Source organism: Clostridium pasteurianum, assembly GCF_001705235.1.
Classification (GTDB): Bacteria; Bacillota; Clostridia; order Clostridiales; family Clostridiaceae; genus Clostridium_S; species Clostridium_S pasteurianum_A.
Genome location: NZ_MCGV01000001.1, coordinates 230,687 through 346,029, shown reverse-complemented (window position 1 = coordinate 346,029; position 115,343 = coordinate 230,687). Strand labels below are relative to the sequence as shown.

The following is a 115,343-nucleotide window of genomic DNA, read 5'->3' as shown; positions in this document are numbered from 1 at the left end:
CCCAAATAAATGAGAGCAAATATTGGAACCACAGGAATTCTATCATCCAAACGAGTTGTTAAATTGTGAAAAACGCTGTGAGAATTATATTTATTAATGAAGCGTGAACCTGAATATACAGTGAAATTAAAAATTACACATATAATTAAAGGTTTAGCAGCGTATTCTGGTATAATTTTGTATATTTGTTTTAATATTGTTTTCATCCCATGCTCCTTTTAAATTATAAGTATATTTATATAATTATTTGTCCCCCACAAATAATAATTTACATTAATAAAAAGTATAAGATAATCTGAGTACAGTTTTATGTACAATCAAATAATCCTAAGTATAATATTTTATGTTGCATTAAGTCAAGGTATTATAAAAATATTATCATTTTAAGTATACATATAATAAAAAAATATTTAAAGGCTTATCATAAATAATATAATAAAAAATAGTTAACAAAATGCAAAATTCAGTTGAAAATTTTAATATAATAGAACTATTTATGTCAACTAAACTTAAAGATTTTTTACAGTATACTAAAATAATACATTAAAAACTTAAAATAATACTTACGTAATTCTTAAATTTTCCTTAATTTATAGCAAAGGCGATAATTTCACTATAAACTATAGCGTTTTGATATAAAATTTCCGACCCAACTATTAGATTATGCATACACCATAATGCTTTATGACTAATATTTTGGAGCATGCATAATTTAAGTTCTACATTGTGAAAACTTTAGTTACTTAATTATTCTAAAATGTAATCATAAATCTGCATGTTAATATGCATAAGATTATATACGTATAATTATATCATTTTTATTTACAAATTTGAAACATGTATTATAAGGTAAATAATGCTTAGTGTTTAACTTAAAAATTTATAGTCGTATAATTGAGTCTATTTCTTATGAAAGGCATTTAAATTGCAGTGGTAATACTTTTGTGCAGTTTGTGTTATTATAATATTAAGTATGTGAAGGGGGAATTTTATATGGGAAGATATTCTATTTGTGCATAGCAGAGGCTATTGCATAAATTATAAAGTTGAATGTAAGATAGCCTTTGCAAATCCTAAAAAATAAATTTGATTTTGGGAGGAGCACAATGAGCTATATTAAGGCCAACGATGTACTACCACAGGAACTTTTGGAGATAATTCAAAAGTATGTAGATGGTGAGTATGTATATATTCCAAGGAAAGAATGTAATAAAAAAAAGTGGGGAGAAAATACAAAAATTAGAAGTGAAATTACAACTAGAAATGAAAATATTTATAAAAAATATAAATGTGGTAAATGTGTAAAAGATCTTGCTAGAAGGTATTATCTGTCACCCAAAAGTATACAGAGAATTATTTTGCAAATGAAAAGGAAAGAGCAATAACAAAATGTGCTGTAAAGCTTAAATGCTTTATGGCACATTTTTACTTCAGAAGAATCTTTAAGGTCGCTAAGTAATTATATTAGTAATATAATTTTATTATGATATCTAATTAGGAGGCGTATTTAATTGAATTTAGAGAAAATGGGAGACTTTTTTAATAAGCGAGCTGGCGGCTATGAAGAACATATGATGAAAAATGTAGAGGGTTCAAATGAATATTATATTGAAACGGCAAAACTTATACCACAGAATGGAAAAATAAATTTGCTTGATTTAGGATGTGGAACAGGATTAGAATTAGATGAAATTTTTAAAGTTAATCCAGAAACTATGGTTACAGGTATTGACTTAGCTAAAAATATGATGGAAAAAATAAAGGAAAAGCACAAGGATAAAGTAGAACAGTTAAAGCTTATTAATCATGATTATTTTACTTATGATGTGGGGGAGCATATATTTGATGTTGCTGTGTCAGTTGAATCACTTCATCATTTTACACATGAAGAGAAAATTAAATTGTATAAAAAGATTTTTAGGAGTTTAAAACCAACTGGATTTTATATTGAGACTGATTATATGGCTCCCAATCAGGAATATGAGGATTATCACTTTAAAGAGAATGAAAGAATACGATTAGAACTCGGAATAACTAATGGATTGTATCATTATGACACTCCTTGTACTGTGGAAAATCAAATTAAGATGCTTAAAGAAGCAGGATTCACATCTGTGGAAAAAGTTTGGCAGCATACAAATACAGTTATTTTATTAGCAAAAATATGAATTAAGGTTGCAGAATAAATATTAAATAGGAAAAAATATATTTTGTAAAGGTTAAATGAAAAAGTGGTGTTTTTGAATATAATGTATTATTCAAAAGTATCACTTTTTTTAGTGGTACATATACAGTGTTTACAATTGATTACAGAATAAAATAGTAATATGATAAAATATAATAAATATTTTTAAAATGTTATCGTTAATATTGCTTTAAATTTAAAAATATAATATTTATATAGAGAAGGGGCATGAAAATGGAAACCATAAAAACAAAAAATCCTAAGTTTACAATTAGATTTGCAAAGCCTAAAGATGCAGCTTTAGTTGTGGAATATATGAAAAGGCTTGGAAAGTATCAAAAAATGCTCGATAAAATAACTTCAACGGAAGAGGGGATACGTAAGCTTTTGTTAGAAAATAAAGGTGAGGCAATTTTTGGAGATTACGATGGAAAAACAGTGGCTTTTATTTATTTTTGTAATAACTCATCGGCATTTATAGGCGAGAGTGGTATTTACATAGATGGTTTTTATGTAGATGAAGATATGAGATTTAAAGGGCTTGGGAAAATTATGATGGCATTTATGTCGCATCTTGCGATTAAAAGAGGATGCAAAAGATTAGAATGGGGATGTCTTGATTGGAACGAACCTTCAATTAAGTTCTATAAAAATTTAGGTGCTGATAGTGTTGATACAATGACAATATACAGGCTATCAGCAGATAAAATAGAAGAGATAGCTAGAAAATTTTAATGCTGAATTACATGTAAGGTTTCTTTTGCAATTTTCAATTTAATCCCTCCTTTCTAAAAATAGAGTATAGTATTGCATATTTTTTATATTCAGTACTATACTCTATTTTTATATTTTAGTAGTGTACTTAAAACTTATTGTTTAAGATGTACATAGAGATATGATGAAATAGTTGAATTGTAAAGGTAAAAGATTGAAAATATTTTTGAAATATATGTAATGAAATTTAAAGTAAGTCGTATTAATATATGAAAATACTTAGCTAAGTAGAAAAGAAGGAAGGTTTAGAAGAGTATGGAACAATCCAATATGCTAAATCATTTAGATAAAAGTGAGGATAGGAAAAGGGTATTTGCTTATGTTTTTGAAACTTACTCTAAAAGAGTCTATAACTATATATATTATCGTGTTAATAGTAACTATAATGAAGAAGATTTGATGATTAAGGTTTTTGAAAAAGCAATGCTTAAAATAGAATTGTATTCAGAAGAAAAATCTTCCTTTGAAGTTTGGTTATTTGCTATAGCAAAAAATGTATTAAATGATTATTTTAGAAGCTTAAAACGACATACATTATTTTCCCTTGATACAATTAAGGAACTTATATCAAAACAGCCTAGCCCAGAAGATACTGCTATAATAAGAGAAACTAATGATAAACTTTTAAATTGCTTGAAAATTTTAAGTGAAAAGGAAAGAAATATTATAGCACTTAAGTTTGGGGCTAACTTAAAAAATATGGAAATAGCAGAAATTTTAGATACAAGTAGCAGTAACGTTGGTGTAATTTTGTTCCACAGCATGAAAAAATTAAGAAGAGAGATGGAGAGGGAGGGATATGTGCATGAATAGAGATCAGATAAAAGATGAATTTTTAGAGAATATTGATGCTTATATAAAAGGCGTAGAAAAAATTAATACACCACAGGATAAAGAATATAAAGAGATTTTCAAAGTTGGTAAGCTTTTGGCTAGTAAGGATTTTAGCAAAAATATGAATAAGGATTATATATATGATAGGTGTCTAAAGAATATTAATGAAGGAGATAAAATTATGAAAAAAATTGGTATAGTTTCTAAAGCTGCTGTTGTTTTAATTACATTTGCAGCAGTAGGTGTAGGCTTTATGCAAACATCATTTGCAAAGGATTTTTCATATAAAATAACAAAAGTAGTATCTGCAGGTTTACTAAGTGGAGTTGAGGTTAAAGAAAATGAAAAAGAAAAGCCTAAAAGTGTAATGCCTGCTAATTTAAAAGGAAAGATTTTTGACAAAAATGGTAAGGCTATAAATGAAATTACGAAAAAAAATATTAAAGAACTTTATACAAGTAGGGGAGAAAAAATTGCGTATATTTCATCTGGTAAGATAATTACTGAAAATCAGTTAGATAGTGGAGAGCAAGTAATTACAGATATGAAGGATATAAATAAATATACGTGCTTTAAGGTTGTATTTCCTTCTTATTTACCTAAGGGTTATAAATTTGATCATGCAATCGTGTATAAAGATAATAAGGGAAATATTAGCGACAAATATATTTCGTTATATTTTACAAAGCCTAACGCTCAACATAGTTTATTTGTTCAAGAACGTTTCGCTTGCAAAGAAACAAGTTATTCTGTTGGAGATGAGAATGTTCAAAAGATAAAGATTAATAATGTAGATGCCATATTTTCTGATGATACAAGTATTGATTGGGAATACAATAATTGCTTTTATGGTATAAGCTTAAAAGGGGTGTCTTTAAATGAACTGAAAAAAATAGCAGAATCCATTAAATAGAAAAGATATATTTTATTAAACTGATAAGAAATTAAAAATATAACTGGAATGCTAAATTTCCAGTTATATTAATATTCAAATATTTAATTTACACAAATCTTTTGATATTCTCATTTTATTTTATACTATATTAGTTTTTGTTACTACTAGTAAGTTATATCTTCTTCTGATACTAAAGTTTTTGTTTCAGAAACTTTTTTCATCCAGTATGCACTTTTCTTTGCAAATCTTTCTTGAGTTTTGAAGTTAACGTAGAATAATCCGTATCTTTTGTTGTATCCGTTTGTCCAAGATAGAACATCCATCAAAGACCATAGGAAGTATCCTTGTACATTAACGCCTTCACTTATTGCATCAAGTACAACTTGTAAATGCTGTTTTATATAATCTATACGTGGACCATCATCTATTTTTCCGTTTTCAAAGTCATCTTTATATCCCATACCGTTTTCTGTAATATAAATCTTCTTATAACTAGGGTAATCTTCTTTTATACGGAGAAGTATATCATGAAGCCCTTTAGGGTAAATTGGCCAATCCCAATCAGTTGTAGGTACTTCAGGATTCATAACACGTTCTCCTATACCTTTAAGACGGAATACGCTTGTGCCCTTAGCACCTGTTCCATTATGATGTATATCACTTTCACCTTCATAATGAGCTAAGAAATCACTTGCATAGTAGTTAACTCCTAAGAAATCATTTTTAGCTGAAGCAGATTTAATTATCTCCAAATCACCATCACATATAACTAAATTGCTATTGTATAAAGCTAAAATAGATTTGATTGTATCCATTGTATCTTTCTTGTATTCACCAGCAAGGCAAGCATCAAGCATAAATTTGTTAGCTACAATGTAATCTAAATAAGCAGCTTTTTTATCAGCTTCAGAATCAGTTATTGGATATTTTCCTTGTAAAATATGAATAATACCAATTTCTCCACCTAAGTTCATGGATTTATACAATTCTACTACTTTTGCATGAGATACCATCATGTTATGCATGGATTGTACTGCTTTTGGAACATCATATTTTATATTTGGAGGAAAGTGTCCAATAATGTATTGACCAGCGACTACTGACCAAGGTTCGTTAATTGTAACCCACTTTTTAACTCTATCACCAAAGTTTTCGAAACAAACCTTAGCAAATTTAACAAAGTTATCTATGTTTTTTCTGTCTAACCAATCACCGTTTTTGAAAATAGGAAGTGGTGTATCAAAGTGGTGAAGTGTTACAAATGGCTCTACGCCATTAGCTAAACATTCATCAATGAGTTTGTTATAAAAATCTATACCTTTTTGATTGATTTCACCTGAACCATCAGGGATTATACGTGTCCAAGCAATTGAAATTCTGATGCCATTCAATCCAAATTCTCTTGAGAGTCTTAAATCTTCTTTGTATTTGTGATAGAAATCACTAGCCATATCTCCATCAAAAGTACTTTCAGGGCGGTGCAAGAATTCATCCCAGTAGCATGGGCCTCTGCCATCTTCCTTTGCAGCACCTTCTGCTTGGAAGGCAGCCGTAGCTGCCCCAAATATAAAATCCTTATCAAAAGTTTTCATTAGTTAAATTACTCCCTTCAGTTATTTATTTTCAATTTCAGAGAAAGCAAATTTTAACGCTTTTTCTGGGTTACGAGTAAGATCAACATATTGTTTTCCATTAGTAGAAATTGCTTTTACACCTTTATTTCCACAATCTTTTTGAAGTTGACCAAGCATTGAAGCCATTTGAGGAGCTAATATTATTAAATCAAATTGATCTATAACATCTTTATGTTGTCCATAAGCTAATGCAGTTGATTCTAATTCTACCCCTTGTGCATCTGCACCTTTTTTAATAGCTTTTGCAAGCATTGAACTTGTAGCACCATTTGCACATATTACAAGTATTGCTAATTTTCTGTCTAATTTTTTAACTTCTACGCTGTCAAGTTTAGAATCTTCAGCTGATTTATTATGATGTCTAAGTGCTTCGTCTTCTACTAATTGTTTATCATAAACTTTGAAGAACGGGTAGTATATTACAAAGTCTACAACTAAGATTAAAGGAATGAATAAGAAAACAAGTGGAGCAAATCCTGTTCCTAATATAAGACCTAAAGGTCCAGGTGTAGGCCAAGGAAGATTGTAAATAAATCCGTTCATTCCTAAGTTCCCTACAAAGAATTTAAATATCCAAACATTAGCTATTGGTGCACATATAAATGGCACGAAGAATACTGGATTTAAAACTAAAGGACCACCAAATAAGATTGGTTCATTAACACCAAATAGAACCGGAATTATAGATGCTTTACCAACTACTTTTAACTGCTTTGATTTTGCCATAAGTAGGAACATGAAAGTTATCATCATTGTAGCACCGGTACCACCAATAGTTGCTACGAAATACTGTGAACCTTGTGAAAGAACATGTGTTGCATGGTGTCCTGACTGAAATAATTTAAGGTTAGCATCAACGTTTGTAATATATATTGCTGAAACTGCTGGTTCAACTATAGAAGGTCCATGTATACCTACAAACCAGAAGAATGCCATAGCACCGTAAATTACAGCTAAGCCTGGATAAGTATCTGCTGCAGAGAATAAAGGTTTAAATACATCTAAGATCCAAGCAGCGAATCCAGTGTGGAACATATTTCTGAAGCCCATATCAAATAACCAGAAGAATAATATAGAAATACATAATGGTATTAAATCTGCAAAAGTTTGAGATATATTTCCTGGAACTTCATCAGGCATTTTTATAGTTATATTACGTCCAACACAGAATTTATAAATGTTAGGAACTATAAAGGCAACAACGAAAGCAGCAAGTAAGCCTTTTGTACCTAAGAAAGCAGAAGCAAAGCCATCTTTTGTTGGATCAGCGGCTACTAGCAAGAAACATATAGTAGAAACTGCCATAGTAGAAACCATATTAATTTGTCTTGTTTTTGGAAGTCTACTATTGAAAGTATCAGTTAAACTTTTTGCAATAGTTGCAGACATCAGTAGTGCTAATACACCCATAGAATAATTGTAAACTTTAATTAATAAGTTTGTTACATCATTAGGCCAGTAAAAATTGAATATGTTAGGTACATATGCTACTAATAAGAACACACTTGAAAATACTATAACTGGTATTAAACTTATAAATCCATCACGCACAGCCATTAAGTAAGAAATATTAGATATTTTCTGGAATAATGGTTTCATTTTTTCAATTTTTGCAATTAAGGCTTTCATTATATTTACACCCCTCGTTAAAATTTTTGTTTATTTAGATGTTCTTTTATATAGGTTTACAAAACTTTTGATAACATCTCTAAGAAGAATAGTAGTCATAAGATGATCTTGAGCATGTACCATTAAGAAACATATATCTACCTTATCACCACTAGCTTCTGCTTGAAGCATTTTTGTTTGAACATTGTGAGCTTCTTGAATAAGTTCATTAGCCTCAGCCATAAGAGTTTCAGCTTTTTTAAAATTGTTATTATTACATTCATCTAAAGCTAATACTAATTTTGAACGTGCATCCCCTGCAGAACCTATAATTTCTAGTGCAATCATTTCTGAATCTTCCATAATAAACTCCTCCTAATCGATAAACGTTTACATTTAAAGAAAAAACTGGGAATAATCAGACTTTAATGATCCAATTAGTTAATGTCATGTAATTATTAATGTTATAAATATGATATTAAAGTTCCAATATGTTCTATATTGATAACATTATGTTTGAAAAATTAAAGCCATGATAAAATGAATTTTCTAAAATGTTTCGCTTTGTTTTATTTTGTTCTATGGTGAAATTTTATCATCATATCTAAAACATGTCAATATATTTTATAAAATTAATTATTTAAAAATATTTATGTAACAATATGGAATGCGAAACGTATACATATACACAGTTATGTCGAAAATATAATATAAGTAGACATAAAGATACAGATGCTAAAAGGAAAAAATTACATGCAACCACACACGAAAAACATTCAAAATAAAAAATATAAAAACAAAAATAGTATTGAAACGAACAAAAAAACATGATAATATATACATATACAAAATATGCGATTGATTACTTTAATCTTGGCGTGGAGGAATACAATATGCTTAAGGAAGAAAGATTTCGAAAAATATTAAAGATTATTGACAAGAATGACATTATAAAAATAACTGATATAAATGAAAAACTTGGAGTTACAGAAATAACTGTCAGAAGAGATTTAAAAGTTCTTGAAGAAAGGGGCTTAATTGAAAGAATTTATGGTGGAGCTAAAAAGTTAAATGTTGAAAATAAAAGTGTAATTAAAGAACTTTCCAACAATGAAAAAAGAAAAATCAATATGCAAGAAAAAATGAACATTGCAAAACTTGCTAGCAGTATGATTAAGGAAAACGATATCATATATATAGGACCAGGGACTACAAGCGAATTAATATATAACTATTTGAAGGTTTCCTATGTGAAAGTGATAACGAATTCAATGTCAGTTTTTTTGAAATTTAAAGATGACAGCCGTTATGAGGTTATATTGGTTGGAGGTAGATATCGTTCCCGTACAGATGTTTTTGTGGGAAATTTCACAAATGAAAATTTAAGAAGTATGAGAGTTAAAACAGCTTTTGTTGGTACCAATGGAATATGTGATGATAATATAACTACTTCAAATGAAGAAGAGGGTGTATGTCAAAAAATAATTATGAATAATGCAGTAAGAAAATTTGTATTATGTGACAGCAGTAAAATAGGCAAGCAAGACTTCTTTAGCTTCTATAATTTAGACAATATAACAGCAGTTATTACAGATAAGAATATAAATGAAGATTTGAAAAATGAATATGGGAAAAAAGTACAAATAATAAATTAATAATGGTAGATGTCACAATAAAAAATGTAAGCTTATTTTCCTTTTCTGTAAATTATATTGAGCATAATATGCAGCATATATTGCGGAAGAGAATAATATAAAAAAGAAATTTATAAGGAGGTAATTTTATGAAAATAGCAATAGGATCTGATACAGATGGTTTTGAATTAAAAGAGCATTTGAAAAAGTATCTGGAAGGTAAGGGGATTGAAGTAATAGATAAAACTCCAGAAAAAGGACTTAATCTTGTACAATCAACAAGTTTAGTTGCAGAAGCAATCATGAACAAGGAAGTAGAAAGAGGTATAGCAATAGATGAATATGGTGCAGGTTCTTTTATGGTTGGAGCAAAGCATAAGGGAGTAATATGTGCGGAAGTTTCAGATGAACATTCATCTAAAATGACAAGCCAGCATAATAATGCTAACATGCTTGCAATTGGTGCAGGAATTGTTGGAAAAAGACTTGCAGAGGGAATGCTTGATGCTTATATAGCTGAAAAGTACGCTGGTGGAAGACATCAAATAAGAGTAGATATGCTAAATAAAATGCTATAAATTTATGAGGAGGTAGTAAAATGGTAATTTCAATTGGTTCAGATCATATAGTTCCCGATATAAAAATGAAGATTTCAGAGTATTTAAAATCAAAAGGTCATGAGGTTATTGATAATGGTACTTATGATTTTGTAAGAACACATTATCCTATATATGGTAAAAGGGCAGCTGAAAAAGTTGCATCAGGTGAGGCAGATTTAGGAGTTATTTTGTGTGGAACTGGAGTTGGAATATCAAATTCAGCAAACAAAGTAAAAGGAGTAAGAGCAGCATTAGTTAGAGATGTAGGAACAGCAAGATATGCAAAAGAATATTTAAATGCAAATATTATAGCTGTTGGTGGAAGAATAACAGGAATAGGTTTAATTGAGAATATAATAGATGCTTTTCTTGAAGCACAGTACAAGCCTACTAAGGAAAATAAAGAAATAATAGAGGGAATTGATTCACTAATAAAGGACGATGAGGGTCAATTCGGAAATGAGCATTTCTTTGATGAATTCATAGAAAAATGGGACAACGGTGGATATCCAAAGGAATAAAAAGATAAGACTTTTTAAATAAAATAAATAGGGTTTCTTAAATGATGGAAACCCTAAAAATATTTAAGTGGAAGGTGTTAAGTTATGTTAGTAACAACAAAGGGATTATTAGTTAAAGCACAAAAAGAACATTATGCAGTACCAGCATTTAATATACACAATCTTGAAACATTTAGAGTAGTAGTTGAAACAGCCAGTGAATTAAATTCACCAGTAATAATTGCAGGAACTCCTGGAACTATAGATTACAGCGGTGAGGATTATTTAGTAGCTATAGCTAAAGCAGCTGCAGCAAAGCATACAAATATACCGATAGCAATGCATTTAGACCATTTTCAGGATGTAGAAAGACTTAAGCACTGCGTAGATGTAGGATTTACATCCGCAATGATAGATGCATCAAAAATGTCTTTTGAGGACAATATTAAAACAACAAGAGAAGTAGTAGAATATGCACATTTAAATGGTACAGTTGTAGAAGCAGAGCTTGGAATGCTTGGTGGTAGAGAAGAAGATGTGGTTGTAAGTGATAAAGATGCAATGTATACGAACCCTGATTCAGCAAAAGAATTTGTAGAGAAAACAGGAATAGATTCACTTGCAGTTGCAATAGGTACTGCTCATGGGTTATATAAAGGAGAGCCAAAGCTAGATTTTGAAAGGCTTAAGGAAATAAGAGAAAAGGTATCAATTCCTTTAGTACTTCATGGAGCTTCAGATGTACCTGAGGATTTAGTTAAAAAGGCAATTGAACTTGGAATATGCAAAGTAAATATTGCAACAGATTTAAAAATACCTTTTGCCAATGCAGTTAAAAAATATTTCAAAGAAAATCCAGATGCAAATGATCCAAGACATTATATGACTCCAGGAAAAGAAGCTATGAAACAAATAGTTATTAATAAGATTAAAATGTGCGGGAGCGAGGGAAAAGCTTGATTACCATTGTAAACTTAAATGCATCTGTTGATAAAAGATATGAGATAGAAGATATAGTTAAAGGAAAGGTAATGAGAGCAAGAGCTGTTGAAAATACAGCAGGCGGCAAAGGCCTTCATGTTGCCAATGTAGCTCATATTCTGGGTGAAGATATTGTCGCAACAGGTTATGTTGGCGGCAAAACAGGTGAATTTATAGAAGATAAGTTAAATGAAATCGGAATAAAAAGTAATTTTGTTAAAATAAAAGCTGATACCAGAGAATGTCTGGCATTTATAACAGATGATCTGGTTCAGACAGAGGTTTTAGAGCCAGGCCCTGCAGTTACCTTAGAAGAGCAGAATAAATTTGCAAAGCTTTATGATGAGCTTTTGGACAACTCCAATGTAATAGCTGCCTCAGGAAGTGCGCCTAAGAATGTGCCTAAAAATATATATGCAGAGCTTATAGAAAAAGCAAATAAAAAGAATAAAAAATTTCTTTTAGATACCAGCGGAGAATTATTAAAAGAGGGTATAAAAGCAAAACCATTTTTAATAAAACCTAATAAGGATGAACTTGAAATGCTTACAGGAAAAGCAGTAATAGATGAAAAAGATATTATAAGTCATGTAAAAACTTTAAATAACAGTGGAATAAAATGCGTTATAGTATCATTGGGAGCAGGTGGCTCTTTGGTATGTTTTGATGGAAAACTATTTAGAGTAACAATACCAAAAGTACACGCAGTAAATCCAGTAGGTTCAGGAGATTCGTTAGTTGGTGGTTTTGCAGTTGGAATAGAAAGAGGTTATAATATTGAGAAAATCATAGCACTTGGTACAGCCTGTGGTACAGCAAATGCTATGATAAAAGAAACAGGTTGGGTTGAAGTCAATACTGTTAAAGATATAATGGAAAAAGTTAAAATACAGAGAATGTAGAATATTTTAAAAGAGGTACTGTAAAGCATATAAAATTTACAGTATCTCTTTTTGCTTAAGTAATTTTATAGTAGGATTATTTTAAAAATCAAGGTATACTAAGAATGAAACGGGGTTAGGGCTTTTTTTTGCCAAAGAGGAAGAAAGTGTAACCCTAGAAAAAGTGAGTAATATAAAATAGTATTTAAATTAAGAACTTGAGGTGGAGGATTATGTATAGCATAATGATAATTGAAGACGATAAAAAACTGAATAATCTTATAAAAAATCATCTCGAAAAGTATGGTTATAAAGTTTATTCTGTAAAGGATTTTTCAAATGTAAAAGGAGAATTTATAAGTAGCAACCCGGAACTAATTTTAATGGATATAAATTTACCACTATATGATGGATTTTATTGGTGTAGAGATATAAGAACTATTTCAAATGTTCCTATAATATTTATATCTGCTAGAGATTCTGATATGGATCAAGTTATGGCTATTGAAAATGGTGGTGATGATTACATAACTAAGCCTTTTTCCTATGATGTTCTTCTTGCAAAAATAAAAGGTGTTATAAGAAGGGTTTATGGAAGCTATGCAGAAAATACTGACAGTGAGGTTTTTGAGATAAAAGGATTATTTTTATATATAAATCAGAGTACAATAGAGTACCAGGGGAAAAAAGTTGAACTCAGCAAAAAGGAGTTCCAACTTCTACATGTGCTTTTAAAAAATGAGGGCAAAATTGTTTCTAGAGAAACGCTGCTTGAAGTTTTGTGGAATGATGTTGACTTTGTTGATGACAATACATTATCTGTGAATATGACTAGGGTGAGAAAGAGATTAGAGGATATAGGTATTAAAGATGTTATTGAGACTAAACGTGGACAAGGATATAAACTGATAAGCAATTGGTAACTGCAAGAAAAACTTATATTTGCTAATTGAGGAGAACAATATGTACAGATAAAAGCAAGGGTTACAATACAAGAAAATGTGTATTAGAAATGGGGAAAATTATATGAAATTAAGTGATTTCATTAAGGATAGAATAGGATATATAGTTGTTTATATTATTAGTACCGCACTGGCTATTCTTGTGATGAATTTAACCTTAGTAATAAATAAGATTTATATTTCAGGTGCTAATATATTTTATGCGTTTATTATTTCTGGAGTTTTGCTAATAGTGTTTTTTATTTATGATTATTACAGGAATAGTGAGTTTTATAGTCAGTTAAATTTAATATTAAAATCAACAGGAGATTTTGATTGTATATTGAATATAGGCAGTGGGCATACCAGGGAACAGAGAATGATTAAAATAATTTTATCAAAACTGTATAGATCTTTTGAAAATAAAAAAGTGAAATATGAAGAAGTGCACAAAGAGTACATATATTTTGTTAATCAGTGGGTACATCAGATGAAAACTCCAGTATCTGTTATTAATCTTATACTTCAAGATGAAATTGATGAGGAGCATCGAGAGTTATTCCAAAGTATATCAGAAGAAAATGAAAAGCTTCAGCAGGGTCTTGATACAATGCTTTATAATGCTAGGCTTAATGAATTTGATCTCGATTTTACCGTAGAAGCTCTTGATATAATTAAAGTTTTAAGGAAGGCTATTAATGCCAATAAAAAGTCGCTTATACGTTATCATATATTTCCTAAGTTAATGGAAGATAAAAATGTAATAGTAGAAACTGATAAAAAGTGGATTTACTTTGTAATAAATCAAATAGTTATAAATGCTATAAAATATTCAAGGGTTAAGGAAGGAAATAATAAACATATTATTTTTTATATAAAAAAAGAGGTCTCTAAAACCATATTATCTATAAAAGATGAAGGGATAGGAATACCTAAGGAAGATTTAACGAGAGTATTTAATGCTTTTTTTACAGGTAAAAATGGAAGAAAAACAGATGAATCTACAGGTATGGGTATGTATCTTGCGAAAAAAATATGCGATAAATTAGGGCATGATATTTTGGTTAAATCAGAGGAAGGGAAAGGTGCTGAATTTTCTATTATATTTTACGGTAATAAAAGCATATTTAAATTATAGTCTTTCTTTCAATATTGTAAGATTAGATTTATATTTTGAAAGGGAAATCGATAGGTTGATTTCTCTATTTTTTTTATAATATAAACAAGAAATGAATTGAGTAGAAATTCTATGCAGCGAAAGGAAGGATAATATGGCAGTATTAAAGGCTGAAAATATAACTAAAGTTTATGGTGATAAAAGAGGAGGTCTCAAGGTAAAAGCTCTTGATAAATTCAGTATAAATGTCGAAAAGGGAGAATTTGTAGGTGTTATGGGTCCATCTGGAAGTGGGAAAAGTACACTTTTAAATATTCTTGCAACTATAGATACTCCATCTGCAGGAGAAATTTTTATAAATGGCGTTAATTTAGCTGAACTTGATGAAAAAAAAGCAGCTTTATTTAGAAGAAAGGAATTAGGCTTTATATTTCAGGATTTTAATCTTTTAGATTCACTGTCAATAAAGGAAAATATAGTGCTTCCACTAGTACTTGAGAAAATGAACGTCAATGAAATAGAAAAAAGAGTTAATAATATAGCTTCTTTATTAAATATAGAAGGAATCTTAGAGAAAAGACCTTATGAAACTTCAGGAGGACAACAGCAGAGAGCAGCATGTGCAAGAGCACTAATCCATAATCCATCTATAATACTTGCTGATGAACCTACTGGAAATCTTGATTCAAAGGCATCGGAGGATGTAATGGAGGCTTTAGAAAACTTAAATGACAAAAATAAAGTTACAATAATGATGGTTACTCACGATCCATTTGCCGCAAGTTTTTGTAAGAGAATTGTAATGATTAAGGATGGAAAACACTTCTTAGAAATCGTAAAGGGAAGTAATCGTCAGGCTTTCTTCAAAGAAATTATGGATTCTCTTACCCTTATAGGAGGCAGATAGCATGACTTTACGCAGTATTATTATTAAAAATATAAAAGGAAATTTAAATAAGTTTATAATGTACTATTTAAGTAATGCTTTTGTGGTTATGGTATTTTTTATATTTGCAAATTTTCTTTTAAATCCAGATGTTAAAAATGTTAAGAAAATGGGACAAATGGGGGCAACTACATCTAGTATAATGTATCTGTGTGAAGTAATAATAATTGTTTTTGCTTTGGTTTTTACCAATTATTCTATTTCAAGTTTTTTAAAGTCAAGAGAAAAGGAATTTGGACTTTTATCTATGTTTGGTTTGACAAAGAGAGATATAAGAAGATATGTTATGTCAGAAAATTTTATTGTTTCCATGATTTCAATATTAACGGGACTTTTATTAGGAATAATATTTTCAAAGCTATTTTTTATGGCAATTTCAGTAATTTTGGTGTTAGATACTGAATTACCTCTTAAAATATCATTTATGGCTATAGCTTTAACGATATTATGCTTTTTGGTGCTATTTCAGGGAACTACTTTTGCTTTAAGTTGCAAAATTAAGAATAATAATATAATAGAACTTTTAAAGGGATCGAGAATTGCAAAGCCTTTGCCTAAGTTCTCTAAAAGAAAGGCGATTTTGGCTATAGTCCTTATTTTAATGGGTTATATTATGGCTATAATATCAGGTGGGGCTATAATACTTACTATGTTTCCTATTTTAGGTATAACTGTGTGGGGGACATATCTTCTGTATTCTCAATTTAGTGTGTATTTTACAAGTAAACTTCAGAATAACAAGAAGGTTTTTTATAAAGGTATCAATATGATAACACTATCTCAAATAATTTATAAACTCAAGGATAATGCAAGAATACTTTTTGCTGTTTCAATACTTTCAGCTGTAACTTTGACTGCATCTGCTAGTGTTTACTCATTCCAAAAAATACTTCAAAAACAGACTAGCTTAAATTATCCTCAAGATATAAGTTTTATTGAAAATGGACTAAACTCTCATGAAATAATAAGACCTGAAAGAGTTGAGAATGTACTTAAAACAAGTACTAACGGTATAGAATATAAAAATAAAATTGTACTCATAAAATCGGAAAGTGTAAGTCCTTTTGTGAATGAAGTTTCAAGATACAAAAATTCTAATAATAGAGATTTTTATATTATATCTAATAAGGATTATAATATTTTAGCAAAAGAGCAGGGAAAGGAGAGCATTAAAGTTAATTCTGGAGATGTGGTTGTTCGCGCCTACAGCTTTGATGCAACTCAGAATAAGAAGGTATTCTCTTATAATAAAGATTTTAGGCTTAGCGTTTATGGAGAAAATACAAAATGGAATCTCAAAGAAGAAATAGGCGGTGGAATAATCAATCAAGATGCAAAATGTAGTAATACAGCTGTAATAAGTGACAAGGATTTTGAGAAGCTTAAAAATAAGCTGGGGAGTAATAAACTGTGTGTTTACTATAGCTACAACATCAAAAATTGGATGAAATCAGAGAAAGCTGTGAAAAAGTTAAAAGCCGAGATTCCAAGTGAAATGCAAGTACGATTTACACAAAGAATATTAGATTTTTCACAAATTATGCAGGGGATGTCTATATTCTTTTTCATAGGTACATTTATTTCAATATTGTTTTTTATAGCTTCAGGAAGTATACTTTATTTCAAATTATTTAATGAAGTTCAAAAGGATAAACAAGAATTTATAGCACTTGAAAAGATTGGTATGCCAATAGAAGAAGTTAAAAAAATATTGAGTATTCAATGTTTTGTAATGTTTTTTTTACCTTTTGTTGTAGCTTTTGCTCATACAAGTTTTGCAATAAAGGCTTTAAGCAATATTTTAGGAACAAGTCTTAGTTTGTATCTAATGATTATAGTTGGAATTTATTTAGTACTTCAAATAATTTATTATAATTTTGCAAAATCAATGTATGTAAGACAAATAAATAGTTGGAATTAGTTATAAAAAGAAGATGGCGTGTTATTTATCTGCCATCTTTTTTTCAACTGATTCTATCATTTTTTTAGTCATTAATCCTCCAACAGGTCCTCCAATAAATCCATTTAGTTTCTCGGAGCCATTAGGAGTTTGAGCTTTACTTTTAAAGTCTCCTCCAATTTCTTTTGCGTATTCTGCTCTTAATTTTTCTAGGCCTTTTTTTGCTTCTGGAACTAAGGGACGTCTGCTCATTATTTTATACCTTCTTTTTCATAGTTATTCATTTATATTATTTTTACGCTTTTTTATATAGAATATGCGCAACTATTTGAAATTTCTATTGGAAATTTTTATATTAGTTAGCATTATTAGTAATTTTAATCTTGGGTATAGAATTGTAACTTATTTTATAAGTATGAATAAAATAAATTATAATATTTAATACCGGAGGTAACTATGAATTTTAATTATTATAAGTGTCCTTTTGTAAATCCTAGATGCTGCGATTATAGGGATGATACAAATTTAGATAGGCAGCCAAGAAGAGCAGTTGCCAATATAGTTGGTGGACCACTAGCACCCAATATAAGAGGTACAGCAACATTTACAGATGTAAGAGGTGGAACTGAAGTGTCCGTTGTTGTTAATGGACTTCCACCGTATAGACCTGCAGAAGGAGGAAGACCTCAAGTTGGACCTCATGGATTTCACATACATCAAAATGGCAACTGTAGTACGGGAAATCCTACGTCACCCTTTACAGCGGCGGGAGAGCATTTTAATCCAACAAATCAACCTCATGGTAATCATGCAGGTGATTTTCCAGTGCTGTTTTCGAATAATGGTTATGCACGAATGACATTTTTTACAAATAAATTTAAAGTAAATCAAATAATAGGCAAGTCTGTAATAATACATGAAGGTCCTGATGATTACAAAACTCAGCCGGCAGGAGGATCAGGCAGAAGACTAGCCTGTGGAGTTATAAGAAGCATAAGATAACATAAGTGCGAAGTAATAGTATTTTGGAACATTAAATAAAACTCATAAGTCTAAGCTCCAAATTATAAAAATACTAAGAAATTTTAATAACTCGCTGAGAAGATTGCTCAGACAAATTAAAATTTCTAAGTCTTTTTATAGTTTGGAGCAAGACTTATTGAGTTTTATTTAAATCGTTCCCAAAATACTATTACTTCGCTTAGAATAAAGGCAAGGTAAATTTTTTTCCGCTTCCCTACGAAAAATACTATATTATAGGAAAATCGGTGATAAAATTAAATTCCTGTTTTAATCTCTAAACTAAGTAACAGTGCTGAAGAAAAGATAAAAATACTAAGAAATTTTAATAATTCGCTGAGAAGATTGCTCAGACAAATTAAAATTTCTAAGTCTTTTTATAATTTGGAGCAAGACTTATTGATTTCTATTTAAATCGTTCCCAAAATACTATTACTTCGCTTAGAATAAAGGCAAGGTAAATTTTTTTCCGCTTCCCTACGAAAAATACTATATTATAGGAAAATCGGTGATAAAATTAAATTCCTGTTTTAATCTCTAAACTAAGTAACAGTGCTGAAGAAAAGATAAAAATACTAAGAAATTTTAATAATTCGCTGAGAAGATTGCTCAGACAAATTAAAATTTCTAAGTCTTTTTATAATTTGGAGCAAGACTTATTGATTTCTATTTAAATCGTTCCCAAAATACTATTACTTCGCTTAGAATAAAGGCAAGGTAAATTTTTCTCCATTTTCCTACGAAAAATACTATATTATAGAAAGATTGGTGATAAAATTAAATCCCTGTTTTACTCTCTAAAATAAGTAACAGTGATGAAGAAACGATAAAAATACTAAGAAATTTTAATAACTCACTAGTGTTCAAACAAATTAAAATTTCTAAGTCTTTTCACTATTTGGAGCAAAGTCTTATTGAGTTTTATTTAAATCGTTCCAAAATACTATTACTTTGCTTAGAATAAAGGCAAGGTGAATTTTTCTACGCTTACCTACAAAAAAATACTATATTATAGAAAAATTGGTAATAAAATTAAATTACTGCTTTAATCTCTAAACTAAGTAACAGTGCTGAAGAAATGATTTAAAAAATTTTAATAAATTTTGGTAAAAAACAAAAATTGTCATCTATTAGTAGGACAGTGATTTTAAGGTTACATATTAGAACGATAAATGGTGAAACTAATTAATGGCATATAACGTTTATGCTAATTATAAATAATGAGTAAAGGAGATATGAAAATGAATGATGATGAAATAGTATGCGGATGCTTAAATCTTACAGTAAAAGATATAAAGGATGCAGTAAAAAATGGTGCCAAATCTTTTGAAGAAGTTCAAGAAGCTACGGAGGTTGGCACTGCTTGTGGAGCATGTGTAGATGAAGTTACTGAATTGGTTAATGAATTACTCCAAAAGTAGAAATTTTATATGACAATTGCTATAAATTGAGGAGTTTTAAATCATCTATATAAAGACATAATTGTTATTATATAGATGATTTTATTTTATATAATAATATGTGTTTTTTCAGGGTCTATTTTTTGTAAATATTTTTAGCTTTAAAAGCACAAAATAAATATGTTTATTTATATTTTAGGGAAGGAAGTAAAGGCATGAGTAAAAAAGCATGTATTTATGATGATTTAAATTCAAAATCTTACTGGCTCGACTCAACTGGTGGTACGAATTATCCTATTTTGGAAAGCGACATTAAAGTTGATGTTGCAGTTATAGGAGGCGGTATTACAGGAATTACAACTGCTTTCCTTTTAAAGAAAGAAGGTATAAAAGTTGCATTATTTGAAGCAGATGGAATAGTTCAAGGAACCACAGGACATACTACAGCCTATGTTACTTCACAACATGATTTAATATACAATAGTTTAATAGAAAGTATGGGCAAGGAGAAAGCAAAACAGTATGCAGATGCAAATGAAGGGGCTATAGATTTTATAGAAAATATGGTAAAGAAATATGACATTGATTGTGATTTCTTAAGGCTTCCAGCATATGCTTATACAACAGATAAAAAGTATGTTCAGGATATTAAGAAAGAGGTATTGGCAGCAAGGAGCTTAGGTATAAAAGCGGATTTTATTGAAAAATTAGATCTACCATTTTCCATAGAAGGTGCTGTGCGTTTTGATAATCAAGCTCAGTTTCATCCTAGAAAGTATTTACTTAAAATTGCTGAAAAAATCCCAGGCAATAAAAGTAAAATATATGAACATACTAGAATTGTTGATATAGAAAAAAATGATGATATATATACTTTAGTAACTGATACAGGTTTTAAAATAGTAGCTGAAAAAGTGGTATTAGCATCTCATTTTCCTTTTTATGATGGCATGGGTTTATATTTTGCTAAATTACGCCCTCAAAGGTCATACGTAATCACTGCACAAATAAAGGATAAATTGCCACAGGGTACTTTTGTTGAGGAAGGATCAGGAGGATATTATTTTCGAAATCAAAGATATAGAGACAGTGAGATGTTAATAATTGGAGGGCAGGGGCATAGAACTGCCAATAGTGATGATATGATAGATCGATATACTCATTTAAGAGAGTACGCTAAAATAAATTTTAATGTTGAAAAGTTTTTATATGTATGGTCAACTCAAGATTATGTTACGATAGATGGAATTCCATACGTGGGCAGACTCAATTCTTCGTCAAAAAACATTTATGTCGCCACAGGCTATGGTGAATGGGGAATGACTAACGGGACAGCAGCTGCTAACATAATAAAGGATTTAATAGTTAGTAATAAAAGTCCTTATGAGGATGTGTATAATCCATCACGAAGTGTTATACATGGAATTAAAAATTTAGTTAAAGAGAATTTTGATGTTGCTGAAGAATTAATAAAGGGAAAATTTGGGCATGGCGAATATGATATTGATCTAAAAAATGATGAGGCAAAAACAGTTGAAATTAAGGGAAATAAATATGGAGCATATAGAGATAAAAATGGTAAATTACATTTAGTTGATATAACCTGTACACATTTAGGATGTGAACTAAAATGGAATAGTGCAGAAAAATCATGGGACTGTCCTTGTCATGGTTCAAGATTTACTTTTGAAGGTGATATTATAGAAGGTCCTGCTGTTGCTAGATTAAATTATTATAAATGTAACAAAAACACAATTGATTCAAATATATAATTTTAGTAAATTTGAATCCTGACTGGGCTGGGGGAATAGTACAGGAAGTGGCATTTTATTAATTTTGAATGTTTGTAGGTAGTTATATTTTATGCTATAATACTGGTAAAATATATAATAAATGTATTTACTTATATTATATATAATTTTAATACAACGTAATAATATAAAGAACAAAAAGTGGACAAGGGGGAATTTAATGGAATTATATGTTATAAATTTGTAAATTAATAATGGGTATGAGGGGGCAACAAAGTGAAATCTATTAAAAAGCAAATTATAAGTTTAATTGTAATGAGTATTGCAATTATAACTGTAATTGAATGTTTAGTATTGTTTAGTAATTCTAAAATGATGTTAAGTACAGAACTAAATAATGAAATTAATATGATTGCTGAAAATAAGAAAGAAAAAATGAATGAACCAATAAAAAATATACAATTTTCTGTAGACGAATTATCGCAAAATTTGGTTCAAATGCTTGATGATTCTGACAGGTTTACAAGGGACAAGGCATATCAGGAGGAATACGAAAATAAGATAGAGCCTATAGCTATGCAATTTGCAAAAAATACTTTTGGGGCAATGACGTTCTATGTTAGATTTAATCCGGAATATTCGCCGGGAAAATCTGGATTGTTTTATGTAGACACTAAAAATGATGGTAATTTTGAGAAAGAGGAGCCAACAGATTTTAGTATTTATAAACCAACGGATACAGAGCATGTTGGATGGTATTATATTCCTGTTAATAATAAAAAGGCTACATGGGTAGATGAATATTATAATGCTAATGTAAAAGCTAATATGATTTCATATGTCGTTCCATTATATAAGGATGGAAAAACTATAGGTGTTGTAGGGATGGATATTAATTTTGATAAATTTAAGGATATTGTCAATGAGAAAACTGGTATTAAAGATAATTATGCTTTTCTTTTAAATAAGGATAATAAATTTTTGGTACATAACAAGTATAAGTTTACAGATGCCTTAGACAAAGTAGAAAATTCGGAATATTCATCTATATCAGACAATATAAAGAAGAGCAGTACTGGCAAACTTCAAGTTAACTTTGATGGAAAAAATAGAATTTTAGCTTATAGAAGATTAACCAATGGATGGACAGTTGTAGTTGCACCTTCTAAGAGTAGTATATTTAGTAGTATAAATAAATTAATTGAGATTTCGATTGGAATTTTTATATTTGGGTTAATAGCATGTTCCATTGTAGCATCTATATTTAGTAAATATGTTGTTAAAGCGATTTTAAAAATCAAAGGGTTTGCAGAGAAACTTGCCAATTATGATTTTACAAGTACTATAGAGGTAAAAAGAAAAGATGAAATAGGACAGACTATTAGTGCTTTAAATTCTGCACAGAAAAATGTTAAGGAATTAGTAAGAGAAATTAGCAGTGATTCTAAATTAATTGCAGCGTCAAGCACAGATCTTTTAAATATAGTAGAAGAACTTAAAGAAAAATCAAAGAACATAGATCAATCAGCAGGAAAAATATCAAATGATGTTGAAGAAACGAGTGCAACCTCAGAGGAAATAAGTGCTTCCATACAGGAAGTAGATTCAAGTATTAATGTGTTATCAGATAAAGCTATTGAAGGTAGCGATAACGCAAATAAATCTCGAGAAAGGGCCGTTGATGTTCAAAAGGAGGGCGAAACGTCCGTAGAAGAAACGAGAAAATTATATGATGAAAAAAGAAAAAAAGGATTAAAAGCAATTGAAGATGGTAAAGTAGTAGAAAATATAAAAGTAATGGCTGATACTATTGCCAGTATAGCTGAGCAAACTAATTTGCTTGCACTTAACGCTGCTATAGAAGCTGCTAGAGCAGGAGAAAAGGGAAGGGGATTTGCAGTAGTATCAGAAGAAATTGGGAAACTTGCTGAACAATCGGCGGAAGCGGTTAGCAGTATACAAGATACAATTGAAAAAGTTCAAAATGCATTCAAAAATCTTTCTAATAATAGTAAGGATGTACTACATTTTATAAATGAAACTGTAAATCCTCAGTTTGAAGTAATGAAAAATGTTGGAACTCAGTATTATAATGATGCAGATTTTGTAACAAATATGTCTGATGAAATAGCATCCATGTCTGAAGAACTTACGGCTACAATAAATCAGGTAAGTGAGGCAGTACAAAATACAGCTGAAAATGCACAGAAATCATCACAAAATGTAGAAATAATTAAGGAAGCTATTGATGATACAATTAAGGCGGTGGAAAAAGTTTCAGTAACTGCACAAAGACACGTAAAACTTTCTGAAAAACTAAATAGTGGAATAAAAAAATTTAAAATTTAACATATAATAATTACCTAAATTATAAATAATATTAACAAATGTATGTAAAATACATTGACAGTACTTTAATCAAATGCTATTTTAAAATTGATAAATATATAGTAAAAATAAAAGTTTGGATGGAAGAAGGCGTTAATATTATGATGTATGGAGCAATTGAAGCAGGTGGAACAAAATTTGTTTGTGCAGTAAGTGATGAAAACCTAAACATATTAGAGAGGGTAAGTATTAAAACAACAGTTCCAGATGAAACAATGAAATCGGTATTTGAATTTTTCGACAAGTATGAGTTAGAATCTATTGGTGTTGGATCTTTTGGACCTATAGATGTAAATAGGCAATCTAAGACTTATGGATATATAACTAATACTCCTAAAAAGGGATGGGCTAATTACAATTTTGTAGGAGCAATGAAAGGTAGATATAATGTACCAATTGGTTGGTCTACAGATGTAAACGTAGCCGCTTTAGGAGAACTAAAAAAAGGTGCTGCAGTAGGATTAAATAGCTGCATTTATTTAACCGTTGGAACTGGAATAGGTGGAGGAGCAGTAGTTAATGGAAAGCTTTTAGAAGGATATGGACATCCAGAAATGGGGCATATTTTAGTTAAAAGGCATAAAGATGACAAGTATGAAGGAAAATGTCCATTCCATAAAGCCTGCTTAGAAGGAGTAGCAGCTGGTCCAGCAATAGAGGAAAGATGGGGCAAAAAAGCTTATGATTTAGCCGACAAAAAAGAAGTATGGGAAATGGAAGCTTATTATCTTGCACAAGCTCTTATGACATATACTTTAATTTTAAGTCCAGAGAGAATTGTAATGGGTGGAGGGGTAATGAAGCAACTTCAACTTTTCCCACTTATAAGAAAAGAATTGGAAAAGCTTATGGCAAATTATGTTTCAATGCCTAATTTAGATGAATATATTGTGCCACCAGCTCTTAAGGATAATGCAGGAATTACAGGATGCTTATTATTAGCTATGGACACTAAAAAGTAAATTTCATAACTTTTTAAAATAAAAAATATGATTTATGATGGAGGTAATCACTATATTTTTTCATTTAGTTTGTAAAAGATATAGTGATCTTTCCAATCTCCATTAATAAATAGATATTTTTTACTTATTCCAATTTCTTTAAATCCGCAAGTTTTTAAAACATTTTTAGATTTTATGTTATCAACTAAGGTTGCTGCTTGTATTCTGTGAAGATTTAAAATATTAAAAGCATACTCAAGTGTGAGATTTACTGCTTCTTTAGCATACCCCTTTCCTTGCTCATCTTTATCAATTGAATACCCAATAGTTGCATCATTAAACATTCCCCAAACTATATTGTACAATTGAATAACTCCGATTATATTTTCATCTTTAAATATACCAAAAAAAACAGAATGACCATTTAAAAGCTCAATATATTGTTGTCTTATGAGCATTATCTGATTTTCTAAAGTATAGAAGCTATTATCTTTTAATTCTTCAAAATTTTTTAAATGCTCTTTGTTATTTTTGTAATAGTTTAATAAATTCTTTGCATCATCTTGAATTAAAATTCTTAAATTTATATTGTTACCATTTAAACTGAGCAGTGTTAATTTATTTAATTTTTTGTATGCAGCATAATCTACTCCTAATAATATTTCATTCCTAGATTTTAGGTCTGAAATAATATTGTTTGTTAATATACCCTCTATATGAAAATTAGAACATAAAAAAGGTTGTATTTCCGTATCATCCTTAATTAATATGTTAATTTTATATATATTTCTAGTGTTAAATAGCATACTTGTGAAATTTTCTAGTGTATATGTTAGATATTCATTTCTACGTTCATTTCTATAAAAATGCATTCTAAAAGTGCAGCTTTTATTGTTTATAGAGTATTCAATAAGGTCCATTTTTCCTATAGTCATTTTGCAGTTATCTTTAATAATATAACATGCCTTATCATTAACATTTTCAATTGTGATAAAATTATGTTTATTCATTAAGAACACCTCAATTATTCTAATTCAAAGTTTATATTATTGATTGCTAATAAATAAAGAAACTGTCAACAAGGATTTTGCTAACAGCTTACTTATATGTATACTTAATTAGAAACTTCTAATTATTTAATATGTCTGAAGATGAGTCATCTGAAGCTTGAAATAAAGTATCTATCGAATTTTGTGATGGATCATTTAAGCCGCTTAAATTTTGTAATAAATCGTCTTGTACACTTTGTATTGGTGTAGTATTAGCTGAGTTTTGGTTATATTGTCCATTACCGTGATGATGTGCATGTACTGAAGATTTAAAAGCACTTCTAATTGAATTTGCTTGATCTTGAGATATTGTCCCATTATTTACAAGATTACTTATAGGATTAGTTGTGCTTGCAGAATATGTTCCTGATGAATTAATTTGATTAGAGGCAGTAAAAGCAGATTCAATGGAGCTCACTTGATTCTGAGTAAGTGTTCCATTAGATACTAAACTATTTAATATATTTGATACATAATCTGTTGAACTGCTTTCACCTTGAGATCCCTGATTACTTAATTGGATTGAGTCTTGAGACTGCTCACTATGATGATGGTGATGATGAGCTTTAAATTGCTCTTGTGTGTTGTTTGAAACTTGATTATTAGGCTGAGTATATAAATTATTTGAAATATTGTTTATTGTGCTCATATTAACACTTCCTTTAGATAGTATTTTTAATCATTAAACTTATTTATGGTAAGTATCCAATATCATTATAAAAATATAATATAAAAAATTTATAATAATTGTATTACAAATTAATTAAAAAATTATATCAAATTTATAATTCTAGCTTTTATTTATTTTTTAAACATTTAAAAGTATTATTTTAGCAAATAAAAAAATCCTAGTAAATCATGGTGAAAGATTATAGAATGTTTAGATGTTTCAAATTACTTATATACTAAGTAATTTGAAACATCTTAAGATTGTATGATCTTTATCACAAGATTTATAGGATTTTTAATGTTTCAAATCATTGCTATTTTTACTTTACATAATAGTTTAAATTAATTATTAATTTTATAATTAGGTTGCAATTAAAACTAGTTATTTGCTGTTTTAACTATTCGTATTTCTATTGCTTCGACTCTAAGACCCTTTCCGTCAGTGCCAGCTTCTTGACCGTCGCTAACCCAGTCCTGCCAGCCTATATTTTGCACATGAGCTCTGTATTGCACAGAGTAGCCAGGCATATTTTCAAGTTGTAATTTTATTGCTTCGACTCTAAGACCTTTTCCATCGGTACCGACTTCAGTACCATCGCTAACCCAGTTTTGCCAGCCTATGTTTTGTACGTGAGATTGGTATTTTATGTGGGCATTAGCTGGGGCATTTTTTAGATTGATTTTTAATGCTTCTACCCTTAAATCTTGTCCTTCAGTTCCAGCTATTTGTCCATTTTCTACTGGATCCTGCCAACCAACGTTTTGTACATGACCCTGATAGCTTACTCCAACTGTTGAATTATCACTTATTTTAACTAACCTTATTTGTAACTTTTCAACTCTAAGCCCTTGACCGTTAGTTCCAGCTTCTTGACCATCGCTAACCCAATCCTGCCAACCTATATTTTGTACGTAAGCTCTATATTGTATGCTGTAACCAGGCATATTCTGAAGTTTTATTTTCATTGCTTCAACTCTAAATCCTTTACCGTCAGTACCGACTTCTTGACCATCACTTACCCAATCTTGCCAACCTATATTTTGTACATGAGCTTGATATTGTATATGTGCATCAGCCGGTGCATTGACTAAGTTTATATTGAGGGCTTCCATCCTAAGACCTTGTCCACTTGTTCCTGCTTCAGCTCCATTCATGACAGATGCTAGCCAGCCAAAATTTTGTACATGAGTTTTATAAGAAACTCCTAATGCAGCTTGTGATATTGTCGTATCGTTTTTTACTACATTAACACTTTGACTTATTGTAGTTCCATCATATTCAAGTGCTGTAACAGTTATAGTATGATTTCCATAGGTTGTATTGCTTAAGTCTAAAGTATAAGAAAATCCACTATTGGCATCATTATATTCTGGATACTTTGCTTCTATATCAGATCTAGCCTGTTTTAGTGTTGCATTTCCAACGCCTTGGCCATCTAAAGAGACAGTTATTTGTTTAGTACCAAAATTACTCAATGACCATCCTGTTACATTTACCGAATCTGACACTGCACCGTTACTAGTTGGTGAATCTATAGAAAGTAAAGACTGTAAAGCTGGTGAGGCTAGAACATCGTAAGAAAATATATCTTTATCTACGTCTCCATTTAGTCCAGTCATATTTCCATACCATAAATATTGAATTCCAGCATAACCTTTTGTAGTTCCGGTGTAAACATATTTAGATCCTTGTGCATCAATTGGTTCTGCAATCCATATTTTGTTAAGAGGTAGACCTGTGTTATCAGCAATGCTGTGAAAACTATAGAATACTAAGTTTGGATTTTTACTCATGAATTGAGATATATAATTATAATCTGGATTTTGATCAGGTTCATAATCTAAAACGGGTTTCAAGTCCCATTTATATTTAGAAGCTTCTGCTGCGAAGTGAGCATATTCACTATCAGCACTATTACTTCTTCCAAAATGATAAGCTCCAACTTTGAGGCCAGCACTTTTTGCTCCATTGTACTGTTCTTGTGCTTTTGGATTATTATAAGTTAATCCCTCTGTTAATTTTATGTATACAGCTGTTACACCGGCATTTTTAACTGCATTCCAGTCTGTAACATCTGTGCCAGAATAGACATCAATACCCTGCATGGTTTGATCGGATGCACCTAGCAAATGTTTACCTGTAGTTGTGTTATTAGATTGCGCTGAAGTTCCATTTGTTAAGGTATACCCAATAATTTTTCCATTAGCATCTCTGAAAGGTATTGAGTTATTAACTTGAGTTGTGCTTTTTTCAGCACTAATATTTGTAGTGGCGCTGCTATTAACACCAGTGTTTGAAGCTGTTATTTCCTCTGCCTTTACAGCTTGTCCATTTGAAAAGGCAAAAGATGGCAACATAATTAAAACTGTAAGAGCTAACGATAAAATTTTGTGTCTTTTCATATTAAATTACCCCTTTATTTTATATTCACATTTATTTTACTATATTTAATGTTTCTAAAGCAAATAGAAAGAGAAAATTTATTCTCTTTCGTCCTTTAAAAATTCTACCATGGAATCTATTTGCATATTGTAATAAAATAAATTAAAAAATTTACTTTTTATATGGACAAAATCTGTAACAACTAAGCAGGATATCATAACAAGGTAAATCGTATTCAATAGTCTAATATAGCATATGGAAATAAGGGTGGAAGTTTCAAATAGGATTATACACATAGAAATAAATAATCCATATATTTTTATTGTAAATTCTATAGTGATATGATATACTGATTTAGCATTAGTAATTAAAGTGTTTTTAATGCTAAGATTAAATTAGATGAACAAACATATCCTCTTTTTTTATTAAAGGTATTTTGTAATCAGTTTGGATCTTAATCTTTGAAAAAGGAGGTATATGTAAAATGGCAGATAAGACAATAGTTTGTAAAGATTGTGGAAAAGAATTTATATTTTCTGAAGGCGAGCAGGCTTTCTACAAAGAAAAAGGTTTTGATAATGAACCTCAAAGATGTCCTGATTGTAGAAGAGCAAGAAAACAAAACAATAACAGAGGATTTAGAAGATAATAAATTGTTTGTTATAGTCCCATAGGTTGCGACCTATGGGACTTTTTTAGCTTTATAAAGAAATTATGCTGCTGCAAAGATTACATTGACAAAGCCAAAAGGTTTTATTATTATATGAACATGATAAAAGTTTTTAATTAAGTAATATTATTAAAACATAAGAATAATTATCTAAATAAGTAATTTAGTATTTACACATAATATAAATAAATTACTACATCAAGGAGGATATTATGCAGTGGGATTTTTCTAAGATGATAAAAAAATTTTCAAGTGATAATAAAAGTGATATGCTTACAAGAGGAAGATTTGGAATAGAAAGGGAATCACAGAGGGTTAATCCTTTAGGTGAACTTGCATTGACACCTCATCCACTAGAATTAGGTGATAAATTTAATAATCCTCGAATAACTACGGATTTTTCTGAAAGTCAAATAGAAATCATAACACCAGCACTTGAATCTGTTAAAGAAGTTTATAAATCATTAGGAAATATAAGTAATGAAGTGAAAAAAGGAATTAAAGGCGAATTACTTTGGCCATTAAGTATGCCTCCAAAACTTCCAGAGGAAAAATATATCCCTATCGCTAAGTTCCCTGATACAGAAGAGGGGAAAGAAAAGCAGATTTATAGAAATGGCCTAGCACTTCGCTATGGCAAAAAGATGCAGATGATATCTGGAATTCATTATAACTTTTCATTTTGCAGAGATATGATTGATTTTTTGTATGAAGAGTTTTCTAAGGGAAAAAATAAACGTAAATTTATTGATGAAATGTATTTTGCACTTACAAGAAATTTTTTAAGATATCGCTGGTTAATTATATATCTTTTGGGAGCATCGCCATTATGTGATTCTACATATTATTCTGTCATATGTAATGAATTAAAAGAAGTTGAAAAATGTTGTCCTAAATGCTGTGGAATTATAAAAGAATTTAATAAATATGCAGCATCTTTAAGGGTTAGTAGATTTGGATATTCAAGTTCAAAGGATGAAAAACACACTATATATTTCAATAGTCTTGAGGAATATAGTGTTAAACTTAGAGAAATGATGGCAACGGAAAGTGAAAAGTATTCTAAGCTTGGCATATATAAAGATGGAGTTCAAATTCAGTTAAATGGAAATTTGATTCAAAGTGAAAGCGAGTTCTATTCCCCTATACGACTTAAAAGAAATACTAGTGAAAGTGAAACACAACTTGAAGCACTAATGAAGCGTGGAGTTGAATATATTGAAATAAGGATTCTTGATATAGATCCTTTAAAGAAGCTTGGAATAAGTGTTGAAGAAATGAATTTTATTCAAGTATTCATTATCTTTTGTTTGTTCGAGAATAGCGAATTTATTGATAAGAAAGAATTTGAAAAGGCAAATACAAATCATCAACTAGCGGCACTTATGGGAAGAAAAGAAAATATATTGCTCCATAAATATGAAGGTGGTAAGATTAGCATAAAAAACTGGGGAGAAGAAATATTTAGTAAACTCAAAATTATTGCAGAGTTAATGGATAAAAACAGTACGGAGAAAAAGTACGTTAAAAGTGTTGAAATTGAATATAAAAAACTCGGCGATGTAAGTCTTTTACCTTCACAAAAAATATACAGTGAAATGATGAATAGAAAAGAGAGTTATTTGGATTTTGGCATAAGATATGCAGATAACATGTAGAGAAAATTATAATAATGGAGAGGTGAGTGTTATGGATTATAAAAAGCTTGAACTTTCTACACAAATTTTAATAAAAGAGGCTATAAATAGAGGAATAGAAGTTGATGTACTTGATATGGATGATAATTTTATTCGTCTTAAAAAGGGTAGCAATATTGAATATATAAAACAGGCTACAAAAACTTCATTAGATACTTATATAGCACCTTTAATAATGGAAAACAAAGAAGTTACAAAAGTGGTATTAAGGGAAAATAAAATAAATGTGCCACAAGGAATATCTGTTAAATCAACCCGTGAAGCAGAGGAAAAATTTGATTTATTTAAGGGTAAAGATATAGTTATAAAGCCCAAATCTACAAATTTCGGTAAGGGTGTAATTATATTAAAAGATGTAAATTTAATTGAAGATTTTAAAAATGCAATTGATCATGCATTTAATTATGACAATGCTGTTATGATTGAAGAATTTGTAGCTGGACTTGAATACAGGTTTTTAGTTATAGGAGATGAAACGGCAGCTATACTTCATAGAGTTCCTGCTAACGTCAAAGGTGACGGAATCCACACAATTGAAGAACTTGTAAATGAAAAAAATAAAGATCCTCTTAGAGGAAAAGGCTATGTGACTCCTCTTGAAAAAATAAATCTTGGTGATGTTGAAAAAGAGTACTTAGCATTCAGTGGTAAAGATTTTAAGTATGTTCCTCAAAATAGTGAAGTTGTATATTTGAGAGAAAATTCAAACATAAGCACAGGAGGGGACAGTATAGATTTTACTGATGAGGTGCTTGAGGATTATAAAAAAATTGCAGTTAAAGCTGCAAAAGCAGTTGGAGCAAAAATTTGTGGTGCAGATATAATAATTAATGATATTAAAAAAAAGCCTAATAGCAAAAATTACAGTATTATTGAGCTTAATTTTAATCCAGCAATGCATATACATGATTTCCCATACAGTGGTAAAAACCGTTATGTTGAGAAGAAGGTACTGGATTTATTAGGATATTAAGTGTTTATAGTAAAAATGGATTAACTCGATAAAAAGGGTTAATCTTTTCGCCCTCAAGTTTATATTGAGCAATCAAATACAATATGTAATAATATAACATATATGTATTACAATTTTATAAATATAATTGGGGGCGAATATAAAATGTCAAAAACTGAATTAGTAGTATTATTTACCATTGCAGGGGCTACCTTTGGAGTTCTCATCACTATGGTTTCAATATTCCCGATACTGAGGAAAAAGGGTGTAGATGTTAGTAAATCACTTGATAATGCTGAAAAAATAGTGGATGCGTCAGATGAAATTCTCAATATAACATCAGATGTACTGCCGGGAAATCCAACTGTGAAAACTTTAGAAATCATAGAAAAGTGGGCTAAAATAGCTGTGGGAAATGCTGAACAGTTAGCGCATACAGGTGACATAAATAAGGATGATAGAGCTGAGGTTGCTGAGAAAGTTGTCTTAAATGTACTTAGAGAATTAAATATAGATGTGGATGATAATAAAAAAGCCCTTATAGATGCTGCTATAAAAAATGCGGTAAATGATTTAGGCCATAGTACCTCTGCAGTTACTAAAAAATAATTAGGTAGCTTCATTAAAAATTGGAGTATAATATATATGCTAATTTTAACTAATAGGGAGGAAATAGAGTGAATAAAAAACGTAAGCTTATAGTTTGCATCTCATTAATTGTGATTTTGGTATGTATAGGTATAAAATCATATAAAAATAGTTCTTATTATATTGGCTCAAATAGTTATATTACAAGCCAGGAAGATGGCCAAAGAACTTTTGTTTCAAACACTAATTTAAAAAGGAGCGGAAATTCGGAAAGTTTTGATTTTAAAGGCTTTAGTGGAAAATGGTCTCTCATTGAACTTAATTCAAGTAAGAATAATAAAATAACTATAGAAAACAGCAGCAAGATAACTAGTGGCAAGTTCTACATTGCAGTACTTGATTCAAATTATAATTTAATTGCCAAAAAAAATTTGATGAAGGAAACAGGCAATCTCAAATTCAATACTTCTAAAAGTGGGAAATATATTATTAGAATTGTAGGAAAAGATGCAAATGGTAGTTTTAATATAAAAGTAAATTCAAGCGAGAAAATAAATGTTACTCATAAAGATTTTTTTGGATAAGGTAGATATAATGCTTTACATTTAGATTGCATTAAAAAAATAAATATGAGAACAATATGTAAATTTTCGTAAAAAGTGTTCCCTATAAGGAATTAGATGGTATACTGTAATAGGTTCATTAATTGTGAACAAGTAAAAAGGATTTATAATTTATAGCTTTTTAAGGCGGAATGGAGAAAACTTATGGAAAACACACAAAAAAAATCAAAAATGTCAAAATGTTCTGTTGTCTTTTATGTAGCAGCAATAATTGTAGCAATTATAGGAATTGCACTTTTAGTAGATAATGTTGTAATGTATAAGAAGACTGTTTCACAATATGTAGCACAAGGCTACAAGGCAGCGGCAGTAAATGCACAATTAGTACCATCACAGCTTTTACCAGCAATATTCAATGCAGTTGGAATTTATGGTGGAATAGCTTTTGTTTTAGCAGGTGTTGGAACTATAAATGATAAGCTCTCAAAACATTTGGCTTCAAATGAAGAAGTTCATGAAGATGCTAAGTTAGATGAGCAAAATAAAGAAACAGTTTCTAACGAATAAAGCAAACATAACATTAAACTCATGTATAAATTAGAAGATTTTAATTTATACATGAGTTTTTGTTTTTTGTCCATTTGTTATATTGGTATAAAATATTACAAAATTTTATTGTATATTTTTAAAATTTGTATAAAAAATATTGAACTAATAAAATAAGAAAGTGATATAATAAATTTTAGTAAAACTAATGTTAAATATGCTGCGTGAAAGGATGTTTAAATATGAGAATACTTGCATATAGTCATAGGTCAGATGAGACTGAATATTTCAAAAAGTTCAAAAAAAAATATAATGTTGATGTGGTACTTTCAGATGAAGCACCTACCATGGGAAGTGCAGAGCTTGCAAAGGGATTTGATGCTATAAGTATTATTACTACCCCTATTAATACTGAATTGCTGCAAAAATTTCATGAAATAGGTGTTAAATTCATATCAACTAGAACCATAGGATATGATCATATAGATATAAAAAAGGCTAAGGAATTAGGTATTCATATTGGTAATGTAACATATTCACCGAGAAGTGTGGCAGATTATGCTGTAATGATGATTTTGATGGCTACCAGAAAAGTTAAGGCTATTATGGAATCTAGTAGTGTTCAGGATTATTCTTTAAATGGTGTTCAGGGGCATGAGCTTCATAATCTAACTGTAGGTGTTATTGGAACAGGAAGAATTGGACGAACAGTAATTAAGAATTTAAGTGGTTTTGAGTGCAAAATTTTAGCGTATGATTTATACGAAAATAAAGAAGTTAAAAAATATGCTGAGTATGTTCCTCTTAAGGAACTTTTAGAAAACAGTGATATTATAACTATGCACGTTCCAGGGGCTGATGATAATTATCATCTTATTAATAAGGAATCTATAAGTAGTATGAAAGATGGAGTTTATATCATTAATACTGCAAGAGGAATGCTTATAAATACTGAGGATTTTATGAATGCAATTGAAAGTGGTAAAATTGCAGGTGCGGCTTTAGATGTTATAGAGCATGAGCCAGGACTTTATTATAATGACCTTAAGTGTCAGGTATTAGATAACAGGGATCTTGCTATATTAAAGTCTTATCCTAACGTAATAGTTACTCCGCATACTGCATTTTATACGGATCAAGCAGTTAGTGATATGGTGGAAAATTCAATACTTAGCTGCATTTTATTTGGGGAAGGAAAAGAAAATCCATGGATGGTAGTATAGGCTATTTGTTTGACTAGAAAGCTCATAAATTACTCTTTTTATATTAAATAGGGCTGCCGTATTATTAATTCTTAATGCGGCAGCCCGGTAAATTATCTATTAAACTTTGTCCTAATACTTGTCCAATAATCGCTATTTTCAAGTCCCAGTCGCCATATAGCAACTCCTGACAGGTTGTAAGAATTTATAAGGTTAAGTTTATAATTAAGACTTTGAGCATTTTCAAACCATACAGTATGATTTATAGCAGAAGAATCTACATAATAGAAATATGGTGATTGTGATACTGAATCCCAGTTTATAGTAGCTCCATAAGTTGAGGCTAAGTTATAAATTCCGGAAATACCGTATGCTTTAGTAGGATTAGAAGACCAGTCATAACCATAAGCTGCTGTTCCTAGCATGATTTTTTCTCTTGGCATAACAGTTACAGCATATTTAACTACATTTTCTACCCAACCAATTGAAGCTATAGGTCCAGGTGAGCCACCGCCGTAATGTTCATCATAAGTCATTAATATAACTTGATCAACTGTTTTAGAAAGTGCGGCATAATCAAAAGCTCCATTCCATGCTGATGTAGGGCTGTCACTTGTTTTTGCAGGTACAGAAATGGTAACATAAAAACCTTGAGGATTTAAGGCAGCGTAAAGTTCATTCATAAAAGTTGTCAAATAACTTCTATCGTAGTAATATACTCCTTCAAGGTCTATATTAACGCCTTTATAGCCATTAAGCTTTAAGGAATTTAGTATATTAGTTATTAAAGCTTGTCTATTTGTAGAACTTTCAAGTAAAGTTTTTGCTATGTTTCCATCAAAATTATTTGCAACCGTAGCAAGGGCTTTGATTCCGTTATTATTAGCATATGTTATTTGATTAGTTGGAACTAGCCCAGAAATGTTTCCAGAGCCATCTGTAGTGTAAGTATGTGCCGCAATTTCATCAATAGTACTTGTATTGGCAGCCATTGAATTATAAGAAGAACTATCACCTGAATAATAATAAGTTGTAAAACCAAGTACTAACTTTTTAGTAGTTGGTACTGGAGTTGGAGCTGCGGCAGCTGTTGTTACACTTATGTGAGTAGAATCAGCTGAAGTACCGTAAGAATTATATGCTCTTACAAAGTACCAGTATTTTGTGCTGACAGTTAGTGAGGTGCTGCTGTAAGTGTTAGTTGAAATTGTGGCTACTAAGGAATAATTTGAATCATTTAAAAGTGCTTTATAAACTTTGTAGCCAGATGCACCAGAAACTGTCTGCCAACTTAATGTTACACTACTTGAAGTTATGGAAGATGCAGCTAATGAAGTTGGTGCAGTTGGTGCTGAACCGGATTTTTTAGTTACACGTGCAAAAGCAGAACTACTACTGAAAATGATTACAAATGTTAAAATTAATAGTGTGAAAAGTTTCTTATGAGTATTCAATGTGGATACCCTCCTCTTTAGTCATGTATAGGATTTCTAGTTCAATAGCAAGTTTTAGAACAGAAATCTTTTGCTTATATTCATATATCGAATGAAAAATATAATATATGTACAAGTAATATATGGCACTGTTGCCATTGATGTGGTTTAATTGTATTAGTGAGAAAATAGTTAAAGATAAGGGAGAAATTTTATGAGTGATATTATTTTTGGTATGCCTACATTAATAGAATTTAAGGATATTTATGATGCTGTAAGTCTCTGCAAAAAGTTAAATCTGAGTTTTATTGAACTTAATATGAATCTTCCTCAGTATCAGGCTGAGTATTTAGATTGTAATTTATTAAAAAAGCTTATGAAAGAGGAACAAATATTTTTTACTATACATATAGACGAAAATTTTAATGCTGCGGATTTTAATACTAAAGTTTCAAGGGCATACATTGACACAATGGTAGAAACTATAGCTGCAGCGAAGGAGCTTAATATACCTATTTTAAATATGCATATGGCTCAGGGTGTTTATTTTACTTTGCCAGACAGAAAAGTGTATTTATTTGATGAGTACAAAGAAGAATACATGAATAACTTAAAAAAGTTTAGAGATATATGTATCAAGGAAATAGGCATCAGTAATATTAAGATTTGTGTTGAAAATACTGATGGATACAAGGATTTTATGCGTGAAGGTGTTGAAATTTTCCTTGAAAGTCCTGCTTTTGCTTTGACCTGGGATATTGGACATGAACACAGCTGTGGCTATAAGGATATGAATTTTATTCTTTCAAATAGAAATAGGCTAAAACACATGCACATTCATGATGCAGAAGGAAAAAAAAATCATATGATACTGGGAACAGGTGAAATAGACTTAGAAGCTAGGCTTAAAGTTGCTCATGAGAATGATTGTACCTGCGTAATAGAAACGAAGACAATAGAAGCTCTTGAGAGGTCAGTAAAATATTTGAGAAATGAAAGAGGCAACAATTGATGATATTGCTTATGAAATAAAATCAGCAAAAAATAATATATACGTTTAATAATTCAAGAAAGAAGGTATCCACCATGGACAAACTAGCCATAATTTCAGACATCCACGGAAACATTCCAGCTCTAGAAGCTGTTCTATCTGACATAAAGGATAGGGGAATAACAAGAATAATATGTTTAGGTGACATAGCAGGAAAAGGCCCGGGATCAAGTGAAGCAGTAGATATGATAAAGGAAAAATGTGAAATTGTCGTTAAAGGAAATTGGGACTATTTTATGACGGAATGTGGTGATAACAAAACTATATTATGGCATAGAAATAAACTAGGACAAGAAAGATTAGAATATTTAAAAAGCCTTCCATTGTATGCGGAATTTTTTATGAGCGGTAGGCTTGTAAGGTTATGCCATGCAGCTCCAGATGATGTGCTTCATCGTGTTCCATTTCTTGCGGATTATGATGAGAAAAAGACGCTTTTTAAAGATCCCAAAGGTGGAAATAATAGAGCTGATGTAATTGGATATGGAGATATTCATGAAGCATATATGGATAACTTTGATGGAAAAACAATATTTAATACAGGAAGTGTTGGCAATCCACTCGAGATAATTCAAGCCTCGTATGCTGTCATTGAAGGAAAGTATGGAAAAAAAGAAAATTCAGCATTATCTATAAGTTTAGTAAGAGTTCCATATGATATCGGAAAAGCAATAAAGCTTGCAGTTAAAAGCAAAATGCCAGATTTAGAAGCATACATAAAAGAATTAAAAACCGCAGAGTATAGGGGAAAACTTTAAATTTGAAGCAACTAATTTCGCATGTTAAAAATCATTGATTGAATTTATTTTAAATGATAAAATTAACATTGTTAATACATTGAACACTGTTAAATAAAAGAAAAATTCAATTATAGGAGATGATTTTTTGTGAAATTAAGAAAATACCTAAAGGTTCTGGTATCAATAATAATAATTTTGGCGGCGGTTTCGTCTTTTGTAGGATTGTTATCCAGCAAAGGTAGTGGACAGCATGTTATAACATCAATAAGTGGAGAAAAGGTTACTATTTATGGAAGAGGAATATATAAAAATGATTCAATTTCAGTTGTAGCTCAAGGGAAGGCACAGGATTTAGTAACTATGATACTTGGAATTCCTATGCTTATAATTTCTATGGTTATTCTTAGAAAGGAAAGTCTAAGGGGAAAACTGCTTCTTACAGGAACTTTAGGGTATTTTTTATATACATACATGTCTTATACTTTTCTTTGGAATTTCAATTATCTTTTTTTAGTTTATGTTGTGCTAATGTCTTGCAGCTTGTTTGCTTTTATATTGTCAATTATGGAAATTGATATATCTAATATAAAGAATAAATTTAATGATAAGCTGCCCAATAAGTTAATAGGCGGATTTGAAATATTTATAGGTACAGCAATAGGACTGATGTGGTTTGGCAAAATAGCACAAGCTCTAAAAACGGGAGCAGCACCAGATGGATTAGAACATTATACTACCTTAGTTATTCAAGGAATGGACTTAGGATTTGTTGTACCATTTGCTATTTTATCTGGTGTACTTCTTATTAAGAAAAACAATTATGGGTATTTAATGTCATCTATAATAATTGTTAAAGGATTTTCCATGCTTACAACAATTACTGTCATGATGATTAATATGATGCTTTCTGGAGTTGTGGTAAGCTTAATACAAATAGTTATTTTTTTAATGGCAAACTTAGGCTGTGTATATTTATTTGTAATACTAATGAAAAATATATTAAAAAATACATAGATCAACACAAAAATCTCCAAATTCACATTTTATATGTGCAAATTTGGAGATTTTCATACACACATTAAATTAACATTTTGACAATATGATTTATATTTCATCACTATTATTACTAATAAAATAATATTTTATTAATAAATTAATAATAAATATTGAGATTTAATGATAAAATGGTTATAATTAATACTAAGAGCAATATAAATGCATAAAATACAAGTTAAAATTTAATACTACAAAATAAATAAAGTTGGATTCAAAATATTAGTATTAAACATTTAAAAGAAAAATATACCAACAATTAACTATATTAATTAATTGTTGGATTTTTTATACAAAAAATAAACAAGGGGTATATATGAGAGGAGATATGTCATGTTAAAAAAATTAAAGGTTAAGTACAAATTATTTTTGTTAATTATTATTTTTATTTTGGGCTTTTTAATGTTAGGGGGATTTTCTAGTAAGGTTATAAATGATATAAAAATAAATGGGGATATGTACAATGAAATAATTATGGGAAAGGATCTTGTTTCTGATATTTTGCCGCCTCCAGAATATATAGTAGAGTCACATCTTACAACACTGCAATTATTAAATGAAAATAATAAAAACAAAATTGATGAAGAAATTAAATATGAAAAAAATTTAGAAAAAGATTATAATACCCGTCATCAGGTATGGGTAAAGAGTTTACCTAAAAGTACTATGAGAAAAATAATGGTGGAGGATTCTTATAAATATGCAAAAGAGTATTTTGAAACTTTTAATAATGAATTTGTTCCAGATGTAGAAAGTGGTAACAAGCAAAACGCTGAAAATATATTAAATAGTAAATTAGAACCATTATATACTAAGCATAGGAATGAGATTAATAAAGTAGTAAAGCTTGCAAATGATCAAAATTCAAGTATTGAGCAAAATGCTAAAAGTAAAATTAAATTTGATCTTAGCATGCTTGTACTAATTATTATTTTTGTAGTTATATTTGTAATTATCCTATGCTTTTTAATTATGAGGAATATTACAAGACCACTCATTTTCTTAAAAGAACATATACAGAAAATTTCTGATGGTAATTTTAGTAGTGACATACCTGAAAAGTGGCTAACTTCAACTGATGAATTAGGGGATATAATGCATGCTGTTATGCATATGCAGAATTCAATAAAGAATATTTTAAAGTCCATAACGATGGAGACACAGAATGTAAATAATTCTATAATAGTTTCAAATGATAACATTGTAGAACTTGCAGGTGAACTGGAAGAAACTTCAGCAGCAGTGGAGGAACTATCGGCGGGAATTGAAGAGACAGCATCAGGAGCAGAGGAGATAAATGCTATTGCAGATGAAATAGAATCTTCGGTAAAAGTTATAACTGGAAAGGCAGAAAAAGGTTCCATATCCGCTGATGAAATAGAAAACAGGGCTGTTAAACTAAAGGATAATTCTAAGAATCTCTCTATTGAAGCTAATGAAACCAGCGTTAAAATAAAAGAGACAATGGACGCGGCACTATATAAAATAAAAGATGTTGAGAAAATTAAAGTTTTATCGGATGCAATTTTAGAAATATCTAATGAAACTAATCTTTTGGCACTGAATGCTTCAATTGAAGCGGCAAGAGCAGGTGAATCAGGTAAAGGATTTGCTGTTGTTGCGGATGAAATAAAAAGTTTAGCGGAAGAGTCAAAAAGGGCCGTAAGTGATATACAAGAAACGGTAGATATTGTATTTGAAGCTGTAAGCAATCTTGTGAATATTTCAAAAGAAACTTTGAATTACATTGAAACAAAGGTTATTGCAAGTTACAAGGAATCAGTTAATGTTGGAGAAAGTTATGGGAAAGATGCAATTTATGTAAGCGGACTAGTCACTGATCTGAGTGCAACTTCAGAGGAACTTTTGGCGTCGGCAAAAACTGTTTCAGAATCAATTAAAGAAATTTCAGCAGCAAGTAGTGATGGAGCTAGTGGTATCAATGATATTACCCAAAAAGTATCAAATATAAGAGGCAGAGCAGATGATGTTAAAGCTCAAACACGTAATATTAAAGAAAGTATGGAAAATTTAAAAGGGCTTGTTTTAAAATTTAAGGTGTAAATAAGCTATCATGATTTGTAAATAAACAATTTATATTTAAAGTAGAGTGAATAAGTTGCTCTACTTTTCTGCTGTTATGGAGAGATATGTGGTGACTTTAACTAGCAGTTAAATTTTTAATTATTATTTAACTACATATCTATTGGAATAATCATACATTTAATATATACTAAATATAAAGCGAAACCAGCCGGGCTAAAAATTATATATGTACCATAATCCCTTGTAGATAGATGTTTTAGAACATAAATAGTTTAAGTTTCACAGAGGTTTCACTATAAATCCTATAATAAAGTTACTGGAGTGATAAGGTATGGACAAATTACACATAGGTGAAACTATATTTAGACTTAGAAAAAACAAGAAGATCACCCAAGAAGAGCTTGGAAAGTTTATTGGAGTATCTATAGCAGCAGTGTCAAAATGGGAAAGTGGAAATTCATATCCAGATATAACTTTTCTTCCGCTGCTTGCTGATTTTTTTGGTGTATCTATAGATGAACTTCTTAATTATAAAGTTGAGCTTTCAGATGATGAGTTAAATAAAGTACTTAGTGAATCTGCAAAATTGTTTAGTACAAATGATTTTTGCACGGCGGTTAATAAGTGTGAGGAGTATATATCAAAGTATAAAACTAGCTATTCATTAAAATTAAAGTTAGCTTACTTATTTAGAATGTATTTATGGAAAATTAATGATGAAAAGATAACTAAAAAAATAAATGAAAGGGTTAAGGAACTATTTGAGGACATTGTACAAAATTCTGATAAAGAAGAATTAGTGGAGGGCGCTTTGTATCAACTTAGCAGTATATACGGGTCAGAAAAAAAGTATGATGAAGCAATAAAAGCTTTAAATAAAATCCGCAAAAGTGAAGTTCAAACGGATGTTATGCTTGCAAGTATATATATACAGAAAGGCGATTTAAAAAGGGGAAGAGAAATCTTTCAAGGTGAGCTTTATAAAAATGCATGCTTCTCAGGTATGATATGTAGCTCATTAGCGGGATCTTATGCTGAACATGAAAAAGTTTTAAGTATTGCAGAGAGATATTACGATTTGTCTATTAATATTAAAAAGGCTTTTTTGGTGAATGGAAAATCTATTGTTAGTTTATGGAGTGATTATTTAGGGCTTGCTAGTACATATTTGAAATTTAATGAAAAGAAAAAGTCCCTTGATATGCTTAACAGTATGGTAGAAGATTTAAAATGCAATGATATAAGCAAATTAAATATTACTTCTATATGGTATCTAAGTGAAGTTACACCGAAGCAGTGGAAAATGCCAATGAATCCATATGAAATTATACTGAAACGTTTAGAAAAGCCAGAATTTAATTCTATAAGCGAAGAAAGGAAATTTATAGAGGTAATTGATAATTTAAAAAAGCTTAAAAGAGGAAGTGAAACACTTGGGTAAACTCAGCAGTATTTTAAAGTTAAAACCGTTTTTGAAAAAGTATTGGGTGATATTTAGTGCTGGAATTATGGGAATGGTCTTAAGCTCTATTGTATCAACGCCAGTTCCATATATAATAGGACACTTAATGGACAAGGTATTGCTAGGTAAAAAGAGTTTTAATGAATTTTATTTTTATATAGGAATAATAGCAATTTTATATGCTTTACGATATGTCATTTCTTTTGCTTCAAAATATATTTTTGTAAAAATAAATAATTTAGTGGTAAATGAAATGAGAAGCTCTGTTATGGAGAAAGTTATGGATTTACCTATGAGTTATCTTTCAAAAACAGAAAAAGGATATGTTCAAAGCAGAATAAATGAGTGCAGTTCTGTTGGCAGTATTTTTTCACCATCAATTATTAGCGTATTCTTGAGTGTCGTTGATGCAGGGCTTGCTGTAGTAACTATGTTTGTAATAAATTATAAGTTGGCTATTGTTGCAGTTTTATTGGCACCTGTGTTTTTCTTTTTAGCAAAGTTATCAGCTGAAAATTTCATGAAAAACACAATGGCTATGATGGAATCCAGTGCTTTTTTAAATGGTGAATCTTATGAAATAATCAATGGAATTGAGACTATTAAAGTACTTAACGGTAAAAAAAGCAAGCTTATGAAGTTCAAAGAAAAACTAAATAAACTTATAAAGGTAAGTATAAAGCAAAGTAAATCAATGGTACTCTTTATGGAAAATACAGAGCTCATAAGTAACTTTGGTTCTCTTTTAATTTTATTTATTTCTGGCATTTTAATTTTAAAAGGACAATTTACAATAGGTTTATATACTTCTTTTTCACTATACATAGGCAAAGTTTTCTCAAGTGCGCAGGGAATAGCTACTATAGGTACAACAATAAAACCAGCCTGTCTTAGTATAGAAAGAATTTATGAACTTTTGGATATGAAAGACGAAAACTTTGGAAAAGATAAAATTTTAAGTGAAGAGATAAAATCTATAAAACTTCACAATGTAAGTTTTAAATATGATGAAAATAAAACTGTTTTAAATTCCTTAAATTTTGAAATAAAGAAGGGTGAAAAAGTCCTTATAAAAGGTGAAAATGGTTCTGGAAAGTCAACTCTTATTAAGCTTCTATTGGGGCTTTATAATGCAAGTTCTGGAAGCATATTTTATAATGATTTTGATGTTAAAGAAATTAATACTGAAAGTCTCAGAAAAAGAGTAGGAATAGTATCACAAAATATATTTTTGTTTAGGGGAACTGTGCTGCAAAATATATTATATGGGCAAAACGATAAAAATCGAAGCGATGCTGAGAAAGTAATACAGGAATTAAATTTAGAGGAATATGTAAATAAAATGCCCAAAGGTTTAGATACAGAAATAAGTCAAAATACTGCTGGGGTTTCAGGAGGGCAGGCTCAGATTATAGCTTTTATAAGGGCAATGTTAGGGGATAAAGATGTAATAATTTTAGATGAACCTATTTCTAACGTGGACGCAGAAACTAGAAAAATAATACTTGATATTTTAAAAACAAGAGATTTTAAGGGGATACTAATTGTTGTTTCACATTTAATCCAAGGAATGGATTTTATAAATAAAATTATTGAAATAGGGGCTTGACTTTCTAGCGCGGGGTATAGTTTATACTAATTTTTGTAGAGGTTAGTTGATGAAGTTAAAAAATTAAACGATATATTTTAAAAAATATTTTTTAAGAAAAAAATTTAAATTTAACGATAAAAAGAAGAGAAAATGATAAAAAACAATATTCATAAAATAAAGTGAAGTTAAGGCCTCAATTGTAATAGCATGAATAGTTTAAATAGCATAGGGTAACCATATGAAAATTTATTGGTTTTTCTGTGCTATTTTTTCTTGTATTGAAACAATAAAAAATATGTGCAAGTCACCGTAAATAAAAGCTTAAGCTCATTTGACGGCACATACATAATAATATAAAATAACCTTTAGGACAGTAAAAGTTATACTCAAATACGGAGGTTCAACTAATGATATTAGAAGACAATATTAAAAATGAAGAGATAAAAAAGGATTTAAAGTATCTAACTCTTTTATCAAAACAGTATCCAACAATTAATGAAGCATCTACTGAAATAATAAATTTGCAGGCTATTTTAAACTTGCCCAAAGGAACGGAACATTTTTTATCAGATGTCCACGGTGAATATGAACAATTTATACACGTGCTTAAAAATGCCTCAGGTGTTATAAGAAGGAAAATAGATGATATATTTGGAAATAGACTTATGCAGAGCGAAAAGAGAAGCCTTGCAACTTTAATTTATTATCCAGAACAAAAATTGGATATGATTTTAAAGCAGGAAAAAAATATTGAAGATTGGTATAAGATAACACTTTACAGACTTGTAGAGGTTTGTAGAAATGTTTCATCTAAATATACTAGGTCTAAGGTAAGAAAAGCACTTCCTAAGGAGTTCGCTTACATAATTGAAGAACTTCTTCATGAGGAGCCTCACGGAGTTGATAAACAAGCTTACTATGAGGAAATAATAAAGACTATAATAAGCATAGATAGGTCTAAAGAATTTATAACTGCTATATCTAAGCTTATACAGCGCCTAGTAATAGATAGGCTGCACATAATAGGTGATATATTCGATAGAGGACCAAGAGCTGATATTATAATGGATAAATTAGAAGAGTATCATGCTGTTGATATTCAGTGGGGAAACCATGACATGTTATGGATGGGAGCAGCTTCCGGATCATCAGTATGTATGGCAAATGTAATTAGAATTTCTGCAAGGTATGCAAATTTATCTACTATAGAAGATGGATACGGAATTAATCTTCTTCCTCTAGCTACTTTTGCTATGGAGTATTATGAGAATGATAATTGCAAGAGATTCTCTCCTAAAATAGAATCTGATAAAAACTATACAGTTAAGGAAATAGAATTAATTGGTAAAATGCATAAAGCCATTGCTATAATACAATTTAAACTTGAAGGGGAGATAATAAAAAGACACCCTGAATTTAAAATGGCTCACAGAATGCTTTTAGATGATATTGATTTTGATAAGGAAACCATAAATCTATATGGTAAAGAGTACAAATTAAATGATGCATATTTCCCAACTATAGATAAAAATAATCCATATAAATTGACAGATGCAGAAAAGGAATTGGTTGAAAAATTAGTGTCATCTTTTGTTAATAGTGAGAAATTAAATAGACATGTGCGTTTTTTGTTTTCACACGGAAGTCTTTATTTAGAGTTTAATTCTAATCTTCTTTACCATGGATGTATACCATTAAATGAAGATGGTAGTTTTAAAGAAGTTACTATACAAGACAAAAAATATAAAGGTAAGGAACTTCTGGATAAGCTTGACATGTTAGCTAGAGAAGGTTTTTTCTATGATGAAAATGTAAAAGCTAATAAATATGCAGAGGATATGATATGGTATCTTTGGACAGGACCGTTTTCACCACTATTTGGAAAAGAGAAAATGACTACTTTTGAAAGATACTTTATTAATGATAAAAGTACTCATATTGAGAAAAAAGATCCATATTACCATTATAGAGATGATGAAAAAATATGTATTGATATCTTAAAGGAATTTGGACTTGACCCAGAAACGTCACATATTATAAATGGTCATGTACCTGTGGAAAGTAAAAATGGTGAAAATCCCATAAAAGCTAATGGAAAATTAATAGTTATTGATGGAGGCTTTTCAAAAGCATATCATAAGAAAACTGGAATTGCCGGATATACACTTATATATAATTCTTTTGGACTCCAATTGGTATCTCACGAACTATTTGAATCCACAGAAAAATCTATTAAAGATGAGACGGATATATTATCGTCAACGGTTATATTTGAAAAAGTTGCTAAACGTAAAAGTGTAGGGGACACGGATATAGGAACTGAATTGAAAAAGGAGCTTCATGAACTTAATCTTTTACTTTTAGCTTATAAGAGAGGAATTATAAAAGAGTTTGTAAAAAAATAAAATATCTTGACAATGTTAAAAAGTAATTTTATCATTTAATATGAAGATAAAAACACAGTTTGGTTGGTAGTCCAAACGCATTTATTTATAGTAAATGTCAGTAACCTGCCCTCGTTGGTTGTCCGTTCTTCGTAATATGGGTTCCTTAGGTGACTTTTATAGGAACTTAAATTAAGCGAGGGAATAAAAATGAATATTGTTTTAACGGTGTTTTTTGAAGATCCTTTTTGGGTTGGGCTATTTGAAAGAAGCTGTAAAGGTAAATATGAGGCTGCTAAAGTGGTTTTTGGAGCTGAACCAAAGGATTATGAAGTTTATGAATTTATATTAAAAAGATTTAAAAGTGTTAAGTTTAGTGATCCGATTAAAGAGGAAAATAGTATTAGGAAAAAAATAAATCCTAAAAGACTTCAAAGGAAGATAAAAAAAGAAGTTTCAGGTACTGTTGGTACTAAGGCTCAAAATGCTATTAAATTAGACATGGAAAATAAAAAAGTAGCTAGAAAAGCATCTATAAAGTTAAAGAAAAAAGAATATGATGAACTAAGATTTAATTTAAAGCGGCAGAAGAAAAAATTAAAAAGAAAAGGGCATTAATTTAAAGTAAACTTGTACATATAAACATAATAATATGTACAAGTTTATTTTTATATGCACATGAAATTAAGAGATTTGTATATTTAGTACAAATACAGTAGTGGTATTTTGTGTATGTATTATATTGTTTTATCAAAGGTAATATAGTAGTATAAGGTAAAATATGATTATAACAAATATAAAGGAGATATTATATGAAATTAATAAGCTTAGCACCTAAAATATATAAATTTAATAAGTTCTCTGAGTTCGCAAAAGAATTTGAAGTAGGAGAGGGAGATTTTATACTTACAAGTGAATCGTTATATAAACGTTCTCTTCAAAAACTAAATTTAGAGACACAGTTTTTATTTCGTGAGAAATATGGACGTGGCGAGCCATCTGATGAAATGATAGATTCTATTGTAGCTAATATAAAAAACATAAAGGATATAAAAAGAATAATAGCTATTGGTGGAGGAACTATTGTAGATATAGGAAAGATTTTAGCTTTAAAGAGCACAGGAAAATCTATGGATTTATTTGAGAAAAAGGTTCCAATGGTTAAGGAAAGGGAACTTATTTTGATTCCTACTACATGTGGTACTGGAAGTGAAGTAACAAATGTATCTATAGCAGAAATAAAGTCCAAACATACAAAAATGGGACTTGCAGTTGATGAGATTTATGCAGATTATGCAGTGTTTATTCCCGAATTTGTAAAAACGCTTCCGTATAAATTTTTTGTCACAAGTTCAATAGATGCCCTTATACATTCAGTTGAATCATATGTTTCACCTAAAGCTAATTATTTTACGCAGCTGTTTAGTGTTGAGGCTATGAAGTTAATACTTAATGGATATAAAGAGATAGTTAAAAATGGCGAGGACTATAGGACTGAGATTATTGATGATTTTATAATTGGAAGTAATTATGCAGGAATAGCTTTTGGAAATGCTGGAGTTGGAGCTGTACATGCACTTTCTTACCCTCTCGGAGGAGTATATCATGTTCCTCATGGTGAAGCAAACTATCAATTCTTTACAGAAGTTTTTAATACATACAATAGATTAAATCCGGACGGAGAAATAAAAAAATTAAATGCAATTTTAGGAGATATATTAGGTACAGATAATACAGTATGTATATACGAGGAATTATCTAAGCTGCTTGATAAACTTCTTTCAAGAAAGCCACTCAAGGAGTATGGAATGAAAGAAGAGGAAATTGAGCAATTTACAGATAGTGTTATAGAAGGACAGCAGAGACTTCTTGTTAATAATTATGTTCCTTTAACACGTGATGAGATTAAGGAAATTTATGAAAGACTTTATTAAATGAAACTAAGGAATGAATCTAGAATAGATGGTTCATTCCTTTTTTTATTTCCTTTAAATCTTTGATGTGAATAATTAAAAATTAAAGAGGAAATTATAAGTTATAAATAAGCTAAGTATAAAACTTGAAGTATTTAGGAGGGTGTTCATATGAATTTTCCAGAATCTTTTCCAAAGCAGCACCAAAACCATCAACCTGGGTATGAATATGAGATGAGTCCAGCACCGGTTTATTATAATGAGGCATACAATAAAACAAAATCACTTCTAAAAGGCAAGGTAGCCATTGTTACAGGTGGTGATAGTGGTATAGGAAGAGCTGTCTCTATCAGCTATGCACATGAAGGAGCGGATGTAGTAATTGTATATTATGATGAGCATCAAGATGCTGAAGATACTAAGAGAATCATAGATGGTTTAGGTAGAAAATGTACACTTATGTCTGGCGATATAGGTAATGTTAATTTTTGTAATTATGTGGTGGAGAATACAATTAAAAAGCATAAGAAGATAGACATTTTGGTAAATAATGCAGGAGTACAATATCCATGTAACAGCATAAAGGATATATCAGATGAACAGTTTGATAGAACCTTTAAAACAAATGTATATGGTACATTTTATATGACAAGAGCCGCCGTGAATAGTATGGAGTCGGGGGCAAGCATAATAAATACATCATCTGTTGTGGCTTTTAAAGGAAATGAAACACTTATTGATTATTCGATGACTAAAGGGGCAATTTTGACGCTTACAAAATCTTTATCAACTTCACTAGCCAAATCAGGAATAAGAGTAAATGCAGTGGCACCTGGACCAATTTGGACACCACTTATATCTGCATCATTTGACGAAAATAGAGTTTCTGAGTTTGGATCTAATGTTCCAATTAAGAGAGCAGGGCAGCCAGTAGAATGTGTGGGTGCATACATATTTTTAGCATCTGAACTCTCTTCATATGTAACAGGGCAGACAATTCATGTAAATGGCGGAGAAATAGTAAGCTGAAGCTAAGGAATAATGCTTTGGAACATTAAAGAAATTCTATAAATCTTATCATAACTGGGGTTTGGGTCAAGGACCCATTATCCTTCTTTATAAAATACAGGCTATCTTAAAATTCACGACTAATAAGTTTAATTTAAAGGCTCATCTAAAATTTTTATAATATAAAGATTGCCTATATTGAGTAAAGAAGGATAATGGGCAAAGCCCAAACCTCGTGTATGATAAAATTGAAAACTCTAAGTATTTTATGATTTTTTCATCAAGATTTATTAGAATTTCTTTAAATTGTTCCTTCAGCATCATTCCTTAGCTTTTTACAGTAGTACAATGTAACTTTTTCTCCGTTCCACTACGAAAAATTTTTAAAACCATATACTTCTATTATCTTTATTTATAAAATACAGGCTATCTCAAAGTTTACGACTAATAACTTTAATTTAAAGGCTTATCTAAAACTTTTATAATATAGAGATTGCCCATATTAAGTAAAGAAGGATAACGATCATATATGTGGCTTGGGTCAAAGACCCATTATCCTTCTTAATTATCAATAGCCATTTTCTAGATTATTATTAACAACTTCATATTAGCATTTTATAAATTGCCCAAACCTCGTGTATGATAAAATTGAAATATCTAAGTATTTTATGATTTTTTCATCAAGATTCATTAGAATTTCTTCAAATCGTTCCTTCAGCATCATTCCTTAGCTTTTTACAGTAGTGCAGGGTAACTTTTTCTCCATTTCACTACGAAAAACTTTTATAATATAGAGATTGCCTATATTGAGTAAAGAAGGATAACGATCATATACGGGGTTTGGGTCAAAGACCCATTATCCTTCTTAACTATAAATAGGAACTTTTTACATTATCACCAACAACTCCATATAAGCATTTTATAAATTGCCCAAGCCTCGTGTATGATAATATTGAAATATCTAAGTATTTTACCATTTATACACCAAGATTTATTAGAGCTTTTTTTAGCGAGTTATTAAAATTTCTTAGTATTTTCATTATTAAAAGTTTATCTCCATATAAGCTTTTAATCCAGATTTTCCGCAGCCGAGCGGAAGAAAATCTTCCTTGCCTTTACCATCCATGAGAAGTAACAGTATTTTGAGAACGATTTAAATAAAACTCAATAAGACTTTGCTCCAAATAATGAAAAGACTTAGTAATTTTAATCTGTTTGAGCTTTTTTTCAGCGAGTTATTAAAATTTCTTAGTATTTTTATTATTTGGGGCTTAGTCTTATGAGTTTTATTTAATGTTTCAAAATACTGTTACTTTACACTTTTATTTAATGTTCCCAAAATATTATTACTTCTATCTTTTATTGAGATAATGGTATAAAATTATTGGTGAGGAAAAATAATTTTATATTTTTAAAGGATTGATAAAATTGAAGATAAATTATCAGAAAAAGCTTGATGAAATAATTAATGAAATTGTAGAGCAGCAGAAAGTGCCATCACTATTACTTCACAGCTGTTGTGCTCCGTGTAGTAGTTATGTTATAGAATACTTGTCAAATTATTTTAAAATAACAGTATTTTATTATAATCCAAATATATATCCTGAAGTTGAATATAGAAAAAGGGTAGAGGAAGAAAAAAGATTTATATCGGAGTTTAAAACTAAATATGAAGTGAATTTTATAGAAGGAAAATATGATGATAAAAGATTCTATGAAGAGGTTAAAGGACTTGAAAATGAAAAAGAAGGCGGCAGGCGGTGTTTTAAGTGTTATAAATTAAGACTTTTAGAAACAGCAAAGCTTGCAAAAGATAAAAATTTTGATTATTTTACTACTACACTATCCATAAGCCCATATAAAAATGCTCAGAAGTTAAATGAAATAGGAGAAATTATTGAAAATCAGTATGATGTTAAGTATCTTTATTCTGACTTTAAAAAGAAAAATGGATATAAGCGTTCCATTGAGCTCTCTGGAGAATATAATTTATACAGGCAGAATTACTGTGGATGTATATTTTCTCAAAGAGAACAAAGTGATAAAAAATAAGCACCTAAAGGTGCTTATTTTTTTTTAAAATCAACTATTAACTTTATTATATTTGTTATTAATTTGATTTCACTTGGAGAGCATGTTCTAAGCATATCTGCTATTTCGTTTTGCAAATAATCTTTAGAATAAGAGGCACAACCAGTTAAAAGGAATGAAGGCGTGATATGAAGGAAGTTGCAAATTTTCATTAAAGTTTCTAAGTTGATTTTGGTTTTGCCTCTCTCTATCTTGCTTACGTAAACGGTTGAAACCCCTAAATATTCTGAAAGGTTTTCTTGAGTATAATTTTTTTGCTTTCGGGATTTTTTTATCCGATCGCCGATAATAGAATAATCTATATTCATAAATATCACCCTTTGTAAATATATCATTTATAAAAACAAAATTATATAAACTCATACGTTAATATTACCTAATAAGTTTACAAATATTATTTTATGTTATAAAATTATATTAGGTGTTAAGAAAAAAGGGAGGAATTTATGTGAATTTTGTAAAAAATTTAAAGGTAAGAACAAAACTGATCATTTCTTTTGCATCGGTTGTATTACTTATGCTTATAATAGGACTTGTTTCTATCAATGCATTAGGTGAGGTACCCAATAGCTCTAATGCAATGTTTTCATCTAGGATTATTATTATACTTGTTTCAGTTGGAATTATCGTATCTATATTTTTAACAGTTGCCCTATCTAAGGATATTCATTCAGAATTAAGAAGAATATTACATTTTGCAGAGGCAATTTCAAATTTTGATTTATCAAATTCGTATATTGTTGATAGACATGATGAATTTGGACATGTTAAGGCAGCACTTATAAAATCACAGGAAAATTTAAAGGAAATGGTAGAACAGGTACTAAAAGAATCTGAAGTTGTAAGTTCAGCAAGTGAAGAGCTTGCGGCAACAGTAGAAGAGGTTACATCTAGGGCAGAAAACATTAATGATTCTACAGATAAAATAATTTCAAGTGTAGATACTACTAGTGCTGCCAGTCAGGAAATAAATGCTTCAGTTGAAGAAGTTAATTCTAGTGTAAATGAGCTTTCAAGTAAATCAATAGATGGAAGTAATAACTCTAATAAATCTAAAGAAAAGGCTCAAAAGATACAAGAAGACAGTAAAAAGGCAATTGAAAAATCTGGGTTAATATATGAAGAAAAGAAAAAAGAACTTTTAGAAGTCATAGAGAAAGGCAAAATTGTTGATAGCATAACAATGGTAGCAGAAACGATTTCTAGTATAGCAGAACAAACTAATTTATTGGCATTAAATGCTTCTATAGAAGCAGCTAGAGCAGGTGAAAATGGTAAAGGATTTGCGGTAGTTGCAAATGAAGTTGGAAAACTTGCTGAAGAGTCATCACAATCTGTAGAGAATATAAAAAGTATGATAGCCAAAGTAAATGAAGCTTTTAAATTAGCTACTAAGGCAAGTAATGATATGTTGTATTTTTTGGAAAAGGATGTAAACCCTCAATTTAAAAGTTTTGGAGAAATGGCAGATCAATATTATGAAGATTCCCAATTTGTAAGTGGTATGTCAGAGGAAATAGCTTCAATGTCGGAAGAGATAACTGCTACTGTTGAGCAAGTAAGTGAAGCTACTCAGAGTATGGCAGAGGGTGCACAGAATACTGCGGAATATACCAGTGGAATAAAATCAGCAATAAATGACACTACAAAAGCAATTGAACAGGCGGCTGAAGCGGCACAAAGTCAGGCTCAAAGTGCTGAGCATTTGAATGCTGTTGTATCGAAATTCAAATTATAATAAACTTAAGAGTAAAGCTAATAATATATAAACTTATAAAAAACTTATGAGTTTTATGAGAATAAAGATAGCAAAAATAAATAAAGACTGAAGTGTAAAGCTAAAAAATGAGTCTGCAAAATTAATTTTACAGACTCATTTTTGCTGTAATATTTTGCGAGATGATTTTATGCTTAAAATATTTTTATAAGAATACAAGAAGTATAATGTATGATATTAACAATCATATTAATTGTTTAAGAAGTTTAGCATATGACAATAATATTGAGGAGATAAAAAATAAAGTTCGATTGTGATTTTATATTATTGGAAAAAATGAAAATTGAACCTATTGATTTAAGTGCTATTTTGAACAATACTCTAGATAATGCTATTGAAGCGTGCGAAACAATAAAAAACAATAATATACATAAGTTTATATCTATTAAATCCTATGATAGGAATTCCTATTTAATAATTGCAATTTCAAATAGTACAGAAAAAGGAGTTAGATATGTTAAAAATAGCATTGTGAGCACTAAAAAAGATAAAATGAATCATGGTATATGTATTTATAATATACAGGACTGCTGTGAAGAAGTATAATGGAACTTTTGATATTAAAGAGGAGAAGAATAGAGTTACTATTAATATAATGGTAAGTATATAAAGAAGGTTTTACAGGATTTACCTATAAAACCTTTAATAATTTCTGAAGATCAGCTTGAAATTCTTCAGTAGACGAGTTATTTATAATAAAAAGCCCTTCTAAATCAGGAATAGAATAATTTTGACCTCTAACATATTCATCCCAATTATTTAGCTTCCATGTATCTCTATCCGAATTTCTCTTTATCATTCTTTGATGACATACTTCTATATCACATCTTACCCAAACAGGTACTAATTCTGCATCATACTTTTTTAATTTTTCTTTCAAAGAATTTATATAGTCTTTACTCCTATATTCTTTAGAGAAAGGTGCATTTACAATTACGTGGTCGTTATAAAGGAGGCTTTCAAGAGCAAAGTCAATTGTAGCTACATATTCAGCATCTCTAACATATTCTTTGAAAAATTTAGAATCTCTATTGTATGGCGCATTACCAGCTTTGAAAACCATTTTGGATAGAGGAATTACAGTATCTTTATCTAGGTATACAGGATTGTCTAATTTTTTTGCTAATTCGCCAGAAACATATGATTTACCACAAGCTGGTGGAGAAGCAACTAGTATTAAGTATTTTTTCATAATTACACTCCTTTTGTATGTAGAAATTTTAACATAAACACATGCTTATTATACCATAAAATTTATTGTTGTGATTAAAAACTATTTAAAAATAATAAAAAATAATAAAAAATGATAATAGATATATATCTTTACAAAGAAAATCACCCATAGTATACTTTGGTCTATAGTATACTATGTGAAATTTATAGCATTTTAAATTTTTTTATATGCTTTTTAAAATATAATTTTGCAATTGATTACATTATTTAAAATGAGACCAATAGCAAAATGATTTAGAAAGAAGGTATTATTATGGTAGATGTTTGTCTTTTAGGTTGTGGAGGAAGTCTTCCAACACCAGAAAGAAATTTAACCTCTCTTTTAATAGCTTACAATGGAAAAAAAGTTTTAATAGATTGTGGTGAGGGTACACAGGTATCTATGAAGAAGTTAGGCTGGGGTTTCAAAGATGTAGATGTAATATGTTTTACGCATTATCATGCAGATCATGTTATGGGGATTACTGGACTTTTACTTACCATAGCAAATTCAGGCAGGACAACACCGTTAACTATAGTAGGTCCTGAGGGATTGAGTAAGGTTATTAAAGGGCTTACTGTGGTATCACCATGGTTACCTTATGAAATTGATTTAATTGAACTAGATATGGATTTTAGGGAAGACCCTTGGAATAAAATTTTTCAAATTGAGGATATGGAAATTTTTGCACTGCCAGTGTACCACAGTATAGAGTGTCTTGCATATTCTGTACGTATAAATAGAAAGAGAAAGTTTGATATTAATAAAGCAAAAGAAAATAATGTTCCAATTAAAATATGGAATGAGCTTCAAAAAGGAAATATTGTCAAATATGAAGGAAAAAAATATGACCCTGAAATGGTTCTTGGAGAAAATAGAAGAGGAATTAAAATAACATATTGTACGGATACAAGACCTGTAGATGATTTATATAAATTTGCATATAAGTCTGATTTATTTATATGTGAAGGAATGTATGGTGAAGACGATAAAAAGGATAAAGCAGAAGAAAAAAGACATATGATTTTTTCAGAAGCTGCAAAGATTGCTAAAATTGCTGAGGTTAGTGAATTATGGCTTACACATTTTAGTCCAGCATTAAGTGAACCAAATAAGTATTTACAAAATGCAAAGATCATTTTTGAAAATTCTTATGTGGGCTTTGATAGAAAAACTAAAACTATTAATTTTGAAGAGTAAATTTTATGGAAAATGTAAGTGCATTAGTGAGTAATTTAAAGTTGGATTCGTATACAATAAATGTTTTAAACTCATAAAATAATAATATTGTTTAATATATAGTTGACAACATATAAATGAAGTTGGTAAAATAAATTTATAAAAAATTTTATAGGTGATGAAGTTCACCTTAAATATCCTGTTTGGATTAATGACTTCTACATTTTAAATATGTAGGGGTTTTTTGTTTTTTATAATTGGTAATTGGGAGGTAAATATGAAAAAATATATTGTAATAGGTCTTGGTGGAGCATTAGGAGCCATTTTAAGATATGTAATCAAGAATATAAACATACCTCAATATAGAGAGGTGATTCCAATAAATACTCTTGCAATAAATTTAAGTGGTGCATTTATTTTGGCTCTAATTTTGACTACTGCTTGCGGAGTTGCACATTTTAATGAAAATATAAAATTAGGAATCGCAACAGGCTTCTTAGGGGCGTATACTACGTTTTCTACTATGTGTAAGGAAACCGCTGTACTCATTAATAAAGGTTTCTATTTTTCAGCAGTATCATATATTGGAATATCGGCTATATTTGGATTGTTTTTTGCTTATTTTGGAGATACTATAGCAAAAGAAAAGATATGCACTCTAGTTAATGATGATGATAAAGAAGAGGAAGCATCTTAAGGGGGAATAGTAAATGAATTTTCTTTTATTGGGCGTTGGCGGTGCCTTTGGAAGTATTACAAGGTACAGAATAGGAATTATAGTTTCAAGTAAGACAAACTCTAGATTTCCATGGGGTACATTTATTATTAATATAACAGGAGCATTTTTACTTGGTGTAGTAACTTCGTTAAATGTAGATAAAAATTTATCTCTATTATTAGCGGATGGTTTTTTAGGAGCATATACTACATTTTCAACTTTTATGTATGAGGGGTTTAATTTGTTTGAAGATAGAAAAAAATTGAATGCATTCGTCTATATTTTATCATCTTTAATACTTGGGGTTCTAGCTTTCTATTTTGGAAACGCAGTACTTAAGTTTTAGGAAAAACGTTTTTGATTTTAGATTAAGTCAAATAGTAATATTTAATATAAGCAGAAAAAAATTAAGAATCAAAAATTCTTAATTTTTCTTGCCGTGCATTATTTTAAGCTATTATAGATTCTTTTCAAATTTGAATCCATAGCTTGAATATAATCTTTTTCATCCTCTTTACTTTCTAAGGTATAAATTTTTTTAACATTAGCATGTACTTCTTTTGCAAGAGTATTTGATACTCTAGGGCTTACCATATCTTCTACAAATATAGTTTTTACTTTATTTTTTTTACAGTAATCAACTAAATCTGACAGCTTCTTAGTGCTTGGTTCTCCTTCAGCAAAAGCATCTTCTACACTATTTTGCTTTAAGCCATAGTCTCTACATAAGTAGGCAAAAGCAGCATGCCCTGTTACAAAATTTCTATTTGAAACTGTTTTGAATTTTTCTGAGTATTTTTTGTAAAGTGCATCAAGTTTTTTAGAAAAATCATCGTAGTTTTTAGAATAAAAAGCTCTATTTGAAGGATCTGCTTTTATTAAAGCATTTCTTATATTCTTAGATTCAATTTTAGCATCTTTTAAGCTCATCCATGAATGAGGATCATACTTCCCATGCTCCTGAACTTCACTTGCATCTGCATTTTTTATTGGATTAATTCCCGTTGAAGCTTTAACGGTAATCATACTTTTATAATCCAGCAGTTTTAAAGCCTTGTCTACCCAAGTCTCCATTCCTAATCCACTGTAGACAAATACTTTACAATCATATAATGTTTTTATATCTTTTGCGTTTGGATCAAAATCATGAGGCTCTGTACCATTAGGTATTATAGTTACTATATCAACTTTATTTTTCCCAATAGCATAAGTAAGTTCTCTCATAGCATTGAAGGATACTGCAACTTTTATCTTTTTATCATTAAAATTTTTAGTATTAGTGCAGCTGACAAAAGACATTGTTGTTATTAAAATTATAATTAATGAAAAAAATTTTTTTAGCATGATAACACTCCTAAAATACGATTGCAAATCATTTGCATTAACAGAATAATAATATACATATACAATTTATTTGTCAACTTTTTATAACTTTATTTATATTTATTAGAGAAATCCAAGTAGCACAAGAAGTTAAAGAATTTAGATTTTCTAAGGGAAAAATATGATCCACTTGCAAAGCATGTTAAACCTCATGTTTCTTCAGTATTTACATTTGAAAGCAATCTTACATTTTATGAATATTAATGAAACAATTTATAAAATTTGTTTCATTAAGTATTTATAGTATATTTGCTATTTAGAGGAATGATAGAGCATTTAGCTATGATATAATAATTACATATGTTAAAATAAATAGAAACGTTTTTTAAAACATGGAGGTAATGATATGGTTGTAGAACCTATAAGAGACAAAAAAAAGATAAAGCAAATTTATTACTATTTAAATGGTAAAAATACCAAGTATGGTGTTCTATTTAAGTTTGGATTAAATACAGGACTTAGGATAAGTGATATTTTACCAGTTAAGGTAGGGGATCTTTTTAATTTTAAATATGAATATAAATATTATTTTATACTAAAAGAAAAGAAAACTGGTAAAGTTAAAAAGATTAAATTAAATACTGCCATAAAAAAGGTTATACTTGCTTTTGTAAAAGAAGAAGAATTAGATATGGATTCTTATTTGTTTTATAGCAGAAAGGGTGGACATCTAAAACGTATACAAGCTTATAGAATATTAAAGGAAGCAGCAACGGTTTGTGGAGTCGAAAACTTTGGAACTCATAGTTTACGTAAAACGTGGGGATATTGGACATATAAAGCCTCTAAATATAATATAGGATTGATTATGGATACATTTAATCATAGTTCACAAGCCATAACACTTAGATATATAGGAATCAATCAAGAACAAAAGGATGATTTATATTCATTGGTACAATTCTAATTTTTTTATTTTACTATAGCATATTTTTGGTACTCATAATGGTTTATGCTATATTGTGTAATAAATCTGGATAAATGTAAATCGCTCCAGCCAATATTTTATATTAAATTTAAAGTATTAATAAAAAATTACGATAATTGAAGATAAAGGTATAAATTACTTATAATGCGGGAGGAATATAAATGTCAATCAAAAAGAAATTGTCCATTACTATTTTAATTTTAGTAGCCTTCTCAACAATTATTGTAGGTTCAGTTATATGCATAAATGAAGTTAATGCAATGAACAAACAAAGTAAAGGTGAGATGGCATCAGTATCAAGGCAGTGCGTTGATAATATTTTGTCAGTTGTTAATAAAGAAAAAGCAGTAAATGATTTAGTTGCATCTAGAAGTTCTGTTAGTGATTTAATACTAAAAAATCCAGATGGACAAATATCGCCAGAAGTTGATGCAAATAATAAATGGCTTCAAGATTATGTTAAAAAGGCCGGTAATATATCTCATACATATGTTTTAGATAGTAATCTTAAGGACGTATCTGATAGTAATACTTCATTTATTGGAAAGAGTTATAGTGATAAGGACTATGCCAAAAATGCGCTTTTAGGAAAAACAGTGGTAAGTGGGACAATGATATCTAATACAACTAAAAAGCCTATAATAATATTTGCAAGTCCTGTAATAAAGGATGGAAAGACAATAGGAGTTGTGGCATCATCAGTTGAAGGAGTAAGTTTTTCTACATATTTAAAGAATGTTAAAACTTATAGTTCACCTTCAAGTTATGTATATATGGTAGATGAAAATAAAAAGGTACTATACAATAAAAAAACACAAGATATAGGTAAGCCTATAGGAAATGGAAAAATGAAGGATGTAATAGATGATTTAAGTGCAGGTAAAGCTCCAACCAAGGATTATGTGGAATATAATGATGGAGCTTTGAACAAAGTTGTGTATTATTATCAAATACCTGGTCTAAAGTGGACTTTAGTATTTGTATCATTGAGAAAAGAAATGATGTCTTCTGTAACTAATTCCATATATATGTCTATAATATTGTCAATTTTATTTATAGCATCGGCTTGTTTTATTGGAATGAAAATTTCAAAACGTATTGCTAATCCTATTGTAGATATAGCAACTTTAGCTGATGATACATCAAAGTTAAATTTGATAGAGAATAAAAAGTATGACAAATATGCTGATTCAAAAGATGAAATAGGTACTATTTATAATTCTGTAGCTCGAATTAGAATTACTTTTAGGGAACTTGTAAAAAGGCTTATAGAAGTTTCGAATGGCATAAATGATAATTCTGATATAGTACAAAAGATGACAAAAGAACTTAAATCATATGCTGATGATACTTCAAAGGAAACTGAAAACTTATCTGCTGGAATGGAAGAAAATTCAGCAACTGTAGAAGAAGTATCAGCTTCTACTGGTCAAATAAATACCGCTGTTTCATCTATAGCAGAAAAAGCAGGAGAAGGAGCAAACTTAACAACTGAGATAAATGATATGTCTTTAACGTTAAAAAAGGATTCTGTAAGATCAAAAGAATCAGCTAATGATATATACATGAAGGTTAAGTTAAATCTTGAAAGTGCTATTAAAGGCTCTGAAGCTGTGAAAGAGATAGACAGTCTGGCTAATTCAATTTTACAAATAACAGAACAAACAAATTTGCTTTCATTAAATGCTGCAATAGAAGCTGCAAGAGCAGGTGAAGCTGGAAAAGGATTTGCTGTTGTTGCAGATGAGGTTAGAACATTAGCTGAACAATCAAGTGATATGGCAAATAAAATTCAAAATGTAGTTGAAACGGTAAAATCATCTGTTAAAGCTCTTAATATTGAATCTACCAAGTTATTAAAATTTGTAGATGAAAATGTATATAAGGATTATGATAATTTTATAGATTCTGCTGGGAGATACAGTGAAAGTTCAGAAAAGGTAAATGGGTTAATGAATGAATTCAGTACAACTTCAAGTGAACTAAATTCATCTATAGAAAGTATTTCAGAGGCTATATCTCAAATCGCTGTGGTAGTAAATAATGGTGCAGGAGAAGTTGGAAGTATAGCAGAAAAATCACTTAATATTGTAGAAAAAGTTAAGTTTATTGAAGAGAGTGCAGCGAAAAATAAAAAAAGTGCCGAAGATCTTAAAGACGTGGTAAGTAAATTTAAAGTTTAGGAATAAAGTAATTGATTTATGTAGTAGAATATTATAATATTTATTATTTATAGTTATGATTCGGCATTTAGGCAATAAATTATAAAAATAGCACAAATAAAATTTATATATGTTATAATCTAAGAATAATATCTTTACAAAAGAAGGGATAAAATTATGGATGCTATAATAGGAAAAAAGAAAAGAATAGCTTTAGTTGCACATGACAATAGAAAAAGTGCATTGATTAACTGGTGTAAAGCTAATTATGAGATTTTGAAGAAACATGATCTTTGTGGTACCGGAACTACTTCAAAACTCATATCGGAAGCTACAGGACTTAAAGTTTCACCATATAAGAGTGGTCCTATGGGTGGAGACGAGCAGGTAGGAGCAAGCATAGTAAATGAAGAAACAAATTTTATGATTTTTTTCTGGGATCCGCTTACAGCTCAGCCACATGATCCTGATGTAAAGGCGCTGCTTAGAATTTCTGTTTTATATGATATACCTGTGGCAATGAACGAAGCTACGGCAGAATTTTTATTGAAATCACCGCTTATGGATGATGAATATGAAAAGCATGAAATAGATTATTATGAAAAGATACGAAAAAATAATTTTTAATTTGTGCATATTTTTGAGAGATAAAGTGCAGCTTTAATTTCATATTATAGAAGAATATAAAGCCATAGCTATTATGTATTATATAGGAAAACCAATGCTTAATTGAGTAAATAGTTTAAGCTATTTCATTAGAAATACATCCGAGTTATTTTATATATTAATAGTGAATGGAGGGGCTAATATGAAAGATATTAACTTAGGTTATAATGCTCAACATGGCAAGAAGATAATTTACGGCTTAAAAGATAAAATTGCAGAACTTATAGAAAATAAAGAGTACCTCTTATACTTAAAAAAACCTAGTTTGGAGGCCAAGTATATAGATAAACTTGGTAAGTATGAAGAACGTAGATTAAAGCTGGATTTGAATGTTAAAATCCTAAAAAAAGAGCTTGAAACAAGAAAAAAGTTATTACTTAAAGAAAAAGATGCTAAGGAAGATGAAGGTACAGACATATTTGATTTTGAATTTAAAGTTTTAAATAATAGGATTAGAGAGCTTATAGAACAAATTGGGCAGTCTCAAAAAATTCTTAACAAACCTAAATTAAGCACAGAAGATATTATTATTAGAAAGAAATTATATATTAAATTAGCAAGGCTACTTCATTCAGATATTAATAAGGTTAATATGGAAAATAAGTCCTTATGGAACAAGGCAGTAGAAGCTTATAAAACTGATGATATTGATAGATTAAAGGATATATTAAATATTATTAATGACAAGAATAAGCATACTGAGGATGACAATGTAAAAACTCAAATTGATATGATAAGTGAAATAGAAGAGCTGAAAAAGATATTTTATGAACGGAATAAAGAAATAGAGGATATTAAAAGAACATTTCCTTTTAATTTTGAGAATGAAATAAATGACTCAGAATGGAACAAAAACAAAGTAGGTCAAATTATAAGTAGTATAGAAAAGCTTAAGGTAGAAGAGAGAAAGTTAAATGTAGTGTTAAGTGAATTTAGAGTAAAATGAATATATAAGGCCATTTCAAAATAAAGTATTTTGAAATGGCTTTTTTAAGAAAGTAAAGATACCGTATAAAGTGAGGAGTGAAAATATTGGGGAAAATACAAAAAATATCAATGATAGGCATGGGAGCTGTTGGCTGCGCTTATGGCAAAAATTTGTATGATTTAAATCCTGAAAACTTTAAAGTTATAGCATCAGGAGAAAGAAGAAGTAGATATGAAAAAAATGGATTTGTAATAAATGGGAAACACTATGATTTTAAATGCATATCTCCAGAGGAAAAGTGTGAAAAGGATGACCTGGTTATTATAGCCGTGAAAGAAAATCAGCTTCAGGAGTCTATAGAACAAATAAAAAATCATGTAGGGGAAAACACTATAATACTTTCTCTTTTAAATGGTATTACAAGTGAAGAAAAAGTTGGAACAATTTATGGCATGGAAAAAATGCTGTATTCGTACTGTGTTATTGAGGCTATTAGAAATGAAAATGAAGTGCATATACCAGGAAAATATAAAATAATATTTGGAGAAAAAGATAACCACACTTATTCAGAAAAAGTTAAAGCGGTTGAAGAGCTTTTTAGTAGAGCCAAAATAAACTATGACGTTCCAGAAAATATGCTTCGTTCCATGTGGTCAAAATTCATGATGAATGTTGGAATAAATCCTGTATCAGCATTACTTAGGGCAAATTATGGTGTGTTCCAAAACAATGAATATGCTAGAAAAATCATGGTATCAGCTATGAGGGAAGTAGTTCAGCTGTCAAAGAAAGCAGGTATAAATTTGGACGAAAATGATATTAAAGGATGGATAAAGGTATTAGATTTCTGTAGTCCTGATGGAAAAACTTCAATGTGTCAGGATATTTTAGCAGGTAGAAAAACAGAAGTTGATATATTCAGTGGAGCTGTTTGTGAGCTAGGATTAAAGTATGGTGTTGATACTCCTGTTAATAGGACTATTTTTAATATGGTGAAAGTTATTGAATAATTAATTGGAACTTTAATTATAAAGATTATACGGTGTTTTGAATTTGTGGTAAAATTATTGCTGTAAAGGAGATGTTTCGTTCTTATGGAGGAAAATAATTGTCCATTTTGCTTGAAAGATAATATGGATATAATATGTGAAAATAAATTATCATTTGCAATACTTGATAAAAATCCAGTTAATGAAGGGCATACATTAATTATTCCTAAAAGGCATTTTGCGTTCTTTTTTGAAGCATCTGCAGAAGAAGTAATGGCTATGTATAGTCTTCTCCATGAAGCAAAGGAAATACTGGATATTCAATATGAACCGTCAGGATATAATATAGGTGTGAATGTAGGATATTATGCAGGGCAAACAATAAAACATATGCATATACATCTTATCCCAAGATATAAGGGAGATGTGGAGGAGCCAAAGGGCGGCATAAGAAATTTTAAGAGAAGCATATAGTGCGAAGTAATAGTATTTTGAAACATTAAATAAAAATCATAAGACTAAGCTTCAAATTATAAAAATACTAATAAATTTTAATAACTCGCTGAAAAAAAGCTCAGACAAATTAAAATTTCTAAGTCTTTTTATAATTTGAAGCAAGTCTTATTGACTTCTATTTAAATCGTTCCCAAAATACTATTACTTCGCTTAAAATAAAAGCAAGGTAAATTTTTCTCCGCTTCCCTGCGAAAAATAATATATTAACCTAGTTTTGCTCCAAAATCAAATTAACATTGATGAAGTAACGATTTTAAAAAAACTCTAAGTATTTTATGATTTTCAATTAGATTTTTTAATTAGGGAATCAAGGCTATTAGTTGTAAATATTAAAATAGTCTATATTTTATAAAGAAGGATAATGGGTCTATGACCCAAACCCCAGTTATGATAAAATTCATAGAGCTTTTTTAATGTTACAAATCAATGTTAATTCGCAATATTTTTAAACTACAAATTATTAATGATATTATTTATTTTTAGATTCAGTTAAATTTCTTACAGGTATGTTGAATTTAATTGCTTTTTCTATATCTGTAAGCATTTTTTTATTCTTTGGGTCTACAAATAAACAAGTGTAGCCTTTCTCACCAGCTCTTCCTGTTCTACCTATACGGTGTATGTAGCTTTCAACACTTTCAGGAATATCATAATTATATATATGACTTACACCGCTTATGTCAAGTCCTCTTGAGGCTACATCCGTGGCTATTAAATATTGGAAATCACCATTTCTAAAGGACTTCATTATTCTTTCACGTTTTGATTGAGATATATCACTGTGCAGTTTTTTACAGTCATAACCACGGCCGTAAAGAGCCACTTCAAGTTCGTCTACTCTTCTTTTAGTTCTGCAGAATATGATAGCCATGAAAGGATTATCTTGATCAAGAACAGAACATAAAGCATCCTGTTTTTTTCTATCCGTAGTTTCTACTACATTTTGTGTAATATTACTAACTGTAATGTTTTCTTTTTTTATAGATATAGTTAAAGGATCTTTCATATACTTAAAAGCTAATTTTTTAACATCAGAATTTATAGTCGCAGAGAAACAAAGGGTCTGATGTTTTTTAGAGGTTACCTTAATTATAGACTCTACATCATTTTTAAAACCCATCAAAAGCATTTGATCTGCTTCATCTAGTACAAGGGTTCTTAATTTGCTTAAATCTATAGTTTTTCTTTCAATGTGGTCTAAAAGTCTACCTGGGGTTGCAATAATAAGATGAACATTTTTCTTTAATTTTTTTAATTGTGATGATATATCCTTGCCACCGTAAGCTGAAAGAATATTAATATCCTTGGCTTCTTTAAGTTTTTGAGCCTGCTCCGTTATTTGAATGGCAAGTTCCCTTGTGGGAGTCACAATGAGTCCTTGAATTGCATCAATAGAAGCTGATATATTTTCAAAAAGAGGAAGCAAAAATGCAAGAGTTTTTCCAGTACCTGTCTGTGATTCGCAAATAATATCCCTTCCTTTTTTTACATTAGGAATACTTTGTATTTGAACAGGAGTTGGCTCTTCAATACCATTCTTTTTTAGTACTTTTATTATAGATTCGTTTATACCTAATTCTTTAAAGTTCATTATTTTCTACCTTTCGTTATAGGAAAACAATATAATAATGTAAGTTTTCCTGTAGTACTATGATTTTTTTAGTTTTTAGCATAATTAATAATACCACACTGTTAGAACTATTACTAATAGTAATATAATTACTTTGCTTAAAATAAAAGCAAGGCAAGTTTTTCTCAGATTCACTGCGAAAAATACTATAGTAGAACATGTGACTTTATTAATAATATGGATAACAAAGTAAATCAGCTATTTATACTTAAAATTCCGTAGGTACGTAGGAACTTTTTCCTTGCCCTATACTCTAAGTGAAGTAACAGTGATGAAGGAACGATTTAAAAAATTCTAATGAATGTTATCATGCAAGAGGTTTGGGCTTTGCCCATTATCCTTCTTTACTTAATATAGGCAATCTCTATATTATAAAAGATTTAGATAAGCCTTTAAATCGAAGCTGTTAGCTGTAAACATTAAGATAGCCCATATTTTATAAAGAAGGATAATGGGTCTATTGACCCAAACCCCACGTATGATAAGACTTATAGAATTTTTTTAATGTTGCAAATCACTGTTACTTCTCAATATAAAAAAATAGGTGCTAATTAATAACACCTATTTTTAGTTTAACCATGAACCTTATGTTTATGATCTTTTTTTGAATTCAGTTCCGCATTTCTTACATGTAACAATTATTTTGCCTTGTTTTCTTGGTACCCTGAGTTTTTGGGAACACTTTGGACATTTAAAAGTTTTATATTTTCTAAAAGAGGAGATTTTTTCTTTAATATTATAAATTTTTCTGTTAATAATGAGAGAAAAATCTTTAAAAGATTGAAGCTCACGATATCTTTTATATTTGTTTTTAGAAATACTTCTAAATAAAGCAAAAATTATTAATCCAAGTCCAAATACAGCTGTGTACTTATTTATTAAGAGAATCAAACCCATTATTGATATATAAGTTGAAAATCTATCCCAACCATAGGAATCCTTAAAGTATCTAGTGTACTTATTCATTTTAATTCCTCCTAAAAATACAAGTTAATGTATTCTAACATATATCAATAATTTATTCAATCTGTAACTGCTTCTGTTTTTGTACAAAGACTAATTAAACATCCTAAAATAGCACCAATTAAAGCGGGAGCAATCCATCCGAGTCCTTTAGAATAAAGAGGTAAATAGTTAAACAAATTGTTCAAGAAACTTATTTTTAATAAGGCTTGGTTCAAGGAATCTAAAATACTAAAAACTGATGTAAATACCATACATAATACATAAACGTACTTTGAACCTTTAAACAGATTGTTTGCTAAGAATAACAGCATAAGTACTATTGCCATGGGATAAATTGCATTTAAAACAGGTACAGAAAAAGTAAGTATTTTAGTGAGCCCTACATTTGCAAACAGCATACTTGATAAACTAAGTATTATTGCCCATGTTTTATAAGATATTTTATTTGGAGTTAAACTCGCAAAATATTCACCGCATGAGGTAATTAGTCCTACTGCAGTAGTAAGACATGCAAGTGCAAATATGGCACCAAGTATTATAGCTCCAAAATTTCCAAGTAAATGTAGTGTAGCACTTGTTAATATTTCTCCACCATTTTGAGCATTTAAAGTTATGCTTCTGCTAGAGGCCCCAACGTATGTAAGCATAGCATAAAATGCAATAAGAAGTAGTCCTACTATTAATCCTGCCTTTATTGAATAGGATACTACAGATTTTTCTTCTTTAACGCCCATGGACTTTAGGGTATAAGAAATTACAATTCCAAAATTTAAAGCGGCAATGGCATCCATTGTCATATATCCTTCTGAAAATCCCTTGAAGAAAGGGAAAGCAGCATAATCCCCTTTAGGAGCGCCAAAAGTACCTATGGGATGTATTAAACTTGCAACAAAAATAACTAAAATCAAAATTAGCATTATAGGAGTAAGTATTTTACCTATACGATCTACTAGTTTAGATGGAGTTAAACTTAACCAAAGCGCAATTCCAAAATATATTAATGTATATATAAATAGAGGAAGCGGACCTGAAGTTATATGCTTAGGTAAAAACGGAGCTAGTCCCATTGTATATGCAATGCTTCCTGTCCTAGGAGTTCCTAAAAAAGGTCCTATTGATAAGTAAATTAAAATTGTAAAAATTAGTGCAAAAGTCGGACTTACACGACTTGCAAGGTTATATAGTCCATTTGATTTAGATACTATAACTACAGCTAAAATTGGAAGCCCTACAGCAGAAATAATGAAACCTCCAAAGGCAATCCACACATATTTTCCAGACATTTGTCCTAGAAAAGGTGGGAATATTAGATTGCCAGCACCAAAAAACATAGAAAAAAGTAATAGACCAACAAAAAATGTGTCTTTTTTAGATAATTCTTTCATAATTACATTCCTCCAAAATATAAGTCTATAAAATAATTAAATATATAGGGGTATTGAATATCATATATTTTTGTGTTTCTCGAGAAAACAAAAAAACTCGTCCCTAATAAAGGGACGAGTTGAAATCGCGTTACCACCCTGATTCTATAAATTATATAAATATATAGATAATTTATAGCAGCTCTAATACGTACACTGTTGATACGCTTTCCTTTTAACGGTGGAATTCCGATAAAACTTACTTAAGAATAAGTTTCGGTTTTACTTCTCCAGAATGATTTTCACACATACTCTGAACGTTAACTTTCACCTATAGGGTTTTAAATAAACTCTAATAATGTTAACTCTCTTATGGCACTTATTAAAAAATAAATGTTTAGAACAGAAGTATAAGTTACTTTTTTCCTTCAACGAATTTATCTATTTTATACCATAAAGAATTTAAAATGTAAACAAAAAATAAATTCAAAATGTTAACGGATTGTATTAAATGTAATAAATATAGTTAATAATAACGTAAATGCAATAAACATTTATTAATAAATCCTGCTATATATTGATATTATTATAATTTTTGCGAAAACAATTTTAAACGTTTTAATAGAATGCATTTAAATTATAGCGGGCTTAGTATTATTTGAAATTTTTCATTATAGCAAATGATATTTTGGGTAAAAGCGTACTTAATAATTATATTTTTTATGAATTTATAAATAATTTTAAAGTAATGAAGTAATAACATAGCAAATGTAAGTAATTTAAAGTTTCTTGGAGAATTTAGGGCAAATTTGTATTATTAATCTTATAATACAGAACACATATATATTGCAAAATACCTATTTTGATGTATGATGTTTTGTGGTGTATTATTTTTTGTTAGGGTGATGTTATATGTTTTTAGTAAGAAAAGATGTAGTTAAACTTGCAGTACCAATTCTTGTTGAACAGCTATTTGTAACACTTATGGGAATGATAAATACTATGATGGCGGGACATATAGGTAAGGAAGCTGTCTCGGCTATAGGAATGATTGATTCAATAAACAATATATTTATAGCCTTTTTTTCAGCACTTGCGGTTGGTGGTACAGTTGTTGTAGCACAATATATTGGACAAAACAACATAAGAAAAGCCAATGAAAGTACTAAACAAGCACTATATTCTACTATTGCCATAGCTGTTATAATAACTATTGTAATGGCAATATTCAAAAGGCCACTTTTGGCATTTCTATTTGGAAGTGCTGAAAAAAAGGTTATAATGGATGCTAATAGTTATTTTGGAATAACTCTACTTACTTATCCTTTAATAACTGTAGATTTAGTATCTAACGGTATTTTAAGAGGTGCAGGAGATACGAAAACTCCTATGAAAATATCTATATTAATGAATATTTTAAATGTTGGATTTACAGCTGCATTTATATGGGGAGTTAAAATTAAAGATACAGTTATAATAAAAAGTATGGGAGTTACAGGTGCGGCTCTTGGTATAGCAACGGCAAGAACAATCGGAGCAATCATTATACTTATTGTAATGGTTAGAGGTTCAAGAATAGTTCAGCTTAAAAAATTAAGGGAATTTAAATTGGACAAGGATCTTTTAAAACCTATATTTGGTATAGGTATACCTGCTAGTGTGGAATCACTTTTATTTAATGGTGGTAAGCTTATAATGCAGATATTTATAGTGGGAATGGGAACGGTAGCTATGGCTTCTAATACTATTGTGAATTCAATAGGTAATTTTTTGAATATACCTGGAAATGCGCTCGTAATTGCTGCAACTGCTTTAGTTGGGCAATTTATGGGTAGAGATGATGAAAAGGGAGCTGAAAAATGTCTTTCATATATAACTAAACTTTCAACTGTACTTTTGACAGTAGTTGGTCTCTCTTCAATTATTTTTTCTAAGTATTTACCATCGTTTTATACAGGAAATAGTGATATTATAAATTTATCATCAAAAGTTCTCATTAGCAATGCATTTGCTATGGTTATATGGTCTTCAGCATTCACTTTGCCAGCAGGACTTAAAGGTGCAGGCGATGCAAAGTATACTATGATAACCTCAATAATAGGAATGTGGCTTTTTAGGATAGTTTTTGGAAACTTTCTTGGAAACACGTTAAAAATGGGTCTTCTTGGAATTTGGATAGGAATGTATACGGATTGGTTTGTTAGGGGAATTCTTTATATTATAAGGTTTAAAAGTGGAAAATGGAAAAATCATGTTGTCGTTAAGAGAGTGAAGACTTCTGTAAAACTTTAGATAGGGGTTGATGTTAGTGGATGATAAGTTCAAGGAATTTTTAGCAGATAAAAAATATATAAAAACCTTAATTGGCAATTTAATTGTAATGATTATGTTTTTAGGTTTACTTATTTTCAGTAAGATAAAGCACAATTCAATTGCTTTTTATGTTTTTATGACATTAATTATGCTTATAATTATATATTTGTCTGTTGATATTTTAATTTCATATTATCTTGATAAGATAAAGAAAATTCCCGATCTAGCTATTAGTGATAGCAAAATAGTATTTTTTTATGGTACTTTTAAAAGTAAAAAGATAGTGAAAATAAGTGATATAGAAAATGTATATATTCCTAAATGGGATGAATATATTGAACTTATATTTAAAGATAAAATAGAAATGAATTTGAACCTAAAAGGATATTCAGAAGAATCAAAAGAGGAACTTAGGAACATATTTAATTCGATAAAAAATGGAATTGATGGCAGTAAGGAAACTGAAGAGATAAAAACTTATTATTTAGCAAATGGTAAGAATTACATTAAAAAAGAATTATAAAGCACTGCTTTTAGTGGCAGTGTTTTTATATATTAATAATTTGTATTAGGAGGATAGTATGTACATGTTAAAAAAATTTGTGAAATATTACAAACCTTATAAATTTTTATTCTTTACAGATATGTTTTGCGCACTAATAGTATCTTTAGTTGATTTGTCTTTCCCAATAATTCTTAGTTATCTGTCTAAAAATTTTTTTGTTAAGGATAAAGCAATTGTATTAAACGGTATTATATATATTGGAATAGGATTAGCTATCATGTATTTAATAAAATATTTTTGTCAGTATTTTATAGCTTCATGGGGGCATGTTATGGGAGCAAGGATGGAGACAGATATGAGACAGGATTTATTTTATCATCTTCAAATGCTTCCCTTTTCATATTATGATGAAAATAATACGGGAGAGATGATGTCAAAGCTTATTTCTGATCTTTTTGATATATCAGAGCTTGCACATCATGGCCCTGAAAATGTATTTATTTCTTTACTAAAAATATTAGGTTCTTTTGCCGTATTATTTGTTATTAATGTAAAAATGACACTTATACTATTTGGTGTAACTTTAATTATGGTTATCTTTTCAATAAATAAAAATGTAAAGATGCAAAAAATATTTTTTGATAATAGAAAGAAAATAGCCAGTGTAAATTCGTCAGTTCAGGATAGTCTTGAAGGTATAAGAGTTGTAAAGTCCTTTGCAAACGAAGAAGTTGAACAGAGAAAATTTGACAAAAGCAATAATAATTATTTAAAGTCAAAAGTCAAAGGCTACAAAGCAATGGGAGAATTTATCGCTGGAAATGCACTTTTTCAAGGAGTACTTTATTTATCAATTATAGTATCAGGAGCAATATTTATAAAGATAGGAAGTCTTAAAATATCAGATTTAGCTGTATATGCCCTATACATAAATATATTTATTAATCCTATAGATGTTCTTATAAATTTCATGGAACAATTTCAAAAAGGATATGCGGGATTTAAAAGATTTATTGAGGTTATTGAAACTAAACCTAACATAGTAGACAGGGAAAATGCAGAAGAGCTTAAAAATGTAAAGGGAAATATAGAATTTGATAATGTATGCTTTAGCTATGATGGTCATAAGGAGATAATTCATAATTTAAATATTAATATAAAAGCAGGAAAAAATATAGCTTTAGTAGGACCTTCTGGTGGTGGAAAAACTACAATATGTTCTCTTTTACCCAGGTTTTATGATGTCACATCTGGAAGTATTAAAGTTGATGGAAAAGATATAAGGGATGTTACACTTAATTCACTTAGAAATTCTATTGGCGTGGTTCAGCAGGATGTTTATATATTTTCAGGAACTATAAAGGATAATATAGCTTATGGAAGACCTGATGCTGCAGATGAGGAGATAATTGCCGCTGCTAAGGGAGCTAATATTCACGATTATATAATGCAGCTAGAAGATGGCTATGATACTTTTGTAGGAGAAAGGGGAGTCAAGCTTTCTGGTGGACAAAAACAGAGAATATCCATAGCTAGAGTGTTTCTTAAAAATCCTCCAATATTAATTCTAGATGAGGCGACTTCAGCTCTTGACAATGAAAGCGAGAAATATATACAAAAGTCTCTAGAAAAACTTTCAAAGGGAAGAACCAGTATTGTTATAGCTCATAGACTAAGTACAATAAGGAATGCAGATGAAATAATAGTTATAAAGGACAGAAACATACAGGAAAAAGGAAATCATGATGAGCTACTTAAAAAGGGTGGAATTTATGCTTATTATTATAATTTGCAATTTGAGGGTCTTGATGCTTGAAACATGAAAAAATCAATTAAGAATTAATAAAGAAGAATAAGAATTTTTTGCTTTGATTTGAAAAAACTACTAACTTAGAAAAGGCCATTCACATGTGATGAATGGTCTTTTCTAATACAATATATTTTAATTTTTACGGCTGAATAGTTTTTCGATTATTGCAAGTATGTTTTTAATTACTGTAAGTCCATTTATTATAGTACTTTTTTTATCAATAACGGAAGCTGCTAATTCTGTAGCTGTTTCACTTACCAAATTTAAATTGTCTGTCATTTTACTTACATTTTCAGTAACTTCAGGCAGCATTTTTATTGTTCTCGAAATATCCTTACTATTGGAATCCCAAAATGTATCTATTTTATGTACTAAACTTGATATTCTCTTTAAGAATATAATTAAAAAAACTAAAGCAATAGTCCCTAGTGTTGCTAATATTACAAAAAAAAGCACGTAAACATTTATATACAACTTGTACCACCTCGTATAGTTATTAATACCTTACAAAATTATTTTTTTATGCTTGAAAGGTATTCTTTTATTTTTTTCCTTGATTCAATAAACTTTAAATTTTTTATAGCATTTTTGTTTGAAATATTTTCTGCTGATTTTTTATTTGATTTACTAATTGGTTTGTCATCTTGCTTTGATGATAAAAGTAGCTTACTTAAAAAAAATGATGTAGTTACTACAATTGTAGTTTCAAATATAAATTTAACAGCTTTATTTTTTGTCTCTTTAATTGTGTAATTTAACTTCACTCAAATCTCCTCCTTTATTTATTATATATCATCTTTATTTTAACTTCTACAATAAAACTAACTATATTTTCCTATAAAAATATATGTAATATCTATAATATTTTTGGAGTTTATATTTCAATGAATAGAGCTATATAAATTAATAAGTACTATTAAACTTTTTGCAATGTAATGAATAAATGTATTTTATACCTCATTATGCATACTTATGCCATTAATGTATATAATTACTCAAAAAATATTTGCAAATTGTTAACAAAATTTATTGTATCGTAATAAATTTTAATATAAATAAAAATGGCATACAAAATGTCACTAATTTTCTTAAAATATTTGCTGAATGTGTTTACTTTTAATGTAAAAACATGATATAATGTGTTGTATTAGTAAAAAACTATTTTGCTAATGCAAGTTTTAATTAAATACATTAAAAATTTTATTAAAACTTCAAATTATAAAATAATTGAGTATATATTCGATTATTTTCGTTTTCATCTTTCAATCTATGGTATATAGGATAATTTATTTATCCTATAATTTGGGCGAAGAGCATGTGAGTTGTATGCTTTTCGCATTTTTTTATAATATAAATTTTTTTATTAAATTATCTGTATAAAAATTAATGGCCTTGAGGAAACTTATATTGTAACTGTGAAATATATTTGCAATATGAGGGTGAAGATTATGGATGGCTATAATAAAAAATTATTACCACAAACAAAGGAAAAATTAAATAGATTCAAGCTGGAAACGGTAAATGAAATTGGAATTAATATAAAATTAAAATATAATGGTGAGTTAACCTCGAAGGAAGCTGGTTCTTTAGGAGGATCTGTAGTTAAAAAGATGCTGCAAAGCTATGAAAAAAACTAATGGGAAGTAACAATATTTTGAAACATTAAATAAAACTCATAAGGCTAAGCCTCAAATTATAAAAATCCTAAGATGTTTCAATAATTCGCTGAAAAAAGCTCAGACAAATTGAAACTTCTAAGGATTTTTATAATTTGAGTCAAAGTCTTATTGAGTCTTATTTAAATTGTTTCCAAAATATTGTTACTTCCCATAAAGGGTAAAGGCAAGGAAGATTTTCTTCCGCTAACGCTCCCCAAAATCTGAATTAAAAGTTTATATAGGGCTAAACTTTTAATAACTCGCTGAAAAAAAGCTCAAACAAATTTAAATTTCTAAGTCTTTTCATTATTTGGAGCAAAGTCTTATTTATTAGTTAAGCTTTTTTCCATCAGCCGAAGTGTGTGGAGTGCTGACATTGCTTGGCTCGTCAGCAGGTGAGGGGTTTCACCTTCGGCGAAAGGTTATGGATAACTTTCCTCCGTCTCACTCTTACATAGCAATATTTTTAAACTACGAATTATTAATTTTTAATGCGACAGTCCCATTATTTTTCGTAGTTGCGGATGAATTTTTTCTTGAGGCATCTTAATTATTAGAAGAATGCATCAGGTAAGCTGACAGAAGTTATATTGTATAATGGCATGTAGGACAGAGGTAAATTGTGCTATAATTAAAAATAATAAATTACATTGGGGGCAATACGTATGAAAGAATATAAATACATTTTTGGACCTATACCATCTAGAAGAATGGGAAATTCTTTGGGAATAAGTCCTATAGAAAAAAGAAGCTGCTCTTATTCTTGTGTATATTGTCAGCTTGGAAGAACTAAAAATTTATTGAAAGAACCACAGAAATTTTTTAATATTAATGATATTTTAGACGAGTTTAAAGATTATTTAAAAGAAGATGTTAAAATTGATGTTGTAACTGTAGTTGGAGAAGGGGAACCAACTCTGTGTGCTGATTTAGAAGAATTAATAGTGAATTTAAAGAAAGTTACAGACAAGCCTATTGCAGTTATAACAAATGGCTCTATGCTCATATATAAAGGTGTAAGAGAAGCTTTAAAAAAAGCAGATATAGTTCTTCCATCCCTTGATGCAGGAGATGAAGTGACTTTTAGAAGAATAAATAGACCTAATCGTAAAATGAATTTTGAAAAGATCACGGAAGCCCTTATTGATTTTTCTAAAGAGTATAAGGGTGAGCTATGGATGGAAACTATGATAGTCAAAGATTTTAATGATACTCCAAAGCAATTTTATGCTATAAAAAGAATACTTGATAAGGTAGATTACGATAGACTTTATATAAATACTCCAGTAAGGCCACCGGCAGAAAATTATGTGCGTGAACCGGATGATGATGTACTTGAGAAAGCAGTTAGAATACTGGGAGGTACATCAATACAGCAGATCTCATCTGGTGAATTTTTTAGCGAAATAGAAGATGATTTTGAAGCAATTAAAAGTATAGTAGCAAGACATCCTATGAATAAATTTGAGGTTAAAAGTTTTCTTGAGTCCAGGGGATGTGCAAATGAAGAGGAAATTTTAGAAAAATTACAAAATGACGATAGTATTGATGTAGTTAACTATAAAAATTATGTTACATATAGACTTAAGTAGTGTGGAGGATAAGAATGACTAGACAAGTAAAAAGAGTTGCTGCTATACACGATTTATCAGGATTTGGCAGGGCATCTTTAACGGCTATAATTCCGATCATGTCCTATATGGGCATTCAGGTTTGCCCAATGCCAACTGCAGTATTGTCAACGCATACAACAGGATTTAAAGAGTATAGTTTTGTTGATCTTACAGATAATATGCAGAAGTTTATAGAACATTGGAAAAAGCTGGATATAGAATTTGATGCTATATATACTGGATTTTTAGGCTCACCTAAGCAGGTTGATATTATAAGTGACTTTATAGATGAATTTTCTACAGAGGAAACTTTAGTTCTAATTGATCCTGTTATGGGTGATGAAGGAAAGTTATATAGCACAATGGATGATAACATGGTAAAAAGTATGAAAAGGCTTATAAAGAAGGCAGATATAATAACGCCTAATTTTACAGAAGCTGCATATCTATTAGGCAGAGACTATGATTTAAATCTTAATGAAAAAGCCATACAGAATTGGATTTTAGAGCTTTCAGATATGGGACCTGATGTTATTATGACAAGTGTACCTAAAGGTAAAGATGATAAAAATACAAGTGTTATAACATATGATAAAAAGAATAATAAATTTTGGAAGGTAACATCTGAATATATACCAGTAAGCTACCCCGGAACAGGAGATAGCTTTGCAAGTGCTGTGCTAGGATATATTTTAAATGGAGACAATCTTCCACAAGCTGTAGGACGCGCAATGCAGTTCATTACTTCAGCTATAAAAGAAAGTTATGGTTTTGATTACCCAACGAGAGAGGGAATTTTAATTGAAAAATCACTTAAAGTGCTAAACATGCCTTTTATAAATGGAAGTTATGAGAGACTTGATTAGATATATATAAATAGGGGGGAAACAGTACTGTGAAAAAAATAAAAAGTGTAATTAGTTTTATAATGTTTGTTTTTATTTTCGTTATGCCATTTACAAAAGTTTTGGCTGATGGTAATAACTATATTCATGATGATGCTAAGGTATTAAGCTCATCTACTATAAGTGAGGTAAACAGTAATTTTTCAAAATTGGAACAAAATACAGGGGCGCAAGCCTATATTTATTTGGTTCCAAGTTTAAATGGACAAAGTATAGATGGATATGCAGCTAATATAGCTAAAAGTATTAATACTAGTAAATATACTTTGTTTGTAGTGGCTGTAAAGGATAAAAAAAGTAAGTTTATGGCAAGCCAAGGATTAAATAATGTATTTAATGAAAGTGAGCTAAACAGAATAGCATCAATGCCTAATGATGACTTTAAAAAAAGTGATTTTAATTCTGGAATATTAAAAGTAGGTAAAGCAGTAGATCAGGATATAACAACAAAAGCAGTTAAAGAAAAAAAAGTATCAGTAAAAAATGATGGATATAGCAAAACGGTAGTAGCTAAAAAAAGTCATTCGGGAATAGTTGGCTTCATTATTTTTATTCTCATATGTGCTATAATTATTTTCATTTACAAGAAAAGAAAAAGCAATAAGCATGTACATAGCTTCGCTCAAAAAAACAATTTACATTATAATGATTCAGATAATTCGTTTAGATCAGCAAATATGAGAAATGATAGGGAATATGAAAATGAAAGAAACTTTAGACACTCATCTAATGGTTCCAATAATACAACTATTATTAATAATGGTGACAGTAGGGGTAACATGGGAAGTTTTGTAGATGGAATGATGTTTAATGAAATGGTTTCGCATAATCATGATCATTACGAACATGAACGCTACAGCCATGATTCTTATAGTGATGATTCATATAGCGATGATGATTCGAGAGATAATACGAATGATAAATACACTAGTGGGGACTGGAGCAGTTCAAGTGGAGATTCAAGCTGGGGAGACTCAGGAAGTTCAAGTGGAGATTCTAGTAGTTCAAATGGAGACTCAGGTTGGGGAGATTCAAGCTCAAATGATTCAGATTCTGGATCGTCAGATTGGTAATAAAATTTATTTATTTTAGAGGAGGTGAAGCTTCAGGGATAAAGGCTGTTTTATCCCTGAAGTGTAATTATGGATGCAAACGTTTCATGGATAATTGATTCCAAAATTAAAAGAACCATGGAGAATCTTGAAAAAAACAATATGGAGGCTTATTTAGCTCAAGATACTAAAGAATTAATGGATATTATAAACAAAATAATAAGTAAAGGCGAGACTGTGGCGGTAGGTGGCTCTATGACTCTTTTTGAGACTAAAATAATAGATTATTTAAGAAATGGAGATTACAATTTTTTAGATAGATATAAGGATGGATTAACAAGAGAAGAAACCAGGGAGATATATAGAAAGAGTTTTTTTGCAGACAGCTATTTAGTAAGTACAAATGCATTAACGGAAAATGGTGAGCTCTACAATGTAGATGGCAATGGGAATAGGGTTGCTGCTATGCTTTACGGACCAGACAAAGTTATAGTAATTGCTGGTATTAATAAGATAGTAAAAAATGTTGATGAGGCTATAAGTAGAACTAAAAATATAGCTGCACCTGTAAATGCAAAGAGACTTAATAGAAATACTCCATGCACTAAGGTAGGAGATTGTATGGATTGTAAAAGTAGCGACAGGATTTGTAATGAATATACTCTAATAAGAAGGCAGGGTGCAAAGGGAAGAATTAAAGTAATTATAGTTAATGAAAAATTAGGGTACTAATTATGGAAAAAGTAATTACTTATTCTTTGAAAAATGGGAATACTAATTCTAATGATTATTATAAAGATGTTTCGGTGCTTACAGATGAAATACTACTTAACGGAAAAGTACTATGTAAGTCTATACTTGAGGATTTTGATGATTACGTTAAATTAAATTGTGCTGGAGAAAAAAGAAGTGAAAATGAGTATTTTATGGAACTTTTGATTTTAGGTGTTATGTGGCAGTTATACAGTGATGATGCCATAGATTTATCAGAAATGCCGAGAAAACTTCTTTTTAACTTAAAAGAATTAAGACAGAATAATATAAGCATAAAGCCATGCGTTGATTTCATAAGAGGAATACTTTCAACAATATTTTTGTATCCAAATGATAATTACAATTTAGATGCTAAGTTTACACTAAAAAATTTTGAAAAATTAATTGGATGGATGAGTGCTTCAGGAGAATTTAATGAGGAAGTAACAAGATTTGATATTTGGAATAAGTATTTGCATTCAATTAATTTTGAGGCTGTAAATAATTTTTTCTCAAGTGTAATTACTTTAGAATTATATTTCAGTGTGCGATGTGAAAGTATTTTGGGCAAATATACGAAAAATGTAAATGTATTTTTAAAAAGTGATTATCAAAAACATAAATGGCGTGAAGATGTTATTTTTTGTGGAAGGCAGCCAGTTGAATATCATCTTAATATGGTTGGAGCAGAAATTATGAATAGGGTTTATAGAGATGAATTTTTAAGAGCACCTCACAAAAAACTAATTCTCTCAGGCTGCATGCGCTATAATAGTGATGAAAAATGCAGAGCAGTAGAAACACTGCAAGGCAAAAGATGTAAAATGTGCAGTAGGGAATGTACAGTTAATAATTTGACTAGATTAGGAGGAAAGCATGGATTTGAGGTTTTCATTGTGGAACATGAATCTTCAGCTTTTAAAAAAACTAATATCCAGTATGGAGAGGTTGGGATTGTAGGTGTAGCCTGTGTTTTAAATTTACTTAGTGGAGGATTTAAGGCTAGAAGGCTTAATATGGTTCCTCAATGTGTAATTCTTGATTATTGCGGCTGTAAAAATCATTGGGATGACAAAGGAATCGTTACTAATATAAATATAGATAAACTTAAGGAAACGTTTAAAATACAGTAATAGTATGTTTTGAATAGATAAATTAATAAGGGTAAATATTATAGATATAATAAATGTAAAAGATAAGGTAGGTTATAAAATGCAAAAGATAGCGTTAGTGACAGATAGTACAGCTGATGTTGATAGTGAAATGATACAAAAATATGATTTGAAAGTGCTTCCACTTAGAATAATATATAAGGATAAGGAATATATAGACAAAGTAACCATTACTCCAAAGGAAGTTTATGATAATATGGAAAAGGAAGTGCCGTCTACATCACTGCCGTCCGTAGAAGATATGGAAAAATTGTATTCAGAGCTTGAAGCTAATGGGTATACTCATGTAATTGCAGTTACTATATCTTCAAATTTATCAGGAACATATAATACTCTACAGATCGCAGCACAGAATCATGAAAATATCAAAAGTTTTATTTTTGATTCAAAATCTATAACTATGGGTGAAGGTGTGATTATAAGAGAATGTGGTGAAATGGTACTCCAGGGCAAAAGCTTTGAAGAAATAGTGAAAAAAATGCCTGAAATAAGAAGTAAAGTTAAGGTTTATTATATTGTTGATACATTAAAGTATTTAATAAAAGGTGGAAGGATAGGGAAAGTTTCTGGGACTGTTGGTCAGCTCTTAGATATTAAGCCTATAATATCTATAAATGAAGATGGCGTATATTATACTCACTGTAAAGCAAAGGGAAAAAGGCAGGCAAAGAAAAAGATTGTTCAAATAGTTAAAGAAATACTTGAAGGTGGCAAATGTGATATTTGGGTTATGCATGGAGGAGCTTACGCGGAAGTGTTAAAGCTCAAAGAATTAATCGAAGAAATTCCCAATATAGAAAATTTGTCAATTGGAGAAATCAGCCCTGTTGCAGGAGTTCATACGGGACCAGGACTTTTAGGTGTGGTAATATATAAAAAGTGATTTCTGGAGGAAGCATATGAAAAAATTTGTATTCGTATCTGATTTTGACGGAACCATAAGTAAAAAGGACTTTTATATGATAATATCTGACAAATATCTAAAAGATGAATTAAAGGATTTATACAGAGACTGGAGAAATTCAAAAATAAAAGATGTAGATTATTTGGGATATGTATTTAGCCATATAGGAAGAAATGAAAAGGAAATACTTCAAGATATACTTACTATATCATTAGATCCTTACATAAAAGAATTTATAAAAAATATAAAAGAAAACGGTGGAGATTTTGTAGTGGTAAGTGCGGGAACTAATTATTATATTGATAGGATTTTCGAGCATGAGGGTATAAAGGACATAAAAATATATTCTAATAGAAGCGTATTTAAGGATAATGGGCTTCACTTTGAGCTTGATCCTAAAGATGAATTCTATTCTGAATTTTATGGAATAGATAAGGGTAAAGTAATAAAGAAACTTAGAGGGGAATATAAAAAGATTTTTTATGCAGGAGACAGCAATCCAGATGTAGCTCCAGCATTATTAGCTGATGTGGTTTTTGCAAAAAGTAATCTTTGCTCTCTTCTGAAAGCTCAAAACAGGGAATTTATACAATTCAGTGATTTTCATGAAATTTGGCTCAATGTAGAAAAATATCTAAAGGAGTGGAAAATTTGAAAATAATATCTCATAGAATAGCAATTCCTTTAATACTAGAAGTTGGAAAGCAAAATATAGATAATATAGGTCAAATAATAAGTAAGGTTAATTTTAAAACCATTGCAATTTATTTTGGAGAGGGAATATATGAACTTTTCGGAAAGAGAATTGTAGAATCCATAAATAATGCAGGCATAGAAGTTAAAAATACAGGTACGGTTAAGAGTATAGATTTTCAGGAAATTGGCAGTATGGCTTTTGAAATTTCCAGTGATGTAACTGCTCTAATAGCTGTAGGCGGCGGGAAAGCTATAGATGCTGTTAAATATATGGCTTTTTTAAGAAAACTTCCTTTTATAAGTGTTCCTACATCAACCTCTAATGATGGTTTTGCGAGTCCTGTTGCATCACTCATGATAAATGGCAGGAGAACTTCTGTTCCAGCTAAGACTCCTGAAGGAATAATAGTAGATATAGACGTAATAAAAGGTGCACCAGAGAAGTTTATATACTCGGGAATTGGTGATCTTGTATCAAATATAACAGCTCTTTATGATTGGAGATTTGAAGAGGAAAATAAAAAGTCTCATATGGATGATTTTGCAGTCATGATATCTAAGAAATCAGTAAATAGTTTTGTTAGAACTGAATTTAAAAGTATTAAGGATGATTTATTTTTAAAAGAACTTGTGGATTCACTTACAATGAATGGCATAGCCATGGAAATAGCAGGCAATAGTTCTCCAGCAAGTGGATCTGAACATTTGATATCTCATGCACTTGATAAGTTTTTACCTGTACCTAACCTTCACGGGATTCAAGTTGGCATTGCAACTTATATAATGTGTATAGTTCAAAATCATAGGGAAGCAAGAATAAGAAAAATTTTAAAGGACACAGGATTTTTTGATTATGTAAAGGGGCTTAATATGAAAAAGAGCGATTTTAAGAAAGCTATTTCCATGGGACACCTCATAAAACCCGCTAGATATACCTATTTGCATGTTGAAAAGAATATTGAATATGCTAAATATGTTGTAGATAATGATGAAATATTAAAAGACATATTGGAATAATATGGAAAAAATATATTGACAAATTGTAAAAAACATCTTATGATTTTAAAATAGTAGGGTAATGAAGTAAATTCATTACTTTATTTTTTATATTAATTACTGGAGGACGGACTTGATGGATAAAAGTAAAAATAATGAAAGCTATGATGTAACGGCCCTTACTTCTTTAGAGAAGTTAGAACCTGTAAGAATAAGACCGGGTATGTACATAGGTTCTACAGGAACTAAGGGATTGCACCATTGCATATGGGAAATATTGGATAATGCCATAGACGAGCTTACCAACGGCTTTGGAGATGTGGCTAAGGTAATACTAAATAAGGATAAAAGTGCTACTATAATAGATAATGGAAGAGGAATTCCAACTGGAATACACCCTGTGAAGAAAAAATCTGGAGTTGAAATGGTATATACAGAACTTCATACAGGTGGAAAATTTAATAATAAAAATTATAAGACATCTGGAGGACTTCATGGTGTAGGTGCAGCTGTTGTAAATGCTCTTTCAGAATGGACTGAAGTTGAAGTATATCAAAATGGGTACATATATAGACAGAGATTTGAATATGCCTACGATAAAGAGTTAAAGAGAAATATGCCAGGTACTCCGGTAACACCTATAGAGAAGATAGGTAAAACTGATAAGCAGGGGACAAAAGTTACTTTTAAACCTGACAGTAAAGTGTTTACAACAGTAGACTTTAAATTTGATATTATAGATGAAAGACTTAAAGAAATTTCATTTCAAAATAAGGGAATAACTTTAATTTTAGAAGATAACAGAGGAGAAGAACCTATTGTAAAAAAATATCATTCAGAAAGAGGACTTCTTGATTTTATAGATTATCTCAATGAAAGTAAAACAGTTATTCATAAGAATCCAATACTCTTTGATGGAGAGAGAGAAATTAATGGAATTAAACTTTATGGTGAAGTATGCATTCAATTTACAGATTCTACAACTGAGTATATTGCAAGTTATGTAAATAACATACCTACAACAGAGGCTGGCACTCATGAAGCTGGATTTAAGACAGGGATGACAAGAGCCTTTAAAGAATGGGCCAAGAAGCTTGGAATTTTAAAGGAAAAAGATAAGGAATTTGAAGGTAATGATGTAAGAGAAGGTATGACTGCAATAATTAAAGTAAAGCTTACTAATCCGGTTTTTGAGGGACAAACTAAGACAAAACTTGGAAATAATGAAGCTTATACTATGATGAATGACTTATCATATTCTGGTTTTTCTGAATGGATTGAGGACAATAAGGATTTAGCTTCAATGATTATGAAAAATGCTGTAAGTGCAGCTACAAGACGTGAGAAAATAAAAAAGATAAATGAAGCAGAAAAAAAGAAAGTAGGTAAGGGAACTTCCCCTTTAGCTGGTAAAATTGCAGTTTGTACTCTTAAAGATCCATCTTTATGTGAATTTATAATAGTTGAGGGAGATTCAGCAGGAGGAAGTGCAAAGCAGGCAAGAGATAGAAGATTTCAGAGCATAATGCCTTCAAAGGGTAAAATAATGAATACTGAAAAGCAAAAGCTTGAAAATGTTCTTGGAAGTGAAGAACTTAAGATATTCAACACAGCTGTTGGAACGGGGATACTTGATAATTATAATGAAGATGATTTAAGATATAATAAGATTATAATAATGAGTGATGCAGATGTAGATGGATATCATATAAGGACTTTATGGATGACGTATATATATAGATATATGCGACAGCTTATTTCTAATGAGCATCTTTATATAGCACTTCCACCTTTATATAAGGTTTATAAAAATTCTAAAAAAGGTGAAGTTGTAAAATATGCCTATAGTGATGAGCAGCTTGATAATGCAAAAAAGGATGTTGGAAGAGGTTACCTCATTCAAAGATATAAAGGACTTGGAGAAATGAATCCAGATCAGCTCTGGGAGACAACTTTAGATCCAGAAAAAAGAACTCTTCAAATGGTTACTATAGAAGATGCAGCAAAGGCTGAAAAAATGGTATCTTTACTCATGGGTGATGTAGTTGAACCTAGAAAAAATTATATGTATAAATATGCTGAATTTTAATAGTTGGGGGAGGATTTAATATGGCAAAGAAAATTAACATACCTAAAGATAATAACATTATAAAAATACCTCTTGAAGAAGCTATGCCTGAGAATTATCTGCCATATGCTGTTGAAGTTGCTAAGGATAGAGCACTTCCAGATGTAAGAGATGGACTGAAACCTGTTCATAGAAGAATTTTATATGGTGCATATATGTTAAAGGCATTTCCCGATAGACCTTATTATAAGTCTGCTAGAATAGTCGGAGATATTTTAGGAAAGTATCATCCGCACGGAGATTCATCGGTTTATGAGTCAATGGTTATCCTTGCACAGAATTTTACGACAAGGCATCCACTTATCGATGGTCATGGAAACTGGGGAAGTGTAGATGGAGATAGTGCTGCTGCCATGCGTTATACAGAAGCGAGATTAACACCTATAGCACTAGAAATGATAAATGATATTGATAAAGATGTAGTTGACATGGTAGATAATTATTCCGGATCAGAAAAAGAGCCTTCGGTACTTCCTGCTGCATATCCTAACCTTCTTGTAAATGGTGCCTTTGGAATAGCTGTTGGTTTATCTACCAATATACCTCCACATAATTTGCGGGAGGTAATAAGTGCTGTTCTAAAATATATAGACAATAATGATATAACAGTTAAAGAACTTATGAAATATATTAAAGGACCAGACCTTCCTACAGGAGGAATAATAATAGGGAAAAATTCTCTTCTTGGTGCTTATGAAACAGGTGAGGGAAAGGTAACTTTAAGAGCTAAAACTAAAATAGAAAAGCTTGAAAATGGACGACTTGCTATAGTAATAAGTGAGTTTCCTTACAGGAGAAATAAAGCAAAAATACTTCAGACAATTTCTGAAATGACAGCAGATAAAAAGCATTCCAAAATTCTCGAAAGCATTTCTGATATAAGGGATGAATCCGATAGACATGGAATTCGTGGAGTAATAGAATTTAAAAAATCGGCTGATGAAGACTCAGTGAATAAGATTCTTAAATATCTCTTTAAAAAGACTGAACTCCAATGTAATGTTAATTTTAATATGGTGGCGCTTGCTGATGGAAAGCCTGAAACCATGAATCTTAAGACAATTATAAAGTATTATGTTGAGCATAGAAAAGATATAGTAACAAGAAGAACTAAATACAATTTAAGTGTTGCTAAAAAGAGGTTTAACATAGTTGAGGGTTTTATAAAGGCAATAGACATAATGGATGATATTATAAAAACTATAAGAGCTTCTAAATCAAAAAAGGATTCAGAGGAAAATCTTATAAATAAATTTGGTTTCAACAGTGAGCAAGCAACAGCTATTGTTGAACTTATGCTTTATAAGTTAACTGGACTTGAAATAGAAACTTTTAAAAAAGAGTATAGGGAATTAAAAAAATTGATTGATAAGTTTGAAAAAATATTAAATGATGAAAGAGAACTCCTTAAGGTTGTAAAAAAGGAGCTTGAAGAAGTAAGCAAAAAGTACGGTGAAGATAGGCGTACTAAAATTGTGGAAGATGACAGTAAAGCTAAAATTGATGCTGAGGATTTCACTGTTGTAGAGGATATAGTAATTACTATGTCGAATGAAGGTTACATAAAAAGTTTGCCTAAGAAAACATATTTAAGATCAAATTCTGATGTAAATGATATAGAATACAGAGAAGGCGATTTCAATAGATTTTTAGTAGAATCTAATACGACACATAATTTGCTTATATTTACAGATGCAGGCAATATGTATAAGATTAAAGGAAATAACATACCAGAATACAAGTGGAAAGAAAAGGGCGAAAAGCTTGATAGTATTATAAGAGGTCTTGATTTAAACAAAGAAAAAGTTTTAAATGTATATTCTGTAAGTGATATGAATGAACAGAAGGATGTTATGTTTATAACTAATAAGGGCAATATAAAGAAAACAAACCTTGATAAATTTGATACTATATATTCAAAGGTAATGGCGCTTAAGCTTAAAAAGGATGAAAAACTTGTAAGAGTAGAGATGCTGCCAAGGATAAGGGAAGAAGCATTCATAAAAATTCACACAGAAAAAGGTCTTAAATTTGTTCTTAGGGAGCCTATAATAGAAGAACTTGATAGAAACAAAACTGGATATCAATTTGTAAATATACCATCTAAGGACAGAATAGTTTCAGCTGAGTTTGAAACAAATGCTGAGTACAGAATTTTTTACATTAAGGTAAGTAATAAAGGTGTAGTTAAAACTAAGGATTCAAGGTCTCAAAATTATATAGAAACAAACACATCAAGTAGACTTCTTATATTTATGGATGATGGAAAAGTAATTAATATTCCTGCATATCTATTTAGCAGCTTAGATAATGATACAATAGAATTATCTGAACTTTACGATGAGATTGATTCAGCATCTAAGATTATACAGACTGTATCATTAGAAGAGTTTCCGGAAGATAAGTTCCTGTATTTTTTCAGCAATAGAGGATTTGTAAAGAAGACTAAATTAAGTGAATTTAAGGACAGCACTGGAAGTGAGATATGCTACAAATTGAGGAATAAATATGATATGCTTGTTAATGTAGATATTTCTGAAAATGATGAAGAGGATGAAATAATACTCATAACTAAAAAAGCAGTGGGAATAAGATTTAAAGCATCTTCTGTAAGCTCAATGGGTAAGGTAGCTTCTGGTGTTACGGGAATAAGCCTAAATGAAGAAGATAGCACTCAATATGGATTTGTAATGAGGAAAAATCTAAACAAAATAATAATTAAATCGAAACTTAAAGATAAAATTGAAGTGAATATTGATGATATAAAGCCTCAAAATAGGGGTGGAAAAGGTAAAAATCTCACAACACTTTTAATGACGGATTTTGTTGATGAAATAAAAATCAAATAGGAGGAAGTTTTATGAAGATTATATTGTTTTTAGCAGATGGCTTTGAAGAAATAGAGGCACTTACAGTTGTTGATGTTCTCAGAAGGGCAGACATAATTTGCGATACATGTTCTCTTAATGGGAAAAGTGTAGTAGGAGCTCACAAGATTAAAGTTGAAGCAGATAAGACAATAGATGCTATAAAGCTTGATGAATACGCAGGTCTTGTTCTCCCAGGTGGTATGCCCGGTGCTGAAAATTTAAGACAGAGTACTTTTGTAATAGATGCCGTTAAAAAATTCAATGATGAAAATAAACTTGTGGCAGCTATATGTGCAGCACCTATAGTTCTGGGAAAAGCAAAAGTTCTTGATTCTAAAAATGCTACTTCTTATCCTGGGTATGAAAATGAAATGGGAAAATGTAATTATATTGAGAAAATAACTGTAGAGGATAATAACATAGTAACCAGTAGAGGCCCTGCAACAGCTATATATTTTGGCCTAAAGTTAGTACAAAAATTAAAAGGAAAAGAAGTAGCAGATAAGCTTAAAGATGGTATGATGCTCAATTTTGTTGAGAAAAATATTTTATAAGCCACAATGTAAGAATTTTAATGCGTTATATATAGATGGTAGGAATGAAGTTTTTGAACCCTTTACTTTATGCTTGCCATCTTTGATTTTAAAGGGCAAATGCTAGAGGTGAATTGTGTGAAAAGGATACAGCTAAAAAATGGAATAACAGTTATATATGAATATAGAAAAAGTGATTTAACGTCATTTTGCTTTGGGTTTAAAGCCGGAGCATCTGTTGAAAATGAAGATGAATATGGTATTGCGCATACTGTTGAACACTGCATATTTAAAGGAACCACCACGAGGAGTGAAGCCCAAATAAATAAAGAATTTGATGAAATATTTGGATTTAATAATGCAATGACTAATTTCCCCTATGTTGTGTATTATGGAACCACTCTTGCACGTGATTTTGAGAGGGCTTTTGAACTTTACAGTGATATAATATTAAATCCAACCTTTAAGGAAGATGGATTTGAAGAAGAAAAGTCTGTAATCATTGAAGAACTCAAGGAATGGAAGGATGATAAGCAGCAGTTTTGTGAAGATGAGCTTTTAAAAAATTCTTTCTCTAAAATTAGAATAAAAGAGTGCATAATAGGCAATGAAGAGAATATTAAAAAATTTACTAGAGAAAAACTTAAGGATTTTTATAATAAATATTATACAGGAGATAATTGTGTAATAAGTGTAGTTACGTCTATTAATGAAGAGAAAGTAGTAAGTATTATTTCTAAATATATGAATTCCTTAAAAAAGGCCGTAAGTAAGATTAAGGACTACGAATATGAGGAAAATAAATCCGGAGTTTTCACTGAGAAACGTGAAGTTAAAGGTGCAGTCTTGCAGTACTTATTCCCAATATATAAATTAAACTATGATGAAATAAAGGCGTTAAGGGCATTTAATTTTATATTTGGAGAGGGAACAAGTTCCATGCTCTATGATAAAATAAGAACTAAATATGGACTGGCATATGATGTATATAGTAAAATAAGTAATGAAGGTGGAATAAAATTATTTTATATAGGTTTAGGAACTGCTGCCGAAAATTACAATAAAGGTATTGAAGTTGTAAATGATGTTATTGAGGAAAGCAAGAACCTTAAAGGAAACTTTTTTAAGGATAAACTTTTAAAAATAGAAAAGGGAATTTCCTTAAAAAGAACACTTAAACTTGAAAGATCTATTAATCTGGCAGTTAATTTTGCAGTTTATGAAGTAATGTATGGAAAAGCAGAGGATGTATATAATGAGATAAAAGATATTTCTCTTCTAGATGAAGAATTTATAGTTGAAACTGCGAGAAAGGTTTTAGTAAATCCATCTATTCAAATAGTTAAACCTAATAATTAAGGATAGGAGAAAATATGGATAATATAATGAATTTAATTAATAAAGCTGAGGTAACACACAATTTAACAAAGAGTGAATTGGTAGCTTTATTGAAAGATGATAGTCATAAAGATGAACTTTTTAAGGCAGCAGATAGAGTTAGAAAAAAGTATGTTGGCGATGAAGTTCATTTAAGAGGAATTATTGAATTTTCTAATATATGCAAAAGAAATTGTATGTATTGCGGTTTAAGACGCGATAATAAAAATATAAAAAGGTACAGGCTTAAACCTGATGAAATAATAGAAATTGCTTCCGATGCAAAACAATATGGTTATAAAACACTAGTGCTTCAATCAGGCGAGGATGAATACTATACAGTGCCTAGGCTCCAATATATAGTAAGTAAAATTAAAAAATTTGATATGGCCATTACTTTAAGTATAGGAGAAAAGACTTTTGAAGAATATGCAGCTTATAAAAAGGTAGGGGCAGACAGATATTTAATCAGGATAGAAACTACAGATAAAGAGCTTTATGAAAAGTTAGATCCTGGCATGAGCCATGAAAATAGAAAAGAATGTCTTAGGAATTTGGGCAAGCTTGGATATGAAGTGGGTTCTGGATGCCTTATAGGACTTCCGGGTCAGACAATGGAATCCATAGCAGAGGATATACTTTTCTTTAAGCAAATAAATGCTGACATGATTGGAGTTGGTCCTTTTATACCAAACGAAGATACACCTCTTGGAAAAGAGAAGGGTGGAGATTTCTTTTTAAGTATAAAGGTTACTGCACTTACTAGACTGCTTCTTCCAGATATAAATATTCCAGGCACAACAGCTATGGAGTCACTTTACCCTAATGGCAGATCCATAGCTCTTACAAGTGGTGCAAATGTTGTAATGCCTAATGTTACAGAGGGAATATACAGAAAGCTTTATGCACTCTACCCAGGGAAGATATGTGTCAATGATACTCCAGGTCACTGTAGAAAATGTATATCACTAAAAATAAATAAACTTGGGAGGACGGTTTCAGACACGAAAGGATTTAGAAAAAGAACATGTTATTAAGTGAGACTATTGTAGAACGTTAAATAAAGGTCATAAATCTAAGAAGCTAATTATTAAAATTCTAAGAAGTTTCAATAACTCGTTGTCACTCAGACAAATTGAAACTTCTAAGGATTTTAATAATTAGCTCCTAAGATTTATTGACCTTTATTTAAATTGTTCTGCAACAGTCTCACTTAATAACAGAAGGTTTAAGGAAAAAATTCCTCCGTTCCTACGGAATTTTAGGTACCATATATAGGAAAATTGATTTTTAAAAGGTTAAGGAAATGCGAGAGTAGCACCTTGGATTTTTTATATTAATAATGGAGGATAATACAATTATATGTAGAATTATAACTTATTTAAGGAATTAATAGAAAATAGTTTATTATGCACAAGAGTGTTTTTTGGTTATTGATGATCCTGTTTCAAGCTTTGATTTGGAAAATCGTATTGGTATATTGTCATTTCTTAAATCTCAGATGTTGCGTATTTTTTCTGGTAATAAAGATAGCAAAATTTTTGTTATGACGCATGATCTTCCAACGTTTTATGATTTGGAAAAAATTCTTGGAGACATCAAAGATGCGACTAAAAAAATTGGGGAAAGGAAAAACGGATTACCGTTTGTTTGAATTGACAAATAAGACCTTAGTGGAATTCAAAGAGCGAAAAAGGCTAAAGATGTTCTATGCTTAATAAAATTTCAAAGTTTTAAAATGCAGTATGTCAAGAGCCTTGGATTAATGGCTCAAAGTTAGATATTGATAATTATTTTTTAGTATTGTGTAAATCATTCCTGTCAAAGTTAATGAAGGAAAAAATTCCTCCGTTCCTACGGAATTTTAGGTATGATATATAGTGAAGATGATTTTTAATATATTAAGGAGAATTATTATGTTTAAGAAAATGAGAAGAGAAGATAGAAAGATTAATAATGACGATACTGTAGAAATTTTAAAGAACAATGCTTATGGTGTTTTATCAACTGTAAATGAAGATGGATATCCTTATGGTGTGCCAGTAAGTTATGTCTTTTTTGATGATTCAATATATTTTCATTGTGCTGTTGAAGGACATAAAGTAGATAATATATTAAGTAATAATAAAGTATCTTTCTGTGTGATTGGACAAACCAAAATTTTACCTAAAGAGTTTAGTACAAACTATGAGAGTGTAATCGTGTTTGGAAAGGCAACTGAGGTTTATGATAATGAAAAAAATAAAGCTTTATTAGAAATAATAAATAAATATTCAGCAGAATACATTGAACAAGGAAAAGAATATATTGAAAGGGCAAGTAAGACTGTTAAGGTAATAAAAATCAGCATAGAACATATGACAGGAAAATCAAGGAGATAACAAGAGTATATTGAAATATGTGCTGTAAGATGTAATAAAAACATAGATAGTATGAATACAAATAGTAATTTACAGGAGGAAATATGATGAATTATAGAAAAGCAGATATGAAAGACATACCTTTACTTGTGAGTATTAGAAAGAAGCAACTCATTGATGAAGGTATAGAGCCCAATATTGATATTGATAAGGAATTGACGAGATATTTTAATAACAAACTGGCTAATAATTTATTGGTTGAATGGATTGCAGAAGAAAATAACCAAATTATAGCTACAGCTGCTATTGCATTTATTGATTTTCCACCAACATATACTAATAAAACTGGAAGAAAAGGTTATATAACTAATATGTATACAGAACTGACTTCTCGTGGTAAGGGTATAGCTACAGGAATGTTAGATAGGTTAGTAAATGAAGCAAAGGAACGAAACATTCATAAGATTTGTTTAGTAGCATCAAAACTTGGAAGACCTGTCTATAAAAAATATGGATTTCAAGATACAGATGAATGGTTGGAATTGAATTTATAAGTGTAAATTCCAATTTATTAGCATAATTTTTATAAAACATTATACATAGTAGGATATTGCCAAATAATAAAAAACGAACAATAAATATTTGATTTTTATAATCAATCATAGGGAGGATGGAATATATGGATAAGCAAATGATTGGAATGTGTGGTACTTATTGTGGAGTGTGTGAATGGAAGGAAAAAACAAATTGTCCTGGCTGTCAAGCCTGTCATGGTAAGCCGTTTTGGGGAGAATGCTCAATTGCTAAATGTTCAATTAATAATGAATATAATCATTGTGGACATTGTCCAAGCTTACCATGTGATAAACTGCAGGATGCTTTCAAGGATGCAGAACATGGTGATAATGGTGAACGACTAATAAATTTGAAAAATTGGGCAAAGGGTAAGGAAACTTATTTAAAAATAAGAACGCTAAAGATAGATGAAGAGTGATTGTTAAGACATAATCTGAAAATAAAGAGAGTTAAATAATAAGGTATAATTGTATTTTGAAAATTGGAGGTGAATTGATATGAATTTTAGATTGGCTAATATTGACGATTTACCTAAACTTAAAGCTGTATATGGAAACATAATTAATAATATGATGAAAAACAATATATCTATTTGGGATGAAATTTATCCATGTGAGTTTTTTAGAGACGATATTGAAAACAATCGTCTTTATTTGTTGGAAGGGAAGCATGATGATATAGTTGCAGCGTTTGCATTATGCGAATCAAGTGATGGAGAAAGTCATGTGAAATGGAAAGATCCCAATGATAGGGCATTATATCTTGATCGTTTTGGAGTTAATGTCAATTATTCAAGAAAAGGAATTGGTAGTATGATGCTTAAGCATGCTATTACAGTTACTAAGCAGAAGAATATTAGATATTTAAGGCTTTTTGTTGTGGATATAAATAAACCAGCTATAAATTTATATTTAAAAAACGGATTTAGTAAGGTAGATGGAATCTATGAAGAAAGAATTGATGATGACATTATATTGAGAGAATATGGATTTGAAATAGATGCATTAAAGTAAAACAAATTTTAATTTTACAGGTATTATACATATTAACTTTTTGGGGGGAAAATATGAAATATAAAGTACTCCAAATGAAGAAATATTTATGTATATGCAGAGGATATGGGAAATGGAACATATAAAAGATTAAAAAAGAAAAGCTTTTATTGGTATAAGAAAGCTATTGATAGTAATGAAGCAGATTTAGATTAAATTAAAATAGGATGCTGTAAAATGGATATTTATAGATTTTGCAACATCCCATTAATTTATAGGTGATTTATTATAAGTTGATAGATAGATTATGATTTAAAGTAATTTTTTGTTTTCGGCACCAGGAGTAGTAACAATTACTTTTTCTGGTGTAATAATCAGTGCGCCTTTGGCGGTAGTAGTGCCTTTAAACATATCTGTGACTATTGTTTTAAAGGTGTTCACAATAGGACCATTCGTAATATATTTGGCTGTACCTTTAATTTGATAGCCTTCCATCGTGGCACTATTGCAGACAGATACAGCGATTTTTTTATTGGTAACAATGTTTGCAAGTGTGGTTTATAGAAATACGTCACCAACTACCAACTTATTGTCGGCGGTAACATCTTTAAAGGCTACTGGCACTGCATTTGGTTCATCTGAATAGGTATCAAGAACCCATAGCTGTTCTTTTAGTAGTTTTATTACATTTTTGTTCATTTTAAAATCGGCCTCCCTTTTAAATTAATCCCGTTGAGTACACCAAAATAGTAACACTATGACTCGGATAATAGAAGATATCAATAAATTTATGAGCTACTAATAAAATTCTTAGTTACTTGCCTAGAAAAAGCGCTTTTTATATAATGAATGTATCAGATATTTTTGAAGGGGGAAACAAATTTGTATAAACTAAAACTAGAAAAAGACATCCGCTGTCCATTGGAATACGGACTAGATGTTTTTGGCGGAAAGTGGAAATCTTGCATTATATGTGTGTTGGCTGAAAAACAGGTTCTAAGGTACAGCACACTGCGTCATGAAATGACCAATATCCCCGATACGGTTTTAGCAGCTACTCTGAAAAGATTGATTACGGATGATATTGTTCTGAGACAACAGTATGACGAGATCCCACAGCATGTGGAATATAGGCTTTCTGCAAAGGGGAAATCCGTTGTTCCAATCCTCAAAAGTATTTGCAAATGGTCTGGAGCTTATCATAGAAAAGATAACGAGCGCGCATTAGCTCAGTGTCAGAAATGCGATTACAATATAAAATCTAAGTGAAAAATGGAGGGTGACTAAGATGCCAATTATATTTACTGAATTAAAGAAGTTTACCAAAGAAGATGTACAGGAATTGTTTCTTTCGGTAGGATGGGTTTCAGGGCAATATCCGACACGACTTTATAAGGCACTGATGCATTCGTCTACTGTTTTGACAGCATGGGACGGTAAGAAGCTAGTAGGATTGGCTCGCCTTTTAGATGATAGCGAAATGGTAGCTTATATGCACTATGTCTTGGTGAATCCAGCTTATCAGAGTCAGGGAATCGCAGGTAGGATGATTGAGATGGTCAAGGAAAAATATAAGAACTATTTGTACATTAAAATAATGACAGAGGGAAGTAAGAACTCTACTTTATACAAAAAACATGGATTTCATCTTATGGCTGATGGTGTTGCTATGCAGATTTGTAACTTTACTAATAAAATTTGAAGATATTACATTTTTCGGGGGATAATCATTTTGGTGCTCGACATTTCATAAGGTATGGGTGTAATAATATTTTTAGGGGGGGTAATACAAATAGATAATAGTAACATTCCAGTGTGGGAATTGCTGCAAAAGCAAATGACGTGGAATCAGTTAAGTTTTATACATAATAAAAAAGTATTGGACTTTGGGAGTGGCAGGGGAATAACAGCTTCACATTTTGCCCGTGATAATGAGGTTGTTGCAGTTGAACCAAATGCTAATATTATTTCAGAAAGAATTACTGATAATTATTATGATCAGATATGTGGAGATATTAATGTCTTGAAGAACTTTAAAGATGAGTCTTTTGATGTAATATTATGCCATAATGTTTTTGAATATGCAAGGGAAAGGGAAAAGCTTACTAAGGAATTTGCAAGGATTCTTAAAAAGGGTGGCGTACTTTCTATATTAAAGCATAATAGAGCGGGAAGAGTTATGCAGATGGTTGTTTTATTAAATAACTTTGAACATGCTAATGAATTATTAGAAGGAAAGAATGGAAGGGCATCTAAGTTTGGGGACATTCATTATTATGATGATATGGACATTTTAAAGTGGTCAAAGGATTTTGAAGTGAAAAAGATATTGGGAATGAGAACTTTTTGGGATTTACAGCAGAATCAAGATATACAAAAGGATGAAAAATGGCAAAAACAAATGCTTAAAGTAGAACAGAGTGTCTGTGATAGAGATGAATTTAAGGAAGCTGCTTTCTTCCATCATTTAATACTGATAAGAAAGTAGGCTACTTATATAAATATAATGTTAGACAATAAAGGGAGGTAAAAACTGTGGAAACAGAAGTATTAGACGTTAAAAATTTAAATTATAGTTATCAAAACATTGTAAAGGGTGCAGAATATCTAAAGAAAGGTGAAGTTGTTGCAATTCCAACGGAAACTGTTTATGGATTGGCAGCAGATGCTTTTAATGAATGTGCTGTAAAAAAAATATTTCAAGTTAAAGGTAGGCCACAAGACAACCCTTTATTGATACACATATATAAATTAGAGCAAGTTTATGATATATGTAAAGATATTCCCAAGGCAGCAGAGAAAGTATTTGATGCTTTTTGGCCTGGATCAGTAACTTTGATTTTTAATAAAAAGGAATGTGTTTCAGATACAGTTAGTGCAGGGATGAAAACTGTAGGAGTTAGATTCCCTAAAAGTGAAATAGCTAGAGCTATAATAAAAGAAAGTGGGACTTTACTCGTAGCTCCATCTGCAAATTTATCAGGCAAACCATCAACTACAAGTGCTGGGCATTGTTATAATGATCTGAATGGAAAAATTCCATGCATTTTAGACGGAGGTCCATGTTCAATTGGACTGGAATCTACAATTATAGATATGTCTACACCAGAACCAGTACTCTTAAGACCAGGAGCAGTTAGCCTAGATGACATACGTAGAGTAATTCCAAAGCTTATATATAAAAAGAATTTATTAAGTGTTAAAGGAAACGAAATTCCAAAAGCTCCAGGAATGAAATATAGGCACTATGCTCCGGATGCACCAGTGACACTGGTTGAAGGAGATTATATTAAAACATCTAAATGGATTAAAGAAAATATAAATGAGGATAATGCTGTAATTTGCTTTGATGAATTTTTAAGAGATTTTGATAGTTGCGATTATGTATATAGTTTAGGAAGTTTTAAAATCTTAAATACAGCTGCACAAAAGATATTTAATCTACTTAGGGAATGTGATAAATTGAATGTAAGTCATATTTATGTACAAGCACCTAAAGACAGCGGTTTAGGAAATTCTATAATTAATAGATTAGAAAAAGCAAGTGCAGGAGACATTATTCATATATAAAATTTAAAATTACTGCTATTTAAATAAATTCCTATGATTGAGATAGTTAATAAGAGAGTGAAAAAATTGGATTTATGTATTTAAAAGATTGAGGTGTTTTTATGAATTTTTTAAAAGAAGAAAAACTTTTTAGGGTTGAAATAATAAAACAATGCTCAATTATTAATGTAGCTCAAACTATGTTTAATAAAGGGTATTTGCCATCTTTTCAATCTTTTGAAAATGGAAGCTTTGGCTTTATTCCATCTGGTACAAAGGGATGGGTAATTAAAAAATACAATAGAAAGTATTTCCTACCAGATGGTGGTCAAAATGGTTTGGATTTATTTGTACCAGCTGATCAAAATAATGTGCTGATTCCTTTTGCTAAAATAGAAGATGCTTATAAATTAATATGAAATAAAAATAGATGTGCTTTATGCAATGTCTATCATATAATTTTATAAAATAACAAAATTTACTTCTCTCTTTTATAACAAAGTGTTTATAGAAAATGCTTTTTAATGGAATACTATTATATAAGAGTTATATAAAGAGGGGAGTTAATTTGATAGTGATTTCTAAAAAGAATAAGGCTAAGATTGTTATTTTTGTAGTAATAATATTATTAGAATTTCCTTCATTTACAGTTTTGGCTGCACATCAAAATACAGATGTTAATAGTGAAATATTAAAATCAGAAGTTGAAAGGATTTATAATATTCGTTCTTCATGTCTTGTATCTGGAGAAACTGATCCGCTAAAGGATCAATTTGATACTTCTCAAAGAACAGGTAGATATGCTTTAGAACATGAAATTAAGCGAGTGAAGTATTTGAAAAGCTGGTCTAATGAGCGTGGTATTAAGTTTAAAAATATAAAATCATCTGTAAGAATAAAAAAGGTAATGCCACGAGGTAAAATTACAAGGCTTGCATTAGAAGAATCCTATAAATTTGATTATGTATATAAAGATGATCCTAATGCAGCACTAAATTCATTTGGAGTTGGAATTAGACATGTAACAAGTGTAATTCCAAAGGGTGGAAGATGGCTAATATGCAATGATTGGTATACAGATTGTTTTGAAGATGCTTTGCAGTCTTGTGAAGCGGATGACCAAAGTACTTTAAATTCACTAATTACTAAAGTTCTTAGTTTAAAAGATTTGCTTGCTGCTAGAAAATTAAATAAAGTAATAAATTACAGAAGAGAATACGACAGGATAAAGGCAATAGCTTATGCAGACAAATATTGTGGTGCTGCTTGGGGAAGCGGAAATAACTTTAAGTATAACTCTAAGTATATGGATTTCAATGGAGCTGGAGGAGATTGTACGAATTTTGCTTCTCAAATTTTAGGAGATAAGGGAGCTGGAGGATTGCAACAGGATGGAACCTGGCATTGTCATATTCAAAAATACGGAATGGCTTCTGGAAGTAGAGCATGGACAAATGCTGATGCTTTAAAAAATTATTTGATATACAGCGGTAAAGCTAGGGTTATAAAGGTAGGTAATTTTAAAGAATTAATTACTCCATCTAAAGGTGAAGCCGATGCACCTATATCAAAAGTGGATTTTGGCGATATTGTTTGTTATGAAAAGGGAAGGGGAAATATAGATCATTTTGCTGTAATTACATCTTTTGATTCTAAAGGATATCCTTTAGTTAATTCTCATACTACAGATAGATATCATGTACCATGGGACTTAGGTTGGGGCGATAAGGGTATAAGATTTTTCCTTATTCATGTGAAATAACGTTAGAAAAATAAAGAAAGAAGAATTAAGAATGAAAGATGATTTTCCGCCGCTTTGCTTCATTCTTAATTCTTAATTTCTTTACTATGAATTAATGTCTGTCATTACCGCAGTATTTTTCTAAAAATCCTTTTAATATTTTAACATGAACTTTTTCATCTGATATAATTTTTTCAATTACTGCATTTACCTTTGGATCATATATTTCTGACATTATATCTTTGTAGCCTCTTATAGCAGCTTTTTCACCTGCAATATCGGCTTTCAGTTTTATACACAGATTGTCCTTTGACGAAGGAGGACATTCTTCTTTATACACATTATCGCCATATACCAATTCACCAGTTGAAAACCAGCTTCTGTTGCTGTTAAAAAAGGCAGGTTTTGCGCCTAATTTAACTATTAAGCCAGCAAGAGCATCTAAATGTTTCATTTCAACTATGGCTATACATAAAAGAGTTTCAGATACTTCTTTATTAAAAATTGTTTCATGATGATAGATATATTGAGTTATTGCTTGAAGTTCACTTCCACCACTGGCTGCATATGCGTTGTACAAAAGATTAGCATAATTTACATTACATCTTGATACCTCTATTGGTGGAAACGGCATTTGTGATTCACAGCAAATTTTTTTACTGGAGTTTTCATTATTTGAAGTTTTTCTTTGAATATTATAATTGTATGAGTAATCCATTTTCTTATCTCCTTTGTAAATATTGTTATAAGGTTTTACACTATATTTTATTAAGTATGCTGCAAAAACGATACATTAAGTTTTAATTTAATAGTAGAATTTAGAAATCTAAATATAATAAGGATTAAAGTTTAAGTTTTTACTTCATATTACGATGAATAAAATATAATTGTATTGTTAGTTAATGAAAGATGAATTTTGTTGTGGTAATAGGTCATTCTAGTGTTTTACAAATGCTGATATGAAAATAAAAGTAATGGATGATTCCGATGTGAATTTTAAATTAAATTTGTATTTGGTAAAAAATGGAGATACAAAAAAATAACTTAGAACAAATAGGTTCTATTTTATCGAATATGTCCTATAATTTTAATGCTACAGAATCAAATTTGAATGATACTGATATGGTAAGTGGACAAATGGAGCAAACCAGAATTTCAATACTTCAAAATGCTACGTCAGCAATATTTTCTCAAGTATCAAATATAGATAAAGAATCCTTGAGTATTATAGGAGCATAACATATTAAAAAGCCGCTATTTCAAAATAAACTTAATTATTTGAAATAGCGGCTTTTTTTATTTTATAAGTTTAGTACCTGATTTATCTTGTGAAATTAATCCTTTTTTCATTAATCCACCTAAGGCATTTTTAAAATAATTTTTACTTTCCTTAAATACTCTTTTTATGTCTTCAGGTGAGCTTTTATCATTATAAGGCATGAAGCCATTATTGTCCTTTAAATATTCGTATATTTTATGTTCTAGTTCAATTCTTTCATCCTTAGGATATTTTCTAGGCGTTACACAAATTATACCGTCTTCAAATTGTTTTTCAAATCTTAAATTAGTAAGAGTATCACCTTGAGAAACTTTTATAAAGCATTCTTTATTTAATATTACACCTCTATATTTGTTTTCCAATGCAATCATTACGCTTCCATTGGTTTGAAATCCATATACTGTTCCTGAAAATTCTTTTTTTGACAAATCTTCCTCTGCATCTGGTACCTGAAGAAATTTATCTATATATGTGGTAGCAGCAAGTCTATTTGTTTTATCGACATATACATAAAATAAATATTTTTTATCAGGTTCAATTAAGTATCCTTGTTCTTTTATTGGAACAAATAAATCCCTTTCAAGACCAAAGTCTAAAAAAGCACCTATTCTTGTATTTGATACTACTTTTAAATAAGCTATTTCACCTACTACAGCGTAAGGATGTTTTGTTGTAGCTATAAGTCTGTCTTTTGAATCTCTATATATAAATACATTTATACTATTACCAACTTCTAAATCATCTATATCAGAAGTGTCTTTAATGGGAAGTAGTATATCGTCTTTTGTACTGCCGGTTTCAGCATCAAGAAAGAGACCAAAATCACATTTTCTTGCAACTTTTAGTTCGTTATATTCTCCAATTCTAATCAATTTATGTTCCTCCTTATATATTAAAATATAATATTTATTTCAAATAAAAATTGATGCTATACTATTTTAACACATTTTACGACTAATATATAAAATTCGATAAATATTTTAAAAATTTTAAAAAAAATGATATAATAATCTTCGTACATCAAATAATGGCAAATGATTTAAATAATGCTATTTTAGGGGGAATGTCAATGAATAAAATTTTTAAAACAAAATCCATAGAAAATTTAATTGATGAAACAAAGGGAAAGGAAGCACTCCAAAAAGTTCTTGGCCCATTCGAGCTTACTATGCTTGGTATAGGGGCTATAGTTGGAACGGGAATTTTTGTTACTACTGGTGTTGCTGCTTCGGAATATTCAGGACCAGCACTTGTTTTATCTTTTATAATTTCTGGTATTGCATGTGGATTTGCTGCATTATGTTATGCTGAATTTGCATCAACTATTCCTGTAGCTGGTAGTGCATATACGTATAGCTATGCGGCGCTTGGAGAAATATGGGCATGGATTATTGGATGGGATTTGCTGCTTGAATATATTGTTGATATAGGAACAGTCGCAATAGGTTGGTCTGGATATGCTTCAAGTCTTTTACAAAATATAGGCATAAAGCTTCCATATAAATTAATAAATTCTCCTTCACAAGGTGGAATTGTAAACTTACCTGCTATTATAATTTTAATGTTTATGACAGGTGTATTATTTTTGGGTGTTAGAAATAGTGCAAGATTTAACAATGTCATAGTTATTATAAAATTAGCTGTAATATTTTTCTTTATTTTCTTAGGGGCAAGGCACGTAAAGCCTGTTAACTGGCATCCTTTTATGCCTTATGGTGTTAAAGGAGTATTTTCGGGAGCAGCGTTTGTGTTCTTTTCTTACATAGGTTTTGATGCAGTTTCTACTACTGCAGAAGAGGTTAAAAATCCTCAAAAAGATTTGCCTATAGGAATTGTTTTATCACTTTTAATATGTACAGTATTATATATAGCTGTTTCATTTGTTTTAACAGGAATGCTTCCATATTATAAATATAAGAATGTATCTGCACCTATAGCTTTTGCGCTTCAAAAGATAGGAATAAATTGGGGATCAGCTCTTGTTTCAGTAGGGGCTATCTGTGGAATAACTTCTGTGCTTTTGGTTATGATGTTTGGTGTTACAAGAATATTATTTGCAATATCAAGAGACGGTCTTTTACCTAAATGTTTATCCACTATTCATCCTAAATATAAAACTCCTGTAAAGAGCATATTTTTGGTTGGAATTGCAACTGCTATTATTTCAGGATTTTTGCCAATAGAAGAGGTTACACAACTTACAAACATAGGAACACTGGCAGCGTTTATAATGGTATCAATTGCAGTTATAGTATTAAGGTATAAAAGGCCTGATTTAAAAAGAGCATTTAAGTGTCCTTTGGTTCCAATTACACCATTAATATCCATTGTATTTTGTATAGTATTAATATTTCAACTTCAAACTGCGGCTAAATTGAGGTTTATAATATGGTTTATATTAGGTCTAATAGTTTACGCTTTATATGGCTTTAAGAGAAGCAAGTTAAATGAAAGCAAATAAAAACAAAATATAAGTTATCATACACGAGGTTTGGGCAATTTAGAAAATGTTAATATGAAGTTGCTAGTAATAATATAGAAAATGCCTATTGATAATTAAGAAGGATAATGGGTCTTTAACCCAAACCATGTATATGATCGTTACCCTTCTTTATTTAATATGGGCAATCTCTATATTATAAAGATTTAGATAAGCCTTTAAATTGAAGCTGTTAGTCGTAAATTTTAAGATAGCTTATATTTTATAAAAAAGTATAATGGGTCTTCGACTTAAGTCTTATAATTTCTTTATTTACCCGATACAATATATATTTATAATAAATAAATATTACCGGCAATAAAATGTGATCACAGCCCCAGTTATGATAAAATTCCGGAGGTACGGAGGAATTTTTTCCTTGCTGTACCTTCTAAGCGAATTAACAATGCTGAAAGAACGATTTAAAAAAAGCTCATAAATCTTGGTAAAAAAATTATAAAATACTTAGAGTTTTGAATTTGTTTGAACGTAGTGAGTTATTCAAAACTCTTAGTATTTTATAATTTTTTTATCTTAGATTTATGAGCTTTTTTTAATGTTCCAAAGCATTGTTAATTTGCTTTGTTAAATAGCTTATTAGCAGCAGGAAATGGTTTTAATGCTCTTGGAAGAATTCCCTGAACGTAAGCAATGAGAACTCCATAATTTACAATGGGGATGCTTTTTTCTACGGCACTATTTATCCTGTGAAGCATTGCACGCCTATTGAGCATACAGCCTGCACAGTGCACTATAAGAGAATATTCTTCTATATTTTCAGGAAAGGAAAAACCACTTGAAAAATGGAAGTCTAATTTTTTTCCTGTCTTTTGTCTCAGCCACCTTGGTATTTTTACTTTTCCTATATCATCTGATTGACGATGGTGTGTGCAAGCTTCTGATATTAAGACTTTATCACCATCTTTTAAATTCTCAATTGCCTTTGCACCACGTACAAGTTCAGTTAAATCACCTTTATATCTTGCCATTAATATTGAGAAGGATGTCATTAAAATATCCTTTGGGGTGTCAGCTGCGACCTTTAAAAATACCTGGGAATCTGTTATTACTATTTTTGGCTTTTTACCTAGACTGTTTAAAGTTTCTCTCAGTTCAAATTCTTTGGTTACAACTGCAATGGCGTCACTTTCTAAAATATCTCTAATAGTTTGCTGCTGAGGAAGTATTAATCTGCCCTTTGGTGCAGCTTTGTCTATTGGGGTAACTAAGATAGCTATATCGCCTGGAGAAATTAAATCTCCTACAATTTTGAATTTATCTTCGCTTTCAGGTGCTAATCGTATTATTTCGTCTTTTAAATTATTTATTCCTGCTTTAGTTAATGCAGAGATAGGAATTAGAGGCATATTAAATTGTGATTTATAATATTCTATATCAAAATTCTTTTTATCAACCTTATTTAAAACGCCGATTATAGGTATCTTCTTTTCTAATAATGCAGAACAAATTTCTTTATCATAATCCGTTACCCCTGTTTCAATATCCATAACTAAAATTGCAATGTCCGTTTTGGATAGAACTTCAAGAGTTTTCTTTTTTCTCAAATTTCCTAAGGAGGTTACATCATCAAGACCTGCGGTATCTATAAACATAACAGGACCTATTGGAAGCAGTTCCATAGCTTTATAAACAGGATCTGTTGTTGTACCTTTTACACTCGAAACAAGAGCAATTTCTTGAGCTGTAAGGGCATTTATTATACTTGATTTTCCTACGTTAGTTTTACCAAAGAGTGCAATAGTGAGTCTTTCACCTTTTGGAGTTGAATTAAGTTCGTTCATTAATATCACCTCATCTATAATCCTGGTATGCCAGGTTTTGTAATTTCATATGGATTAAGTATTTTATCTACCTCTTCTTCGGTTAAAAGTTTTTCTTCAATAATTAAAGTTCGTATGCTTTTATTTTCTTTTAAAGCTTTTTTGGCTATATATGAAGCTTTATCATAACCTATATGATTAACTAAGGCTGTAGCTAAAGCAGTGGAACAATTAAGATGTTCCAAACATTTTTTAGAATTAATTTTTAAGGAATCTATGCATTTTTCTTTAAAAATCACAATTCCTTTAGTTAATATTTCAAGAGATTCTAAAATGCTTTCAGCTATAAGAGGAGAGAAGGCATTTAGTTGAAGCTGACCAAATGATGCAGCTAGAGAAATAGCAGTATCATTTGCCATAACTCTCATTGAAATTTGTGCAATCATTTCACATATAACTGGATTTACTTTTCCAGGCATAATTGAAGAACCTGCCTGAAGTTCTTCAAGAACAATTTCAGAAAAGCCTCCTCTAGGACCACTGCTTAAAAGCCTAATATCATTGGAAATCTTAATTAGATTAACAGCACATGCTTTTAAAAGACCGGATACCTCAACAAACACATCCATATTTTGAGTAGTATCCATAGGATAGTCGGTTCTTGCAAGCCCCAGTCCGGTTATATCTTGAAGTATATCTGTAACAGCAAAAATATATTCATCTGAAGCATTTATGCCTGTACCTATTGCTGTTCCGCCGATGTTTATTTCGCGCAATCTTTCTTCAACTTTATAAATTCTCCATCTATCTCTAGCTATGGCTTTAGCATATGCTCCAAAGCTCTGTCCTGCCATCATTGGTAGAGCATCCATTAGTTCTGTCCTTCCAAGCATAAGTATATCAGAGAAGTCATTTTCTTTAATTTGAAGTGCTTCTTGAAGTTTTGCAAGAGCATCTGCAAGAGGACGCAAAAGTTTTATAGCTGCAATTCTAAGAGCTGTTGGATATACGTCATTTGTAGATTGGGACATGTTAATATCCTGAACTGGATGAATAATTGAGTAATCTCCCTTAGATCCTCCTAAAATTTCAATTGCTCTATTTGCAATGACTTCATTTACATTCATATTAGTAGAAGTTCCAGCACCGCCTTGAAGGTATCCAGTTATGAATTCACTGTCAAACTTTTTATCTAATATTTCATCACATGCTTTTATTATTGCAGTGGCTTTTTTTTCATCCATTTCTTTTACTTTTTTATGAGCCATGGCAGCAGCTTTTTTTACAATAACCATGGAGTATATTAAATTTAGGTTTACTTTTTTATTATTAACATTAAAATTTGCTAAAGCTCTATCAGAATTTATACCATAATAAGCATCATTAGGTATTTCTTTTTCACCAATTAAATCTTTTTCTGTTCTAAAATCAGAAGGCAAATTTAACACTCCTTTCTTCCTACACATTTTAACAAACTTAGTTAGGATAAACAACTTTAATGTTTAATTTAAAGAAAGGTTATATACACTATGTGGAAATCAATGTTATAATCATTTTATATATTAACTATAATTAAGTGAAGGGAGTATATATGAAAAAATTTAATAATTATATTAAATTCGGATTAATATTTAATGGAATTGGGATAATTTCAAATTGTTTTAATTTGCTACCAAGTTTTATTCAAGGATTTTGTGTAGGATTAGGACTTACTCTAATATTTGTAGGAATATATGCTCAAAATCATAATTTAGATAAACTTAGAAAATACAAAAAAAATATATTAAACAAAGCATTGGGAAAATAGCAAACGAAATATTTGTTTAATAGTGACTTAAATTATATGTTAGCCTAAATGATTTTTATAAAACGTATTAATTGGTGAATATGAATAGTACTCACTAATTAATACGTTTTATACGTTTCAGCACTGTATTAAAACGTAAGCTGAAGAAAAATTGAAATTACCAATTGCTCAACACAGCAGAGACATATATAAGGAATTGATTGTAATACGATATATTTTTTGACAATATAATAATTATGAAATAAAATGGAAATAGAGGTGATATTTAATGCTTAAAAAATTAATTACAATGACAGCAGTCTTATGTATGTGTGTAGCTGTATTAGCAGGATGTGGTCAAAAAAGTTCTAACGCTTCTGATGATTCCCTAAATAAAGTAAAGAAGGCAGGAGTCCTTGCAGTTGGAATGCATGATGATTATCCACCAATGGAGTTTAGGGATGAAAATGATAAAAGGATTGGTTTTGAAGTGGATCTTGCAAATGAAATAGGCGAAAAAATGGGTGTTAAAATTAAATTTGTTTCAAATGCGTGGGATGGAATATTTCTGGCACTTAATGCAAAAAAGTATGATGTTATAATGTCAACTGTAAGCATTACAGATGAAAGAAAGAAAAAAATGCTGTTTTCAGATCCTATAGTTTATGGTGGAAATGCAGTTTATGTGAAAAGCAATAATACTTCAGTAAAAAATGAAAAAGACTTTCCAGGAAAAATAATTGGATGTGAGGCTGGAAGTACTGGACAAGATGTATTGACTAAAATTTCTGGAATAAAAGAAGTAAAAAAGTATAGTTCAACACCTGATGCGTTTTTGGATCTTAAAAATGATAGAATTGCAGCTATTGTAACTGATCCTATGGTTGGTGATTATTATAGTTCTAAAGAAAAGGGAAAGTACAAAAAGTTAAAAACAACATTGACAAAAGAGCCTATAGGTGCTGCTTTTAGAAAAAATGATAAAGCACTCAGGGATGCTTTTCAAAAGGCATTTAACAAACTAAAAAAAGATGGTACTTTATCTAAGCTTTCGCAAAAGTGGTTTGGATATAATATTTATAGTGAATAAAAAATTATGCTTTTATATTATCTTAAAAGGATATGCTTTATTTGAAGTGTATCCTTTTAAGATTTTTTTGTGATATATAAAAAATAAATCTATTGAATTAATTTGTATAATATGTAATAAATTTCAATAATATAAGCAATAAGTGTTTACAAAGTCTTACAATTTGAATACAATGATTTTATACATAATTATATAAAATATCAAATAAAAACCATAAATTAAAAAATCAGCAATTACAAAGTATAATGCGTAAAGTAGAAAATAGTGGTTTAAAAATGGGTAAAGGGAAGAGAAACAAACATGATATTGAAATAAGTTTTAAAGAGGAGGATATTATGTATGTTATCTATAGTTATCCCTGTATATAATGAAAAGGACAATGTGTCCGAGCTAGTTTTAAGAATAGAAAAAGCACTTGGTAGTAGTGAACATGAAATTATATTTGTTGATGATAGTAATGATGAAACTACAAATATAATAAAGGATTTAACTTTAAAGTATAAGAATGTGATATTAAAGCATAGAGAAAATAAAAGGGGACTTTCTTCTGCTGTAATTTACGGCTTTAAAGTTGCACGTGGAGATATAATTTCTGTTATGGATGGTGATTTACAGCATCCACCTGAAGTACTTAAAAATATGTTAGATGAAATAAATAATGGTGCAGATATAGTAGTTCCAAGTAGATTCATAAAAGGCGGCAGTGATGGAGGATTAAATATATTTAGAAAACTAGTTTCTTTTACTGCAAGATATATTGGAAAGCTATTTTTAAAAAAACTTAGAAAAGTGTCAGATCCAACCGGAGGTCTTTTTATGGTGAGGAGATATGTAATAGAAAATAGGGACTTAAGACCTATAGGATGGAAAATATTAATAGAAATACTTGTTATGGGAAATTATAAAAACTTTGTTGAAATACCATATTCTTTTAAAAGTAGAAGTCTTGGAAGTTCAAAGCTTACAATTGCTATCCAGCTTCAGTATTTAAAGCAAATAGTGAGTTTAATTGTGAGAAGCAGAAAATGTAATATTAAATAGCTTGATTGGACAAAATGTAAATATTATAATGGGAGTACACAAATATGAATGCAGGAGGAAATTGAATGAAATTTAAAACCAATGATATTTACAGTGGATTTAAACTTGAAAGTACAACTGAAATAGATGAAATAAATTCAGAAGGAAGAGTTTTTAAGCATATAAAGAGTGGCGCAGTACTTGTGAATTTAAAAAATGATGATGATAATAAGGTGTTTTCTATAACGTTTAAGACTCCGCCCAAAGATAATACTGGAGTTACTCATATATTAGAGCATTCTGTTTTATGCGGTTCAAGGAAATTTAAAGTTAAAGAGCCTTTTATAGAAATACTTAAAGGTTCTCTTAATACGTATTTAAATGCTGCAACTTATCCAGATAAAACTATGTATCCTGTTGCAAGTAGAAATAAAAAGGATTTCATGAACCTTATGGATGTATATTTAGATGCGGTTTTTTATCCGGATATATATAATACACCCGAAATTATAATGCAGGAGGGCTGGCATTATGATATAAATAGCCCAGAGGATGAAATAAAATATAATGGTGTGGTTTACAACGAAATGAAGGGAGTATATTCATCACCTATTTCAATGCTATCTGAGACTATGGATGAAGTGCTTTTTAAGGGAAGTATTTATGGATTTGATTCAGGTGGAAAGGCTGATGATATAGTTAATTTATCTTATAAAGATGCTTTAGATTTTCATAGAAAATACTATCATCCATCAAATAGCATAATATATGTATACGGTGACATTGATATCGGGGAAGTGTTAGAATTTCTTGATGATAATTATTTAAAAGACTTTAATAAAAAAGATTTTCATAATGAAATACAAATTAATCAAAACTTCGATAGAATGCAGGAAACTGATATAGAATATTCAATTTCAGCAGGAGAAAGTGAAAATGACAAAACGTATTTTGGTATGAGCTTTGCAGCAGGAAATATTTTAGATGAGGAGCTTTGTACTGCCCTTGATCTTTTAGAGGACATTTTACTTGAGACATCTTCATCACCACTTAAGAGAGCAATTGCGGATGCGAATATAGGTAAGGATGTTTTTGGAGTTTATGATGATTCAATACTAAAACCTACCTTCAGTATAATACTCAAGGATTCTAATTTAAGTGAAAAGGACAAATTTAAAGATATTGTTTTTTCTACGCTTAAAAAACTTGTAAAAGGTGGAATAGATAAAAAACTTATTAATGCAGTTATAAATGCAAAGGAATTTTCTCTTAGAGAGAGCAATTTTGATTCTTATCCAGCAGGACTTGTTTATAATGAAAAAGTATTGGAAAGTATGCTTTATGGTGGAGATCCATTTTTCAAACTTAGATTTAATGAGATTATTAAAAAAATAAGAAAATATGCAGAAGGAAATTATTTTGAAAAGCTTATAGAAAAATATATTTTAGATAATAACTATAGTGTATTAATAACCGCAAAACCTAAGAAAAATCTTGAAGAAGAGAAAAACAAAGAGATGAGACTTAAACTTTTGAATTTTAAAAATGGTCTTTCAGATGCGGAGCTTCTTAAAATTATAAATTTAAATAAAAGGTTAGAACTAAGGCAAAGTACTCCAGATACAGAAGAAGCTCTTGAATCAATTCCTCTTATTTCTATAGAAGATGTGAATAAAAAATCAGAGGTGATAAAAAGTAAAATTATAGATGAAGGTAGCACGAAAATAATCTGGTGTCCTTCAAATACTAGGGGTATTCAATATGTCAGCATGTATTTTGAAGCTAAAACACTGCCTCAGAATATGATACCGTATGCTTCACTTTTATCATCGGTAATTGGCAAAGTTAATACAGAAAAATATGATTTTAAAGATTTATCTAATGAAGCTATAGAAAATTTAGGTGGATTAGATTTTTCTCTTGATTTGTATAGTAAGATTGAAAAGTTCGATGATTATTCCACTAAATTTGTAGTGAGAGCTAGAAGCTTAAAACAAAAGCTTCCTAAAATATTTGAAATTGTAGAAGAAATAATTAATTATAGTATTTATAATGATACCAAAAGACTTAGACAAATAATTGATGAAATTAAATCTAGGCTCCAGATGGTAATAATAAGTGCTGGAAATAGGGCGGCTTCTATAAGACTAGGCTCTTATTTGTCAAATTCATATAAATATCTTGATGATATAGCAGGTGCCCAGTTTTATAGATTTATTTCAGATTTAAGCGATAATTTTGAAGATAAAAAAGATGAAATTGCATTAAATTTAAAAGAAGTTTCAAATTATATATTTAATAAACAAAATTTGATTATAGCTTATTCCGCGGAAGAGAAAGATTATGAAGATTTTAAAAAGCTTTTTATTGAATTTAAGGCTAAATTAAAAGATGATAAATTTGATATAAAGGAATATAGGTTTGAACTGAAAAAATTAAATGAGGCTTTTATAGTGCCATCAGAGGTTCAATATGTTGCAAAGGGCTTTAATTTTAGAAAATTTAATTTTAAGCATAGAGGATCTCTTCTTGTTTTAAGAACTATAGCAAATTATGATTACCTTTGGAACAGTGTAAGGGTAAAGGGAGGAGCTTATGGAGCATCTATGTCATTATCAAGAAATGGTAACTTTATTTTTACATCTTACAGAGATCCTAATCTAATTGAAACTATAAATGCATATGATTCTTTTGCAGATTTTGTGAAAAATTTTAATGTTAGTAGAAGAGAAATGGATAAATATATACTTGGAACTATAAGTGGTATAGATATGCCTTTAAGTAATTACTCAAAGTGCGAAAAGGCAGTTACTCAGTATCTAACAGGAGTGAGTGACGATTATATACAAAAAGAACGTGAAGGTATATTAAATTCAACAGTAAAAGACATAAGAGAAGCTTACGACATTTTAAACAAATGCGCTCAAGAAAATTGTATATGTGTATTTGGAAGTGAAGAAAAGATAAAAGAAAGTGAAGAAACGTTTACTAATATAATCGATATATTTGCGAAGTAATAGTATTTTGAAACATTAAATAAAAATCATAAGACTAAGCTTCAAATTATAAAAATACTAATAAATTTTAATAACTCGCTGAAAAAAAGCTCATACAAATTAAAATTTCTAAGTCTTTTCATAATTTGAAGCAAGTCTTATTGACTTTTATTTAAATCGTTGCCAAAATACTATTACTTCGCTTAAAATAAAAGCAAGGTGAATTTTTCTCCGCTTTTCTGCGAAAAATAATATATTAAACTAAATCAGTTATTTAAATTTTGCAAGCTTCGTAGAATTATTGAAAGTTTACTTGCCTAAATAGTGATTTAATAATTTAATCTATGTGATTTCCACTTTAATTTTATGCCAAAATGTATTATAATAATTTTGGGAATAACGAATGATTTTATTATAAATGCAAATAATGTTCGTAAAAACAGTTAAGGAGAATGATTATGAATACAAAAGTAAGGCGTATATTCGTAAAGAAAAAAGCGGGTTTTAATGTTGAAGCAAAAGCACTTTTCAAGGATTTGACAGAAAATCTCGGAATAAAGGCTTTAGAAGACTTATCGATAGTTAATAGATATGATGTTTCAGGAATAGATGATAATGAATATGAAGATGCTAAGAAAATTGTATTTTCAGAAAAAACTGTTGATGATGTATATGATGAGAAAATTGAGATTTTAAATGAAGAAAAAGTTTTTGCTGTAGAATATTTGCCAGGACAGTATGACCAAAGAGCAGATTCCGCAGCTCAGTGCATGCAGATACTTACAGGTAATGAAGATGTTTTAATTGCTTCTGCAAAAGTGATTATTTTAAAGGGAAATATAAGTACAGAAGATTTTGAAAAGATTAAAAAATATGTTATAAATCCAGTGGATTCAAGGGAAGCTTCACTTGATAAACCAGAAACATTAGAAGTTAAATATGATCTTCCATATGAAGTTGAAACTATAGAGAATTTTACAATTATGAACGAGGGTTCACTTGAAAAGTTCCTTAATAAAGAGGGACTGGCAATGAGTATGGAAGATTTAAAGTTTTGCCAGGAATATTTTAAGAATGAAGAAAAAAGAAATCCTACAATTACAGAAATAAAGGTTATAGATACTTATTGGTCAGATCATTGTAGACATACAACTTTCCAGACAAGACTCAATGATATAAAATTTGAAGATGGAAAGTATACAGATGTTTTAAAGAAAGCATATGAAAATTATGTTGATGCAAGAAAGTATGTTTATGGAGATAGAAAAAAAGAAGTTTGTCTTATGGACATTGCAGTTATAGGAATGAAGAAATTAAAGAAAAAAGGAATGCTTAAAGATCTTGATGAATCTGAAGAAATAAATGCATGCAGCATAGTAGTAGATGCGGACATTAACGGAAAAACAGAAAAATGGCTTGTAATGTTTAAAAATGAAACTCATAATCATCCTACAGAAATAGAACCTTTTGGAGGAGCTGCAACATGCCTTGGGGGAGCTATAAGAGATCCTTTATCTGGTAGATCATATGTATATCAAGCAATGAGAGTTACAGGAAGTGGAGATCCAAGAGTTAGTATAGAAGATACTACGAAGGGAAGACTTCCACAGAAAAAAATAACCTTAGGTGCAGCACATGGTTATAGTTCTTATGGAAATCAAATAGGACTTGCAACAGGACAGGTTTCAGAATGTTATGATGAAGGCTTTATAGCTAAGAGGATGGAAGTTGGAGCTGTAGTTGGTGCAGCACCTAGAGAAAATGTTGTAAGAGAAGAACCAAAACCATCTGATGTAGTTATTTTATTGGGTGGCAGAACAGGAAGAGATGGCTGCGGTGGTGCTACAGGTTCTTCAAAGGAACATGATGTGAATTCACTTCAAAACTGCGGTGCTGAAGTTCAAAAGGGTAATGCGCCAACGGAGAGAAAGCTTCAAAGATTATTTAGAAATAAAGTAGTTAGTACTATGATAAAAAGATGTAATGATTTTGGAGCAGGTGGAGTTTCTGTTGCTATAGGAGAACTTACAGACGGACTTGACATAAATCTTGATGTAGTTCCTAAGAAGTATGATGGTCTTGATGGAACAGAGCTTGCAATTTCTGAATCTCAGGAAAGAATGGCAGTTGTAGTTACAAAAGAAAATGCAGAAAAGTTTATAAAATATGCAAATGCAGAAAATTTGGAAGCGGTTGTAGCTGCGAAAGTAACTGATACTAAAAGACTTAAATTATTCTGGAAGGGAAATGCAATTGTAAATATTTCAAGAGCATTTTTAGATACAAATGGAGTAAGACAGAATGTAGATGTTTTTGTAAAGGCTCCAGAAGAAAATGAAGATTATTTTAAAACTGAAAATGAAATTAAAGATGTTAAAGAAGAATTTTTAAATACATTAAAGGATATAAATGTATGCAGCCAGAAAGGTCTTTCAGAGAGATTTGATAGTACTATTGGTGCAGGAAGTGTTTTAATGCCTTTTGGAGGTAAATATCAAATAACTCCAGCTGAAGGAATGGCAGCAAAGCTTCCAATTCTTAAAGGTGATACTACAACAGGTACAGTAATGACTTATGGATACAATCCCAAAATAGGAGACTGGAGTCCTTTCCATGGAGCAATGTATGCGGTTATTGAGTCATTAACAAAATTAGTATGTATGGGTGGAGATTACAGAAAAACAAGACTTTCTTTTCAGGAATACTTTGAGAGGTTAAACAAGGATCCTGAAAGATGGGGTAAACCATTTGCAGCTCTTCTTGGAGCTCTTAAAGCTCAGGAAGTCTTTGGAACACCAGCTATAGGTGGAAAAGATAGTATGTCCGGTACTTTTATGGATTTAAATGTTCCTCCAACTCTTGTATCTTTTGCGGTGGATGTAGTTAATGTAAATAACGTAATATCCCCTGAATTTAAGAAGATGGGCAGCAGTGTAGTGTTAGTTAAATGCCAAAGAGACGAAAATGAAATTCCTCTATTTGATGAACTTAAGAAAAACTTTGATATTGTAGAAAAGTTAATTAAGGCTAAAAAGGTATTAAGTGCTCAAAGTGTTAGACATGGTGGATTATGTGCAGCTATAAGTAAAATGTGCTTTGGAAATAAAATAGGATTTAAATTTGAAGCTAAAGCAGACTTATTTAGTCCTGATTATGGATCAATAGTATTAGAAATTCCAGAAGGATTAGAAGCTAATGAGTTACTTCAAGGTGTAAAATATGAAGTACTTGGAAAGACAATATCTGATGAAACTATAGAATTAAAAGAAACTTCAATATCACTTGAAGAAGCATATAAAGCTTATACGGAACCTTTAGAGAAGATATTCCCTACTAAGGCGGAAGCTACTTATAAATTAGATTTAGGTTTATATAATGAAATTAAAACTCAGGCTCCAGTTCGTCATACTTCATTAAATAAAATCGCTAAGCCAAGAGTATTTATACCAGTATTTCCTGGAACGAACTGTGAATATGATTCTACAAGAGCTTTTGAGAAAGCAGGAGCAGAAGTTAATACAGTGGTATTTAAAAATATGAAGGCAAATTATATTGCAGAATCTATAGATGAAATGGTAAAACAGATTAATGATTCACAGATAATAATGATACCAGGAGGCTTCAGTGCAGGAGATGAGCCAGATGGTTCAGGAAAATTCATAGCAGCAGTATTTAGAAATGAAAAGATTAGGGAAGCTGTAATGAATTTATTGAAAAATAGAGATGGACTTATGCTTGGTATATGTAACGGCTTCCAGGCACTTATAAAGTTAGGTCTTGTACCTTTTGGTGAAATAAGAGAAATAGACGATAAATGTCCTACTTTAACTTATAACAACATAGGAAGACATGTATCTCAAATTGCGTATACTAAGATAGTTTCAAATAAGTCACCATGGTTTTCGAATGTAAAAGTAGGGGATATACACAGTATTCCAATTTCTCATGGTGAAGGAAGATTTGCAGCAAG

106 protein-coding genes and 1 riboswitch (2 of these 107 running past the window's edge) are annotated in these 115,343 nt (G+C 30.0%); of the genes, 83 read left to right on the top strand and 23 right to left on the bottom strand.

Going from position 1 to position 115,343, the window contains the following annotated elements; translation table 11 throughout:
* Positions 1–206: the 5' portion of a phosphatase PAP2 family protein gene (locus BEE63_RS01615; RefSeq protein WP_066019721.1), read on the bottom strand. Its footprint begins 466 nt before the window's first position; 206 of the gene's 672 nt are visible here — the first part of the coding sequence; it begins with the start codon at positions 204–206; its stop codon lies off the left edge, out of view.
* Between the two features lie 900 nt (positions 207–1,106).
* Between BEE63_RS01615 and BEE63_RS01610 the strand changes: the two genes are divergently transcribed.
* The 5 genes from BEE63_RS01610 to BEE63_RS01590 all read left to right on the top strand — a co-directional run bounded on the left by BEE63_RS01610 (position 1,107) and on the right by BEE63_RS01590 (position 4,706).
* Positions 1,107–1,385: a CD3324 family protein gene (locus BEE63_RS01610; protein ID WP_066019720.1), complete on the top strand. Its 279-nt coding sequence runs from the start codon at positions 1,107–1,109 to the stop codon at positions 1,383–1,385.
* Between the two features lie 126 nt (positions 1,386–1,511).
* Positions 1,512–2,168, top strand: a complete 657-nt coding sequence (locus BEE63_RS01605; protein ID WP_066019719.1) for a class I SAM-dependent methyltransferase — start codon at positions 1,512–1,514, stop codon at positions 2,166–2,168.
* Between the two features lie 251 nt (positions 2,169–2,419).
* Positions 2,420–2,920: a GNAT family N-acetyltransferase gene (locus BEE63_RS01600; protein ID WP_066019718.1), complete on the top strand. Its 501-nt coding sequence runs from the start codon at positions 2,420–2,422 to the stop codon at positions 2,918–2,920.
* A gap of 294 nt (positions 2,921–3,214) precedes the next feature.
* The gene (locus BEE63_RS01595) at positions 3,215–3,772 is read left to right on the top strand and encodes a sigma-70 family RNA polymerase sigma factor (RefSeq protein ID WP_066019717.1); all 558 of its coding nucleotides are present in this window, start codon (positions 3,215–3,217) and stop codon (positions 3,770–3,772) included.
* Complete coding sequence (locus BEE63_RS01590) at positions 3,765–4,706, top strand: hypothetical protein (protein WP_066019716.1); 942 nt, start codon at positions 3,765–3,767, stop codon at positions 4,704–4,706. The genes BEE63_RS01595 and BEE63_RS01590 overlap by 8 nt, the downstream gene beginning before the upstream one ends.
* A 146-nt stretch (positions 4,707–4,852) precedes the next feature.
* Here BEE63_RS01590 and lacG read toward each other — a convergent pair whose 3' ends face one another.
* The 3 genes from lacG to BEE63_RS01575 are packed head-to-tail and all read right to left on the bottom strand — an operon-like array spanning position 4,853 to position 8,293.
* A complete protein-coding gene (gene lacG / locus BEE63_RS01585; RefSeq protein WP_066019715.1) occupies positions 4,853–6,280 on the bottom strand; it encodes a 6-phospho-beta-galactosidase in 1,428 nt (475 codons plus the stop codon).
* Between the two features lie 21 nt (positions 6,281–6,301).
* Positions 6,302–7,951, bottom strand: a complete 1,650-nt coding sequence (locus BEE63_RS01580) for a PTS transporter subunit EIIC (RefSeq protein ID WP_066019714.1) — start codon at positions 7,949–7,951, stop codon at positions 6,302–6,304.
* Positions 7,952–7,981: 30 nt separating this feature from the next.
* Positions 7,982–8,293, bottom strand: coding sequence for a PTS lactose/cellobiose transporter subunit IIA (locus BEE63_RS01575; RefSeq protein WP_066019713.1), 312 nt, complete (start codon positions 8,291–8,293; stop codon positions 7,982–7,984).
* Between the two features lie 530 nt (positions 8,294–8,823).
* Between BEE63_RS01575 and BEE63_RS01570 the strand changes: the two genes are divergently transcribed.
* The 9 genes from BEE63_RS01570 to BEE63_RS01530 all read left to right on the top strand — a co-directional run bounded on the left by BEE63_RS01570 (position 8,824) and on the right by BEE63_RS01530 (position 17,450).
* Positions 8,824–9,585 (top strand): DeoR/GlpR family DNA-binding transcription regulator, encoded by a 762-nt coding sequence (locus tag BEE63_RS01570; RefSeq protein WP_066019712.1) that lies wholly within the window; start codon positions 8,824–8,826, stop codon positions 9,583–9,585.
* 128 nt (positions 9,586–9,713) lie between these two features.
* Positions 9,714–10,142, top strand: a complete 429-nt coding sequence (gene lacA, locus BEE63_RS01565) for a galactose-6-phosphate isomerase subunit LacA (RefSeq protein WP_066019711.1) — start codon at positions 9,714–9,716, stop codon at positions 10,140–10,142.
* 20 nt (positions 10,143–10,162) lie between these two features.
* Entirely contained in the window at positions 10,163–10,684 is a 522-nt protein-coding gene (gene lacB, locus BEE63_RS01560; RefSeq protein WP_066019710.1) for a galactose-6-phosphate isomerase subunit LacB, read from the top strand.
* A gap of 84 nt (positions 10,685–10,768) precedes the next feature.
* Positions 10,769–11,623: a tagatose bisphosphate family class II aldolase gene (locus BEE63_RS01555; protein WP_066019709.1), complete on the top strand. Its 855-nt coding sequence runs from the start codon at positions 10,769–10,771 to the stop codon at positions 11,621–11,623.
* Positions 11,620–12,546, top strand: coding sequence for a 1-phosphofructokinase (locus tag BEE63_RS01550; protein ID WP_066019708.1), 927 nt, complete (start codon positions 11,620–11,622; stop codon positions 12,544–12,546). The genes BEE63_RS01555 and BEE63_RS01550 overlap by 4 nt, the downstream gene beginning before the upstream one ends.
* Positions 12,547–12,758: 212 nt before the next feature.
* Positions 12,759–13,448, top strand: a complete 690-nt coding sequence (locus BEE63_RS01545; RefSeq protein WP_066019707.1) for a response regulator transcription factor — start codon at positions 12,759–12,761, stop codon at positions 13,446–13,448.
* Between the two features lie 103 nt (positions 13,449–13,551).
* Entirely contained in the window at positions 13,552–14,604 is a 1,053-nt protein-coding gene (locus tag BEE63_RS01540; RefSeq protein ID WP_066019706.1) for a sensor histidine kinase, read from the top strand.
* A 133-nt stretch (positions 14,605–14,737) separates the two neighbouring features.
* Positions 14,738–15,490, top strand: a complete 753-nt coding sequence (locus BEE63_RS01535) for an ABC transporter ATP-binding protein (RefSeq protein ID WP_066019705.1) — start codon at positions 14,738–14,740, stop codon at positions 15,488–15,490.
* Position 15,491: 1 nt separating this feature from the next.
* Positions 15,492–17,450, top strand: a complete 1,959-nt coding sequence (locus BEE63_RS01530; protein ID WP_066019704.1) for an FtsX-like permease family protein — start codon at positions 15,492–15,494, stop codon at positions 17,448–17,450.
* A gap of 21 nt (positions 17,451–17,471) precedes the next feature.
* Here the strand turns inward: BEE63_RS01530 and BEE63_RS01525 are convergent, their stop codons facing one another.
* Complete coding sequence (locus tag BEE63_RS01525) at positions 17,472–17,681, bottom strand: alpha/beta-type small acid-soluble spore protein (RefSeq protein WP_066019703.1); 210 nt, start codon at positions 17,679–17,681, stop codon at positions 17,472–17,474.
* Positions 17,682–17,885: 204 nt separating this feature from the next.
* On the opposite strand from BEE63_RS01525, the gene BEE63_RS01520 reads away from it, so the two are divergent.
* The 5 genes from BEE63_RS01520 to BEE63_RS01500 all read left to right on the top strand — a co-directional run bounded on the left by BEE63_RS01520 (position 17,886) and on the right by BEE63_RS01500 (position 24,950).
* Entirely contained in the window at positions 17,886–18,431 is a 546-nt protein-coding gene (locus tag BEE63_RS01520) for a superoxide dismutase family protein (RefSeq protein ID WP_066019702.1), read from the top strand.
* A 1,259-nt stretch (positions 18,432–19,690) separates the two neighbouring features.
* On the top strand, positions 19,691–19,870 hold the full coding sequence (locus BEE63_RS01515; RefSeq protein ID WP_066019701.1) for a (2Fe-2S)-binding protein: 180 nt from the start codon (positions 19,691–19,693) through the stop codon (positions 19,868–19,870).
* Positions 19,871–20,064: 194 nt separating this feature from the next.
* On the top strand, positions 20,065–21,621 hold the full coding sequence (locus BEE63_RS01510; protein WP_066019700.1) for an FAD-dependent oxidoreductase: 1,557 nt from the start codon (positions 20,065–20,067) through the stop codon (positions 21,619–21,621).
* Positions 21,622–21,876: 255 nt separating this feature from the next.
* The gene (locus tag BEE63_RS01505; RefSeq protein ID WP_066019699.1) at positions 21,877–23,949 is read left to right on the top strand and encodes a methyl-accepting chemotaxis protein; all 2,073 of its coding nucleotides are present in this window, start codon (positions 21,877–21,879) and stop codon (positions 23,947–23,949) included.
* A gap of 119 nt (positions 23,950–24,068) precedes the next feature.
* The gene (locus tag BEE63_RS01500; RefSeq protein ID WP_431732471.1) at positions 24,069–24,950 is read left to right on the top strand and encodes an ROK family protein; all 882 of its coding nucleotides are present in this window, start codon (positions 24,069–24,071) and stop codon (positions 24,948–24,950) included.
* Positions 24,951–25,000: 50 nt separating this feature from the next.
* Here BEE63_RS01500 and BEE63_RS01495 read toward each other — a convergent pair whose 3' ends face one another.
* From BEE63_RS01495 to BEE63_RS22410, 3 genes are all read right to left on the bottom strand, one after another.
* Positions 25,001–25,939: a GNAT family N-acetyltransferase gene (locus BEE63_RS01495; RefSeq protein WP_066019697.1), complete on the bottom strand. Its 939-nt coding sequence runs from the start codon at positions 25,937–25,939 to the stop codon at positions 25,001–25,003.
* 118 nt (positions 25,940–26,057) lie between these two features.
* Complete coding sequence (locus BEE63_RS01490; RefSeq protein WP_066019696.1) at positions 26,058–26,627, bottom strand: hypothetical protein; 570 nt, start codon at positions 26,625–26,627, stop codon at positions 26,058–26,060.
* A gap of 398 nt (positions 26,628–27,025) precedes the next feature.
* A complete protein-coding gene (locus tag BEE63_RS22410) occupies positions 27,026–29,050 on the bottom strand; it encodes a GH25 family lysozyme (protein ID WP_081312432.1) in 2,025 nt (674 codons plus the stop codon).
* Positions 29,051–29,514: 464 nt separating this feature from the next.
* Between BEE63_RS22410 and BEE63_RS01480 the strand changes: the two genes are divergently transcribed.
* From BEE63_RS01480 to BEE63_RS01450, 7 genes are all read left to right on the top strand, one after another.
* A complete protein-coding gene (locus BEE63_RS01480; RefSeq protein ID WP_066019695.1) occupies positions 29,515–29,679 on the top strand; it encodes a zinc-ribbon domain-containing protein in 165 nt (54 codons plus the stop codon).
* Positions 29,680–29,912: 233 nt separating this feature from the next.
* Positions 29,913–31,358, top strand: a complete 1,446-nt coding sequence (locus BEE63_RS01475) for a glutamate--cysteine ligase (RefSeq protein WP_066019694.1) — start codon at positions 29,913–29,915, stop codon at positions 31,356–31,358.
* Positions 31,342–32,370, top strand: coding sequence for a bifunctional glutamate--cysteine ligase GshA/glutathione synthetase GshB (gene gshAB / locus BEE63_RS01470; RefSeq protein ID WP_278286398.1), 1,029 nt, complete (start codon positions 31,342–31,344; stop codon positions 32,368–32,370). The genes BEE63_RS01475 and gshAB overlap by 17 nt, the downstream gene beginning before the upstream one ends.
* 144 nt (positions 32,371–32,514) lie before the next feature.
* A complete protein-coding gene (locus BEE63_RS01465) occupies positions 32,515–32,958 on the top strand; it encodes a hypothetical protein (RefSeq protein WP_066019692.1) in 444 nt (147 codons plus the stop codon).
* Between the two features lie 68 nt (positions 32,959–33,026).
* Positions 33,027–33,521 (top strand): hypothetical protein, encoded by a 495-nt coding sequence (locus BEE63_RS01460; protein WP_066019691.1) that lies wholly within the window; start codon positions 33,027–33,029, stop codon positions 33,519–33,521.
* A gap of 183 nt (positions 33,522–33,704) precedes the next feature.
* Complete coding sequence (locus BEE63_RS01455) at positions 33,705–34,067, top strand: hypothetical protein (RefSeq protein ID WP_066019690.1); 363 nt, start codon at positions 33,705–33,707, stop codon at positions 34,065–34,067.
* Positions 34,068–34,288: 221 nt separating this feature from the next.
* Complete coding sequence (locus BEE63_RS01450; protein WP_066019689.1) at positions 34,289–35,269, top strand: D-isomer specific 2-hydroxyacid dehydrogenase family protein; 981 nt, start codon at positions 34,289–34,291, stop codon at positions 35,267–35,269.
* A gap of 92 nt (positions 35,270–35,361) precedes the next feature.
* Here BEE63_RS01450 and BEE63_RS01445 read toward each other — a convergent pair whose 3' ends face one another.
* A complete protein-coding gene (locus BEE63_RS01445) occupies positions 35,362–36,702 on the bottom strand; it encodes a glycosyl hydrolase family 18 protein (RefSeq protein ID WP_066019688.1) in 1,341 nt (446 codons plus the stop codon).
* A gap of 193 nt (positions 36,703–36,895) precedes the next feature.
* Between BEE63_RS01445 and BEE63_RS01440 the strand changes: the two genes are divergently transcribed.
* From BEE63_RS01440 to BEE63_RS01390, 11 genes are all read left to right on the top strand, one after another.
* Entirely contained in the window at positions 36,896–37,693 is a 798-nt protein-coding gene (locus BEE63_RS01440; RefSeq protein WP_081312431.1) for a sugar phosphate isomerase/epimerase family protein, read from the top strand.
* Positions 37,694–37,767: 74 nt separating this feature from the next.
* Entirely contained in the window at positions 37,768–38,490 is a 723-nt protein-coding gene (locus tag BEE63_RS01435) for a metallophosphoesterase family protein (RefSeq protein WP_066019687.1), read from the top strand.
* A 129-nt stretch (positions 38,491–38,619) separates the two neighbouring features.
* A complete protein-coding gene (locus BEE63_RS01430; protein WP_100369856.1) occupies positions 38,620–39,486 on the top strand; it encodes a hypothetical protein in 867 nt (288 codons plus the stop codon).
* A 372-nt stretch (positions 39,487–39,858) separates the two neighbouring features.
* Positions 39,859–41,589, top strand: coding sequence for a methyl-accepting chemotaxis protein (locus BEE63_RS01425; RefSeq protein WP_066019686.1), 1,731 nt, complete (start codon positions 39,859–39,861; stop codon positions 41,587–41,589).
* Positions 41,590–41,902: 313 nt separating this feature from the next.
* Positions 41,903–43,012 (top strand): helix-turn-helix domain-containing protein, encoded by a 1,110-nt coding sequence (locus tag BEE63_RS01420; protein ID WP_066019685.1) that lies wholly within the window; start codon positions 41,903–41,905, stop codon positions 43,010–43,012.
* Complete coding sequence (locus BEE63_RS01415; RefSeq protein WP_066019684.1) at positions 43,005–44,642, top strand: ABC transporter ATP-binding protein; 1,638 nt, start codon at positions 43,005–43,007, stop codon at positions 44,640–44,642. Before BEE63_RS01420 ends, BEE63_RS01415 begins: the two co-directional genes overlap by 8 nt.
* Before the next feature lie 389 nt (positions 44,643–45,031).
* Positions 45,032–47,029, top strand: coding sequence for a fructose-bisphosphatase class III (locus BEE63_RS01410; protein WP_066019683.1), 1,998 nt, complete (start codon positions 45,032–45,034; stop codon positions 47,027–47,029).
* A gap of 189 nt (positions 47,030–47,218) precedes the next feature.
* Positions 47,219–47,626, top strand: coding sequence for a YjdF family protein (locus tag BEE63_RS01405; protein ID WP_066019682.1), 408 nt, complete (start codon positions 47,219–47,221; stop codon positions 47,624–47,626).
* Positions 47,627–47,820: 194 nt separating this feature from the next.
* Complete coding sequence (locus BEE63_RS01400) at positions 47,821–48,942, top strand: 4-hydroxybutyrate dehydrogenase (protein ID WP_066019681.1); 1,122 nt, start codon at positions 47,821–47,823, stop codon at positions 48,940–48,942.
* A gap of 150 nt (positions 48,943–49,092) precedes the next feature.
* Entirely contained in the window at positions 49,093–49,950 is an 858-nt protein-coding gene (locus tag BEE63_RS01395) for an SDR family oxidoreductase (RefSeq protein WP_066019680.1), read from the top strand.
* A gap of 1,401 nt (positions 49,951–51,351) precedes the next feature.
* Entirely contained in the window at positions 51,352–51,981 is a 630-nt protein-coding gene (locus BEE63_RS01390) for an epoxyqueuosine reductase QueH (RefSeq protein WP_066023116.1), read from the top strand.
* A gap of 14 nt (positions 51,982–51,995) precedes the next feature.
* Here BEE63_RS01390 and BEE63_RS01385 read toward each other — a convergent pair whose 3' ends face one another.
* Entirely contained in the window at positions 51,996–52,328 is a 333-nt protein-coding gene (locus tag BEE63_RS01385; protein ID WP_066019679.1) for a helix-turn-helix domain-containing protein, read from the bottom strand.
* Between the two features lie 140 nt (positions 52,329–52,468).
* Here BEE63_RS01385 and BEE63_RS01380 point away from each other — a divergent pair, with 140 nt between their 5' ends.
* A complete protein-coding gene (locus BEE63_RS01380; RefSeq protein ID WP_066019678.1) occupies positions 52,469–53,758 on the top strand; it encodes a HAMP domain-containing methyl-accepting chemotaxis protein in 1,290 nt (429 codons plus the stop codon).
* 315 nt (positions 53,759–54,073) lie between these two features.
* Positions 54,074–54,343 (top strand): GHKL domain-containing protein, encoded by a 270-nt coding sequence (locus tag BEE63_RS22005; RefSeq protein WP_242874642.1) that lies wholly within the window; start codon positions 54,074–54,076, stop codon positions 54,341–54,343.
* Between the two features lie 85 nt (positions 54,344–54,428).
* Here the strand turns inward: BEE63_RS22005 and BEE63_RS01370 are convergent, their stop codons facing one another.
* Entirely contained in the window at positions 54,429–54,989 is a 561-nt protein-coding gene (locus BEE63_RS01370) for an AAA family ATPase (protein WP_066019676.1), read from the bottom strand.
* Positions 54,990–55,283: 294 nt separating this feature from the next.
* Between BEE63_RS01370 and BEE63_RS01365 the strand changes: the two genes are divergently transcribed.
* From BEE63_RS01365 to crcB (BEE63_RS01355), 3 genes are all read left to right on the top strand, one after another.
* On the top strand, positions 55,284–56,210 hold the full coding sequence (locus BEE63_RS01365) for a ribonuclease Z (RefSeq protein ID WP_066019675.1): 927 nt from the start codon (positions 55,284–55,286) through the stop codon (positions 56,208–56,210).
* Positions 56,211–56,354: 144 nt separating this feature from the next.
* A riboswitch (Fluoride riboswitch) is annotated at positions 56,355–56,417 on the top strand.
* Between the two features lie 49 nt (positions 56,418–56,466).
* Complete coding sequence (gene crcB, locus BEE63_RS01360) at positions 56,467–56,886, top strand: fluoride efflux transporter CrcB (protein WP_066019674.1); 420 nt, start codon at positions 56,467–56,469, stop codon at positions 56,884–56,886.
* A 13-nt stretch (positions 56,887–56,899) separates the two neighbouring features.
* The gene (crcB, locus tag BEE63_RS01355) at positions 56,900–57,253 is read left to right on the top strand and encodes a fluoride efflux transporter CrcB (RefSeq protein ID WP_066019673.1); all 354 of its coding nucleotides are present in this window, start codon (positions 56,900–56,902) and stop codon (positions 57,251–57,253) included.
* 98 nt (positions 57,254–57,351) lie between these two features.
* Here crcB (BEE63_RS01355) and BEE63_RS01350 read toward each other — a convergent pair whose 3' ends face one another.
* Complete coding sequence (locus tag BEE63_RS01350; RefSeq protein WP_066019672.1) at positions 57,352–58,251, bottom strand: metal ABC transporter solute-binding protein, Zn/Mn family; 900 nt, start codon at positions 58,249–58,251, stop codon at positions 57,352–57,354.
* 385 nt (positions 58,252–58,636) lie between these two features.
* Between BEE63_RS01350 and BEE63_RS01345 the strand changes: the two genes are divergently transcribed.
* The 6 genes from BEE63_RS01345 (at position 58,637) to BEE63_RS01320 (ending at position 64,437) form a co-directional block, all read left to right on the top strand.
* Positions 58,637–59,197, top strand: coding sequence for a tyrosine-type recombinase/integrase (locus tag BEE63_RS01345; protein WP_066019671.1), 561 nt, complete (start codon positions 58,637–58,639; stop codon positions 59,195–59,197).
* Positions 59,198–59,379: 182 nt separating this feature from the next.
* The gene (locus tag BEE63_RS01340; protein ID WP_066019670.1) at positions 59,380–61,401 is read left to right on the top strand and encodes a methyl-accepting chemotaxis protein; all 2,022 of its coding nucleotides are present in this window, start codon (positions 59,380–59,382) and stop codon (positions 61,399–61,401) included.
* A gap of 156 nt (positions 61,402–61,557) precedes the next feature.
* A complete protein-coding gene (locus BEE63_RS01335; protein ID WP_066019669.1) occupies positions 61,558–62,007 on the top strand; it encodes a methylglyoxal synthase in 450 nt (149 codons plus the stop codon).
* Between the two features lie 181 nt (positions 62,008–62,188).
* On the top strand, positions 62,189–62,992 hold the full coding sequence (locus BEE63_RS01330) for a hypothetical protein (protein WP_066019668.1): 804 nt from the start codon (positions 62,189–62,191) through the stop codon (positions 62,990–62,992).
* 86 nt (positions 62,993–63,078) lie between these two features.
* Positions 63,079–63,984 carry a ketopantoate reductase family protein gene (locus tag BEE63_RS01325; protein WP_066019667.1) on the top strand — a complete coding sequence of 302 codons (906 nt, stop codon included), beginning with the start codon at positions 63,079–63,081 and terminating at the stop codon, positions 63,982–63,984.
* A gap of 84 nt (positions 63,985–64,068) precedes the next feature.
* The gene (locus BEE63_RS01320; RefSeq protein ID WP_066019666.1) at positions 64,069–64,437 is read left to right on the top strand and encodes an HIT family protein; all 369 of its coding nucleotides are present in this window, start codon (positions 64,069–64,071) and stop codon (positions 64,435–64,437) included.
* A gap of 511 nt (positions 64,438–64,948) precedes the next feature.
* Here the strand turns inward: BEE63_RS01320 and BEE63_RS01315 are convergent.
* The 3 genes from BEE63_RS01315 to brnQ all read right to left on the bottom strand — a co-directional run bounded on the left by BEE63_RS01315 (position 64,949) and on the right by brnQ (position 68,460).
* Positions 64,949–66,070, bottom strand: coding sequence for a DEAD/DEAH box helicase (locus tag BEE63_RS01315; protein ID WP_066019665.1), 1,122 nt, complete (start codon positions 66,068–66,070; stop codon positions 64,949–64,951).
* A gap of 630 nt (positions 66,071–66,700) precedes the next feature.
* Positions 66,701–67,075: a hypothetical protein gene (locus BEE63_RS01310; RefSeq protein ID WP_066019664.1), complete on the bottom strand. Its 375-nt coding sequence runs from the start codon at positions 67,073–67,075 to the stop codon at positions 66,701–66,703.
* A gap of 56 nt (positions 67,076–67,131) precedes the next feature.
* Complete coding sequence (gene brnQ, locus BEE63_RS01305) at positions 67,132–68,460, bottom strand: branched-chain amino acid transport system II carrier protein (protein ID WP_066019663.1); 1,329 nt, start codon at positions 68,458–68,460, stop codon at positions 67,132–67,134.
* Between the two features lie 891 nt (positions 68,461–69,351).
* On the opposite strand from brnQ, the gene BEE63_RS01300 reads away from it, so the two are divergent.
* Genes BEE63_RS01300 through BEE63_RS01290 form a run of 3 tightly spaced genes read left to right on the top strand, consistent with a single transcriptional unit; the run spans position 69,352 to position 73,073 of the window.
* On the top strand, positions 69,352–70,731 hold the full coding sequence (locus BEE63_RS01300) for an MATE family efflux transporter (protein WP_066019662.1): 1,380 nt from the start codon (positions 69,352–69,354) through the stop codon (positions 70,729–70,731).
* Positions 70,732–70,747: 16 nt separating this feature from the next.
* Positions 70,748–71,275: a hypothetical protein gene (locus BEE63_RS01295; RefSeq protein WP_066019661.1), complete on the top strand. Its 528-nt coding sequence runs from the start codon at positions 70,748–70,750 to the stop codon at positions 71,273–71,275.
* A gap of 58 nt (positions 71,276–71,333) precedes the next feature.
* Positions 71,334–73,073: an ABC transporter ATP-binding protein gene (locus BEE63_RS01290; RefSeq protein ID WP_066019660.1), complete on the top strand. Its 1,740-nt coding sequence runs from the start codon at positions 71,334–71,336 to the stop codon at positions 73,071–73,073.
* Positions 73,074–73,199: 126 nt separating this feature from the next.
* Here BEE63_RS01290 and BEE63_RS01285 read toward each other — a convergent pair whose 3' ends face one another.
* Together BEE63_RS01285 and BEE63_RS01280 are read right to left on the bottom strand one after the other, a co-directional pair.
* Entirely contained in the window at positions 73,200–73,541 is a 342-nt protein-coding gene (locus BEE63_RS01285; protein ID WP_066019659.1) for a hypothetical protein, read from the bottom strand.
* A gap of 38 nt (positions 73,542–73,579) precedes the next feature.
* Positions 73,580–73,831, bottom strand: a complete 252-nt coding sequence (locus BEE63_RS01280; RefSeq protein ID WP_066019658.1) for a hypothetical protein — start codon at positions 73,829–73,831, stop codon at positions 73,580–73,582.
* Positions 73,832–74,500: 669 nt separating this feature from the next.
* On the opposite strand from BEE63_RS01280, the gene BEE63_RS01275 reads away from it, so the two are divergent.
* From BEE63_RS01275 to BEE63_RS01185, 19 genes are all read left to right on the top strand, one after another.
* Positions 74,501–74,704, top strand: a complete 204-nt coding sequence (locus BEE63_RS01275; RefSeq protein WP_242874640.1) for an alpha/beta-type small acid-soluble spore protein — start codon at positions 74,501–74,503, stop codon at positions 74,702–74,704.
* A 686-nt stretch (positions 74,705–75,390) separates the two neighbouring features.
* Positions 75,391–76,317 carry a radical SAM protein gene (locus tag BEE63_RS01270; protein WP_066019656.1) on the top strand — a complete coding sequence of 309 codons (927 nt, stop codon included), beginning with the start codon at positions 75,391–75,393 and terminating at the stop codon, positions 76,315–76,317.
* A gap of 14 nt (positions 76,318–76,331) precedes the next feature.
* On the top strand, positions 76,332–77,204 hold the full coding sequence (locus BEE63_RS01265; RefSeq protein WP_066019655.1) for a pyridoxamine kinase: 873 nt from the start codon (positions 76,332–76,334) through the stop codon (positions 77,202–77,204).
* A 29-nt stretch (positions 77,205–77,233) separates the two neighbouring features.
* Complete coding sequence (locus BEE63_RS01260) at positions 77,234–78,316, top strand: TPM domain-containing protein (RefSeq protein ID WP_081312429.1); 1,083 nt, start codon at positions 77,234–77,236, stop codon at positions 78,314–78,316.
* A gap of 69 nt (positions 78,317–78,385) precedes the next feature.
* On the top strand, positions 78,386–79,027 hold the full coding sequence (locus BEE63_RS01255; RefSeq protein ID WP_066019654.1) for a lactate utilization protein: 642 nt from the start codon (positions 78,386–78,388) through the stop codon (positions 79,025–79,027).
* Positions 79,028–79,029: 2 nt separating this feature from the next.
* Positions 79,030–80,181 (top strand): DUF116 domain-containing protein, encoded by a 1,152-nt coding sequence (locus BEE63_RS01250; RefSeq protein WP_066019653.1) that lies wholly within the window; start codon positions 79,030–79,032, stop codon positions 80,179–80,181.
* Positions 80,182–80,260: 79 nt separating this feature from the next.
* Entirely contained in the window at positions 80,261–81,103 is an 843-nt protein-coding gene (locus BEE63_RS01245) for a DegV family protein (protein ID WP_066019652.1), read from the top strand.
* 16 nt (positions 81,104–81,119) lie between these two features.
* Entirely contained in the window at positions 81,120–81,779 is a 660-nt protein-coding gene (locus BEE63_RS01240; RefSeq protein WP_066019651.1) for an MtnX-like HAD-IB family phosphatase, read from the top strand.
* Positions 81,776–82,837: an iron-containing alcohol dehydrogenase family protein gene (locus BEE63_RS01235; protein ID WP_066019650.1), complete on the top strand. Its 1,062-nt coding sequence runs from the start codon at positions 81,776–81,778 to the stop codon at positions 82,835–82,837. Before BEE63_RS01240 ends, BEE63_RS01235 begins: the two co-directional genes overlap by 4 nt.
* A 115-nt stretch (positions 82,838–82,952) precedes the next feature.
* Positions 82,953–84,905, top strand: a complete 1,953-nt coding sequence (locus BEE63_RS01230; protein WP_066019649.1) for a DNA gyrase/topoisomerase IV subunit B — start codon at positions 82,953–82,955, stop codon at positions 84,903–84,905.
* 20 nt (positions 84,906–84,925) lie between these two features.
* On the top strand, positions 84,926–87,793 hold the full coding sequence (locus BEE63_RS01225) for a DNA topoisomerase IV subunit A (protein WP_066019648.1): 2,868 nt from the start codon (positions 84,926–84,928) through the stop codon (positions 87,791–87,793).
* Between the two features lie 11 nt (positions 87,794–87,804).
* Positions 87,805–88,368: a DJ-1 family glyoxalase III gene (locus BEE63_RS01220; protein ID WP_066019647.1), complete on the top strand. Its 564-nt coding sequence runs from the start codon at positions 87,805–87,807 to the stop codon at positions 88,366–88,368.
* A gap of 117 nt (positions 88,369–88,485) precedes the next feature.
* Positions 88,486–89,706 (top strand): M16 family metallopeptidase, encoded by a 1,221-nt coding sequence (locus BEE63_RS01215; protein WP_066019646.1) that lies wholly within the window; start codon positions 88,486–88,488, stop codon positions 89,704–89,706.
* Positions 89,707–89,720: 14 nt separating this feature from the next.
* Positions 89,721–90,761, top strand: a complete 1,041-nt coding sequence (gene hydE, locus BEE63_RS01210; protein ID WP_066019645.1) for a [FeFe] hydrogenase H-cluster radical SAM maturase HydE — start codon at positions 89,721–89,723, stop codon at positions 90,759–90,761.
* A gap of 389 nt (positions 90,762–91,150) precedes the next feature.
* On the top strand, positions 91,151–91,378 hold the full coding sequence (locus tag BEE63_RS01205; protein WP_066019644.1) for a hypothetical protein: 228 nt from the start codon (positions 91,151–91,153) through the stop codon (positions 91,376–91,378).
* 262 nt (positions 91,379–91,640) lie between these two features.
* Positions 91,641–92,105: a pyridoxamine 5'-phosphate oxidase family protein gene (locus BEE63_RS01200; protein ID WP_066019643.1), complete on the top strand. Its 465-nt coding sequence runs from the start codon at positions 91,641–91,643 to the stop codon at positions 92,103–92,105.
* Positions 92,106–92,188: 83 nt separating this feature from the next.
* Positions 92,189–92,638 carry a GNAT family N-acetyltransferase gene (locus BEE63_RS01195; RefSeq protein ID WP_081312428.1) on the top strand — a complete coding sequence of 150 codons (450 nt, stop codon included), beginning with the start codon at positions 92,189–92,191 and terminating at the stop codon, positions 92,636–92,638.
* A gap of 125 nt (positions 92,639–92,763) precedes the next feature.
* Complete coding sequence (locus tag BEE63_RS01190) at positions 92,764–93,078, top strand: DUF3795 domain-containing protein (protein ID WP_157797085.1); 315 nt, start codon at positions 92,764–92,766, stop codon at positions 93,076–93,078.
* 79 nt (positions 93,079–93,157) lie between these two features.
* Positions 93,158–93,673: a GNAT family N-acetyltransferase gene (locus BEE63_RS01185; protein WP_066019641.1), complete on the top strand. Its 516-nt coding sequence runs from the start codon at positions 93,158–93,160 to the stop codon at positions 93,671–93,673.
* Between the two features lie 291 nt (positions 93,674–93,964).
* On the opposite strand, the gene BEE63_RS22000 is transcribed toward BEE63_RS01185, so the two are convergent.
* Together BEE63_RS22000 and BEE63_RS21995 are read right to left on the bottom strand one after the other, a co-directional pair.
* The gene (locus tag BEE63_RS22000; protein ID WP_242874638.1) at positions 93,965–94,147 is read right to left on the bottom strand and encodes a hypothetical protein; all 183 of its coding nucleotides are present in this window, start codon (positions 94,145–94,147) and stop codon (positions 93,965–93,967) included.
* A gap of 63 nt (positions 94,148–94,210) precedes the next feature.
* On the bottom strand, positions 94,211–94,351 hold the full coding sequence (locus BEE63_RS21995; RefSeq protein WP_242874636.1) for a hypothetical protein: 141 nt from the start codon (positions 94,349–94,351) through the stop codon (positions 94,211–94,213).
* A 183-nt stretch (positions 94,352–94,534) separates the two neighbouring features.
* Between BEE63_RS21995 and BEE63_RS01175 the strand changes: the two genes are divergently transcribed.
* From BEE63_RS01175 to BEE63_RS01150, 6 genes are all read left to right on the top strand, one after another.
* Positions 94,535–94,921 (top strand): winged helix-turn-helix transcriptional regulator, encoded by a 387-nt coding sequence (locus BEE63_RS01175; RefSeq protein WP_066019640.1) that lies wholly within the window; start codon positions 94,535–94,537, stop codon positions 94,919–94,921.
* Between the two features lie 19 nt (positions 94,922–94,940).
* Entirely contained in the window at positions 94,941–95,354 is a 414-nt protein-coding gene (locus BEE63_RS01170; RefSeq protein WP_066019639.1) for a GNAT family N-acetyltransferase, read from the top strand.
* 135 nt (positions 95,355–95,489) lie between these two features.
* A complete protein-coding gene (locus BEE63_RS01165; protein ID WP_347463704.1) occupies positions 95,490–96,140 on the top strand; it encodes a methyltransferase domain-containing protein in 651 nt (216 codons plus the stop codon).
* A gap of 47 nt (positions 96,141–96,187) precedes the next feature.
* Positions 96,188–97,222, top strand: coding sequence for an L-threonylcarbamoyladenylate synthase (locus BEE63_RS01160; protein ID WP_066019638.1), 1,035 nt, complete (start codon positions 96,188–96,190; stop codon positions 97,220–97,222).
* A 101-nt stretch (positions 97,223–97,323) separates the two neighbouring features.
* Complete coding sequence (locus BEE63_RS01155; RefSeq protein ID WP_198507930.1) at positions 97,324–97,620, top strand: hypothetical protein; 297 nt, start codon at positions 97,324–97,326, stop codon at positions 97,618–97,620.
* Positions 97,621–97,775: 155 nt separating this feature from the next.
* A complete protein-coding gene (locus BEE63_RS01150) occupies positions 97,776–98,963 on the top strand; it encodes an amidase domain-containing protein (RefSeq protein WP_242874895.1) in 1,188 nt (395 codons plus the stop codon).
* Between the two features lie 91 nt (positions 98,964–99,054).
* Here BEE63_RS01150 and BEE63_RS01145 read toward each other — a convergent pair whose 3' ends face one another.
* Complete coding sequence (locus BEE63_RS01145) at positions 99,055–99,660, bottom strand: ferritin-like domain-containing protein (protein ID WP_081312426.1); 606 nt, start codon at positions 99,658–99,660, stop codon at positions 99,055–99,057.
* 305 nt (positions 99,661–99,965) lie between these two features.
* On the opposite strand from BEE63_RS01145, the gene BEE63_RS01140 reads away from it, so the two are divergent.
* Complete coding sequence (locus tag BEE63_RS01140; protein ID WP_066019636.1) at positions 99,966–100,181, top strand: hypothetical protein; 216 nt, start codon at positions 99,966–99,968, stop codon at positions 100,179–100,181.
* Between the two features lie 57 nt (positions 100,182–100,238).
* Here the strand turns inward: BEE63_RS01140 and BEE63_RS01135 are convergent, their stop codons facing one another.
* Positions 100,239–101,093, bottom strand: coding sequence for a CvfB family protein (locus BEE63_RS01135; RefSeq protein WP_066019635.1), 855 nt, complete (start codon positions 101,091–101,093; stop codon positions 100,239–100,241).
* 197 nt (positions 101,094–101,290) lie between these two features.
* Between BEE63_RS01135 and BEE63_RS01130 the strand changes: the two genes are divergently transcribed.
* Positions 101,291–102,682 (top strand): amino acid permease, encoded by a 1,392-nt coding sequence (locus BEE63_RS01130; RefSeq protein ID WP_066019634.1) that lies wholly within the window; start codon positions 101,291–101,293, stop codon positions 102,680–102,682.
* A gap of 590 nt (positions 102,683–103,272) precedes the next feature.
* On the opposite strand, the gene hydF is transcribed toward BEE63_RS01130, so the two are convergent.
* Positions 103,273–104,502: a [FeFe] hydrogenase H-cluster maturation GTPase HydF gene (gene hydF / locus BEE63_RS01125; RefSeq protein WP_066019633.1), complete on the bottom strand. Its 1,230-nt coding sequence runs from the start codon at positions 104,500–104,502 to the stop codon at positions 103,273–103,275.
* A gap of 14 nt (positions 104,503–104,516) precedes the next feature.
* On the bottom strand, positions 104,517–105,947 hold the full coding sequence (locus tag BEE63_RS01120; protein ID WP_066019632.1) for an aspartate ammonia-lyase: 1,431 nt from the start codon (positions 105,945–105,947) through the stop codon (positions 104,517–104,519).
* Positions 105,948–106,072: 125 nt separating this feature from the next.
* Between BEE63_RS01120 and BEE63_RS01115 the strand changes: the two genes are divergently transcribed.
* The 5 genes from BEE63_RS01115 to BEE63_RS01095 form a co-directional block, all read left to right on the top strand.
* Positions 106,073–106,288: a hypothetical protein gene (locus BEE63_RS01115; protein ID WP_066019631.1), complete on the top strand. Its 216-nt coding sequence runs from the start codon at positions 106,073–106,075 to the stop codon at positions 106,286–106,288.
* Positions 106,289–106,556: 268 nt separating this feature from the next.
* The gene (locus BEE63_RS01110) at positions 106,557–107,357 is read left to right on the top strand and encodes an ABC transporter substrate-binding protein (RefSeq protein ID WP_066019630.1); all 801 of its coding nucleotides are present in this window, start codon (positions 106,557–106,559) and stop codon (positions 107,355–107,357) included.
* A gap of 339 nt (positions 107,358–107,696) precedes the next feature.
* Positions 107,697–108,398: a polyprenol monophosphomannose synthase gene (locus BEE63_RS01105; protein ID WP_066019629.1), complete on the top strand. Its 702-nt coding sequence runs from the start codon at positions 107,697–107,699 to the stop codon at positions 108,396–108,398.
* A gap of 65 nt (positions 108,399–108,463) precedes the next feature.
* Entirely contained in the window at positions 108,464–111,394 is a 2,931-nt protein-coding gene (locus BEE63_RS01100) for an insulinase family protein (RefSeq protein WP_066019628.1), read from the top strand.
* Positions 111,395–111,831: 437 nt separating this feature from the next.
* Positions 111,832–115,343 carry the 5' portion of a phosphoribosylformylglycinamidine synthase gene (locus BEE63_RS01095; RefSeq protein WP_066019627.1) on the top strand. It continues 256 nt past the right edge of the window, so 3,512 of the gene's 3,768 nt are visible here — the first part of the coding sequence; its start codon is at positions 111,832–111,834; the stop codon falls past the right edge of the window.

Coding starts and splice junctions, on each gene's coding strand:
- BEE63_RS01535 (WP_066019705.1), top strand. CDS start 14,738: ATGGCAGTATTAAAGGCTGAAAATATAACTAAAGTTTATGGTGATAAA.
- BEE63_RS01420 (WP_066019685.1), top strand. CDS start 41,903: ATGGACAAATTACACATAGGTGAAACTATATTTAGACTTAGAAAAAAC.
- BEE63_RS01465 (WP_066019692.1), top strand. CDS start 32,515: ATGTCAAAAACTGAATTAGTAGTATTATTTACCATTGCAGGGGCTACC.
- BEE63_RS01590 (WP_066019716.1), top strand. CDS start 3,765: ATGAATAGAGATCAGATAAAAGATGAATTTTTAGAGAATATTGATGCT.
- BEE63_RS01405 (WP_066019682.1), top strand. CDS start 47,219: ATGAATATTGTTTTAACGGTGTTTTTTGAAGATCCTTTTTGGGTTGGG.
- BEE63_RS01495 (WP_066019697.1), bottom strand. CDS start 25,939: ATGAATAAACATAATTTTATCACAATTGAAAATGTTAATGATAAGGCA.
- BEE63_RS01245 (WP_066019652.1), top strand. CDS start 80,261: ATGCAAAAGATAGCGTTAGTGACAGATAGTACAGCTGATGTTGATAGT.
- BEE63_RS01255 (WP_066019654.1), top strand. CDS start 78,386: ATGGATGCAAACGTTTCATGGATAATTGATTCCAAAATTAAAAGAACC.
- BEE63_RS01230 (WP_066019649.1), top strand. CDS start 82,953: ATGGATAAAAGTAAAAATAATGAAAGCTATGATGTAACGGCCCTTACT.
- BEE63_RS01595 (WP_066019717.1), top strand. CDS start 3,215: ATGGAACAATCCAATATGCTAAATCATTTAGATAAAAGTGAGGATAGG.
- BEE63_RS01385 (WP_066019679.1), bottom strand. CDS start 52,328: ATGAATATAGATTATTCTATTATCGGCGATCGGATAAAAAAATCCCGA.
- BEE63_RS01240 (WP_066019651.1), top strand. CDS start 81,120: ATGAAAAAATTTGTATTCGTATCTGATTTTGACGGAACCATAAGTAAA.
- BEE63_RS01395 (WP_066019680.1), top strand. CDS start 49,093: ATGAATTTTCCAGAATCTTTTCCAAAGCAGCACCAAAACCATCAACCT.
- BEE63_RS01580 (WP_066019714.1), bottom strand. CDS start 7,951: ATGAAAGCCTTAATTGCAAAAATTGAAAAAATGAAACCATTATTCCAG.
- BEE63_RS01480 (WP_066019695.1), top strand. CDS start 29,515: ATGGCAGATAAGACAATAGTTTGTAAAGATTGTGGAAAAGAATTTATA.
- BEE63_RS01115 (WP_066019631.1), top strand. CDS start 106,073: ATGAAAAAATTTAATAATTATATTAAATTCGGATTAATATTTAATGGA.
- BEE63_RS01170 (WP_066019639.1), top strand. CDS start 94,941: ATGCCAATTATATTTACTGAATTAAAGAAGTTTACCAAAGAAGATGTA.
- lacG (WP_066019715.1), bottom strand. CDS start 6,280: ATGAAAACTTTTGATAAGGATTTTATATTTGGGGCAGCTACGGCTGCC.
- BEE63_RS01345 (WP_066019671.1), top strand. CDS start 58,637: ATGGTTGTAGAACCTATAAGAGACAAAAAAAAGATAAAGCAAATTTAT.
- BEE63_RS01165 (WP_347463704.1), top strand. CDS start 95,490: ATGACGTGGAATCAGTTAAGTTTTATACATAATAAAAAAGTATTGGAC.
- hydF (WP_066019633.1), bottom strand. CDS start 104,502: ATGAACGAACTTAATTCAACTCCAAAAGGTGAAAGACTCACTATTGCA.
- BEE63_RS01155 (WP_198507930.1), top strand. CDS start 97,324: ATGAATTTTTTAAAAGAAGAAAAACTTTTTAGGGTTGAAATAATAAAA.
- BEE63_RS01290 (WP_066019660.1), top strand. CDS start 71,334: ATGTACATGTTAAAAAAATTTGTGAAATATTACAAACCTTATAAATTT.
- BEE63_RS01450 (WP_066019689.1), top strand. CDS start 34,289: ATGAGAATACTTGCATATAGTCATAGGTCAGATGAGACTGAATATTTC.
- BEE63_RS01555 (WP_066019709.1), top strand. CDS start 10,769: ATGTTAGTAACAACAAAGGGATTATTAGTTAAAGCACAAAAAGAACAT.
- BEE63_RS21995 (WP_242874636.1), bottom strand. CDS start 94,351: ATGAACAAAAATGTAATAAAACTACTAAAAGAACAGCTATGGGTTCTT.
- BEE63_RS01610 (WP_066019720.1), top strand. CDS start 1,107: ATGAGCTATATTAAGGCCAACGATGTACTACCACAGGAACTTTTGGAG.
- BEE63_RS01310 (WP_066019664.1), bottom strand. CDS start 67,075: ATGAATAAGTACACTAGATACTTTAAGGATTCCTATGGTTGGGATAGA.
- BEE63_RS01455 (WP_066019690.1), top strand. CDS start 33,705: ATGGAAAACACACAAAAAAAATCAAAAATGTCAAAATGTTCTGTTGTC.
- BEE63_RS01140 (WP_066019636.1), top strand. CDS start 99,966: ATGGAGATACAAAAAAATAACTTAGAACAAATAGGTTCTATTTTATCG.
- BEE63_RS01545 (WP_066019707.1), top strand. CDS start 12,759: ATGTATAGCATAATGATAATTGAAGACGATAAAAAACTGAATAATCTT.
- BEE63_RS01370 (WP_066019676.1), bottom strand. CDS start 54,989: ATGAAAAAATACTTAATACTAGTTGCTTCTCCACCAGCTTGTGGTAAA.
- BEE63_RS01130 (WP_066019634.1), top strand. CDS start 101,291: ATGAATAAAATTTTTAAAACAAAATCCATAGAAAATTTAATTGATGAA.
- lacB (WP_066019710.1), top strand. CDS start 10,163: ATGGTAATTTCAATTGGTTCAGATCATATAGTTCCCGATATAAAAATG.
- BEE63_RS01200 (WP_066019643.1), top strand. CDS start 91,641: ATGTTTAAGAAAATGAGAAGAGAAGATAGAAAGATTAATAATGACGAT.
- BEE63_RS01315 (WP_066019665.1), bottom strand. CDS start 66,070: ATGAACTTTAAAGAATTAGGTATAAACGAATCTATAATAAAAGTACTA.
- BEE63_RS01265 (WP_066019655.1), top strand. CDS start 76,332: ATGACTAGACAAGTAAAAAGAGTTGCTGCTATACACGATTTATCAGGA.
- BEE63_RS01520 (WP_066019702.1), top strand. CDS start 17,886: ATGAATTTTAATTATTATAAGTGTCCTTTTGTAAATCCTAGATGCTGC.
- BEE63_RS01105 (WP_066019629.1), top strand. CDS start 107,697: ATGTTATCTATAGTTATCCCTGTATATAATGAAAAGGACAATGTGTCC.
- BEE63_RS01250 (WP_066019653.1), top strand. CDS start 79,030: ATGGAAAAAGTAATTACTTATTCTTTGAAAAATGGGAATACTAATTCT.
- BEE63_RS01120 (WP_066019632.1), bottom strand. CDS start 105,947: ATGTGTAGGAAGAAAGGAGTGTTAAATTTGCCTTCTGATTTTAGAACA.
- BEE63_RS01530 (WP_066019704.1), top strand. CDS start 15,492: ATGACTTTACGCAGTATTATTATTAAAAATATAAAAGGAAATTTAAAT.
- BEE63_RS01435 (WP_066019687.1), top strand. CDS start 37,768: ATGGACAAACTAGCCATAATTTCAGACATCCACGGAAACATTCCAGCT.
- BEE63_RS01110 (WP_066019630.1), top strand. CDS start 106,557: ATGCTTAAAAAATTAATTACAATGACAGCAGTCTTATGTATGTGTGTA.
- BEE63_RS01540 (WP_066019706.1), top strand. CDS start 13,552: ATGAAATTAAGTGATTTCATTAAGGATAGAATAGGATATATAGTTGTT.
- BEE63_RS01600 (WP_066019718.1), top strand. CDS start 2,420: ATGGAAACCATAAAAACAAAAAATCCTAAGTTTACAATTAGATTTGCA.
- BEE63_RS01225 (WP_066019648.1), top strand. CDS start 84,926: ATGGCAAAGAAAATTAACATACCTAAAGATAATAACATTATAAAAATA.
- hydE (WP_066019645.1), top strand. CDS start 89,721: ATGGATAATATAATGAATTTAATTAATAAAGCTGAGGTAACACACAAT.
- BEE63_RS22410 (WP_081312432.1), bottom strand. CDS start 29,050: ATGAAAAGACACAAAATTTTATCGTTAGCTCTTACAGTTTTAATTATG.
- BEE63_RS01275 (WP_242874640.1), top strand. CDS start 74,501: ATGAGGGTGAAGATTATGGATGGCTATAATAAAAAATTATTACCACAA.
- BEE63_RS01145 (WP_081312426.1), bottom strand. CDS start 99,660: ATGGATTACTCATACAATTATAATATTCAAAGAAAAACTTCAAATAAT.
- BEE63_RS01410 (WP_066019683.1), top strand. CDS start 45,032: ATGATATTAGAAGACAATATTAAAAATGAAGAGATAAAAAAGGATTTA.
- BEE63_RS01190 (WP_157797085.1), top strand. CDS start 92,764: ATGGATAAGCAAATGATTGGAATGTGTGGTACTTATTGTGGAGTGTGT.
- BEE63_RS01575 (WP_066019713.1), bottom strand. CDS start 8,293: ATGGAAGATTCAGAAATGATTGCACTAGAAATTATAGGTTCTGCAGGG.
- BEE63_RS01340 (WP_066019670.1), top strand. CDS start 59,380: ATGTCAATCAAAAAGAAATTGTCCATTACTATTTTAATTTTAGTAGCC.
- crcB (WP_066019673.1), top strand. CDS start 56,900: ATGAATTTTCTTTTATTGGGCGTTGGCGGTGCCTTTGGAAGTATTACA.
- BEE63_RS01525 (WP_066019703.1), bottom strand. CDS start 17,681: ATGAGCAGACGTCCCTTAGTTCCAGAAGCAAAAAAAGGCCTAGAAAAA.
- BEE63_RS01220 (WP_066019647.1), top strand. CDS start 87,805: ATGAAGATTATATTGTTTTTAGCAGATGGCTTTGAAGAAATAGAGGCA.
- crcB (WP_066019674.1), top strand. CDS start 56,467: ATGAAAAAATATATTGTAATAGGTCTTGGTGGAGCATTAGGAGCCATT.
- BEE63_RS01270 (WP_066019656.1), top strand. CDS start 75,391: ATGAAAGAATATAAATACATTTTTGGACCTATACCATCTAGAAGAATG.
- BEE63_RS01515 (WP_066019701.1), top strand. CDS start 19,691: ATGAATGATGATGAAATAGTATGCGGATGCTTAAATCTTACAGTAAAA.
- BEE63_RS01510 (WP_066019700.1), top strand. CDS start 20,065: ATGAGTAAAAAAGCATGTATTTATGATGATTTAAATTCAAAATCTTAC.
- BEE63_RS01425 (WP_066019686.1), top strand. CDS start 39,859: ATGTTAAAAAAATTAAAGGTTAAGTACAAATTATTTTTGTTAATTATT.
- BEE63_RS01490 (WP_066019696.1), bottom strand. CDS start 26,627: ATGAGCACAATAAACAATATTTCAAATAATTTATATACTCAGCCTAAT.
- BEE63_RS01440 (WP_081312431.1), top strand. CDS start 36,896: ATGAGTGATATTATTTTTGGTATGCCTACATTAATAGAATTTAAGGAT.
- BEE63_RS01185 (WP_066019641.1), top strand. CDS start 93,158: ATGAATTTTAGATTGGCTAATATTGACGATTTACCTAAACTTAAAGCT.
- BEE63_RS22005 (WP_242874642.1), top strand. CDS start 54,074: ATGAAAATTGAACCTATTGATTTAAGTGCTATTTTGAACAATACTCTA.
- BEE63_RS01400 (WP_066019681.1), top strand. CDS start 47,821: ATGAAATTAATAAGCTTAGCACCTAAAATATATAAATTTAATAAGTTC.
- BEE63_RS01100 (WP_066019628.1), top strand. CDS start 108,464: ATGAAATTTAAAACCAATGATATTTACAGTGGATTTAAACTTGAAAGT.
- brnQ (WP_066019663.1), bottom strand. CDS start 68,460: ATGAAAGAATTATCTAAAAAAGACACATTTTTTGTTGGTCTATTACTT.
- BEE63_RS01365 (WP_066019675.1), top strand. CDS start 55,284: ATGGTAGATGTTTGTCTTTTAGGTTGTGGAGGAAGTCTTCCAACACCA.
- BEE63_RS01570 (WP_066019712.1), top strand. CDS start 8,824: ATGCTTAAGGAAGAAAGATTTCGAAAAATATTAAAGATTATTGACAAG.
- lacA (WP_066019711.1), top strand. CDS start 9,714: ATGAAAATAGCAATAGGATCTGATACAGATGGTTTTGAATTAAAAGAG.
- BEE63_RS01300 (WP_066019662.1), top strand. CDS start 69,352: ATGTTTTTAGTAAGAAAAGATGTAGTTAAACTTGCAGTACCAATTCTT.
- BEE63_RS01330 (WP_066019668.1), top strand. CDS start 62,189: ATGAAAGATATTAACTTAGGTTATAATGCTCAACATGGCAAGAAGATA.
- BEE63_RS01475 (WP_066019694.1), top strand. CDS start 29,913: ATGCAGTGGGATTTTTCTAAGATGATAAAAAAATTTTCAAGTGATAAT.
- BEE63_RS01320 (WP_066019666.1), top strand. CDS start 64,069: ATGGAGGAAAATAATTGTCCATTTTGCTTGAAAGATAATATGGATATA.
- BEE63_RS22000 (WP_242874638.1), bottom strand. CDS start 94,147: ATGGAAGGCTATCAAATTAAAGGTACAGCCAAATATATTACGAATGGT.
- BEE63_RS01335 (WP_066019669.1), top strand. CDS start 61,558: ATGGATGCTATAATAGGAAAAAAGAAAAGAATAGCTTTAGTTGCACAT.
- gshAB (WP_278286398.1), top strand. CDS start 31,342: ATGCAGATAACATGTAGAGAAAATTATAATAATGGAGAGGTGAGTGTT.
- BEE63_RS01350 (WP_066019672.1), bottom strand. CDS start 58,251: ATGCTAAAAAAATTTTTTTCATTAATTATAATTTTAATAACAACAATG.
- BEE63_RS01500 (WP_431732471.1), top strand. CDS start 24,069: ATGGAAGAAGGCGTTAATATTATGATGTATGGAGCAATTGAAGCAGGT.
- BEE63_RS01195 (WP_081312428.1), top strand. CDS start 92,189: ATGATGAATTATAGAAAAGCAGATATGAAAGACATACCTTTACTTGTG.